The sequence below is a fragment of the Allomuricauda sp. XS_ASV26 genome (assembly GCF_041224615.1).
Classification (GTDB): Bacteria; Bacteroidota; Bacteroidia; order Flavobacteriales; family Flavobacteriaceae; genus Flagellimonas; species Flagellimonas alginolytica.
In genome coordinates, this window is record NZ_JBGFGK010000031.1 from 1 (window position 1) to 115,343 (window position 115,343).

Consider the following 115,343-nt stretch of genomic DNA (forward strand, 5'->3'; position numbering starts at 1 on the left):
GTATATGTCCCTGCACCTGCGGGGGCGGGGGACCATGTTCCCCCTGCATCTGGGGTTCCCCCCAGTGCTGCGAAGAGCTGTGCTGCGGTGACGGAGTCCCCTTCACAAATGGCGAGGTTGTCGTCGCTTCCTGCATTTGGAGAGGTATAAACATTGATAGTTTGTTGAACATCAGTAAAGTTTCCAGAAGTGTCGGTTACTCTATAGGTACGGGTAATGGTTTCAGGATTGCTTAATCCATCTGAGACATCGCTAATATGTGTTACAGAGTCCACTGCACAGTTATCATCTTCGTCATCAACAACTAATGGGTCTGGAGCGGGTGCTGTATCACATACTGTTAAGGAATCTGGATTGGAAGCTGTTGGATTTTCAATATCCCCAAAACCAACTGTAAATACATTTTGATGGACAAAATCTACTCCATCAAAATAAACATTGCCAAATGCATCTACACTAGTTGCTTGTATTAGCGTAATAGGACCTGTTGTAAAGTCGCCATCATTATCTGTATCTATCATGAGATGAAGTGCGCAATCGCCATTGTCTATAATGGTTGATCCTGACAAATTGATGCGGACACTAACACCATTTATTGGGGTAAGACCAGTTGAGTTGTTCATTTGAACTCTCCACTCTCTTTCTATTCTTGATGTGATTTGTGGTAATAAAGGTGGAAGCTCAACATTAACTTCGGCTATGGACTGTCTGTCACTTCCCCAAATTAAGTAGTTGTGATCTGTTGAAAAACTTCCTCCGGTGTTTATCGGGGTCCTTGTTTGGTCTAGATTATCTGTTATAAAATTTGGGCTTGTGGACATGGTCAGAATAGCTTCTGAATTTTCACTTTTAGAGATACGTTGGTGTAGGTTGTAACGTAGTTTTAAATCTCCGGTTGTTCCTGGAAGCCCTGCATCGAAATCTTCATATCTATCTTTTCCAATGCCGGCTATATCGAATCTATATGTTGGGTCTATTGCCCAGATGATTGTTCCATCAGCGGCTAAATAATGATAAGAGCTATTTCCTGATATACTACCAAGACTTGCTGAACCATTAAGAGTAATGCCGTATTTGATTGCCAAATAACTTTCCACTCTTTGTATTGAGTTTGCATCCAATAAACCATCTGCAACCAATATTTCCGAAATTCCCCCAGTTAAGTTTCTATTGGGGTCATTACTATTGAAATGTTTTCCTAACCTTATGAAAGGATAAGTATCAAATTGTGCCATGACATCGTTTCTTATGAAATCAATGTCAGGTATTCCATTGACTTTGGTCGTCAATCTTTCGGTTTGGGCTGCAAGTCCGTTGATTTGTCTTGTGAATACTCCTATGGCAGGTTGGCCCAACAAATCGATGTTTCCGCTTTCGAAGTCACTACCTAGGGTTCTTGTTCGTCCTATGGAAAAGCGATTTCCGTTGGATACTCCAAGGGATAAATTGGTTGTTGAACTGTGGTGGGTCTCAATATCTCCGCCATATAACAACCTCTGAGTTTCTGCCGTGGTTCCAGCTCCCGGTGCCCGGAACATAATGAATATGGTCATTTCTTCCCGGCATACAGAACGTGCATGTAAGGCCTGTCCACTTCCACTTCCATCAAATAGAATCTCTGGATTAAAATTAACACTGTTCATTTGGAGTGTTGGCAAATCTGGAATTGAGCCAGCAGGTGTTAGAAAAGACGGTGTTCCAAATCCTATGGAGAAACCATTTGGATACGGTTGATTGTAATTTAATGGGTTGGGATGTTGTATGGCAATTTGTGTCAAAGGGTTAAAATCAACAAAATCGTGCCATTCAAATACAGAAACACCATCTATAGTGGGTATGGGAGTAAAAAGTTCTAAACTTCCATTACTAGGCAGTGGTGCCTGATTTATAGCTCTATCGGCAGTGTACCAAGTATCTACATGTTGTGCTTTTACCCAGTTCCCGCCCAAAAGTGTAAATAGAATAACTAAGCGTAAAATCTTTTTTTTTGCCAATTTGCCCATGTGGGCAGATATGTCTTTTTTCAAGTGACTGGTTTTGTATACTGAAATGTGGAGTAAAAGTCTAGACATAAGGTTAAATTTTTTGATTGATTCCCATCTTTGAAATTGATAGGAAACAGATTTGGTAAGTATAAAATAAGCTAGTATTTAGATACATAGTACCCACCAATTAACCTATGCCCCTTTACAATTGATGAATGACCCAATTGGATCAACGAACAGAAAAACTTTGATTATCAGAAAGTTATATTTGTAGGTATTTACTTATAACTATTGTTTTGTATTGATATGGTTTTTGATATAATAAAAGAGCCGCCAAGCATGCCTTGGCGGCTGAACCATCTTAATGTGTTCAAGAACTAAAAGAGATACACTTAACCTAGTTCTAATTAGAACAATAATTTTAAGATGATTATTTGATTAGATTGATTTCAACTCTTCTATTTTGCTTTCTACCCAGTTTGGTTGCATTGGTGGTAATTGGTTTTTCTTCACCAAAGCCAACGGCACGCAATCTATCTGCCGAGATACCTTCATTGATCAAAAAGTCTAGGACCGAATTTGCTCTGGCCTCGGATAGTCTCTGGTTACTAGAGCTACTCCCAACACTATCTGTATGTCCTTCTACCGTGAATTTGGCATTTGGATATTCATTCAAGATTTGGATAATGTCTACCATTACGGCTACGGATTCCGATTTTATTGTTGCTTTTCCCGTATCGAAAAGAATGGTTTTTGCGTAATTGTTCAATTGCTTCTGAACTTCTTGTGTTACTTCTGGACATCCATTATTGTACACGGGACCAGCTAGCTCCGGACATTGGTCGTCGATATCGACCAAGGTGTCCCCATCTATGTCGGGGCATCCATTATGTTCTTTTTTTCCTGGATTTTGAGGGCAACGGTCTTCAATATCAATTATCCCATCACCATCGGAATCAGGACAGCCATCGTGTTCAAGGTTTCCAGCTGTTTTCGGGCATTTGTCATCTTTGTCCAAAACCCCGTCCCCGTCCGTGTCTGGCCATGGACAACCAGTGTTTTCGGTAGGCCCAGCTTCATTCGGGCAGTTATCGTCCTTATCCAGAAGTCCATCTTGGTCGGTGTCCGGCCATGGACATCCTTGATTTTCAATCGGACCGGGTGTTTCCGGGCAATTGTCAATACTGTTTTTAAGTCCATCCCCGTCCTTATCCCTAAGCTTGCTGTGATAGACCGGGACTTTGAGTCCGGCATAAATATCCAAGGATTTGCCCTGATCGAACAGTGATGTTAAAATTGAACCTGAACCTACGTAAAAAGGACCCGCTCTAAGTCCAGCTCCCCAACGAAAGCCTATATCTTGCATTAAGCTGATGGGGGAGTATATGCTTAACCAAGCTGTCTCCAATCGTGGGGATAGCGATACTTGATTTTGAATATGATGAGTGTTTAAACTGTTCTTTTTTCTTAATGAAAAATCTGAATTTAAGTTTAGATAGAACTTCGAATGAATATTCCAGTCTACGTTTCCATGAAATGCTGTGGGCAATCCGGTTTTGGATGATTCCTGGGGGCCATTAACAGTGCTAAAATTATTTTTAAGAGCATCTTCCAGATCATCGCCATCAAAATTGTCTATGCTTTGATTATTGTTAAGGTCGTAGGTCTGCTGTTCCCCACCTTTGTTGTTAATACTTCCGATGTCGGTTATGGACAGTCCAAATTTGAGTTTGTATTTGTTTATGCCCCTGTTCGAAACTTTTTTGCCATCGAGGTCGACCAGCTTTTGCTTTTCATGATTTGGTCTCCATTCATATACAAAACCTAGATCTGCTCCTAAGCCAGTGGATTGTCCAAAATTGCTAAATGTGTTTTCAAATCCTTCTTCTCCACCAACATCATAACCATAAGTCAATATCCCATTTGTTGCAACGGTTTGGTCGGTTGAATTATAATCAATAGTAATTTCTGAACCGTTAAGGTAAGTATGGTGTATACCAGAAAGGTACTTTAAGGTAACACCACCTTTTAGGAAATGTTCGTTATGGTCCATCAACACCCTTGCATACGAGGCCCCTATCTCTGTCCAAAGGTTAAGCTCGCCAGATAGGTCGCCTTCATCTATCGAGAAGTCTTCATTTTCGTTAAATCCCCCTTCTTTGTCAATGGTAGAACCATCAATATCATCAATATTTGTAAAAATACGACCGCGGGTATATAGCGATACAGAATGTTTTTCTGAGAGACTGATCATTACAGAAGGGCCTAGTATATCTAAATTTGCCGCTATAAAGTTTTCGCTTTTAGGGGTTGTTTCCGCTTCATCGAATGCTTTACCGGGATCTCTGAACATGTCTCCCAAACTGGTACTTAGGTAGTTGTTTCCAAGAAAACCACTTATTCCGATAAGGTTAATGTCCAGTTTTAATCTGGAATCGGCAATGTTCGCTGGATTGGAAATAACTCCGTGCACACCGTTGTAATTGTCTTCTAAGAATCCAAGATAGGATTGGGCACTTATTGCCTGGCCTGTTATTAGGAATAATAGGGAGGCGATTAGTTTTAATGAAATGATTTCTTTTGTCTTCATGATTTTCAAATTTGTATGGGTATAGTTTTTTCTTTGAAAAGCACAAATAGACTACAAATAATGAAGCGGGATATAGGCTAATAAACGAATGAGCCTTTTGAATTGACGAATGCTTTGATTGAGTTTATAGCATGTTTGTTTGTAAGGAATATTCTTACTTAGATCTATAATGGGAATACATAAAAAAACCATTACAACCAAGGAATCTTTCAATTCCTTGGCGTAACGGAAACCTCAACTAAACTAAACACTTTTATGACCAACAGTCGTCAAAAGTGAATTGCTATATGTGCATACGTTAAAAATTGATCTTGCTATTCAATTGTGATTAACGCTTTATTGCAGAACAAACATAAAGGCAAAAAATGGGATAAAAGGGGGCCGATTTATGAATGCCCTATTTGAACCAATGAATGCCCCTTTTGATTTGATATTAAAAATACCCACATAAAAAAAACAGCCCTAATTTGGACTGTTCTTCATATTGTAAAGCGGTATCGGGAGACTAAACTTCCTCTACAGATGCATCTGGGGCATTTTTTTTAACAGAGGCAATTCCGTTTTCCATGGCCGAGTCGCTGGAATACATTTCACTATTGCCAATAACCTGTCCGTTGGATGCTTTTAGGTTAAAAAATGGACTGCCATCCTTTGCTTTGTTTCTTTCAAAATATTTATCGTCCTGTGAATGTTTTTTTACAGACTCGATTCCATTTTCGCAAGCATCTTTGGATGAATACCCTTGACTGCTTAAAATTACTTGGCCGTTCCCAGCTTTTAAATTAAACCTGAATTTACCGGCTTTATCCGTTTTGATCTCAAATTTTCCCATACTTGATATGTTTTAAGTAATAAATCTAGATATTTTCTTAAAAAATGACCAATAAAAGAGGTGAAAATTGATAATAAAATAAGCCGTTGTTGCTTTTAGGGATATTTTGGGAATATATTTTAGTGGATTCCATAATAAAGGAGGCTAAAATAGCCTCCTTTATTAGTGTTCTCAATGTAAGTGTTACACCCTTATTTGTCCATCCCCAAATACATAGTATTTGTTGGTCACCAATTGTTTTAGGCCCAGAGGTCCACGATGGTGCAATTTATCGGTGCTGATCGCAAGTTCTGCACCAACACCCATTTGTCCGCCATCGGTAAATCGGGTAGAAGCATTTTGGTACACGGCGGCACAATCCACGTTCTCCATAAATATTTGTGCAGCGCTATTGTTCTCTGTCATGATGGAGGCTGAGTGCCCTCCCGAGTTTTTGTTTATCATGTGTATGGCATCATCAATGGTATCGACTGCGCCGATAATGCATTTCATGGCCAAGAATTCTTCTTGCCAAATCGATTCATCGGTAATAGTGTCGGCCTCTGTCAGTATTTGCTTTACCGTTTTGTCCACAATTATGGATACGTTGTTGGCCTCCAGAACTTTTCTCAACTCTTCAAGTTTTTCCTTGTACCCATCTATCCGGGTATCCACCAAAATTTTATCGAGAGCATTGCATGCCGATATTTTATGGGTCTTGGCGTTTAGAATTACCTTAAGGCTTTTGTCCCAATCGGCATCTTTGTGCACATAAAGGAAATTGTTCCCTCTACCACTTATCAGAACTGCGCATTTGGCGTGCTCTTTAACAAAGGCGATCAAACGTTCGCCGCCACGGGGAACAATTAGATCCAAGTCTTGGTCCGGATTTCGGAGAAACTCCTGTGTTTGTGACCTGTCCATTTCCAAAAATTGGATGTAATCCTCGGATAGTCCGTTCTGGGTCAGTGCCCGGTGCCAAAACTTTACTAAGGCCTTATTGCTATGGTAGGCTTCTTTTCCGCCTTTGAGCAATATTTTGTTGTTGGCCTTAAAAGCCAGTACGGCAGCTTCGATAGTAACATCGGGACGCGACTCATAAATGATCATGATAGTGCCAAAAGGAGCCGTTCTGTTAATTATTTTAAGTCCGTTGTCCAATGCTCTTGTAGAGATTTCTTGGTTGACCGGGTCCTCTTGCAAACGTACTTCCTTTACGGCTTGGATCATCTGGTCCACTTTCTTTTGGTCCACAACCAAACGATCGTACAAAGCTTGATCGTCGCGGTTGAACGCATCCAGATCTTTTTGATTTGCTTGGAGCAGTGCTTCCCGATTTTCATCAAGGATTCGCTCCATGTCTTTTAGTACTTTATTTTTTAGTGTTGTATCTAATAATTTCATTGTTGTTATTTTGAAACTTCTGTTCCTACGTTCTTTCCTTCTACAATATCCAAGATTACGTTTTCCCGTTTTCCGTTTACTATGTAGGATGGGATATTGTCTGCGGCAGCCTTTTGGGCATAATTTAATTTGGAACCCATTCCGCCGCGGCCTTCGCCCTCCTGCTTGTTTCCTTCTTCGATGTACTTGCCCAAGTCCTCTTTTGGCTCAACCTTATCTATTACTTTGGATTCCGCTTTTTCGGGGTGCCCATCGTAAAGGCCATCGATATCTGTCATCAAAATGAGCTTATCGGCCTTCATTAATTGTGCGAGTAGGGTTGCAAGCTCATCATTGTCCGAGAACATGGACATGGATACGGAGACGGCATCATCCTCGTTCGCGATCGGAATTACTCCTTCGGAAAGCAATCCTTCGAGACAGTTGATCATATTATCGCGGTGCACGCCTGGGTTAAAATCCCGTTTGGTCGGGAGTACCTGGGCACATTTCATTCCATAATCGCTGAATATGTTGTAATAATGTCTCATCATTCTGGGCTGTCCAATGGCAGAATATACTTGTCTGCGTTGGGTTTTGTCTTTTATCTTGGCTTTTCCCAAAACCTCTTTTCCGGCAATCACCGATCCAGAGGAGACCAAAATGGTCATGATGTCCCGTTCGTAAAGTTCAGCAATTTGTTGCACCAAACTATTGAGCACGGGCCTTACTATTCTATTGTCCTTGTTGGTCATCACATTTGTTCCTACTTTGATGACCACTAATTGTTTATACATGATTTAGTATTCTTCGCCTAGTTCCACAGCTCTTCCAAATGCTGCAAAGGCGGCTTCTTTGATTAATTCGTTTACATTGTTGTCTTCCATGGAATCAAGAGCGGCCCTGGTAGTTCCTCCTTTGGAGGCTACCATTTCCATCCAAGTGTTCGGGTTAAGGTTGTTTTGGTTGAACAACTCAACGGCACCGGTAAATGTTTGGCTTACCAGTACTTTGGATACATTTTCGGAGAATCCCATTTGGAGTGCGGCCTCCATCATGCTTTGCATAAAATAGAATACATAAGCAGGCCCACTTCCCGATATTCCGGTGGAGGCATCGATGAATTTTTCGTTTTTTACCCGAAGCGATTTTCCTGTGGTGTCCAGTAAACCTTCTACCATAAAAAGCTCTAATCGGGATACTTCTTCGGCGGATACGTAGCTGGTTAGACCTTTTCCTACCTGGGCAGGTAAGTTGGGCATGGCCCTTACTACTTTTTTTATGCCCAAGGATTCTTGGATGTAGTTAATGGTAACGCCCGCCATAATGGAAATGAACAATTGCTCGGGGTTGACCAATTTTTTCATACGGCCGAATAATTCTTCGGCATGATAGGGTTTTACGGCCAAAAAGATAACATCTGCCTGTGGTACGCAATCTTCTATCTTATCAATCGCGTCGAAGTAGCCGATTTTGTCCACTTCTTCCAATTTTTCTTTTGATTTGTCCAGTACCATAATGTTGCGTTTTTTCAACAGTTTGGATTTGGACATACCTGTAGCGTAGGTAAGTCCCATGTTACCTGCACCAATAACCAATACTTTCATTTTTTGTTTTAAAGGGTTATATAATAGATTGTAAAATTGTTATGCCAATACATTGCACTCTTTGCAGTCTTTAATTTTTCCGTCGTAAGTTTCGCGGTACTTGTGCAAAGTGCGCACAGGAAGCCCCATAATGTATTTTTTAATATAGGTTACCTGGGTGGTGAGTTCGCCCATTTTAACGCTATATCGTTTTTCATACTTGGTTTCCCTTTTGATTTTTGAAAGTTTCATCTTGTTGTTCTTGATACTATGATTTTATTGTTATTGGTCTTCCTGCTCGTTCAGGAATTGTTCCTTGTATTGCGCCTTTTTTAGGGTTTTGCGACGCTCTACTGATTTTTTAGTGTATTCTTGATGGCTTCGTATCTGGTCCAAACGCTTTGTGTTTCGATATTTTCTTTTGTAACGTTTTAGAGCCCTTTCGATACTTTCACCTGGCTTAACTTCAATTTTTAACATATATGGATTTATCTGTTCAATCTCATTTCTAAATGGGTTTCGCTGAACCCTTTTTCTTCAAAAAATTTTTTGTTTGGATATTGGTTGTCACTGGTTATATGTATGGCTACGTCTCCTTTACAATACTGTAGGGTGTAGTCCAATAGTCTTTGTTCAACTCCTATATTTCTGTGTTCCCTGTGCACTACAAAAAACACTAGAAAATTTTCGGGTATGTAATCGCCCATGCCTGTTTTGTTCACTACGGCCAAGGCCAGTATCCTATCTTTTTCTTCCATGGCAAATACATATCCTCCGAGTCCGGGAATATCCTTGGTAGAATATTGTATTGCTTTTCTTATGGCATTTTTTGACGCTTTTTTTCCTTCTTGATTATGGAAAAGAAAATTGGCAAACCTGTCGGCTTCCATGGTGGAAAGCCTGGTATATGCATCGTAGGTCTTGATTACCATGCTAGTATTTTGAACGATATCGGATTAAGTTTTTTATTGACAAAAAAGGGATTGATCGGAGCTGCTTGGCAGGGTGCCAAACTGTCCGTTTTTTGGAGGTGCAACTCCCAGAACCAGGGAGGGTAATTATAGGGTAGGGGGAATAAACTTATCTGGCTGGTTTCGGAATACCAGATAGTTAAAACTTAGAATCCTGCAGTTTTTTCTCTCGTGGAGCTTAACTTTCATCGGCACAAAGGTAAGCAAACAAGAGCTTAAATCCCAATAATACTGGGGTTTATGATTTTTATAACGTTTATAGGGAAGTGTTTGGGGGTAAGAAAACGTTGGAGTTGAAGATAGAAGAAGTGTTGCCTTAGTGAAGAAAGGTAAAGTATAAAAACAAAAAAAGCTCCGAGAAATCGGAGCTTTTTGCGGTCTGGACGGGACTCGAACCCGCGACCCCCTGCGTGACAGGCAGGTATTCTAACCAACTGAACTACCAGACCAATGATTTTATCTTTTCAAGACTCCGACAACAGTCGGATTCAAATCTTGTTCATTTGCTTTTTTAAAGCGAGTGCAAATATACATTCTCATTTCGGATATGACAAAACATTTTTTTAAAAAAATGATCAAGCAAATTTCTGCCGCTCTATCATAAAGGAATTCAGGACTTGGGAGAAGTCCGAGCGAACATCCACCCCCACATATTTGATTTGGTACTGTGCGCATTTCAGTTTCAGGTCCTTCTGGTATTGCAACACTTTTTCTGAATATGCCTTTTTAATGGAATCTGCATACAAATCTATCTGTTCGCCAGTTTCTACATCCACAAAACGTTTGGGTGCATTGTCAAAATCAAAATTGAGCTCATGCTCTTTATCCAACAGATGAAAAAGAACCACGGAATGTTTGTTGTATTTAAGATGACGCAGGGCTTCAAACAGTTTTTCCTCTTCGGTTTCCGTCTGGAACATATCGGTAAACAGAAAAATCAAGCTTCTCCGATGGATTTTTTCGGCAATTTGATGCAAAAACGTGTAGGTTTTGGTCTCCTTTGTATCATTTTTATGTGAAGCAACTTCGTTCAATTTGGAGTACAGCATCTGAAAATGACGTTCACTGTTCTTTTCCGAAGAATGGAAATCATAGGTATCAGAATAAATACTGAGTCCCACAGCATCCCGTTGTTTTTTCAAAACTTGCATCAAAGCGGCAATGGAAAGCACCCCAAAACCAATTTTGTTGAGGTTTCCCAAGGAATATTCCTTCACTTCGGGGTAATACATGGAGGCGGAATTGTCCAAGATCATATGGCAGCGCAGGTTGGTCTCGTCCTCAAATCGTTTGGTGTAGAGTCGGTCCGTGCGAGCGAAAAGTTTCCAATCAATATGTTTGGTGCTTTGCCCTGGGTTGTAAATTTTGTGTTCCGCGAACTCTGCAGAAAATCCATGGAACGGACTTTTATGAATGCCACTGATAAAACCCTCGACAATCTGGTTGGCCAAAAGTTCAAGGTTTTGGAAAAGTTTTGCTTTGCTAAGTTCCGATCGTAGGTCCATAACTGATTTCTGAAGACAAGATAAAATAAAAAAGGCTTGGCATTTGCCAAACCTTTTTTAAAATCCGTATTTCTACGTTTTTTTACAAAGCTGCATCAATTGCATCCGTGTATACTTTTTTAGGAGATACCCCTACTTGACGGTTGATAACCTCACCATCTTTAAATACCAAAACGGTAGGGATATTACGAACACCGTATTTGGCCGCAAATTGTTGGTTGGCATCAACATCAACCTTACCCACAACAGCTTTGCCATCGTATTCTTGTCCAACTTCTTCAATGATCGGACCTACCATTCTACAAGGCCCGCACCATGCTGCCCAAAAATCTACTAGGACAGGCTTGTCACTTTTCAAAACTACTTCGTCAAAAGTTGCATCTGTTATTTCTAGTGCCATCTTATTAATTTTAATATTATGCAAAGTTAGTCAAATAATGCCCACGTAACTTACATCTGGTACATTCGTTTTAATTATTGCACTATTGGCATTAATTATACCTAGTTCAATTTATAATGAATTTCGTTCGCCTCCAGTTCGGCAAGTAATTCGCTGTTGATCTTTACCTTTTGTTTTCGACTCGATAGTTTTAGTTTGATTTCTTCTTGCATCTCGTAAATCACAAAACTAATAGGATGGTCGCCTTTGTGCATGGTTAAAGTGTCCTTCAAGGTTTTTATGCGCTGTTCTTGCAGGCGGTCTATGTTGAGTTTGATGGTCAACTTTTTCGCAAAGGCATCCATTACATCCTGAAGCTGTTTAAAATCGTTGAACTGGAGCCTTGGCTCTCCTTTTTTGCCCGTATCGCGGTTCACCCATCCTTCGCGAACAAAGGCCCTAACATGTACAAATGAATTGATCATTAAAAAATGCCGGAACTTTAAGTATTCTTCTCCAAAAATCCGTAGTTCGTAGGATTCATTATAATCTTCCAATGTAAAAAGTCCCCAGCCTTTGCCATTTTTGGATACCCTATGCTGGACATCGGTAATTACTCCTGCGACGGTAAGTTCTCGATTTACATATTCGTCCAAACGGGAGAAATCGCTCACCGTGTTCTTGCAGAACGCTTTGATCTCTTTTTTAAAATCATCCAACGGGTGGCCGGAAATATAAATGCCGACCACTTCTTTCTCGCGTCGCAGTTTTTCCATGGTTCCCCATTCTTCGCAAGGAGGAACAATAGGCTCTGGAATCTGCACATCGCTTGCTTCGCCAAAAAGGCTTACCTGGGATGAATTCTGGTTTTCCTGAAACTTGGAACCGTACTTGACAGCTTTTTCCAAGAACGTGATGCCATCGCCCTCATCATGGAAATATTGGGCTCGGTGAGTGTTTCCGAAAGAGTCGAAGCCTCCTGCCAACGCCAAGTTTTCGAACGCTTTTTTGTTGGCAGCCCTTAGATCTACCCTTTTGGCCATATCAAAAATTGATCTGTACGCCCCTCCTTCTTTCCGGTTTTCCACTATGGTCTCTACGGCGGAGCGCCCTACTCCTTTTATGGCACCCATGCCAAAGCGGACGGCATTGTCCTTGTTGACCGCAAATTTATAGTAGGATTCGTTAACGTCAGGGCCCAATACTTCCAGTCCCATTCGTTTACACTCCTCCATAAAAAAGGTGACCTGCTTAATATCGTTCATGTTGTTGGACAGCACGGCCGCCATATATTCGGCAGGGTAGTGGGCTTTTAAATAGGCCGTTTGGTAGGCTATGTAGGCATAGCAAGTGGAGTGACTTTTGTTGAAGGCATAGGAGGCAAAGGCTTCCCAATCCTTCCAGATCTTTTCCAAAACGTCCCGTGGATGTCCATTTTTTTCGCCACCGTCCAAAAACTGGGGTTTTAGTTTTTCCAGCAGGGCAAAAATCTTTTTACCCATGGCCTTTCGGAGTACATCCGCATCACCTTTGGAGAAACCGGCCAGCTTTTGTGAGAGCAGCATTACCTGCTCTTGGTATACGGTAATTCCGTAGGTCTCCTTAAGGTATTCTTCCATGTCGGGAAGGTCATAGGTGATTTCCTCGTCTCCATGTTTACGGGCGATAAAGCTTGGGATGTATTCCATGGGTCCCGGTCGGTAGAGGGCGTTCATGGCAATCAAATCATCAAAAACCGTAGGTTTTAGGTTTTTCATGTGTTTTTGCATCCCAGGGGATTCGTATTGGAATATCCCTACCGTATCTCCTCGTTGGAAAAGCTCGTATGTTTTTTCATCATCCAATGGAAAATCATCGGGTACCAGATCTATCCCTGTTCTTGCTTTTACAATTTTGACGGTGTCCTTGATCAGGGTCAAGGTTTTTAGTCCCAAGAAATCCATTTTTAGCAGACCTGCACTTTCCACTACGGAGTTGTCGAACTGGGTTACGTAGAGATCGGAATCCTTGGCAACGGATACGGGAACAAAGTTGGTAATATCGTCCGGTGTAATGATCACCCCACAAGCATGAATGCCCGTATTTCGAAGAGAACCCTCTAACACTCGAGCCATTTTTACGGTCTGTCCCTCTAAATCGTCGGTTTCGGCAATATTGAGTAGTTCATGGACCTTTTCCAGCTCATCCGAACGGAATTTCTTTTTTAAGTCGGCTTCGTCCACTCCAAATATTTTGTTGAGTTTGGACATGTTGGGAATCAACTTGGCAATTCGGTCAGCTTCACTCAATGGGAGGTCCAATACCCTTGCAGTATCTCGAATGGATGATTTTGCAGCCATGGTTCCGTACGTGATGATCTGTGCAACCTGATTGGCTCCATACTTATTGATCACATAGTCCATTACCCGACCACGTCCTTCATCATCAAAATCAATATCGATATCGGGCATGGACACCCTGTCCGGATTTAGGAACCGCTCAAAAAGCAGGTCGTACTTCATGGGGTCTATGTTGGTAATGGTAAGGCAATAGGCCACCACCGAACCAGCGGCGGAACCACGACCTGGTCCTACGGAAACATCCATGTTCCTTGCTTCACGGATAAAGTCTTCCACTATCAAAAAGTATCCGGGGTACCCTGAGTTTTTAATAATTTCCAACTCAAAGTCTATCCGTTCCCTGATTTCTTCGGTAATTTCGCCATATCGCTTTTCGGCCCCTTTGTAGGTAATATGTCTTAAGTAGGCATTTTCTCCTCGATTACCGCCGTCAACCTCGTCTTCTGGGTCCTTAAAATCTTCTGGAATATCAAATTTTGGAAGCAGGATATCGCTGGCAAGATCGTAGGGCTCTATTTTGTCCACAATTTCCTTGATGTTCAAAATAGCTTCGGGCAAATCCTTAAAGAGTTCCTTCATTTCGTCCGAAGACTTAAAATAGTACTCTTGGTTGGGAAGTCCATATCGATAACCCCGACCCCTGCCAATAGGTGTGGATTGTTTTTCACCGTCCTTTACACAGAGTAAAATATCGTGTGCCTCGGCATCCTTTTTATCGCAATAGTAGGTATTGTTGGTGGCCACCAGTTTTACGTTGTGGTCTTTGGCCATACGCACCAAAACTTGATTGACACGGTCTTCGTCTTCCTGTCCGTGGCGCATGATTTCGATATAAAAATCATCTCCAAACAGGTCTTTCCACCATAACAGGGCTTCTTCGGCCTGTTTTTCGCCTACGTTCAATATTTTGTTGGGTACTTCCCCATATAGGTTACCGGTAAGGGCGATAATATCTTCCTTGTATTGCTCGATTATTTTTTTGTCGATTCTAGGTACATAATAAAAGCCGTCGGTATAGGCGATAGAAGACATTTTTGCCAGATTGTGGTAACCTTTTTTGTTTTTGGCCAGGAGTACTATCTGATGTCCGTAATCCTTCACATTTTTATTGGTATGATCGTCGCATACAAAAAATTCACAGCCTACTATTGGGGTAATCTCTTTTTCGGTGGGTTGTTCGCCCTTGGCGATGAGTTCTTCGTTTTTTGCCTTTGCCGCCTTATTATGTCCCATTATTTCTTTCACAAAGTGAAAGGCTCCCATCATGTTGGCATGGTCTGTCAAAGCAACGGCGGGCATACCGTTTTTTGCTGTGGCCTTGACCAAATCTTTGATGTTGATGGTGGATTGAAGCACTGAAAACTGGGAATGGTTGTGGAGATGTACAAAGGGTTCATCTTCCAAAGTCTCCACATTCTCTTGTATCTCCTCGTCCGAAACCCCGCTAGTGTCCTTTTCCCAGAGGGCATCCGCAATTTTTTTTGATTCGGCCTTGAGATTGAGGTGCTTTAACCCTATGAGCTCTATTTCCTGAGGATTGGACTGGGAAAATCGTTCAAAATAATCGGGCTGAACATCCAGTTCTTGATAGGAATATTGTTTTTTTCGGACCAATTCCAAGAAGCAACGTGTGGTGGCTTCCACATCCGCTGTTGCATTATGTGCTTCGGCAAAAGGTTCACCGAACAAAAATTCGTGCAGTTCGGTAAGCGTGGGCAATTTAAACTTTCCACCACGTCCTCCGGGAATTTTACAAAGTTCGGCAGTGTGTTCTGTACAAGTGTCCAGTACGGGCAGTTCGGTGAGAGGGCTTTCGACGCCCTCGCGATGGAATTCACATCCCATAATATTGACGTCGAACCCTACATTTTGACCTACCACAAATTTGGTTTGCTCCAATGCATTGTTGAAAGCTTCCAAAACCTCGCTAAGAGGAACTCCTTTTTCTTCTGCCAAGGCAGTGGAGATACCGTGAATCTGTTCCGATTCGTAAGGGATGTTGAATCCTTCCGGTTTTATCAAAAAGTCTTGATGTTCTATCAAATTACCTAGCTCGTCGTGCAATTGCCATGCAATCTGAACACACCTTGGCCAGTTGTCGGTATCGGTAATCGGGGCATCCCAGCGTTTGGGCAAACCAGTGGTTTCCGTATCAAAAATCAAATACATAGGCTATCTGTCTCGGTCAAAAAAGGATGGATAAAATTACGGAAGAAGATAGATTTGGTGAAAAAGAGTTGTGAGGAGTTATCAACTAAAAAAAGCCAGGAAAAAATCCCAGCTTTTTCTGCTTGTATCAAGTGACTTTTGGAATTATGATACTGTTGTTTCGAATAAGTTCGCTGTCTCCAAGGTTTCCCTTATGGCATTTCGGTGTTTCATTAATAGGCTTTCCGTGGAAGGTGGTAATACAAACTCTTTATCGTGCAGAATATCGTTGTACGTCTCGATTGCTTCTTTTTCGCCCCTGTGCACTTCTTCCAGCATTGCCTCTTCATTGTTCGAGGCAAAGAGTAATTTAAAATCGATCCAAGATCGGTGCAAGGTACCTTTGGTGCTTCCCCCTTTGTCGGGATTTTGTCCAAAGGCCTCGATTTCGGCCTTTAGCTCTTGGCCAAAATTATATCGCTGTTTGGCGCGATCCATAAAAAATTGTTTGATCGTCGTATGGTCTACTTTTTCAGCTGCTTTTTTGAATCCTTTTTCAGCATCATAGGTTCTTTCCAAAAGTTCGTTTAATTTGTTCGACATTTCTACGGTGTACTTCATAATCTTTTTTCATTTTGTCTGTTTATGGCCATCGATTTTCGATGACATCCACATTTAAGATAAGGTTTAAGTGCAGAATGGCAAATGTTTACAATGGTTTATAATATATTTAACGGGTTAGGGCCCAGTTGTTAAAAGGATTAACTTTTTTGTTTTAAACGCTGCGCTATAAACAAATAAGTGTATATTTGCACCCGCTTAACCGATAAGCGATTAAAAAGAATTAATAATCAGGGTCGGGCACCCTACAAATTAATGTGATATGCCAGTTAAAATTAGACTTCAGAGACACGGTAAAAAAGGTAAACCATTTTATTGGGTAGTCGCTGCCGATGTAAGAGCGAAGAGAGATGGTAAATTTTTGGAAAAATTGGGCACCTACAACCCAAATACCAATCCAGCCACCATTGATCTTGATATCGATGGTTCTGTAAAATGGTTGCAGAACGGTGCGCAGCCAACGGACACAGCTAGAGCTATTCTTTCTTATAAAGGTGTGATGATGAAGCACCACCTAGCAGTGGGTGTTCGTAAAGGAGCAATGACCGAAGAGCAAGCAGAGGAGAAATTCAAAGCTTGGTTGGAAGAGAAAGAACAAAAGATCCAGGCCAAGAAAGATGGTTTGAGCAAAGCCGAAGCAGAAGCTAGAGCAAAAGCATTGGAAGCCGAAAAAGAAGTGAACGAGAAGAGAGTTGCCGCTGCAATGCCAGAGGAAGAGGAAGTAGTGGAAGAGGCTGCGGAGGAAACCGCCGAAGCTGCAACAGAAGAAACTGTTGCTGAAGCTCCAGCTGAAGAAGCCACCTCGGAAGAAGCTGCCAAAGAAGAATAGAAACGTAAGACGATGCGCAAGGAAGATTGCTTCTATCTGGGCAAAGTCGTTTCAAAATATAGTTTTAAAGGTGAGGTGTTGGTCAAACTGGACACCGATGAGCCTGATATTTACGAAAACATGGAATCAGTACTTGTTTCATTGGGAAACAATCTGGTTCCATTTTTTATTGATAGATGCCGATTGCATAAATCCAATTTGCTCCGTATCGATTTTGAAGAGGTGAAGGATGAACCTACGGCAGATAAACTTATTGGGTCGGAACTATACTTGCCACTTACCATGTTGCCACCACTTACGGGCAATAAATTTTATTATCACGAGGTTATCGGGTTTACGGTTATGGACGAGTTGCACGGAGATATTGGTATTGTGGAATCCGTGAACGATAGCGCTTCCCAAGATTTGTTCGAAGTAAAAAAAGGGGACAAGGAATTATTGATTCCGGTAAGCGATGATATTATCACTAAAATAGACCGTGAAAACAAAACTATTCATGTAAAAACGCCCGAAGGTCTAGTGGGTTTGTATTTAGGATAGGTTGTCATAAAAAAAGGAGACCGAAACAGCCTCCTTCTTCGCAATAAAAAAACTAGACGAAATTTTATTTTTTCCACTTGCCACCACCTAGGTAGAAACCAAGGGATATGCCTAAGTATGAGTTTTTAATTTCCGCACCCTCACCTAAGTCAGTCTTGCCAATAAGATTATAAGTTGCAGCTAATCTAAATTTGCCAGCTTCAAAACCAGCTCTGATAAGACCACCAAATTTTCCGTCAACCTCAAGTTCTACAGAACCTTCAACTAGTTCTGTGTCGACACTTGAACTTATGTTGCCAAGAGTACTGTATCCAACACCACCACCTAGAAATGGAGCAAAAGAAGAGCTTCCAGAATTAAAATAGTAGTCAAATGTACCAGAATAGGTTCCACTTGCAGTTAAATCAGCTTCAGTTTCGCCTACATTTTTTGCCATGGCGGCAGATTCAAAGCGTATTCCAATATTCATGTTGTCGGCAATATTGTATTTTGGCTCCACTGCGATGAGAACGCCGCCCCCACCATCGGGTATGGTATAACCTAGGTCAAGCCCTACACGGAATTTGCCTTGTTCTTGTGCTTGGGCTACTTGCCCAACAGCTAATATAAGTAGCAAAGCATAAAAAATTTTCTTCATAATCAAAAGTTTAAATAATTTGGTAATGATTTTAACAATGGGGTCTTTCCCCAAAAAATTGGAGACGAAATAAGCATATCCTAGTGTTATGGAGCATCAACAATTTACGAATGCCCTTTATGAACTAATAAATGGTGCTTTTGAATTGACGGTTGTAAATAGGGTACAGTACTTTAACCTATATTTGGACCAATGAAGCCTTTCAAATTCAAAGAATTTACAATCCATCAAGATCAATCTGCTATGAAAGTGGGGACGGATGGAGTTTTACTAGGTGCTTGGGCAAGCCTTGATCATGAACCCAATGCTATTTTGGATATAGGTGCCGGGACTGGCCTAATAGCATTGCAATTGGCACAGCGATCCATGGCTGAAGTCATAGATGCCATTGAGTTGGATGATGCTGCCTATGAGGAATGTGTCGTTAATTTTGAAGCTTCACCTTGGGCGGACAGATTGTTTTGTTACCATGCCGGATTTGATGAATTTGTAGATGAGATGGACGACCAATATGATCTTATTGTCTCTAATCCCCCTTTTTATTCCGAGAAAATGGATAGTGGTAATGTCTCGCGTGACCAAGCGAGGCAAAATAGCTCATTGCCGTTTGATGAATTGGTTGCTGGAGCCTCAAAAATGCTATCCAACAAGGGGGTTTTTGCAGTAATAATTCCTTTTAAGGAAGAAGCCGCTTTTATGGAAATGGCCAAGAATGTTGGTTTGTACCCGAACCGAATCACAAGAGTTAAAGGAAATCCGAATGTTGATAATAAAAGAAGTTTGATGGAATTCTCACACAATAATAATGAACCAAAAATATATACTTTGGTCATAGAAAATGGAAGACATCAATACACAGAAGAATACATCGCATTGACCAAAGCATTTTATTTAAAAATGTAACAATAAGCGAATGAAATGTTATATTTACTTAAAATTTAATCCGAATGAAGCCTGATTTATTTGAAGCCCCAGATTACTACAATCTCGACGATTTACTTTCTGAAGAACATAAATTGGTTCGCGATGCCGCTCGCCAATGGGTAAAGCGAGACATATCGCCAATTATTGAAGAATATGCCCAAAAAGCGGAATTTCCAGAACAGATCATTGGTGGATTGGCCGAAATAGGAGCATTTGGGCCATATATCCCAGAAGAATATGGAGGAGCCGGATTAGATCAGATCAGCTACGGATTGATTATGCAGGAAATCGAACGTGGTGATAGTGGCGTTCGTTCCACAGCTTCCGTGCAATCCTCATTGGTTATGTTTCCCATATTCGCCTACGGTACTGAGGAACAACGAAAAAAATATTTGCCCAAATTGGCAACAGGCGAGTGGATGGGCTGTTTTGGTCTTACCGAACCCAACCATGGTTCCAATCCTGGGGGAATGGAAACCAAGTTTAAGGACGCTGGCGACCATTATGTACTGAACGGGGCAAAACTGTGGATTTCCAACTCACCATTCGCCGATGTGGCCGTAGTTTGGGCCAAAAATGAAGAAGGCAGGATTCACGGACTTATTGTGGAACGCGGAATGGAAGGGTTTTCCACTCCGGAAACACATAATAAATGGTCACTGAGGGCATCTGCCACCGGAGAGCTTATTTTTGATAATGTAAAAGTGCCCAAAGAAAATCTCTTATCGGGCAAAAATGGTTTGGGAGCACCCCTAGGTTGTTTGGACTCGGCCCGATATGGAATTGCATGGGGAGCCATCGGGGCAGCTATGGATTGTTACGATACGGCCTTGCGCTATGCCAAAGAGCGGTTGCAATTTGGAAAACCCATTGCCGCATTCCAGCTGCAACAAAAGAAATTGGCCGAAATGATTACAGAAATCACAAAGGCCCAGTTGTTGGCTTTTCGTTTGGGACAATTAAAGAATGAAGGCAAGGCGACCACCGCACAAATTTCGATGGCCAAGCGGAACAATGTGGAAATGGCCATTAAAATAGCCCGGGAAGCAAGACAAATGCTGGGCGGCATGGGTATAACCGGGGAATACAGTATTATGCGCCACATGATGAATTTGGAAAGTGTGATTACTTATGAAGGTACACATGACATTCATCTATTGATCACTGGTGCAGATATTACGGGAATCCAAGCGTTCAAATAGAGGAGTAAATCACAAAATTTTTTCTACCGTAACCCTTATCGATTTGCTGATGGGGGTCTGACTTTTGTCGGCAAAATGGTTGTGGGGCACCAACATATTGGTCTCAGGAAAATAGGCGGCCATGTTCCCTTTGGGAATGTTATAGGTCACTATCAAGAATTTCTCTGCGGTACGTTGGATACCATCATAATGGCTGTGCAGATTGACCACATCCAATTGTGTCAACCCCTTTTCGGTCATATCCTCTTCATTCATAAAAACCACTCGGCGTTCGTTGTGGATGCCACGGTATCGGTCGTTCAACCCATAAATCGTAGTGTTGAATTGGTCGTGTGAACGAATGGTCATCAATAATAATTCATTTGCTTGCAACTCGTGGTCTGGCAAGGGGGTAATCGATAATTGCGCCATGCCATTCGGGAGCATCCTAAAATCTCGGTTACGGACATTGTTGGGCAAGTAGTATCCAAACCCTTTAGATTGCTCACTGGTGTTCTGGAACCCTTTCACGGTTTTATCGATCAATTTTCGGATGAGATTGTAATCCTGACCTAATTCATACCAGTTCATGGAGTGATTGCCTCTAAAATAGGTGTGTGCCAAGAGCGCAATAATCTCTGGCTCACTTTTGATATGCTCAGAAGCAGGTTTCAGTAGCCCTTTGCTCTGCCTTACTTTGCCCGTGCTGCTTTCCATGGTCAAAAATTGGAGCTCACCGTTTTTCTCATCTTTTTCAGAACGACCAAATGTGGGCAATACCAATGCAGTTTTGCCGGTTATCAAATGGCTTCGGTTAAGTTTGGTGCTAATTTGTACGGTCAACTCACAATTTTGAATAGCCTCTGCGGTGTATTTGGTATCCGAAGCCGCCATCACAAAATTACCGCCCAAACAAATAAAGACCTTTGCCTTTTTTTCGTGCATTGCCTCGATGGCCTCCACGGTATCATACCCTTTTTCGGTGGGAGGATCAAAGTTGAGGTGTTCTTGAATTTTTTTGTTCAGCCTCTTGTTTACGTAGTGCATGATGCCTACGGAGCGGTCGCCTTGGACATTGCTGTGCCCTCGAACCGGACAAGTACCTGCAAAGGGTTTGCCCACGGCTCCTTTGAGCAGCAAAATATTCACGTATTCCTTGATGCAGTCCACTGCATTTTTATGCTGGGTGATTCCCATGGCCCAACAGATGACGATTTTGGAGTTTTCGGCCAACAGCTCCACCACCTTGTCAATTTTGTGCATATATACCCCGGTCCTTTGTTGAAGGCTCTCAACATCATAGCAATCCAAATCTTTTATCAGTTCATCATATCCATCCACGTATTCCACAATAAATTCATGGTCAAGTACATTGTGGTTTTTGGCGTCCAGCGCTACCAGTTTTTTTAGGATCAATTTGGCCAGGGCAACATCCTCATTAATTTTGACAGGTAAGTGAATGTCGGCAATGGGCTGTCCGTTGCCCAACATGTCGGAAACACTTTGGGGATTTTTAAAGTTGACCAATCCTGTTTCGGCCAAGGGGTTGATGCTGATGACCTTGCCACCATTCTTTTTGCATTTTTCCAAAGCGGATAGCATTCTCGGGTGATTGGTCCCGGGATTTTGCCCTACAACTAAAATCACCTCTGCACCATAAAGGTCATCCAGTTTTACCGAGCCTTTGCCAATGCCCAAGGTCTCAGAAAGTGCCACGCCCGATGATTCGTGGCACATATTGGAGCAATCGGGCATGTTGTTGGTGCCAAAAGCTCTGGCAAACATGCCATAGAGGTAGGCAGCTTCATTGCTAGATCTACCGGAGGTATAAAAAATCGCCTCGTTTGGATCCTTGAGTCGATGGAGTTGCTCCGAAATCAATTCAAAGGCATCTTGCCAAGAAATGGCCTCGTAATGGACACTATTTGGCCTTAAGACCATCGGTTCTACTATGCGTCCTAATTTGTTGAGTTCAAAATCACTGAGTCTGGAAAGTTCCTCTACGGAATGTTCCGCAAAAAAGTCGGCGCCGATATGTTCCCGGGTAGCTTCATCGGCCAAAGCTTTTGCCCCATTTTCACAGTATTCCGCAATTTTTGATGGATTTTCGGGAACGGGCCAGGCACAGCTAGGGCAGCGAAAACCGTCCTCTTGGTTCATTTCCAGCAAACTGCGCATGGAACGCACTATCCCCATTTCCTTAAAACCGTGCCGTAGGGCTTCTTTTACGCCCAGAAGTCCAGCTGAGGTCTCCATGGGTTCCTTAAGGCGAAGCCCAGTAAACTTAATGTCTCCGGTAAGGGAAATGTTCCGTTTTGTTTTGTTCTCCATAGTGATCAGTATTGCAATTTTGGATTGGGATAATTGTCCGACTGGTCTTCTGCCCGATTCTCAAGGCAAGTAAAGTCTTTTTCCAATAGCAGATGTAATTTTTTCCCGTTCGGAAGCTCCATTTCGTGTTCAAAACCTACGGTATGGTTGTGGAACCAATTTTTTCCATCAGTTTCTGGAATCATCAATAGCATAATATGATCGGTATAGGATGCCAGTAGTTCATTTGCTTCTGGCATCAGCTTGACCTGATACTGAAAAACATTGTCCACCAATTCGGTTGTTTCCACGATGGAACCTGTTTCGGAGAGTTGTTTTACCTCACTTTGGGTCAATCTAAATCGTATGGAATTCCCTTTGATCCTAATTTTCATGTGCACATTCAATTCGTCTTGGTAAGTTACGGCATTCCGTTCACTTCTTCGAATCAAATAATTTTTTGCTCATTCTCATATCGGCATATCTAGGGTCCTGTACGTAGTTTTCTTTTTTCATTTTGATGACCTCAATGCTCAGGAACCCGAATTCTTCCACGACTTTACCATAAAATCGGTAAATGCCCTTTCCCCTGAAATAATACTTGGCTGCCACGGGTGGGAAGAGCACCGTGTCGAACACTTCGCCGTGCTGGTCTACCAAAGTGGCAAAGTGCATGCGCTTGCCATGATGGGTGGAGGTGTTTTTTACCGTGACCAGATACCCATAAATATCGATGTACTTGTTGAGGTACCGTTCCAAGTCTTTTTGTCCGTTCGTGTTTTTGGGAGGCTCCTCCAACAATTCAAAAGGACTGCAAAGACAGAAGCCCAAGAGTTCCAATTGCTCAAAGGCGGTTTCCAAAGCCGTAGTGTTCAGTTGGGGCATTTGAAATTTTTGATGCCTTGGCGGAAAAAGCTTTGGGTGTTCCAATCGGTCGTTTTTGGAGAGCATCAAATGGGCTTTCCAGAGCAGTTCGTGCTTGTTGATTCCCGTAAAACGAAACGCATCAATACGGATCAAAATGGAAAGTTGCTCCATGCGGATAAATACTCGGTCCAAGAAATCTTCCAAAGAGGAAAAACTTCCGTGGAGCATCCGCTCTTTTAGGATGCGTTCCATGACCCTGCTCTCCAGGTCGCGGAGGTACATCATTCCCAAGTAAATGTGCTTGCCGTAAATGCGGTTGACGATCATACTTTTGTTCACGCAGGGCGGATGAATGGTCGCACCCATCATTCGGGCATCGTGCACGTAGAATTCCGAACGGTAGAACCCGCCTCCATTATTGAGCACGGCCACCATATATTCCAAAGGAAAATAGGCCCTCAAAAACAAACTTTGATAGCTCTCCACGGCATAGGAGGCAGAGTGCCCTTTGGCAAAAGCATAGCCTGCAAAACTGGCCACTTGGTTCCAGATTTCTGAGATGAGGGATTCCGCGTAGCCCTTTTTCCTGCAATTGGAAATAAACTTGTCCTGTACTTTTTGGAACTCTTCCCGCGAGCGGAACTTACCGCTCATACCCCTTCGGAGTACATCGGCTTCGCCAAGGTCCAGACCGGCAAAATGATGGGCCACTTTGATCACATCTTCTTGGTAGACCATTACCCCGTAGGTGTCCGGCATAATTTCCAACATCACGGGATGTGCCTTTTCCTCGGTTCGTCCTTTATTCCGATGGCGTAAAATATATTCCCGCATCATACCGCTTTTGGCCACACCGGGACGGATAATGGAACTGGCGGCGACCAATCCCAGATAATTATCGACCTGTAGTTTTTTCAACAACATCCGCATGGCGGGCGATTCCACATAAAAACAGCCCATGCATTGCGCGGTCTTGATCAAGTTGTTGATGACAGGGTCTTTTTTAAACCCTTTGATGTTGTGGATATCTATTCTGTCATATTTTTCAGGTTGGTTGTAGGCGACGATTTCCAGTGCCTCCTTGATTTTGCCCAGTCCCCGCTGACCAAGGATGTCAAATTTGTAGAGTCCCACATCCTCGGCAATGACCATATCGTATTGGGTAGTGGGAAATCCCTTTGGCGGTAAATGAGTAGCCGAAAACCAATGCAAAGGTTTGTCGCTGATCAAAATCCCCCCTGCGTGAATGCTCAAATAATTGGGTTTGCCCTTGAGCAAGCTGCCATATTTCAGTACGAGTTTTGATACATGGTCCAGTTGGTCGAAATCATATCTTCCCGCCAGTAAAAAATCAATTTCCTGTGGTGGAAGTCCGAACACTTTGCCTAATTCCCGAATTACGCCCCGCTCCTTAAAAGTGACATAAGTACCGAGCAGAGCCACGTGTTCAAAACGTTTGAAAATATATTCGGTCATGGCAGGGCGATCCTTCCACGAAAAATCAATGTCAAAATCGGGAGGATTGGCTCGATAGAGGTTAATGAAACGCTCAAAATAGAGGTCTAGCTCCATAGGGTCCACATCGGTGATGCGGAGCAGGTAGGCCACAATGCTGTTGGCGCCACTGCCTCGACCTACATAAAAGAATCCTTTTTGTCTTGCTTCGGAAACAATGTCCCAATTGATTAAAAAGTAGGAAACGAAACCCATTTTTTTGATGAGTTCCAATTCCTTGTTCAATCTGTTTTTGATGGAATCGTTCACTTCTTCATATCGATAGGGGAGTCCTTCGGCACAGAGTTGGTCCAAGAGCTGTTCGTCTTCTTCAACGCTTCCCAAATAGGTTTTCAGGTTTTGAGGTTTTCTGTCCTTGGAAAAGTCAAAATGGATGCTGCACTTGTTGAGCAGTTTTTCCGTGTTTTCCAAAATAAAAGGGAATTCTGAAAAAGCAGCGGCCAGATTTTGGACGGGATACATTTTTTCTTCTTCGCTGGCCTCTTCTTCCTTTGGAAGTTTGCTCAATAGTAGATTATTGTCGATGGCCCTTAGCAATCTGTGAGCGTTGAAATCCTGTTTGTTCCGAAAGGTAACGGGCTGCTGTACCACTAACTTGGTTGTGAGTGATGCCAACTTGGAAAAGGGAAGCCTACGTAGGTCTTTGATAGAGATTCCGATGAACTCATGATTTTTAAATTGTTCCAGTTCATTGAGCAGCACTTGTTCAAAAGGATATACTACGAATGCATTTTTGAAATCGGGGGCACGGTCTGGAATTTCTGAACCATCATGAAGGTGGTGAGACAAAAAATCATTTAATTCCAGATACCCTTCGTTGTTCTGGGCAATGCCGATAAAGCAGGGTTGGGTTCCATTCCTAAAATCAATGCCCAAAATCGGCTTGATGCCGAATTCCGGTGCTTTTCGAACAAAGTTCAATCCTGCTGAGGTATTATTGATATCCGTGAGCACCAATTGGGTTACGTGGTTCTGTTGCGCCAATTGCAATAGCTCCACCTCCGAAAAGGTCCCGAATCGTAAACTATAATATGTGTGGCAGTTTAAATACAATTGTCAGTCATCAATTATCAATGTCCAATTATCAGTTATCAATTGCTCATTGGAAATTGGTCACTGTTTTCGATGTGCCAAAACCACAGGCGGTTCCCCATTAAAGGGGTTGTGCATGCTCCCAATGGTCTTTGCGCCCATGGCAGAGGCGCGGAGCACACTTCGACTTCCAAACCGGTTACGGACACGGTCCATGGCTTGGTATAGGTTCAAGGCTTCTTCGGTATCTTCGAAAAGGTTGATCTGGTAGTTGCCCGATACCAAATGGCTGAACCGAATCCCGATGAGACGGACCAACATCCGTTTGTTGTACAGTGAGTCGAACAGTTCCAATATTTTTGGGATAAGGGTATGGTCGGCGCTCGTGTACGGAATACGAGATTGTTTGGAGTAGGTGTTGAAATCGGAATACCGGATTTTTACGGCAACGCAGGCCGTCAACTTATCGCCTCGACGTAGTTGATAGGCCAAGTTTTCGGTCATGGCAATCAAAATACCCCTGAGTTTGATGACATCGATGGTGTCTTTATCAAAAGTCCTTTCGTTGGAGATGGATTTTCTGTCGTGGAACGGAATTACGGGAGTGTTGTCTATCCCATTGGCCCTTTTCCAGATTGTCCTACCATTGGCACCCAACACCCGTTGCATTATGTCCATGGGCATATCTTGAACGGTTTTTACTTGCCGTATGCCCAAATTTCGAAGGGTTTGATAGGTTTTATCGCCTACCATCGGAATTTTTTTGATGGAAAGTGGAGCCAAAAAAGGTTTTTCAAGGCCAAAATCTATTTTGAGCTGATTGTTGGGTTTGGCTTCGTTGGTCGCCACTTTGGAAACGACTTTGTTCACTGATAGCCCGAACGAAATGGGCAGTCCTGTTTCCCGAATGATTTTCTGCCGCATTTCCGTGGCATATTTGTAGCAGCCAAAAAAACGGTCCATGCCCGATAGATCGGCGTAAAACTCATCAATGCTCGATTTTTCGAAAACAGGTACATGTTCTTTGATAATCTCCGTGACCACATCCGAATATTTGCTGTAGGTGCCCGCATTGCCACGGATGACCACGGCTTCGGGACAAAGTTCCTTGGCCATTTTCATGGGCATGCCCGAATGGACGCCAAATCCACGGGTCTCATAGCTACAGGCCGCCACTACACCACGGTCGCTGGTACCGCCCACCAATAAAGGCTTGTTTTTAAGCTCTGTATTGATGATGCGCTCCACGGACACATAAAAAGTATCCAAGTCTAGATGCAAAATCGTCTTTTCCATTGTTCAGTTGAAGGAAAGCTAAATTATGGAAATAATCCTATAAAATGGAAATAATCCAAAAAATAAATATCAACAATCCATGCTATTATTTTTTCCGAAAAATCATCATATCTTTGTCACGTTGTGTTGGATTCCAGTCGTGATGATTGGAATCAGGTTGAAGCATCAAAACCGATGCTCGCCAATGAAAGGCTTTCCTTTTGGAAGGCTTTTTTTGTTTGTGGTAATAAGAAAAGGATAAGTGCGGGTGCCACCTCGAGCGCAGTCGAGAGGCTCTGAATGCCAGTTTGGAGCTATATCAACTTCCAGAAATGCTATGTGCCACATGGTGCACTAGTGAAGCGGCCAGTTTAGCCGTTTGTCCATCAATATCGTATTTTGGATTCATCTCGGCAATATCCAAACTGATCAATTTGCCAGAACCGATAATGGTTTTTAAACACTCCAAAACTATGTATGGATTAAAGCCCATGGGCGAAGCTGCACTGACTCCGGGCGCGTAGGCCGAGGAAAAACCATCCAAGTCGATGGTCACATAAATGTGGTCCACATTTTTGGCAAAGGCATTGATCCAGGTTGTGATTTCCTCCAGTAAGGGAATTTGGAAGGTATCGTTCATCACATAAATGACATCAAGGTCCCTAGCCGTTTGAAAAAGACTTCGGTCGTTGGCATCCCTTCGAATACCCAAACACAGATAGTTGAAATCGATGCCTTCTTTCTCACAGTCCTTGGCTATTTGATAAAACGGAGTGCCGGAATTGCTCTGCTCCGTATTCTTTCGCAAATCAAAATGTGCATCAAAATTGATAATGCCGATGGTCTGTCCTTCTTTTTTTGCATCTAAATATTTTTTGATACCATTATAATGGCCATAGGCCATATCGTGTCCGCCACCCAAAACAATCGGAAACTGTTTTTTCTCCAAAAGCAGGCTAACCGCTTCGGTCAGCTTCATTTGGGCAGACTCCATATCCCCTTCATCACAGGTAATGGAACCCACATCGTGCAAAAGCACATGGCTACCCAAGTGATTGGGCATTTTTCCAAAACTACTTTTAATAGTGTCCGGACCATTCACTGCACCAATTCGCCCTTGGTTACGGCGAACCCCTTCATCGCAGGCGTAGCCCAAAAGCGCAATGGATTTTTTTTGGGCTTCGGGGACTTCTTCCAAAGGTGTGCAGTGTACCTTTTCGTGGAGGTACAGCCATTTATTGGAGATTCTACCTGTCCATAGGTCAGATTTGGGAGCTTCGTAATTTTTCATTGCTGTCAAAAAAGGTGGTCCAAAATATTAGGTTCTACCAGATGAGGCAAAGTTACTTTTAAATTTGGAGTGCGCTCCATTTCTCGTTCAATGGCAAATCGGGCTTCCTTATTTCTAGCCCAACTTCTTCGGGAAATCCCATTGTTCACATCAAAAAATAACATTTTCTTCAATCGGCTGGAAGCTTCTTCGGAACCGTCGAGCACCATGCCAAACCCACCATTGATCACTTCGCCCCAGCCAACGCCGCCACCGTTGTGGATGGATACCCAGGTAGCTCCCCTAAAACTGTCCCCGATCACATTTTGGATGGCCATATCGGCGGTAAATTTGCTGCCATCGTAAATATTGCTCGTCTCTCGAAAGGGGGAATCGGTTCCGCTAACATCGTGATGGTCGCGACCCAATACCACGGGAGCACTGATTTCACCCTTGGCAATGGCGGTGTTGAAAGCATCAGCGATTTTGCTTCGCCCTTCGGTATCGGCATAAAGGATTCGAGCTTGCGAACCTACCACCAATTTGTTTTGTTCCGCTTCCGAAATCCATTTGATGTTGTCCTGCATTTGCTGTTGGATTTCTTCTGGTGCTTCGGATTTTATCTTTTTCATCACCTCCAAGGCAATGGCATCCGTTTTTTGAAGATCTTTTGGGTCTCCCGACGTACAAACCCATCGGAAAGGGCCAAAACCATAATCAAAACACATGGGTCCCAAAATATCCTGCACATAAGATGGATACCTGAAATCGATATTGTTCTCGGCCATCACATCGCCGCCCGCACGGGAAACTTCCAATAAAAAGGCGTTTCCATAATCAAAAAAGTAGGTGCCTTTTGCAGTGTGCTTGTTGATGGCATTGATTTGTCTTCGCAAAGATTCTTGTACTTTTTCTTTAAAAGCCTCGGGATTGTCAACCATCAAAGCGTTGGATTCCTCAAAAGAAAGTCCAACGGGATAGTAGCCACCCGCCCAAGGATTGTGCAAAGAAGTTTGGTCCGATCCCAAATGAACAAAAATATTTTCCTCATCAAACCGTTCCCAAACATCGACCACATTGCCGATGTAGGCCAAGGAGATCACTTCCTTGTTTTTTACAGCATCTTTGGTGCGTACCACCAATAGGTCCAAATCCACCAACAATTCATCCACCCAACCTTGATCGTGTCGTTTTTTGGCAGCTTCGGGGTTGACCTCGGCACAAATGGTGATACCGCCAGCAATATTTCCTGCTTTGGGTTGAGCGCCACTCATGCCGCCCAATCCAGCAGTTAAGAAAATTTTGCCTTCGGGGGATTCATTTTTCTCCAATATTTTTCGGAAAGCATTCATTACTGTGATGGCCGTTCCGTGTACTATGCCTTGTGGACCAATGTACATATAGGAACCTGCAGTCATTTGTCCATACTGAGTCACACCTAATGCATTGAAACGTTCCCAATCGTCAGGTTTGGAGTAATTCGGAATCATCATGCCATTGGTGACGACCACCCTTGGCGCTTCTTTTGATGATGGAAAAAGTCCCATCGGATGCCCTGAATACATATGCAAGGTCTGCTCCTCGGTCATTTCAGCCAAATATTTCATGGTGAGTAGGTACTGTGCCCAGTTTTGAAACACTGCTCCATTTCCTCCGTAGGTGATTAATTCCTCGGGGTGTTGTGCCACAGCGGGGTCCAAATTATTTTGAATCATCAACATAATGGCTGCTGCCTGATGCGTTTTTGCAGGATATTCTGAAATAGGACGTGCATACATTTCATAATCGGGCTTGAACCGATGCATATAAATGCGACCATAGGTTTTTAACTCCTCCGCAAATTCGGATGCGAGTTCCTTGTGCCAAGCCTCGGGAAAATAGCGTAGCGCATTTTGCGCGGCCAGTTTTTTCTCTTCTTTGGAAAGAGTGTCTTTCCGTTTTGGGGCTGGATTTCCGTTTTTTGGATAAGCCTTTTTTGCAGGAAGCTGTGCGGGTATGCCTTGAAGTATCTGTTGCTGAAATTCAGTCATGATTTAAATTTTTAGTGGATGGGGGTTCCATTTTTCCATACCGAACTAGGTTTTAATTGCCCTTGGTGGTATGTGATTTCTTGGTAATTGTCGGTTGGGAAAACAACAAAGTCGGCTTGCGCTCCTGCTTCCAGTTTTCCACGGTCTTCCAATCGTAATGCTGCAGCTGCCCTAAAGGTGATTCCTGAAAGCACTTCGGTGTTCGACAGTTTTTCAAAGGTTCCCAAAATACTGGCTTGGGTCAACAAGTCGCCCATGGGGGCAGATCCTGGGTTGTGGTCGCTGGCAATGGACAAAGCGCCGCCTGCATCTAAAATTTTACGGGCAGGGGTGTAAGCACATCCCAATCCGAGGGATGCTCCCGGCAAAGCTGTGGCAATGGTGTTGCTCTTGGCCAACAATTGGATTTCTTTTTCGGTACTGGCTTCCAAATGGTCGGCGCTTAACGCATCAAAATCTACGGCTACTTGACTCCCTCCTGTGGTAAATTGGTCGGCGTGTACGGTGATATCGAATCCCATTGCTTTTGCTTTTTGAAAATAGGGTTTGATTTCTTCGGGGGAAAAAGCACTTTCCTCTACAAAGGCATCCACTCGATTAGCCAAATTTTCAGCTTTGATGATAGGAAACAATTCGTTCATGATCACATCTAGATATTCTCGGTCTTGATTCCAATCTTTGGGCTTCATGTGGGCTGCTAAACAGGTCGGAACCAAGGTCGCATTAGAAGTTTTATTGGCCTGTTTAATGGCACGTAGCATTTTCAGTTCTTCATCCACAGAAAGCCCGTAGCCACTTTTTACCTCGAGGGTTGTTATCCCATTTTTTAAATGTTTTTGACTTCTAGAAATGATACCTGAAACCAATTCATCCTGTGAAGCTTTTCGGGTTTGGGTCACCGTGTCCCAGATGCCACCACCTGCCTTGGCAATTTCCAAATAGGTTTTTCCTGCATTTCGGTAAGCGTAATCTCGAGCGCGGGTGCCCCCAAAACAAATATGGGTATGGGAATCCACAAACCCTGGTAGGCAAACATGTTTCCCATCGATATGGTGAATATCGACATCGGATGATTTCATTTCATCGAAAACTCCAACTTTGAGAATTTTTCCATCAGCGACCAGAATCCCTCCATTTTCAATAATGGGTAGTTGATCATCTTTGAGCGCTCCCTTTAAGGGGAGTCCCGTCATCGGCAGCAATTGGGTGAATGGTCCTATTAAGAGTGGTTTGTTCATATCAGTACGTTTCAAATTCATCAAGATGTGGTGCATCCCAAGTCAGTTCTTTTTCTTTCATTACCGATTCCACCAAATCAATGATTTCTCGATTTTGAATGATTTCAATTCCTTTTTCAATATCGTCTGCAAAGACACGGTCGTTTTCGGCGAAAGCAACCTTTGTTCTCAGGAAGGTATGGATTTCATCCAACAGAATCCCCGATTTCAATGGTTTTCTATATTCAAATGCCTGAGCTGCGGTCAATAACTCGATGGCAAGGATTTTCTCTACGTTGTTAATAATGTTGAGCGCTTTTCTACCGCTGATGGAACCCATGCTCACATGGTCTTCCTGTCCCAAAGAGGTTGGGATACTGTCCGCACTGGCAGGGAAACACAAACTTTTGTTCTCGCTGGCCAATGCAGCCGAGGTATACTGCAAAATCATATAGCCAGAATTGATGCCCGTATCCTTCATCAATAATTTGGGAACTCCTGGACTGTTGCCTTCCAGGGCCAGGTAAATGCGTCGGTCGGAGATATTTCCGATTTCCGAAGCGGCCAAAGCTGCGTAATCCAAAGCCATGGCCAAAGGTTGCCCGTGGAAATTTCCACCGCTTATGGTGAGTTCATCATTTACGATGACAGGGTTGTCGGTTACCGAGTTGAGCTCGATTTCCAATAATTCTTTGAGGTGCAACCAAGCATTTCGTGATGCGCCATGTACTTGCGGGATACAGCGAAGGGAGTAGGGGTCCTGTACACGTTCACAATCAATATGATCTTCCAAAATCTCGGAACCTTGGAGCAAGGTACGGATCCTGCCCGCAACGTGCTGATTGCCTTTGAAGGGCCGTAGTTTGTGCAATTCTTCAAAAAATGGCTTCATGGAACCTTGCAGGCCTTCGAGCATCATAGCACCGATAATATCGGCATGGCGCAAACAATGTTGTAGTTTGTGAACGACCATCACTCCATGTGCAGCGATAAATTGGGTGCCATTGATTAAGGCAAGCCCTTCTTTTGGACCCAAATTTAGCGGTTGTAACCCTTTTTGTTGAAATAGTACTTGTGTTGGAATGGTTTTACCTTGATATTCTACTTTGCCGAGACCAATCAACGGCAAAAACAGATGGGAAAGCGGTGCTAAATCGCCGGATGCGCCAACCGAACCTTGGGATGGAACCATGGGAATGGCATCGTTATCCAAATGCCACAACATGCGTTGCAAGGTGGTTTCTGCAATCCCCGAAAACCCTTTCGCCAAAGCATGGATTTTAAGAATCAGCATGATTTTAGCCAATTCATTGGAAATGGGTTGTCCCACTCCTACGCTATGACTTTGCAATATATTGGATTGAAGTATTTTGGTGTCCTCCTTGGAAATTTTGGTGTTACAAAGAGGACCAAAGCCCGTGTTGATGCCATACACTGTATCGCCTTTTTCCACAATGCACTGTACCCGTTGGTGACTTGCATTCACATTTTTAAGGCACTCTTCTGAGAAAATACCTTTTGTGGTTCCCTTGGCCAAACCCAAAGCTATGCTTGCGGTTAAATGATCCTCACCAAATTGAAATTTTCGGTCTTTTGCCATGTTCTTTCCTTTTCCATAAAATTATAGGTTATGATTAATAACCACCAATACTTATTTTTGTAATAATCAATAAGTATGAATTATCAATTAGAACTTCGTCATTTTATCTATTTTTTGGCTGTGGCCGAAGAACTTCATTATAGAAAGGCAGCTGAAAAGTTGTTTATTTCCCAGCCGGGTTTGAGTACGCAAATCAAACAAATGGAAGAGATACTTGGAACGCAACTTTTTGTGAGGGACAAAAAGAAAGTGAGTTTGACACCAGCGGGGGAGTTTTTAAAAAAGGAGGTAGAGTTTATTTTGAATCATCTCGACCAGACCAAAAAACAGGTGAAACTTATAGGCGATGGACAATTGGGAGAGGTTCGAATCGGGTTTTTAGGTTCGGCCATGCAAAATGTGGTGCCCAATTTATTATTAGGATTGAAGGAAAAGTATCCCGCCGTGCACACCACTTTGGAAGAGCTTTCCAACAGAGCACAGATCAATGCAATTTTGGCCGACCGATTGGATTTGGGTTTTGTGCGATTGTCACGAGTACCGAAAGGATTGGATGTGAAACCTGTTTTTGAAGATACCTTTTCTTTGGTACTGCCAGAGGACCATCCTTTGGATGAAGCTAATTTTAAGAATATCAATCAAGTGGCTGAAGAGGCTTTTATCCTATTTTCCCAAGATTATAGCCCTATGTACTACGATACGGTGCTCAGTATTTGCGTGGATAACGGATTTGTTCCGAATGTGTCACATAAATCCGTTCATGCGCAGACCATTTTTAAATTGGTAGAGAATAAGTTGGGTATTGCCATTGTTCCGACAACGCTTCAACATGGGTTTCAGATGAAAGTAAAGTTTATCGAAATGAAGAAAATAAAACAGCGTGCTGTTTTGAGTATGGTCTGGAAAACGGATAATCGAAATCCTGCGCTTCAAAAATGTATGGACTTGCTCATGAAATTATGATGGGAACAATTTGGAGCGTAACTTTGGAATTCAACTTAAAGAATAGTTATGATTTTTGATTTGATCGAAAAGAGAAGAAGTATTTTTCCTCCTCAATATATTGATAGGCCCATTGCCAAAGATGTCTTGGAAAAAATTCTGGAAGCCGCCAATTGGGCACCTACCCACAAAAAAACCGAGCCATGGCGTTTTAAAGTTTTGACTGGGGACAAGAAACAGGAGTTGGGTATTTTTCTTGCCAATAAGTATGAGGAAACGGATCCTAATCCGAAACAGATAAAAATTAAAAAATTACAGTTCAACCCATCCAATTCGGGAGCGGTAATTGCAATTTGCATGCAACGCGATCCAAAAGAAAGTTTGCCCGAGTGGGAAGAAATTGCCGCAGTTTCCATGGCGGTGCAAAACATGTGGCTATGTTGCACAGAATTGGGAATTGGAAGTTATTGGTCTTCGCCTGGACTCATCAAATACATGGATGAGTTTTTTGATTTGGCACCGGGTGAAAAATGTTTAGGCTTTTTCTATATGGGCTATTATGAAGGAGCTGTTGAACCATCGAGTAGAACCCCTATTTCGGAAAAGGTGGAGTGGATGGACTAAGCAAAAGTAAACAGGTCGCCCGCATATTTGATGGTGATGTACACGTAAAAAATGGCATAAGCCACTGTTAGGACGAACTTCATAAAAGTGCCCGTTAAAAAGCCTAAAAATGAACCGAAAGCCGCCTTCATGGCGGTTTTTTTATTGGCTTTGTTCAGCAGTTCACCAACTAATGCACCTACAAACGGCCAAATAATAATTCCGAAGGGACCAAAAACAGGAACAAAAATGGCGACGAGCAATCCAACAATGGTACCCCACATTCCGGCTTTACTACCTCCAAATTTTTTGGTGCCCATAGCTGGAATCACATAATCCAAAATTGTAATGGTAATGGCGAGGACAAATGTAATTCCGAGCACCCACCAATTATCCGGTATGGCTTTGGTCAAATAAAGTAGTAGCAGCCCCACCCAACTAATGGGAGGTCCTGGCAATACCGGCAAAAAGCTGCCCAATATGCCAATAAGCATTAAAAGAAACCCTAAAATGAGCAATGCAATGTCCATGGTCGTGTTTTACTGTTAGACAAATGTAGCCGACAATTGTTACAAACAAAATCAAAATAAAACCCTACTCTTAATTTTTTCGTAGGTAAATTTGAAACCGATTATCAAGCGTTCGTGAAACTGCATAGCGTACATACAAAACCAAGGTTCATCCGAATAGGGTGCGCAGGTATGTGTGTATTTTATTTGATCGGACTTTTTAACAGTCTGGTATTGGAGACCTTGCATGAGGCTGCTCACATTTGGGCCCCTGAAACACATTATCATGGTTTTGCGTCCGATCACGAAACTATCGATTATTCTTCATTGGATGCCATGGCCGGTCACTCGCATGAGGCATTGGAAGCCTTAAAGGAGTTGTTGGTGGCCAACCAACCCGATAAGCAAGAATCTAAAGGTGATTTTAGCCTTAAATTGGACAAACATTTTTTTGAGGACGCTCAAAGAACGTTGAAATTGCATTCTTGGACCGTAAACAGGGGGCATTGGGCATACATAGACTTAACTTCTCTTTGGAGTCAGGGCATAACCACGCCCCCTCCCCAGTATGGCTAAAAATAGTAGACCAATTTTTGAAAATAGGTTCCAATCTTCTTTGGAACTGGTCTAGTATTTCTATAGTTCAGACTTATTTACACAAATCAAATTAAAAGATAACGACATGAAATATTTTATGGCGGCATTGTCCATGCTTTTTATGGGCACTATTGCTGCACAAAACGTAAAGGGAAAACTGGTGGATGAGGCAGGTTCCCCGATAGAGGATGCTGGTATTTTTAACAAGACCAGTGGTCAACATAGCCATACCGATGGAACGGGACATTTTGTTCTGGACAGGACCTCGGTAAGCGATACCATTTACTTTTCCAGATTGGGATATGCCACCAAAACTTTGGTGGTGAAACAATCTGATCTTGGCACTTCCTTGACCATTGTGTTGGACGAAAGTTCAATTTCCTTGGATCAAGTAGTCTTGGTATCGGAAGTTGATGCACTTAGCAGATTGGTAGATGTGGATGTTCAGGCGGATCCTGTAAAATCTTCACAAGAAATATTGAGAAAAGTCCCTGGACTCATTATAGGGCAACATGCCGGAGGAGGAAAGGCGGAGCAAATATTTTTGAGAGGTTTTGATGTGGACCACGGAACCGATGTGGCCATCAACGTGGACGGAATGCCGGTGAACATGGTGTCTCATGCCCATGGACAGGGATATGCGGACCTTCATTTTGTGATTCCGGAAACCATAGAGAACATCAATTTTGGAAAAGGGCCCTATTATGCGGACCAAGGCAACTTTAATACAGCAGGTTATGTTGACCTAAGATTGAGAAAAAGTTTGGAAAAAAATGTGCTCTCCACCGAAATAGGCCAATTTGGTGCCCGTAGGTTTATGGGAATGTTCAATGTAATGGATAATCAGAACAGCAATGCCTATTTGGCATCCGAACTGTACTTAACCGATGGGCCTTTTGAATCACCTCAGAATTTTAACCGAATAAATATTTTAGGTAGATACCGCTATGCATTGCCCGGTGATCAAGAACTGTTATTGACAGCTTCTCACTTTTCCAGCAAATGGGATGCATCGGGTCAAATACCCCAACGAGCCGTGGACCAAGGCTTGATTGGTCGTTTTGGGGCTATTGATGATACCGAAGGCGGAAAAACCAGCAGGACAAACTTTGTGCTCAATCACAATAAAAACTTGGGGATCGGTAAATCCATAAACACCATGGCCTATGTTTCGCATTATGATTTTGAACTGTATTCCAACTTTACCTTTTTCTTGGAAGACCCTGTAAACGGAGATCAAATCAAACAGTTTGAGGACCGAATGATGGCAGGAGCGAAGACAGTTTTCCAGAACAATTCGGCCAATTTGGGAGGGCTGGGATTTAAGTACAATGCAGGAATCGGTTTTAGGTACGATAATGTTGACGATAATCAATTGTCCCGTACCCTGAACCGCCAGGAACTGTTGGAGCGTTTGGCCTATGGCGATGTGGATGAGGTGAATGGTTACGCCTTTGCCGGTGCCGAGTTTAAATCGGGTAAATTTACGTTTGAACCAGCGCTGCGATTGGATTACTTCCGGTTCGATTACATCAACAAAATGAGCGAGCTGTACGATAGCCGTAGTGAAGAAAAGGTGGCATTCAGTCCTAAGTTCAATACCATTTACAGTCCAACAGCAAACACCCAGTTTTTCTTGAAAACAGGTATTGGTTTCCACTCCAACGATACCAGAGTTGTGGTAGCCAACGGTGGTGAAGAGATTCTGCCGGCGGCCTATGGGGTGGATTTAGGAACCATAATCAGACCAGTGGATAAGTTAGTCTTAAACGCTACACTTTGGACCTTGTTCCTAGATCAAGAGTTTGTGTACGTTGGGGATGCGGCCATTGTAGAACCCAGTGGAAAGACCAGAAGAATGGGACTAGAGGTAGGAGCAAGATACCAACCATTGGATTGGCTGTACCTTTATACAGATGCCAACTATACCCATGCCAGGAGTACCGAGGAGGCCGATGGGGAAGATTACATACCCTTGGCACCCGATTTTACCATGGTAGGTGGTCTTACTTTGGGAGGCGATCAGGGCTTTTCTGGGGGATTGAACTATAGGTATATTGATGACAGACCAGCCAATGAGGACAATTCCATCGTGGCTGAAGGCTATTTTGTTACCGATGCCACACTCAATTATAGTGTCAACAATTGGACATTTGGACTCATTTTGGAAAACCTGTTCGACACCGAATGGAACGAAACACAGTTTGCCACGGAAAGCCGTTTGTTCAACGAACCGAACTCTTTTGAAGAGATTCATTTTACTCCGGGCACACCTTTCTACTTGCGTGGAAAAGTTACTGTAACATTTTAAATAGTTATCCGCCAGTACACTACACTGGCGGATTTTTTCTTCATTTTTAAACTAAAAAATTAGTTTAAACTAAATATTTAGTTATATTTGTTTCGTGTTGAACTAAAAAGTTAGTTGATAATGAAACAACTTACCAAGGCAGAAGAAGAGGTTATGCAGCTTCTTTGGAAAATTGAAAAGGGGAATGTAGCCGCAATTTTGGAAGAATTGCCGGAACCCAAACCAGCCTATAATACTGTATCCACCATTGTTAGGATTTTAGAGGACAAAGGCTTTGTGTCGCACGAAAAAGTGGGCAAGGGTCACGTGTACTTCCCTTTGATGAAAAAGGAAGAGTACAGCAACCAAAGGTTGAACACCTTGATGGATGGATATTTCCAAGGATCATTTACGAGTATGGTATCCTTTTTTATGAAGAAGAATGATATCAGCCTGAAGGAACTCGAAGAGATTATGAAGAACATTAAAGACAAAGAGCAATGATTACTTATATATTGGAATCTTTAGCGTTTCAACTGGTCTTTTTGTTGACCTATGATCTTTTTTTGAAGAAAGAAACCTTTTTTCAATGGAATAGGGCTTACCTATTGGCAACCTTTGTACTTTCCATTCTGTTGCCTTGGATAAAAATAGAGGCTTTAAAGACAACCATGCCTCAAGAATTGGAGACCACAACTGTATTTTTGACTCAATTGGATGGAGTGGTTTTAGAACCAGATAGTCACGAGGTCAACTTTCTTGCAAGTGTACCTTGGCCGTATTTGGTGATGGCAATTGGCGCCATTTTGGCTGCACTTTGGTTTGTGTTCAAGCTTTTACAATTGGGTAGGCTTAAGAGTAAAAGTAAGGTGGTACATTATCCGGACTACACCAAGGTGATTATGCCACAAAGCACTTCAGCGTTTTCATTTTTTCGAAGCATTTTTATGGGAGCCCAAATTAAAAAGGACAAAGAGGCCAACATTTTAGCTCACGAAATGGTGCACGTAAAACAAAAGCACACCTTGGACCTGCTCTTTTTTGAATTGGCCCGAATTGTCTTCTGGTTCAATCCATTGGTGTACATATACCAGTATAGGGTAGCCGAGCTTCATGAATTTATTGCCGACGAAAAAGCGGTAAAGCAAGATAAGCAGGCACATTTTGAGATGCTGCTGTCCGAAGCTTTCCATACACAGAACATCAGTTTTGTCAATCAATTTTTCACAAAATCATTAATCAAAAAACGAATAGTCATGTTACAAAAAAAGAAATCCGAGGCCGTATGGCAATTAAAGTATGTGTTGTTGATGCCTTTGGTGTTGGGAATGTTGATATACACTTCTTGTGAAACCAAATCAAGTATAGCAGAAGAACTTTCGTTAGAGGAGCGATTAGCTCAATTGAATGTTGAAATTGAGGCAAAAGATTCCCTAACTTTAAACGAGATGAGCCAATTAAAAAAAATGGCCCGGAACATGTTGCCGGAAAAGAGCACGGGCAAGAAAGCTATCAGCCTCACACCCAATTCAAGTAATCCCTGGAAAGTTTCTTTTGGAAGAAAAGTATCGTTCAGTGAGATTGATGAGGTACCGGTTTTCCCCGGTTGTGAAGATGCCGATGATAAGCGCGCCTGTTTTCAGGAAAAAATACAAGAGCATATCCGTAAAAATTTCAATTACCCCGAAGAAGCCCAAGAGCAAGGTATTCAAGGTAGGGTAGATGCTAGTTTTTCTATTGATGAGCAAGGGAATGTTTCACATATTCAACTTTTGAGCCCATACCGGCTCTTAAAAAATGAAAGTAGAAGGATTTTAGATAGATTGCCTAAGATGCAACCAGGAAAACACGAAGGAAAAATTGTTCAACTAGACTATTCCATACCGATAACATTTGTCCTCGAAGGTGGAGCTAATGAAAAAAAGTTTCAACCGCTTAAAAGTGGTAATTATCCAAATATGGCCTTTGGTTCAATTGATGAGGTTCCTATTTTTCCAGGTTGTGAAGGAGCTCCGAGCAAGAGGGCTTGTTTTGAGAGTGCGATAATGACACATATTCGTAAAAACTTTAATTATCCGGAAGCAGCTCGTGAACAAGGTATAGAAGGTAAAGTGAATACCGTTGTTAGTATTGGTGTGGAAGGAGATGTAGTGGACATCCAATTTATGGGGGAAGCCCACGAACTATTAAAAAATGAAGTTGAAAGAATTTTGACCAGATTGCCCAAAATGCAAGCTGGAAAGTATGATGGAAAACCAGCCATTATTTCTTATTCCATTCCAATAGTTTTTAAGTTGGATGCCGTAAAACAAGAAAGCTATGACCAAGAAACTAAAATTTCTGTCCCTTTTGCCACGATAGATGAGGTTCCGGTCTTTCCTGGTTGTGAGGACGCAGTAGATAAAAGGAAGTGTTTTAATGAAAAGATTGTAGAACACATTAAAAAGCATTTTAATTATCCCGAAGAAGCTAAGGAAAAAGGTGTTCAAGGTAGAGTGTCCGTAGTGTTTACCATAGATGCCAATGGAGAAATTTCAACCATAAAAAAACGAGGACCAGATGTAATCTTGGAGAATGAAGCGGAAAGAATCATTAAACGTTTGCCCAAAATGCAACCGGGAAAACATAAGGGCGAAACCGTAAAAGTACCATTTGCCATTCCTATTACTTTTAGATTGCCAACCCAATCAGGGAACAGTTCGGCCAATAACACCAAAGACTATATGTTGGTAAATGCCAGTAAAATAAATAGGCGAGGAAAAGTGTTTTATGAAGGAACAGTAACAGATAAGGAATCTCTAGGATTGTCAGGGGTCACTATTTCAATAGATAGGAAAGAATCTGGTGTTCTATCAAATTTTAATGGTGTATTTTCAATAGAAGTTGAAGATGGTGATGTGTTGAAGTTTCAATATATCGGTCTTCCCAACAAATTGATTAGAATCCCCATGAATTGATTTCATAGGAACTAAAATTATTGCCATTGACAGTTCACGTAAAGGATTTTTACATTCCATTTTTGATTTTGTTCTTGTTCAAAGCCGGTGCACAAACATCGGCTTTGGCCGTTGCCGATAGTTTGTATGTCTTGGGCAACTACACAGCAGCCATTAACCAATATGCAAAGGTGGATTCTCCAAATTCGAATCTTCAGATTGCACGGGCATACAATGCCATAGGAAATTATGAAAAGGCCATTGTCCAGTACACCGCAACCTTGGACAAAAAACCTGATTTTGCGATTGCCCGTTTTGAACTGGGAAAACTTCTGTTGAAAACCAAAAAGTTTGGACCTGCCTTGGAAACCTTCCATACCCTGTTATCGTCCAAAAATCAGAACCCAGAGTATTTCTATTATTTGGGCAGGACCTACGAATCGGTAAATAAAACTGACAAGGCGAACAAAGCTTTTAAAACGTCAGTAGAAATGGACAGCACCCATCTGCGGAGTTTGTACGCCTTGGGAAAATATTATGTGGGTCAGGAAATCAAGGATTCCGCCTTGGTATTTATTGATAAAGGACTTAGGTTTTACGAAAATGATGTTGCTATGATCAATTTAAAGGCCTTGGCTTTTTATAACAACGGTCAGTTTCAGTTGGCCATTCCCCACTTTGAAAAATTATTGGAATTGGGCGAGGAAAAACCTTTTGTATTCGAAAAACTTGCATTTTGCTATTTTAGGAACTGGCAGCCCCAAAAAGCATTGGAAACGTATCACAGATTGAGCCATTTTCCGGATAAAATAGCTGCAGCATATTCAGGCCTGGGCGATGTGTATTTTGAGGAAGAGCAATTGGACAGTGCGCAGTTTTATATCCAAAAATCAATCGAAGCGCGAATGGCCCTATTCCCGCAAGAATATGCCAGCCTTGGCCGTATCGCCAGACTAAAGGGAAATACCAAAAAAGCCATGGATTACTATGTAAAAGCATGGGAAGAAAACAAGGACAACTATTTGAACTATTATCAGGTATGCACCTTGGCCGATGAATATTACAAAGATCCAAAAACACGTTTATCCTATTACGAAAACTTGCTCGATATGTACCCCGATTTGGTTCCGTACATTAAGGAAAGGGTAAAAAAACGTGTCAGCGAATTAAAGGAGGAAATCCATTTTGCGGGGAACTGATTTCTTCAAAATGTCGTAATTTCAGCCAAATTTAGGGGCTGTCATGCAGAAGTTTGTTTTGTTAATCATTTTAATGGGTCTGTTCGTATCCTGTGAGTTGTTCGAATCCAAAGAGGACAAGACCCAAAAACTGGTCAATGAAGAACTTTTGTCCATAGATTGGAACGATGTGGATCAATATCCACATTTTGAGGATTGTGATGAAACCGCTTCCAAAGAAGCCCAGCAAGAGTGTTTTCAAAACCTGATTACCGAGTATTTTTCCGAAGCCTTGGCAGGACTACAATTTCAGGTTTGGAACGATATGAACGATACGGTATATGTTGATTTTTTGATAGATGAACATGGTTTTATCTCGGTATTGAATGTAGAGGAAAAGACCTCTGTACTGAATGAAATATCGGACTTTAACAACAAAGTTTCCGAACGCTTGAACGATTTGACCACCGTTGCACCCGCTTTAAAAAGAGGAAATCCGGTAAGCCTGCGATTTAGGCTGCCGTTGGTACTTAACACCGACTAATTTGGCATCAGAAAAGATAATATTGGGAATAGACCCTGGTACCACGATCATGGGTTTTGGAATCATTAAGGTGATCAACAAGCAAATGCACTTTGTGCAAATGAACGAGTTGATGCTCAAAAAATATGATGACCCCTACACTAAGCTCAAGCTAATTTTTGAGCGTACCTTGGAGCTTATCGATACCTATCATCCGGACGAGATTGCCATCGAAGCCCCTTTTTATGGAAAAAATGTACAGTCCATGCTCAAATTGGGCCGTGCGCAGGGCGTTGCCATGGCAGCGGGTCTTTCGAGACAGGTGCCGATTACCGAATACATGCCCAAGAAGATTAAAATGGCCATAACCGGAAACGGTAACGCCAGTAAGGAACAAGTGGCACGAATGCTTCAAAGTGTCCTAAAGTTAAAGTCACTCCCAAAAAATTTGGATAGTACAGATGGTCTGGCGGCGGCAGTTTGCCATTTCTACAACGAGGGCAGGGTAGAAGTTGGAAAAAGTTACACGGGATGGGAGGCTTTTATCAAACAAAATCCAAACAAAGTCAAAAAACAATGAACAATTAGCAATTTACATTAAACAATAAACAATTGATGATTAACTAGATTTTCCCCATCCCAAACTTATCTACCTATGCAAAAAGAGAACCCTTTATTGATGAAATCTTATGATTTCGCTTTGGCAACCGTTAGATTGTATAAGACCATTGTGGCTTCAAAACGAGAATATGTGCTGTCCAAACAAATGCTTCGGTCAGGGAGATCAATTGGTGCAAATATTAGTGAAGCAAACGGAGCTATCTCAACAGCTGATTTTTCATCCAAAATTTCAATAGCTTACAAGGAGAGTTTGGAAGTAAAATACTAGTTGGCACTTCTCAAAGATTCGGAATATGTAACCAAAGACAACGCCAATAAATTGATTGCGCAGGCTGATGAACTTTCGAAAATCATGTTTTCCATCCTAAAAACTACTAAAAGGACTAAATGATCATTGTATATTGTTTACTGTTAATTGACAATTGATGTCCGGTATTTATATCCACATTCCATTTTGCAAGCAAGCTTGCCATTACTGTGATTTCCATTTTTCCACACAATTGGGAAAAAGGGAGGCCATGGTAAAAGCTATTGCCCAAGAATTACAATTGCGAAGACCCGAGATGCGGGGAGGCATCGAGACCATCTATTTTGGAGGAGGAACCCCATCGGTGCTTTCCAATGACGAAATTGAGTTCCTGATTAAAACCGTTTACGACAATTACAAAGTAATTGATCGGCCCGAAATTACATTGGAAGCCAACCCAGATGATTTATCCAATAATCGAATCATCGAATTATCCAAAAGTCCCGTAAACCGCCTTAGCATCGGTATCCAATCTTTTTTTGATGGAGATTTAAAGCTGATGAACCGTGCCCACAATGCTTCTGAAGCAGAAAAATGCATTAAAGAGGCCACCCAGTATTTCGATAACATCACTATCGACCTTATTTACGGCATTCCTGGTATGACCAATGAACGATGGAAAACCAATATCCAAAAGGCCTTGGATTTTGGATTGCCCCATATTTCCAGTTATGCACTAACGGTAGAGCCTAGAACGGCGCTCCAAAAATTTATTGAAAAAGGCGTGGTTCCCAATGTGGACGACGAGCAGGCACAAGAACAATTTTATATTTTGGTGGATACCTTGGAAGCCCATGGGTTTGTGAACTACGAAATTTCCAATTTTGGGAAACCTGATTATTTCTCCAAGAACAACACGGCATACTGGTTGGGCAAATCGTATTTGGGTGTAGGGCCATCGGCACATTCTTTTAATGGCAAACATCGAAGTTGGAATATCCGCAACAACCCCATCTACCTTAAAAAAATAGCAGAGGGTGTCCTGCCATTGGAAATTGAGACCCTATCCACTCCCGATAGGTACAACGAATTTGTAATGACCGGCCTGCGCACCATTTGGGGTGTAGATTTGGAGCAGGTAGCCACAGATTTTGGAGAGCGCTATGTGCAATACCTTGATCAACAAGCTGCAAGATTTCTTGATCAGGGATTGTTGATTCTGGAGGGGCAAAAACTGCTTACGACCAAAAAAGGCAAGTTTTTGGCAGATGGGATTGCAAGCGATTTGTTTTTCTTACGATAATCTCAAATACTCCAGTTCAAGTGATTTTTCTTTACAAAATCCCTTTAAAACCTTATTAGAACCCGAGTTGGCAACTGTTATCAAATATTCTGGATCTTTTGGTAGATTTCTTTTTTGGAGTTCTCGAATATTTCTCCACCAAACTCTTCATTGTCCAAAGAAATTATGGAAATGTCCTTTATTCCCATAATCCCGAAAACAAATTTCAAGTAGGTTGTTTGGAAATTCATATGCTCGTTTTTCTCGTTCTCTCCATAGCCCGTATCCCCTCGACTTGATAGGATGAACATTTTTTTGTTCTCTAGCAACCCAACATAATCCCCGTCTGGCTTGCCCGAACGGAATTTCCAGGTCTCGTTAATTCTCATGATTTGGTCAATGTAGGATTTTAGTCCGCTCGGAATGGACCAATTGTACATGGGTGTTCCCAAAACATATACATTATGTTCCTTAAATTCTTTGATCAATGCATTACTGAGTTCAACCCCCGTCTGATTTTCGTTTGTCCTTTCCTTGGGGCTTATAAATGCACTGGCGATCCATTTTTCATTTATGGGCGGAATTTCCTCTAAGCCCACTTCCCGATAAGTAAATTGGTCGTTGGGATTTTTCTTTTTCCAGTTATCCTTAAAAAGCTCTGTTAGTTTTCGGCTGTGCGACCTTTCCTTTCTTACACTTGCGTTGATGATCAATACCTTGTTCATAATTCAAAATTTTTGTTTGTGGGACAAAATTCCGAATCTGGACAATGAAAAAAATTGACCTAGTTCAAGATGCTTCGATTTTTTTGCGAATTCGGCTTAAAAACTCGGCGGAAATCCCCAAATACGATGCTATGAGGTAGTTGGGGACTTTGTCGGAAATTTTAGGGTAATTTTTCAAAAAATCCAGATAGCGTTGTTCTGCATCAAAAATCTTATTTAAGATAATTCTCCTTTGTAAACTCCCAAGGTAATTTTCCAGGATGATTCTAAAAAAACGTTCAAGCTTTGGAATCTGCTTTAACATTTCTTGAAAAGAACTATGGTGAATCTGTAACAATATGGTTTTTTCAATGGCTTGAATGTTGTAGATGGAAGGTTGTTGTTTTTGAAAGCTATCGATATCCGTTGCCCACCAATTTTCAATAGCAAAATATAGAATTTCTTCCTTTCCTGTTTCTGGATCTATATAAAAGGCCTTTAGCACCCCGTCAACAACAAAATTGTCGGTGCGGCATGTTTGCCCGTTTTGCAAGAGATAATCGCCTTTTTCAAGGGTTTTCTCACTCCAAAACCCCTTAATTAAGTTCTCTTCTTCGGAACTAAGTTCAATATGCCTGGAAATGGTTGCGATTAGTTGCGCTTTCATTAAAAATTGTAGCCGATTTTATCCGTCGATACCCAAACGTGTTCAGCATAGGTATGTGAAGTTAGTCGTTTTTTAAGTAAAAAACTAGATTCATTCTACATAGGGATATCCCATATTCATTTAAATTCCTGAAACAACCCAAAGCAACACATATAAAAATTGCATTTATCAAATGAATTGACTTAATTACTCCAAACAAGTTACGCATAGATGATAGCCTCGATAAAACACAACTCAAGAAACTATAAAATAGACCTTGCCCAGCCTCTCGATATTTCCATACCCCTTAAAGGCGGGGACAAAAATGTAAATGCGTGGTACCTAGGGCCGCCAAAAATAGAGCCGCACGAACAAGATGGTTTTGTGGGCAAGGTATCCGAAGGAGCGCCGGTAAATTTTAACGATGTCTGGTTCAATCCGCACTCGCACGTTACACATACCGAGTGTTTGGGCCATATTTCCGAAGAATTCAATTCCGTGAACAAAAAACTTAAAAAGTTTTTCTTTTTTGCCGAGGTGATCACGGTGGCCCCGGAACAACAGGCCAACGATTTTGTGATTTCCGAAAAACAGATTAAATATGCCTTGGGCAATAAAAAGAGACAGGCCATTGTGATCAGGACCCTGCCAAATTTGGGAGATAAGAAGTCCAGGCACTATTCGGATACCAATCCACCTTATTTAACCGAAGCCGCGGCCAAATATCTGGTAAAAAAAGGTGTGGAACATTTGTTGATCGACCTGCCATCGGTGGATAAGGAAAGAGATGGGGGAGAGCTTTTAGCACATAAGGCCTTTTGGAACAAGAGCGGAAAGCCAAGGCAAAAAGCCACTATTACCGAATTTATTTATGTGCCCAACAAAGTGGAGGATGGAACTTACTTTTTAAATCTACAAGTGGCCCCTTTCGAAAACGATGCCAGTCCCAGTAGGCCCGTACTTTACAAAATTGAAACAAAATAGATGAAAACAGTACTTAAATTGGAAGAAGCCATGATGTTACTATTTGGTTTCTTTATTTTTATGCAACTTGATTTGCAATGGTGGTGGTTTTTAATATTGATTCTTGTTCCTGATATAGGAATGGTAGGGTACCTGTTCGGTAATAAATTGGGAGCGACAATCTATAACATATTTCATCATAAAGGGATTGGGATTTTTCTTTATTTAATCGGCGCAAGTTTTTTAGATATGCCCATTTTAAAGTTATGTGGAATAATAATATTTTCACATTCAGCTTTGGATAGAATGTTGGGATATGGCTTAAAATATGAAAAAGGATTCAAGTTTACCCATTTGGGTGAAATAGGAAAAAATTAATGGGAGACGTCGTCGACATAATTTTAGGATTGATTTTGGGAGCCATACTTATGTATTGGGTCTTTTCCCTGTTCCGTAAGAAGAGGAACAAAGAGATTACCGAGGAACAATCCACCGTTATCTTGAACAAGATCCGGAGCGTCTGTAAACTGGTTTCCGTAGAAGGGGATTTTGCCGAAATCTACCATTACGAAAACACAAAGGACAGTTTTATGAGCCTGTTCCGCAGCAAAAAAAAGGCATTAATTGTTATCAAGGCCAAGGCACATATCGGTTACGACCTCAATAAATTGAGCCTAAAAGCCATAAATGATAAAAAAACAATAGTATTGAGCCATTTTCCGGAGCCAGAAGTACTGTCCATTGAGCCCGACCTACAATTTTATGATATAAAAAACGGAATCTTCAATAGTTTTTCCCCCACGGATTTAACCAATCTAAATCAAGAGGCCAAGGAACATATCAAACAGAGAATCCCAGAAAGTGGTTTAATGCAGACAGCAAAGAACGAAGCTTTGCAGGCTGTATTGGTAGTGGAAAAAATTGTGGAGACCATTGGCTGGAAACTCGATTACTCCGCATTGGAAATATCCGAACAGGAAAAACATAAAATAGAAAGTTAAGATGAAAACTAAATGTATAGCTCTCCTTTTGATGGGGACAATTTCTGCAATGAGCTTTGCCCAGAACAAGACCCAGACTACATTCGACCCTACTTTTACACATGTCGTTTATTTTTGGTTCAAAAACCCCGACAGTAAGGCGGATAGAGCTACTTTTGAAGCTTCACTGACCAAATTTCTGAACAATTCCCAATACGCCAAAACAAAGTTCATTGGCAAGCCCCCTAAAGCCGTTCGGGATGTGGTGGATGATTCGTTCACTTATTCGTTGATATTGACCTTTGCGTCCGCCGAAGATCAAGCCGCTTACCAGGCTGAACCGCCACACCTTGTTTTTATTGAAGAGTGTGAAGACCTTTGGGAAAAGGTGATTGTTTACGATTCCAAAGGTATTTAAAATGAATATTGAGGAGTTTAGGGAAGTTTGTTTATCCAAGAAGGGCGTAACAGAAGAATTCCCGTTTGATGAAAGTACATTGGTATTTAAGGTTATGGGGAAAATGTTCGCTTTGGCACCTTTGGAACGTATCCCGACCCAATGCAATTTAAAATGTGATCCCGAAAAATCCGAAATTCTTAGAGAAGAATACGATGGGGCAATTATTCCCGGCTATCACATGAGCAAGAAACATTGGAACACTATTTTTTTGGAACAATTACCGCCTAAATTGATCAAGGATTTAGTAGATCATTCCTATGATTTGGTCGTATCCGGTTTAACCAAAAAACTTCAGCAGGAACTTAGAGATTTAGATTGATTTTTTAATGACGGACCTACACGAATTTTATACGGCTCAAAGAAATGTGTTCGAAGCTGAACGTAAACAAAAAAAGAGAACGCTCTCTCTTTTGGCAACACTTCGTCTTTCCGTTTTCGTAGCTTTTTGGTTGGCCATTTATGTATTGTGGGGTTCATCGGCCCTAGTATTTTTACTTCCAATATTAGTGGTGTTGTTCCTTTTTTTGGTAACACGGTTCAGCAATGTGAAACGTTACAAAAAGTATCTGGACAGGTTGGTGCTCATCAATACCAACGAACTGGAAATTTTACAGCGTCGATTCCATCATTTACCGGATGGTAAGGAGTTTATGCGACCGGACCATCCTTACGCCCAAGATCTTGATCTTTTTGGAAGGGGGTCTTTTTATCAATATGCAAACCGAACAACCTTGCGACAAGGGCGTCAATTTTTTTCCGATCTTTTGTTGGATGGATATCCTAAGGATATCATCAAAAAACAAGAAGCAATAAAGGAATTGGCCCAACTCCCCGAATGGCGACAGCACTTTTCGGCTTTGGCAGGGGAGACCCGACCTAAAACATCTCCGGACATTGTTTCCGATTGGATGAGGAACCACAAAGCAATTACCCCAAAATGGGTGAGGTTCGGTGCGCCTTTATTTGTATTGGCTTCCCTATTTTTTATCAGTGCCGCCATAATGGGTTGGGTCCCCGAAAGTTTGGTGCTTTTCTGGTATTTTTTGGGAATGGCCATTGTGGGCAGGTATGCCAAGGGCATTTTGGAATTTTCTGTCAACGTTTCCCAAGCACAGGATACTATTCAGCAGCATCAACGATTGATCGCGGAAATAGAAGGACAAAGTTTTAAATCGGGACTTTTGCAAGAACTGCAGGCAACATTAACGGTAGAAGGAGAGCGAACCTCCAGTGTTTTGAAACGTTTTTCGCGGAGCATGACCATGTTGGAACATCAGTACAACCTAATTGTTTCCATTTTTGGACAGGGCTTGGGGCTGTACAGTCTGTATTATGCCAATCAAGTGGAGCGCTGGATGGATAAGTATGGGACAGAGGTGGCCGATTGGTTTTCTGCAATAGCCCAGTTCGATGCTTATATTAGCTTGGGAACCTATGCATTTAACCATCCCGACCATACCTATCCTATTTTGGTCGATGGCCCCACCGTGCTCAGTGCGAAAGCGGTAGGTCATCCGTTGGTTGACCCAGGGAAGAACGTTCTAAACGATATTGAAATTGGAAAAGGACGTTTTTGCATAGTTACAGGTGCAAATATGGCCGGTAAAAGCACATTTTTAAGAGCTGTTGGATTACAAATCGTTATGACAAATATGGGATTGCCGGTCAAGGGCAAAGATGTTAAATATGCCCCGGTACGTTTGTTAACGAGTATGCGTTCCTCCGATTCTTTGGCAGATGAGACTTCCTATTTTTATGCTGAGCTCAAACGCTTAAAATATATTGTGGAAGAATTGGACACAGGGGACTGCTTTGTGATCTTGGATGAGATTTTAAAAGGTACCAACAGTGTGGACAAGGCGGAGGGCTCCAAAAAGTTTGTGGAGCGATTGGTGAAAAATGGTTCTACGGGAATGGTGGCCACTCACGACTTGAGCCTTTGTACACTTGCCGACGAGCTTTCCGAAGTGGAAAATCGTTATTTTGATGCCCAGATCATCAACGGAGAGTTATTTTTTGATTACAAGTTCAAAGAAGGCGTTTGCCAAAACATGAACGCCTCTTTTCTGCTAAAAAATATGGGGATTGTGGATTAAAGCCCTTTTATGGGTGCTTTTGTGAGCAGAATTGAGTTAAGAGGTATCGCAACCATTCACAGGCTTTTGTTATTGCGAAATCAGAATTGTCTGTGATGAGAACAAGGTTTTGAAGTTGGCCTTAAAGAATTATTTATTTAGCTCCGTCCTTTAATACAACTAGTCTTCTATCTTCATTTAAGATAATCAGTTCGGCAATTAAAAGGTTAACCAACCAACCAGCCCATGCCACTATCTTATAAATATCCATGGGAGGTAGAGCAACGGTGGTTGCAATAACCCACTTAAATAGTCTTAAACTTAAAGCTGATAATGTAAGAGCATAGCTTCTATAGATAAATTTTGAATGTAATCTCCATTCTTTCTTTCTAGCGTAACGATAAGCTTGTACTGTAAAATATACCCATAATAGGGATAGCAAGCAAAATGAAGCCTGAGAATAGATTCCTCCATTAGCATGTATTCCCATTACAAATCCTGAAGGACCTGAAAGTAGAATGATTAAACCTATATATAATTTTCCAAAAGCTTGGTGAGATTTCGGGTATTTTTTGCGAAGCCTTTTTGAAAATTGAAAAAAGCCCAATAGCAAGACGAAAATAGCTGTGTAAACATGAGTAAAAAAAGATATTTGGTAGTAAGGTTTTGATATTACATCTTGTTTTATAGCTAAAAAAGCAACATCGAATCTTATAGGAATATATTGTATCGTAATCAAAACCATTAAATAGCTTAGATAACCTAGGCCACAATAACTAATGGTTTTTATAATATTGATCACATTTATTTTAGAAATAGTCAAAACTTAATCTTTGTTTAAGAATTATCCTCTTCCAAAATAATCGTAATATTCCTTAGCATTTTTTTCGTATTTTAATAGAAGTTGAATGTTTTTCTTTTCTATTTCGGTAAATTCTTGCTTAATGTCGGCATGAACAGGTATGTACCAATCTTGTTCATCAAAAAATACACGCAAAGGTCTGTTTTTAAATGAATAACCATGTCTAGCGTAAATTGTATTTCTTATTACCACCAAATCACTATTAGTAAGATTTTCAATGACTTCCTTGGTAAGTAAGGTGTTTGAGGCGTTTATTTCATATATTTTTTCCGTAGATGAAGCATACTCCCTTTTTATCCATTCATAAATTTCTTCATCAGGAGTTCCTTTGTCAAATACTTCATATTGAGCCCCATGATCAATGAATTTATTCCAGTCCCCATAGCGGCCTCTTCTACTTAAATTTATATTTGGGTCATATTTAAAAGTTTTTTTGCTAAGACCATATTCACGCTTTGGAATATCAATTTTCTTATAAGCCTCCCATACGCCAATAAGCTTATTGTTTGTTATTTTAAAAGTAAATTGACCATCGTATTGGTCATCCCCTGGCTCCTTTACTATATATTCTTTTACATTATCCTTTATAAAAGATCTACCATAAAAAGGTCTATGATTTCCTGCAACCACACTATGCCCAATCAAAGAATCACCGATAATCTTGTCAATTGAGATACTTATTTTATTACTTCTGCCCCAATAAAGTCCGTCATCAGCACTAATGGTTTTGTCTTGCAAGTTAATTTCACTGTGGGGATTAAAAAAACCTACCCAATATTCGTTATTTGAGTTTTCGAAAGACTCATTAGCGGTAGTAGTATTTAAATTTTGATTGTTTGTTTGACTATCTTCAGAAATAACTGTCTTAGCACCTTCCTCAATAACAACTTTTGCTTTTTCATTTTTTATTGCTGAATTACATCCAACTAGAAAAATAAGTATTAAGATTCCTGTATATTTCATGTTTTTTCAAATTGATTCCAAAATATAGCCAAACATCATTTTAATAATTTTTAGAAAACTATACTTAAATGTTATTGGCAGACAGAAATGAAGTTCAGGAAATTACTCCAATTAATCAATGGACAATTGACGGATATAGGTTTTGGATTGACGAATGAAAGGATTTTAAGCTATATAGGCTCAAGATTATAAACCTTTCACCTGCACATTGTGAAAGGAGTCCGCTTGTAAACGCAACAACTCTTCTGCCTTTTCTTTTTTGTAGCGATAGAGTTCCTCCTCGTTTTTAATGTCGGCATAGATCTGCTGGTTGATTTCCCCATCTGTGGCCAACAATAATTTGCGCTGTTCCACTTTTTGGGTCACCCAAGTGGCTACCACACTTTCCTGTTCTTCAAATTTGTAATCGTACTCCCCTTTGGGCGCCAATAATTTGGCAATGATCGGTGCCGTTTCAATCGCCAAGAACAATAAGAAGATAAAAAAGGATGGGAACCAGGGCAATTTGCCCAAAGCGTTAATACGTGCCATGAGTCCATCAAAACCATCAATAATGGGTTGTGAATTGGTAACCGCTGTATTGTAATCGGTTTCCAATGCCGCTATTTGGGCCTCGATATTTTCAATTTTTGAAGCGTTTGTTTTTTTCAAACTGTTCAATTCCGCTAAAGTGGCATCATGCTTCTCACGTTTCTCTTCATAAACGGGGCCTTTGCCCAACAAACCAGTTCCAGCAGTACCTTCTGCTTCGGAAATGTAAGTATCGTAAAGCGCATTGGTCTCCGTTTCCTTGGTGGCAACCTCTCCTTTTAGGCGGGCAATGTCTTGGTTCAGGCTTTCAATTTTTGGAGTGAATTGCAAGGCCAATTGTTCCTTGTTGTTCAAGGTAAGGGCATTTTTCTCTTCCAATAACACTTGGTTGATTTCCTTTTCAAAAATCTTCATTTCCAAAGGCTTGGAAATCACTACGGCAATGATCAAAGCGAGTACAATCCGTGGAGCCGCTTGGAGCAACTCCCCTTTAAAATTATCTCGCTTTTTAATTGTGGAAACAATATATCGGTCCAAATTGAAAATGAGCAAACCCCAAATCAACCCAAAGAAAATGGAGGTGTAAATATTGTCGAATACGGTGAAAAGTGCATAGCCCGAAGCTATAAAAGCCATTACGGCCGTAAAGAATACGGTGGCACCAATGCCAGCATATTTGTTGCGCTCGCCATTGGAGCAGGTTTCAAGAATGTTGGTGTCGGCCCCCGAGCAGAAAATAAAAAAACGTTGAAGCATTATAGTGTTCTGATTTGATTGATAGAGTATTAGAACGCAATTTTGTATGATTTGTTACATAAAAAGCCCCATTTATGGGGCTTTTAACATTATTTGAAATTTGGAATGTTAGTTATCTATCACAATGGGATCGGTTGATAGTTTTACCACAGGACGGGCACCATGGGCTTCGCGGGCATCGATATTGATGTGTTGGTTCTTTTGAACCACCTCAACGGCCTCTTTTGCTGTTATGGCTTTGCCATTGTAGGTGAAAGATGCTCCTTTTTCCGCCATTTCTTTCACGTGTTCAATAGGTTTTGGTGGTGCTGGGGGCGTTGGTGGTACTGGAAGATTTTTAGGGTTCGCCTCATTCACCGGTTTAGTTGCTTTTGGCGCCTTGGGAGATTTAGGAGCTGGTGGCGGAGCGGGAAAATCCGGAAAGGGCTCCGCATCATCACGTTGTTTCTGGGACATTTTTTCATAGATTTCTTTTAGGCGCATCACATCTTTCTTTTTGATGGTCATATTATTGCGGTCCATAGCGTTGTATTTCTTGGCCAAGGTATTGTACTCCTTCATTTCTTCCCTGGAGGCACTTTGTTGATTCGCTTGTTTTGGGCCTAAAACGTTAATTGTCGCAGTGCCGTATTCCGTTAATATTTTATCAACTTTGCTGATGACTTTTTTGGAGGTTTTGGCCTCTACTTGAACAATCGAACGAATGACTTTTTTACGTTGTTCAAAAGAAAGATGGTTATTGATTTTTGAGAGCTCATCCTCCAAATCTTCCAATAGAATTGATTTGTTTTGAAACAATAGATTGCTCTTATTGTTGATGTGGATCTCTATTGGGTTAACGGTTTTTTGACCAATATTTTTGGGTAGACATTCGGGGAACGGCTGGGCCTTGCTTTTTTCTGCCTCGTCCATTTTTTTATAGATGTTTTCCAATAGCTTAAGATCCTTTAGTGGGATAATTCGTTCTTCAACAGGGACTGCATTATATTTTTTGGCCAATTGGTTATAAATGGCCATATCCGATCGGGCAGCAGTGTTTTCTACAATCGTCATTCGGTCGGCCTTTAATATGGTGGTAGAGGGTGTAAGCGGAATATGATCGGAATATTGTCCTTCTTCCATAATCACTTCGGCGGCCATTATTTTAATAAGGTCGATCCCCGTTGTTCTTATCTCTGCGGCAATATTGTTTAGAAAGTTTAAATGAACGGGATGTTCCACGTTGATCTCTACCTTGGTTTCCTCCGCATTAATGGTACGAAGGTAATCTTGCTTCAAAGTCTGGGCAATTTCCTCATACTGAACCATTTTATTTTCTATTCGGACGCTGCCGTCAGCATTAAGATCCATCTGGATAATTTGATCAATGGTTACATCTTTTTCTATCTGCCGTGTTTCGGAAAACCCAAAAAGAAGCAATGCGGTCAGTGGCAAGAGCAAAAAGCTCTTGAGTACAAATGATTTTTTTGTTGTTTTTGTTTTCATGACTGTAAAACGTTTTTTGATTGATGAATAAGTTATGGCATTTGCAATGCCGGTCGACTGATGTGTGATATGTCCATCGTGCGATAAGTACGATAGGATCGTATTTTGATAATGTGAATGGTCGTTGTTCTTTTGGATCACTGCACTATCTGCCAAAAACTCGTGGTTCAGCTTAATGGAAGATTTAAAAAGATAGATCAACGGGTTAAACCATAACACCACTTGAAGCAGCTCAATAAACAAGATGTCCAGACTATGTTTTTGTTTGGCATGGGTCTCTTCGTGTAAAAGTACTTCTTGCGGTATGCTTTTATTCTCGAATTGTTTTTGGTTCAAAAAGATAAACCGGAAAAATGTATGGGGCGGCATGGGTTGCTTAAGCAGTACCCGGGTAATAAAATTATCCTTGTGCTTTGGGTTTTTACGGATACGGGACCAAATCTGTGCAAGATGGCCTATAAAGCGAAACCCGAAGCCTAAGACCCCCAGGCCATAAATGCTCCATAGTACAGGCCCCCAACTAAAATTTTCCTCTTGTACGGCATTTTGGGGCGCTTGTGTAGTGGGTAAATCGGTTAAAATTGGAATATTCTCCATCTCCGTGGATGGTAGGGCCTCGATATATTCTGTAAAAACCATATTTGGAATCAAAAAAGAGGCAATTATAGCGGCCACAAGATAGAATCGCTTAAAATGGTGGATGCTTTCCCTTTCCAGTACCAGTTTGTAAAAGGCTAGAAAAGCGGTCAGGCAAGCTGTGGATTTTAATAAAAGGACCAGCATAGTTATTTCTTTTTGATTTCGTTGTCGATCAATTTTTTCAGCTCTTCGAGCTCGGTTTTGGTCAAATCCGTTTCTTGGGCAAAAAAGGAGGCGAACTGGCTTGCACTATCGTTAAAAAAGTTTTTAATGAGCCCGTTGACATGCTTGGAAAAGTAATCCTTCTTTTTTACCAGTGGATAGTATTCCCTACTTCTTCCAATTTGATTGTAGGCGACAAAACCTTTGTCTGTCATTCGCTTTAAAAGAGTCGCAACCGTGGTTGTGGCCGGCTTTGGCTCCGGGTAGGCATCCAAAAGGTCCTTCATTACGGCTTTTTTTAATTTCCAGACAATGTTCATTAACTCTTCCTCGGATTTCGACAATTGCATTTTCGATTGTTTTAAAAAAATTGCTCTACAAACATAGAATAAAAATTTTAATTCTACAAATGTAGAATTGTTTTATGGTGTTAAAAGGTTTTATCATCTTCTAAAAATGTTAAGTTTGCCCATAAATAATTCATTATGGGGTTAATCGACGAATTACGTGAACGAAGTGGAGGAGTTTGCGAATTGAGCGGTGTAGCGGAAGATTTAATCATTTATGAGGTTCCACCAGTTTCCACGGGAGGCTTGGATGGCAGTATTTTAATAAGTCGAATTTGTAAAGATCAAATAGAGAACCCGGAGACAACAGACCCGAATCATTGGAGGTGTTTAAACGATAGTATGTGGAGCGAACACGATGCGGTAAAAGTTGTTGCTTGGCGAATGCTCAGCCGTTTAAAATCCGAAGGCTGGCCGCAAGATCTTTTGGATATGATGTACATGGACGATGAAACTTTGGCGTGGGCGAAGGCAACTGGCGAAGGTATGTCGGACAGTGAAAAAATTATCCACAGGGACGTGAATGGCAATATTTTGGAAAATGGAGATAGTGTGGTGTTGGTGAAGGACCTGAAAGTAAAAGGGTCGAGCATGGTCGCAAAACAGGGAACCGCCGTTAGACGGATTTCCCTGGATCACGAAAATGCTGAATATATTGAAGGTAAGGTAGATGGTCAGAATATTGTGATTGTGACCAAGTACGTAAAAAAACTCTAGCCCTTCATTTCGGTATAATATTTATAAAAGTAAGGGATGGTCTCTATGCCCTTTAGAAAGTTCCATACGCCAAAATGTTCGTTGGGCGAGTGTATGGCATCGCTGTCCAGACCAAAGCCCAAAAGGATTGTTTTACTGTCAAAAACATTTTCGAACAAGGCAACGATTGGAATGCTTCCTCCCGTCCGTTGCGGTACTGGGGTTTTTCCAAAAGTGGTTTCCATGGCCTTGGATGCCGCTTGGTATCCGATACTATCGATCGGGGTAACATAGGCTTGTCCACCGTGGTGTGGTTTTACCTTTACTTTTACACTTTTTGGCGCCAGCGATTCAAAATGTTTTTGGAACAGTTCTGTAATCTCGTGCCAATCTTGATCGGGAACCAATCGCATGGATATCTTGGCATAAGCCTTGCTCGCGATTACTGTTTTTGCACCTTCGCCTGTGTAACCGCCCCAAATTCCATTGACATCCAAGGTAGGTCGGATACCGAACCTTTCCGGTGTTGAATACCCTTTTTCTCCATGTACATCGCCAATATCCAAGGATTTTTTATAGGCTTCCAGGTCAAAAGGGGCTTTGGCCATTTTGGCACGTTCTTCGTCCGAAATAACTTCGACTTTATCATAAAACCCTGGAATGGTAATATGGTTGTTCTCATCGTGGAGTTGCGCAATCATTTTGGCCAGCACATTGATAGGGTTGGGTGCAGCGCCTCCGTAGATCCCGGAATGCAGGTCCCGGTTGGCACCGGTAACTTCTACCTCGACATAACTTAGTCCTCGCAGTCCCGTGGTTATGGACGGGGTATCGTTGGCAATCATCCCAGTGTCCGAAATCAGGATAATATCGTTTTTAAGTTTTTCACTGTTTTCCTTAAGAAAATCCTCTAAACTATCGCTTCCTACTTCTTCTTCACCTTCGATCATAAACTTTACGTTACAGGGCAAAGCGTTGTTGTTGATCATATATTCAACGGCTTTCACGTGCATAAAGAACTGTCCTTTGTCGTCGCAGGCCCCACGGGCAAAAATGGCACCGTTGGGGTGTAGATCGGTGTTCTTGATCACGGGCTCGAAAGGAGGGGAATCCCAAAGATCGATTGGGTCCGGCGGTTGAACATCGTAGTGCCCATACACCAAAACAGTGGGTAAATCGGGGTCAATAATCTTGTCGCCATACACCACTGGATAACCTTTGGTCTCGCAAATTTCGGTGTTTTCGCAACCAGCGTCCTCCAATGATTTTTTTACCGCTTCCGCAGTTGCCAGAACATCTTTGGAATAAGCCGGATCCGCACTAATGGAGGGGATTTTTAGTAGGTCGATCAATTCGTTGATAAATCTGTCTTTGTTCGTGTTGATGTAATTATTTATGTCTTTCATATATGAATTAAAAAGGACCCTAAAAGTACAAAAAACAAGTTTTTAAGGGGAGTGCATTTGCAAATCGGAAAATTGATTTATATTTGCACTCCAATTCGCGGGTGTGGTGGAATTGGTAGACACGCTAGACTTAGGATCTAGTGCCGCAAGGCGTGGGGGTTCGACTCCCTTCACCCGCACTGAATAAAAGACCTATTCAATTGAAAATTAATTGTTTAGGTCTTTTTTGTTGTCAAACATTCCGAATATTTTCCGAACGAATTTTGATTCCCCAACTAATATTCTTACCAACTTTACAAATACCATTCTATTTTTAAAGCTTGAATTTATAGTACCTAGTTTAATTTTTACGTCTATCCCAGCACCTTTAAAATATCAGAGTCCTGAAATCGAATAAGAAAAATCTAAGGAGATAGTAAACCGTAAAAGTACTTGAAGGGAAAGATTTAATTAAAATTAAGTAAAAACCCCAGAATTTTTAAGGTTTTTGTGTAACCAATTGTCTTCATGAATCTTTAAATTTAACAATCAGATATTGCTTCTGTATTTCTTACCCCATTTTTCATTGGCATGAACTTAATTGATCAATCGGATAAATTGATTAATTAAGATTTATTTCTGAATAACCAACCATTATATCTATATGAAAGCCATAATCCCAGGCATTATACTAATCGTGATTTGTTTTTATTCTGGAAGGTTGAATGCCCAGTCGGGTGAAATGCCCAAGGGATTTAATTCAGCCTCGTATGAGGAAATTCTAGAAAATGGAAGCACTCTGACCGAAACTGAAAGGAAGGCTCTATTCAATAAGGAATTTACCATGGCCTTATCTGATGTGCCGACAAATTATATAGGGAATTATGCAAGTATCAATATAGGGGAAACCAAGGCATCATTCGCAGCATCCTTCGTTGGGGATGGAAGTGTTTTCGGTTTAAACCTGAGTGGTGGGACATCAGATGGAACATTAAAGTTCATAAACAATAATGAACTCAATTATAATCTTAATCTCGGAGTACAATATCATTTTATCGATGCCTCAAAAAAAATACATTTTACCCTTGACCAAGAAGATTGGGATTCCAAGCGAATGCAAAAGAGAAAATTACTTACTGACGCATCATTGAAGGAAGAGTCAATTCGTAAAGGTGAAAATTTGAAAAGCTTCCTTACCAAAAAAAACACATTGAATAGCCAGATTTCGGAAATAGATAAAAATTTAAAGTATATAAAGGTTACAAGCCTTCAGCTTGGAGATGGTAAACCAAAATCCTTAGAAGCGGAAGCAATGGTCGAGGAACTGCAATTAATTAAGCAGCAGCTTATGGATTTGGAACAATATCAAAAATTCATCAAAAAGGAAGACTCTACCTATTATTTTCGAAGGCTGAAAGCAATCCAGCAACTTGAGGACTGCTTTTCTAAAGAATGCATCAAGAAAAGATTGGCATTGCAAAATGATAAGGAAATTAAAGCGACATATCTAAGTAAAAAGAATCTTGAAGACAAACTTTCGGAATTAGAAGACAAGCTTGAAAAATTCAAAATTGAGGAACAAGAAAAGAAACTTTATGCCAAAAAGAAAGAGCTAAGTGATGAATTGAAAGAGGTTGAGGGTGAAATTACTTATTTAAAGGAAAATAAAGAATTATTAATCAGTCTGGAAGGTACAAAATTACAAAAGGCATTGGTGAAACATGATAGGGAAGCCGTTCAAACTTATGGTTCCAAATTTAATTGGTTTTCAGTAGGGACAAAGATTGGATTGAAAAGTTTTGTGCTCTATGAAGGGGAAACATCACAAGAACAAGTTAATGTCAAGGAATCTGCTAATTTAGAACTAAATCTGCAATATTCATGGCATAGCCAGAATCAATTGAAGCAGTGGAAGTCCTACCTGATCAATACAGGGATGACTATTAATTATGGGGATAATTTTAGTGCCCTAAAATCCATGACCTTGGAGGATTTATCTATCGTGTCCACCACAGGTCAGACAACAAGAACAACCTCTAATGAAACCCTTGTGTACACTGGGGATTATAGGGATGATATCGCTGGCGTTACCCTATACACGGATATGTATTATTTTTTATTCAGTGGTAACTATGCTGCATTGCATATTTATCCAACTGCTAATTTCAGCCAATTTCAAAAGCCTTTGTTCAATGCCGAGTTTGGATTATTATTGGCTTATAAAAGCCAAGAAAAGAAAGGGTCAGTGGTAAATGTGGAGCTTTTTTACTCTTTACGTGATTTGGGAAATAGAGGGAATTCAGATTTAGGTCTATTTGCAAGAAATACCATAGGGTTGAGACTTACAGTGCCAATAAAATTCAAGTATGAACCACAAAATTAAAATCAATGAACGTAGCTGAAAAAATTAACTTACTTGAGGAAAAACCATATAAGCTGACTTGTATGGAAAGTGATTATAGCGCTTCATTTAAAGAAAAGGAGGAGGCCTATGCAGCAAAGAACAGACATCAGGCAAAATATCCTTCTCATGAAGTGGTAATAACCAAAACAGTGATTGTTTAATGGAACCCAAGTAGATCTACCGATATTGTATTTAGAGTTTTGTATAATTCATGAATCTACACGACTATGGGCAATAAAACAATGGACTTCGATTATCCATTAATCATTTACAATGAAATGGTTACTACGGCAAAAAACAAATCCACAGTTGATTATGAGCATTTGATTTTGCTTACACGCAATGTTTTTACACGTGAAGAAATTGATGGAATATTGTTGGGTCATTGTATATCCGATTTGGAGATTGGTAAGCCTGAATTGTGGGTTTTGGTAAGAGAAAATGGTAGTGAGTTGCCAAGCAATGATTATTTTGAATTTTTGCTTTCTCAGCAACTAATGCTACCCGCAGAGAATAGAGAAGAGGTTTACAAGAGACAGCTCAATAAGGCATATGAATATTGGCCGAAAAGGAAAAGAACAGGAAAAAAGAAAAGGAATTTATGATGAACTCATTCATTTGCGATAGGCCCAAAGTCAATAAAGAGTAGAGATGACATTGGGAAGAAGTGAAACGATACATGACAACTGTAGAGATGTCTCTGAATTAGAATATATTTTGGAATTAAAGGGCAAGGATATCTTAAAAATGTCCCCCGAAATGCAGGAGATGATAAAAGAGGATGCATTTACCTATTGGATGGAGCATGGTTTCCCTTATCCAGAGCGTAAAGATGGTATGTTCAAAAAAGAATACGAAAGATTAGCCAAACTCAGTCCAAGAGATGTTATAAAAAATAATAACATAGTCAAACTTAATCCTACAGGATTACAGCTTGCAAATTACTTTCATCCACAGATTTGGGAAATACGAGTCAAGGATGCCTATTCTCCAATGGACCGATTTGAAGATGCCCGAATCCTTAAAAAAATAATAGATAAGTCAATATCCATTTGGCCCGAACGAAGGGTATATAACAATACCTATTTAAGAAATGCCATTCGTGTCTATAGTAAAACAAGGTCAGTAACCAATTTTAGGCCCGCTGTGGCAAAGGCAATCATTGAGACCTATTCTGGAGACCATGACCCAGTCTTGGATTTTTGTGCCGGATTTGGAGGAAGACTATTGGGATGTGCCAGTTTAAAACGTCATTATTATGGTGTCGACCCAGCTTTAGAACAATACCTGGGGAATAGGGAACTACTCAAATATTGCCGCGATAGAATGCAACTCGAGTGTACCGCGACTCTTAAGAAAGATATGGCTGAAACCCATTTGGAACAACTGGAAAGCGGTTCATTTTCTTTGGCCTTCAGTAGTCCACCCTATTTTGATTACGAACAATATGGATCTGAAGTTACGCAGAGTCATATCAGATTCCCCAATTATGAGGATTGGAAAAATGGATTTTTGAAAAAAATTGTTAATGAATCACATCGAATCATACATTCCAAAGGCTATTTGGTGCTCCATATCAAAAATGTCAGGAACTATCCGTTGGAGGAGGATTTCATGGCAATAGCAAAAAGGAAATTTCAACTTAAAAAAATTCTACAACTTCAAACCGTTTCCAGACCCTATAGGACAAATGAATCGAAAAAATTTGAACCAATTCTAATATTTAAAAAAACTTAGCGTATTGCTGTTTGCAAAGTTTTATTTGTCTTTCTATTGAGCTTTTAGGAACATTTACGTTGCCTTTTTCCTGTACTTCAAGTGCTTGATTGAAATGATTGATAGCCTCTTCCCATCTTTCAGTCATCCTATTGACTTTTCCTAATTCATAATACGCAAAGTCATAATCGGGCCTAACTTCTAAAACTTTCTCAAAATCGATAATGGTTTCCTTTAGTGTCGTCCCCCATAATTCATCTTTTTCATAGTAATATTCAAGCGCGGTTTTTCTTAGGTTCAAAGAACCTTTGTTGGAAAGGATGGCCCAATGACCGGAATTTATTTTATCTGCCTTTTCGAAATATTCACGGGCTTTTTTGAGCTCTTTCAAATAATTCTCAGGAATACTTTTGTTTTTTTCAAGTTTGTCTTGGTAACGAACGGTATCTGAAACGTACATAAAGGCCAGTCCCATCGCATTGTAGGTAATCCATCTAATCTCCTTTTGGTGGGTAATCGTGTCCTGTTTTCTACCCTTCAATGAAAACCAATTTAGAGCAGTGAGTTTTTTGAGTATTTCCTTTCCTTCTTTAATAATATCTTTTTTGTCCTTTATTGCTTTTTTGGCTTTAGATTTCTCCCTATAGGAAAGCATCATATGAACAGCCATGGATTGTATTTTTCCTGCTCTAGCAAGTAGGTTGACATAAGGATTTCTACTTTTGACAGATTCAAAAATTTCAATTGATTCCTCAATTTTCGCAGGATTGTAATAATGGTAAAGAGCGATTGCTAAAGAATAAAAAACTAAGTCCTTAAAATCCGAAGGAGCAGTATCTTTTAAGGACTCCAAAACTTCAGAAGCCTCTTCATAATCTCCCATTAAATCTTTTACTACCGCTTGGTAATATCGAGGCAAGAAAAATTTAGGGTCCAAATCAACGCTTTGATCAAATTTGGTCAATGCATCCCTTAATAATTCCTGTTTTTTGTTACCTAAATATATTCTGAAGGTATCCAATCCCAAAGAATACAATTCAAAAGCCTGGAAGTTTTCAGTGTTGACATTCATAATCGTACCTTTTTCAAGAATTTATATTGGTATGTATACGATATACCAAATCGTAAATCAATTCGTCCTCATTTCTATACCACCACATTACATGTGTGGTTTTGTTATAAGGGAAGAGCAGCTGCGATTTTTTTACAAAGATAGCACGGAAAGACATATGTTTGTTTTTCTCGTCCTTCTCTATGGAATAAGTTAGAGTATAATCTGGTTTTGACAGTCGTTTATAGAACAAAATAGCCCATTGGAGATATTTTAATTCCGATACAGCCGATTCCAATTCAACCAAATCATGTTCTTCCCAAATGTCCAAACGAATAGAACGACTTTTATCGGGAACATTGACAAAAAGGGATTTTTGACTATCCTCATATTTGGTGTTCATTGTATGAAATAGGAGCTCGAATCTTCCCTTGTATCCCGGATAACTCTTGCTTTCTTCTACTATTAGTATCTTTTTTGACCTTGAACGTTTTTTGAATAACCATCTTAAGCATATGTAAAAAAATACAAGAATCAGTAAAAAAATTGAAGTCTTATTTTTACTCAACCATTGTCCGATTTGACCAATAATTGTCAAACTGGATAATTCAGCCTCTTTGGTCTTTATTGCAGCAATTTTTTTATTCGATTTTTCTTTTATCTGGTTATAATTTTCGATTCCCTCATTATAGCGAAAGGCATCGATATGTCTTCCCGCTTGATCAAACGTTATCGAATCGAAAAATAGGTTATCCTTATTTTGCTGATTCTCTATTGCAGCCAACAGTTCAAGGCAAGCCATCTTTGTACTCAGTAATGGTTTATCCTCGAGCAACTTCAAAGACCTGCTTTTAGCAGCTTCAAAATGCTTGAAATGAATATAGATTTGAATCAACTCTAATTCAATGGAGTCCTTGCTTTTTTGTTTTATACCTTTAATGGCATTCAACTTTTCTTCGCTCAGCCAATTTTCCGGGCAATTATCAAGCTTGGTTTGTTTAATCCTTTCTAGTGCCTCCTCAAATTTCTCGAAAGCGAGTAATTCCTTTACTTCTATCAGCGTTTTTGTTTCGCATTTTTGAGGTTTTTTTTGTCCCTGAACTGTTAAAATACAAAGCAGTCCAATAAGTGTCATTAGTGCTTTCATTATTCGACAGTATTTGACGTTTTGATGACTACCCGGCCCATTGTTTCTTTAATTAATGGAAGAAGATCCCGATTAATTTCATACCCTATCCATTTTCTCCTTAAAGATTCTGCCTGCGCTATAATTGTACCTGATCCCACAAAGGGGTTTACTACTAGATCGCCAGGTTTTGAATATCTTGAAATTAAAAGCTCTGCAACCTTTGGATTCAAGGCCCCCGTGAACTTAAGGCCAAGGCTATCTTTCCTGATTTGGGAATCCGGAATATGCCATATTTTTTCCAGAAAGGTCCGACTCAATTCCTTAGAAGGACTTGGGGTAATGGTTTTGCCTTTTTTGAAAATCATGATATGTGAAAAAGGAACCCGAAAAAGAGAAACTTTAGTGCGGCTCCAGATGATGTGATCAATAAGGGTGAATCCCAATTCTTGAGCCAGAAAGGCAATATCATTTGATTTTTGCCATAAGGAACCGTTGACACGTTCATCTGTGGAAATGTTTATAAATACTCCTGAATCGCTCAATATTTGATGACCATTAAATATTACACCTTTCATGAGGTTTAAGAAACAGCCTTTTGAATTTTTTGAGGTTTGGTTCATGTTGCCGCTATATGGTGGAGACCCGATGACGACCTGAGCGCTTTTGGATTCAATGTCTCGCATGAGATCATTTGATTTCATTATAAGTTTACCATACTTAAAATCCATAACTAATTGGGAGAATTTGAATTCACCTTTCCTCTATGCTGGCATACTGTAATATACATGTTTAATCTGAAAAAAATATCAATGTTTTTTAATTCTATTTTAATCCAGGTTTAATTTTTGCCAAACCACTTCACATTCCTGTATAAATGATTCCTCGCATGGAACACAAAGGGGATTATTAATTGTCGTTTTGATTTCTGTGGCACATTTATGGCAGTGTTTTTCTTCGAAGTTAGGGTTCTTATATTGATTCCATTTTTTGAAACATGTTGGGCATAGTGGTCTTAAAGGGGAAAAGCTTTTCATGGTATTTCCACATCGAATGCAATATCCAAACCTCACATTACACCTATTTAGGATTTCGTTAAATGCCTTTTCTGAAATTTTTTTTCCATTAATAGATACATCGGTGTTTCTGATTTTCAGGACAAAAGATTGTTTAGGAATAATATTTTCCAATCTTTCTTCATCCATATTGCTATCCCCACCCAATAAAATGTCATGAATAATATAATTGAGCGTGTCCTCAAACATTAGATAGTCTTCTGCGTTTTCAATGTCGGTGCCAATTTCATAGTTGTGATTGGATGATTTAGTAAGATTCATGGTTGAGATAACAGTGTAATCTTCATTCATAAAGATTTTAGCATGGAGCTTATTTACCGCCACCAACTCTAAATTTGGTATGGTATTTAAAAATGTTCTTGTATCGTCGTTGATTCCTGATTCTGATGTTGAAGCGTCCTTAGTTCTATAAATAATGCATTTTTTCACTTCTCCGGGGATTTTTTTAAAGGCCTTAATCATATCATCATCTAAAGAAATATATGGTGATACAATAAACAAGAAATTTTCAGCATCAGTAATTGTTCGCTCTATACTATGTCTTAAATCTCGTCCTGTAACTATTTCTGGCATTATTTATTGAGTTTTTATATTTCATTGTTCCATTCTGGTAATTTCCCATGAATGTTTAAATAATTTGAAAGCAATCCATTTTCTATAGGTCTAGGAAAATCTTGGTTATACCTACCAAAGGTTACATACCATTTAATAATAATTAATTCAATATCGCTCTCTATCATCTTTTTGGGCCAAGAACGTCTTCTAGGCTCACCAAATTGTTTTCCACTTACTAGTCTGCCCTTAATGCCATCTTTTCGATGAATAATCTCTCCATTTGTGCCTTCTCTCCCAGAAATACCTATATAAACCAAGTTACTCTCGCTTACTTTCTCCTTGTAAATTAAATAAACACCACTGCTATGTTTTGGTGCGTTACACTGATTATTTAAATTATCACTTACATTGAATGTAAATTCACCTCGCTCGATATAAATATTCAGTGAGTTGTACATGGAAAACTTAACTGATCTTACCCCATTTATTTAAAAACATACCAGCTCTATTTACTGGAGCCATAGTTACAATTCCTCTAGTGTTATACTGTTTGTGGAATTTCCGGATTTCATCTGGGAACAAAATATAATAATCAGGTTGTTCTTCTAGATTCAGATTGACTAATATGTATATAACATTTTTCTTTATTTGATTTTCCATGAGAGGCCATCCAACAGATTTTTTACTTCGTATTGTTTTCACTTGTATTTGAAATGCCTTACCATTTTTCTCAGCAAGAATATCAATAGCTTTTGCATTTCCGATTGTAAGACCTACGCTAAAGCCTCTTCGATATAGTTCTGCGGCAACGAAATACTCGCCAGATAATCCACTGCTATTTCGTGGAAGATTTTCATTGTCAGCCATATTTTCTAATTAAAAACCTCCCTCAAACAACTTTGCAAGAGTTGCTCTATTTGGGTTTGGCTGTTTTCTATGTTTTCTTCTAAACTATCGCATAAGGCCATTAAACTATTGACCTGTTTTACAATGGCTTTTTGTTCTTCGAGAGGAGCTAATGGGAAGGGAATTAATTTTAACTTACCAGCCTTGATTCCTGTAGCGGTCATTCCAGTTGCTTTGTCTAAAATCAGCTCTTGGACTAAACGACTCATTAGACAATACATTAAATATTTCTTGTCTAATTCTGAAGTATAAGGCTGTAATGTTATTATTCTTTGCGCTAAACCTACTCTCTCGTCAAGCTCAAGTTGACATACATTACCTAAAGGTGCTTCAGTGGTGAAAAGTAAATCACCTTTTTCAGGAAATCCTCTAGTCATCCAGTTATTATACTCATCTTCACTCATAAATTCCTCTGGTTCAATTTTTAAAAAACCTGGCCTTACATTTTTGGCAGTTAACAATCTAATACCAGAAGATATTTTTTTAGGTGTCTTTCCTCGATAATCAATAAATTTAAGTCCATAATTTAACCTACACCAAACCCACCCTTCAGGTAGGTTATAAGGTTTTTCGTGGGCTTCTATGGGTGGTAAGGGTTTTTCTTTTTTGATTTTCTTTTGGGCAATGAGCTCTTGTTTTTCAGTTTGGATGCGTTTTAAGAGTTCTGATGCTGGTTCATTATTCGGGTTTTGTGAACGCCATTTGGTAGTTAGTTTTCCTTGAACGGCTAATTGCAATATGGTTTCTCGTAGTTGTTTTATGGTCTCTTTTTCGGTAAAGAACTCGGTAAAATGGGTTTGTAAAAATTGCCACTCTTGGTTAAGGTTGACTGTTTGAGACAAACGTTGTAATGCCGAGGTTACAAAATCTTCTTTGAGTTGTATGCTGGTTTTGGTTTGTTCTACCAATTGCTCAACTTCTTTGAACAATTCATTGACAATGGCTACAATGGCTTTTTGTTCTTCGAGTGGTGGAAGAGCATAAATTGCGTTTATTGCCTTGTCAGTTCCCATTCTCGGTAAATTCATACCATGAGTAGAATCATTTGCATAGGAAATGAAATTTGGATTCTTTAGATACCATCTTAAATATTCAGGCGAACAATCTGCGTGTGAATTAATGGGAATCATTTCTGTGGTGCATACACCGTCCTCATCAGCAACAATCACCTTATCTAAATATGGTCGTAATTTTCCATAAATAACATCTCCTTTTTGAAATATCGATTTAGTGCTCTTAAATTGTCGTTCATTAAATCTTACTTTTTTCAAAAGCTTTGAAGTAGATTTTTCGACGTCTTCAAGCTCTAAAACCCATGTGTCATTTTCAACTTTGGTTTTTTCCGCCTTAAATTTTGTACCATATGTAACTGCTTTACCTAACCTACACCAAACCCAACCATCTGGTAATTCATAGGGTTTTTCTTGATCTTCTATTGGTGGTAAAGGCTTTTCCTTTTTAATTTTCTTTTCAGCAATAAGACCTCTCTTTTCTTCCTTAATTTTTTCTAACAATTTTGAAGCCGATTCTACATTAGGATTTACTTGTCGCCAGTTTTCGGTCAGCTTTCCTTGTATGGCCAATTGCAGTATTAAGCCTTTTAGTTCTTCGGCATTTCGTGGATGCTTGGTTAGAGTTTTAAAATGTTGTAAGAGGTGTTTCATATAGCTCATTCTTTGAGACCTCTCGACTGCGCTCGAGGTGACAAAGGGTAGTTTTTAGTTTAAGGCTTCGTTTAAAACATCCATTATTTTTTGTTGGATGCTGTTTATGCTTTTTTCGGTTTGGTTATATTGTTTCAAAATAACTTCTGGTGAAGCTAAATCATCAACTTCCTGATGTGGGTTTTTAATATCCAGATTATAGTTTCGGGCAATAATGTCTTCCACAGATACCTTCCAAGCGTATTTGTTTTCTTCGCGATTGTTCCACCATTGCTTTTCTAAATCGAACTCCTGAATGTGAATCGGCTTGGTTTTGTTATAGCTTTTGACACCTTCGGGATACGGATGTTCAAAATACCAGACCTCTTTGGTGGGTGTGCCTTTTTCAAAAAACAATAGATTGGTTTTAATGCCCGTGTATGGGTTAAATACCCCATTTGGTAAACGTACTATGGTATGCAGGTTGCAACGCTCCAGCAATTCCTGTTTGAGTCTAGTTTTTACACCCTCACCAAACAAGGTGCCATCTGGTAAGACCACAGCAGCACGACCATTAGCTTTTAAGAGTTTTATAATCAATGCCAAGAATAAGTCCGCCGTTTCCTTGGTCCTGAACTTGCTTGGGAAATTGGTTTCGGTACCGTCTTCCTCAACACCACCAAAGGGTGGATTGGTCAAAATCACATCTACCTTGTCCTTGCTGCCCCAATCGGCATAGGGTTTGTTTAAATAGTTACCACGGTTTACGGCTGGTAAATCAAAACCATGCAACATGAGGTTAGTGGTACACAACAAATGCGGTAAGGGTTTTTTCTCAATACCTCTAATGGCATTTTGTAAGACCTCACGGTCTTTTGGGTTTTTTACCTGATTTCGCATAAAATCAATGGTGCAGGTTAAAAAACCACCAGTACCACAGGCTGGGTCTAATACGGTTTCACCCAATTGGGGATTGATAATATCTACCATAAACTGGGTTACGGCTCGTGGTGTGTAGTACTCACCAGAACTACCCGCAGATTGTAGTTCTTTTAATATAGTTTCGTAGATGTCATTGAACAAATGTCGGTCTTCAGAACTGTTAAAATCTATATTATCAATCTCATTAATCACCTGACGGAACAGCGTTCCGTTTTTCATATAGTTATACGTATCCTCAAATACCGAACGGATGATTTTAGCTTGTGGACTTATGGTAATGTCCAAGTCTTTCAAGGTGGGGAACAATTCGTTATTGATAAAGTCCATTAGGGCATCCCCTGTTAAGCCTTCGTCATCTTCTGCCCAGTTGCTCCATTTAAGGTTTTCGGGAATAGGGCTTTCGTAATCATCAATTGTGATTTCCCATTCCTCTTCCTTATCGGCAAATATTTTCATAAACAGCATCCAGACCATTTGCGAGATACGTTGTGCATCACCGTCAACTCCTGTGTCTTTTCGCATGATATCGCGAATGCCTTTTATGTTGGTTGTTATGTTACTCATAGATTGTTTATTCCTTCCTTTAGTTTTAATAACTCTGCTTTATGTTTTAAAAGCTGTTCTTCCACTTTAAAGACCACAGGCTTAATATCCTCAATAAATTTGTCTAGTTTACGTTCTTGCGCTTCATCCTCTTCAAGAATGAATGTTTCCAAATTCCAATTTAATGTTTTACTAAAATGACATTTCCACTTGGCTCCTAAATTTTCCTTGGCACCCTCCAACTCACCTATTATCTCAACTAAGCGTTTATCGTAATCAAAATAATCTTTAGGAGCTGAGACAATCGACCGAAACGAAAGTCTCGTTTTATTGTTAAAGTCAAACTCAAATAAGAAAGCCTCCTTGTTTGGCCAACCATTAGCTCTATTGTATTTAAGAATTAAAGGCTCTAAATTTGGTGGTACAAACCGAACATACCCCTTGTTCTTGGAACCTAGCACCCACCCTTGTTCAATTACTTTTTTATTGAGAATTGTGGCAAAATCATCCCAAATATCTGGTTTGTTCTCGAACACAAAATCAAAAAAGTTTTTATGGTTCTTGTATAGTTGTCTTGCCCAATTATTGGAATCGTCATTGTTCATTACATTCTGTCTTAAAATGGTCAAATAATCTTGAATATATTGTAAGGCTGTAGCCTTAATATGTTCCGATCTGTTATCAATAATACTCTCCAATATTTCTGAGATTCTCTTATAGGAATAGGAGATATAAGTATTGCTGTCTGAAGCGTCGAATCCTGATGGACTAAGAAACACAAAACATTTCTTTTTATTTGGAAAATTATGGTTTACAATCTTGCTATACTTTGATAGCTGACCTTCACTTTCACCTGACCACATTTTATTTTCAATGCAGACTACAAAATTGTCAGTAATAATAAGAATATCTATGTTCTTCCATTCTCGTCTGACTTCTACCTTTGAAATATTAAGATTGCTCAGTTCTATTATTGAAATACCAACAGCACGTTCATCTATTAGAATATCTTGTAATACCCTTTGTAGAAACAAATCGTTTAAACCATGTGATTCGTTAGGGTCTAACAACCATCCTAAAAAGTTGGAGTGTCTAATTTCATAATCACTAACCCCAAGAATTTTAAAGATATTTGGTTCCTTAGTTCTAAGTAGTAGCCTATCATAAAGATTATCTGAAAGAAGTTCTTTGTATTGTTTTTCCCTGTCTAAAATATCCATTTAAGCTCCTTCTTTATAAATCTCATCCTCTAAATCCTTAATCGCCTGTTCAAAATCTTTGTTTTTACCAAAAGCCCTTACCAATTCAACTGGTGACCCCATTTGATTTAAAGGTTGTACATGCAAAACAGAACCTTTTTCTATTGATAAAATCCCCTCTTCCTCGTATTTATCTAAAAGTGAAAGTAAAATACGTTGCGCAGTATCACCGTATTTGGTAAAGTAATCACGTTTACGAACGTTGTTAGCACGTTCTTTTCTAGTTAAAGGTGGTTTATCGTATGCAACGTGGCAAATTAGGTCGAAAGGGTCCATGTTACTGCCAATTTCTTCTTTTAGAGCTTCTATTAGTACGCCATTTTCAGCCAATTCTGCCATCAATTCTTCTTTACTCTCTGTAGTTTTCCATTTTCTTGTAAAATCATTTATGGATTTATACTCAGTAGTAATATTCGATTTAGTGTAGTCCTTTAAGGTCTCAGTAATCAGTTTACCATCTTTTCCATAATATTGAACACGCTCATTTGCAACTGAAACTTTTATATTATTGACATAATATTTTTTGACCACTTCCTCTTCTTCATCATTAAAGGTTATGTCCGGTGTGATTGGCTGAACAAAATCACCTAAAATGTCATCTTTAGGAAAATTGTCATCGGTTTCTTCTACATCTGGAGGTACAACTGTTTCACTTTCATCAGGTTCATATATTTGGACTGGGTCACCATCAAAATCTGGATCAGCAAATAAATTGGTTGCCTTCCTAAAATCCATAATGGTAAAATAAACCTTCCCATCTGCTTCTCTAATTCTGGTACCTCTTCCAACTATCTGTTTAAATTCAGTCATAGAGCCAATATTAGCTTCCAGAACAATGAATTTCACCATTTTGGTATCAATACCTGTTGTAAGCATTTTTGAGGTAGTAGCAATCACCGGAAAGCGTTCCTCTACGTCTGTGAAATTATCAAGCTCCTGTTTGCCGATATCATCATCTCCTGTAATCTTAACACAGTAATTCCAATGCTTGGCTACTAAATCGGCATTTTCATTAATCAAGGCCTGTCGCATTCTGTTTGCATGATCAATATCTGTGCAGAAAACAATGGTTTTAGCAAATCGATCCGTAGCCTTAAGGTATTCTGTGATTTTTTTTGCAACCTCGATTGTCCTTTCATCAATGACCAAGTGTTTATCATAGTCTTTGAGGTTGTAAATACGATCCTCAACCTCATGGCCATACTTGTCAATTAAACCCGAGGTTGGTCGCCAACCTTCATCAACATTCATACTTATACGAACCACCTTATAGGGGGCTAAAAACCCGTCATCAATACCTTGCTTCAATGAGTATGTATAAACTGGTTCACCAAAGTATTCCATATTGGAAACATCCTTGGTTTCTTTGGGAGTAGCTGTTAATCCTATTTGGGTTGCACCATTAAAATAATCCAATATCTCTCGCCATGCGGAGGCTTCTGAAGCTGACCCTCGATGACACTCATCAATTACGACCAAATCGAAAAAGTCTCGACTAAACTCTTTGTAAGCATTTTTGGATTCTTCATTTCCAGTTAAACCTTGATATAAGGCAAAGTAGACTTGATAAGATTTATCAATCTTTCGGTTTTTGATGATATGCATTATATCATTACCGAACGGCGAAAAGTCTCCATTTTTGGTTTGCGTCAACAACGCATTACGATCTGCTAAAAATAGTATTCGCTTTTTGATGCCATTTTTCCAAAGTCGCCAAATAATATTAAAGGCAGTGTAGGTTTTACCAGTACCCGTGGCCATAACCAACAAAATTCGGTTTTGGCCTTTAGCTATGGCTTCGACCGTTCTATTGGTTGCATTTTGCTGATAGTAACGAGGAGACATGCCACTGTCATCAAGGTAGTAGTCTTGTGTTATGACTTGTTGAATCTCGGGTTTGTCAAGGCCTTCTTTTTGACTATATAAGCTCCATAGATGTTCAGGTGATGGAAAATCCTCTAGACTTATTTCTTGTTCAACCGGACCAGATGTTTTTGTTTTATCATGAAACACGAAGGAATCTCCATTCGAAGTAAAAACAAAAGGTATTTGCAAAATCTCAGAATACTCTATTGCTTGTTGCATACCATCACCAACTTTGTGCTTATTATCTTTCGCTTCAATAATAGCAATTGGAATATTTGGTTTGTAGAAGAGAATATAATCTGCTCGTTTCCTTTTACCTCGCGTATATAGTTTTCCTTGAACTATAATTCGACCATCCGTAAATGAGACTTCTTCTCTAACTTGCGAACGCATATTCCATCCAGCTTTCTGTATTGCAGGATTGATATACTTACTGCATATATCTCTTTCAGATAGGCCTTTTTTGTTCATGGTTAGGTTTGATGAATTCTATCCTAATGGATTAAATATTCCTTAAAAATACCATGTTTTTTGAAAGAAAGGTCTTTAAATAGGTCTATTTCAACCTTGCTTTTTTTTGTTACCTACTGAGAACATATCTTTAATTGTGATTATAGGACTCTCTTCAATCACGATACCTTTCTTACTTTGATAGATTGCTCCATATATTAAAACGTCATTTATTTCATCAGAATATTGTACGTCCCATACGCCTGGATATTCTAGTCTTTGAACTCTCTTTTGCTCTATCAAACCAAGAGCTATAAGCTTCTTTTTAAAGTGCTTGCCGCTGTTTTTATTACAGGCACTGATCAATTCAGTATCTTTGAGAATCCTGTGAAAGGACAGATTGGAGATTGTGCAAGTTGAACGGTAATTGTTTAGTAATTCCCGTAAGGTGGTACCTTTACGATTTAAACTTTTCCATAACCTATAATCGCTTTTTGATAAAGACCTATTTTGGGAACATGTTCTCAGTACCTCTATCCGTCTTGCTTTTTTTCCAATCTGCCTCTCTTGTGTTCTTATTCTGGAATTTACCCTGACATAAGCAGAGTATGTTTTCGTATCGACAAATTTGTTATAAACCATGATGGGAATCAGTTTCAACCTTTCCAATTTAGGTAGATTGTTGCTGCTCCATTTTCTACTTCTAACCGCAATGTTTCCGTTTTGGTGAATATTAACCAATCCAATATCAATCAGTTTGGGGAGATGCTTCTTAATTATGGTGCGAGAAAGACCTGTGGTTTTATTAATTGTTCCGATAGTACCATTTTTGCCAATCTTTTTAATTGTTTCATTGGACTTATAGGCCCTTAATGTTGCTAAAAAAGCAATTAGGCTATCTCCTCCCTCATTGAAAAGATAATCGTACTCTATATTGGTTAGATGCACACGTACCATCTAGACTTCTATAAGGGCGGATTCGATTTCACTTCGCTTATAATATACTTTACCAGAAAGGCCATAACTTTTCAGTTTGCCTTTTTTTGTCCAATGATAAAGTGTGCTGAGGTTGATTTTAAGCAGCTCTGCTGTTTCTGACCTAGTTAAGAGCTCTTCGGGTGTTTTAGGCTGAAAACTCTCTTTAAGTTCGTCTAATTGCTTTTTAACATCTTGGTTGATGTCGTTTCTTAACTCTTGTGGTGTTAAACCGATAAACTGTATTTGATTCATGACCTTTATTTTTAGTTGGTCAAAAATCAATTATTAAGAAGCTAGGGGAGTGCCCTAAAAATACCCCTAGTGTATTTAATTTAATTCTTTAAGGTAGTTTTTGACAGATTCTGTATGAGTGTGTGAAGTGAATTTTCCTCTGTCTTGAGATTCGCTGTTTAGAACCGCAAAGTTTCCACTTATGGTTCTAGGGTGGGTGTCAAGTAAGTCTGCAGTTACTCGGTACATGAGAGTTTTGGTTTGTTGATTGAATAGATTTTTATATCCAAGCTCAAAAAGTAGGGCAATCAAGTATGGTCGTGAAACTTTTTTTCCTGAATTCATGCGAGTAACAATCATTGTGACAATTTTATCCTTGTTGTTGGGGCTAAGTTCCTTTATCGTTGGTAATTCGTAAAAACCAATGTTTTTAAGTAATTCTACTTTTTCAGAATTTATGACTTTTACTTTTGGTTTAGAATTTGCTTTAAGTTGATGAATTTCTCCAAGGTAAATTTTAAGCTCCTCAATGAAATCATAGAGTTTGTTGTTAACTTCTATGCTACGACTTAAATAAGATATGCACCCCTCAACAATACCTATTTTCAGTTCAAGGTTGTTTCTGTGTTTTTTTATGTTCCGCCAGAATAGAGAACGGTATTTCATTTCCCATTCGTCAAAATCTTTACGGAATAGTGAAAGTCCGTTCTCTCGGTCTCGGTAGGCTGCATTAAATTTTGGAGAGGGTCGAATTACCTCACTTGCAATAACTTCTTTAACGAAGGGTACAATATCTATTTCTATAAGCTTCTTTTTTTCGAATATATGTTCGTGATTTTTTTTATCAGATACTTCAAGCTCTTTTGTTGGTATAGAGTCTGATAAGATAAATCTATTGATTCCGTTTCGTTTTATAGGGACTTGATATAAGTCGAGGTGCAGAGCCAAATGAAAGAATAACGGGTGAGTGTAACAGGAGTTAATACTTGAGTGATTATTGTTTTTTACAAACTCTGATAATTTTTCTAATTCGATAAGGATAAACTCTTTATTAGTTCCTAATAAGTGGCGATTGATTTTTGACATCTTATAAGCCTTGTTGCTATAGTGAATTTGATTGTATCTTATTTTTTTCTCGCGCGCGCGACGCGTAGTTGTCAGGAAATTGTAAAATGAATTGTTTTTGTTGCTATTTAATTGCTTCTCGTACTACGATTAAATTTGATTCTTTTGAAGCCTTTTGCTTTTGCACTTCAATATATTTTATCCACTCATCCTTGTAGTCAGTCCCTTTTTTGCCAATGTATTTTAAAAAGCTTTTTTCCGTGGAATGTCCAGTTACTTGCATTATGATTGGGGTTGGTATTTTTCCATACAAATTAGAGCAATATGATCTTCGGCAAACATGACTGGCCAATAATTTCCATTTAGGATGTGTCCCTAATTTCTTTCTGTTGGTTTTGGGGTCATTCAAAATACCTTTGGTAGGCTCGTCAATACCTGCTTTTTCTGAAATGGTTTTAATGTGCTCATTAAATTTTGCCAGAGATATTTTTCTTGGCCATCCCAATTCTAGAATTTCCTCTGCTTCTGGTAGAATTGGTATTGTAACGGTTTTGGCGGTTTTCTGCTGTTTAATTTCAAAGTATTTAAAGCCATCAACTTCTTTGAGGTTACTATTTGTGAGACTTAAAAGGTCATTACCTCTCTGTCCAATCCAGCACCCTAATAAAAGCCATTTTCGAGCATTTATTTGTCCCTCATGAATAAGATGTGCAGTCTTTATCTTTTCAAGTTCCAGAGGTGTCAAGTAAATAATGTAATCATTCTTTATCTGCTTTAAATTAATTTGTTTTAACTGAGGTGAGGTCTTTATGCCATTTAGTCCTGCATCATAGCACACTGTTTTTAGGTTTCCCATCATCCGTTGTGCATAACCGATACTATAATTTTTCTTTTTAAGCATAAATGATAGAAAAGCTTTTCCCATGGCGATATCCACTTCACTGACTTTCACCTGGATTTTGCCTTCAAACTCTTCCCAAATACGTTTTAAAGCTCTGTAATCGTTTTTTCTGCTATTGCTAAGGCCAAAACCGCCTTTCTGATTTTCTCGCACCTCAGCATTGTCAATTAAGCTTTGAATTGCCTTAATAACCATTGGGCTTTTGCCAATCTGTGTTATGCGATCAAAAAAGATATCTATCTGCTTTTGTAGCCACTCGCTGCTTATAGGTTGATTTTTACTTAAACTCTCATTATAGGCGTCCAAAACATGACTCTTTAATTTGAGTAATTCGGAAGCTATTTTCTTGTTCTCAGCTAAGGTCTGTTTTGGTAGTGCTTTGTCCTTGCTCCATTGCTTTTGTTGGATTACAAGGCCTGTTTTTCTCTCATACTTATTTCTACGGTCAATACTGAATGCAAGAGATATGGATTTAACATCCTTTGAGCCCCTTAAGAAGTACTTAATAGTTGCCATATTACTTTCTTTTGAACTTCGGTGATTTAGACTTTCAAAGACAATTTTCCGAACATTTTCCGAACCAAAGTAATATTTTATCCAATTCTAATCAATCATAATCAAGAATAATATTGTCTTAATCATGTTCAAAGTCATTGTAAATGATGAGTTTATCTTTGAAATAGTAGAGGTTTTAAGGGAGTTGTAGATTGTGGGGTTTATGCTCCCTTCACCCGCACTGAAAGCTCTTCGATTTTCGAGGAGCTTTTTTTTGTTCGGACTTGTTTTAGTGTTTGTCCTTGCATTCTACCAACCATTCATCTTCTAATCCATTACGTAAAATAATGGACATTCTTGATCCTTTTAGTTTTGGATTGTTATGTATTATGGCCATCAATTCTTCCTTTGGTTAATCAGAAGAAAAACACATTATATTGAAAGAAAAAACTAATAGCTAAGTTAAATAAGCCAATAATTATGAATCTTTTAATTATCAGGTTCAAAATCAGTTATGGTTGTCGGGAAATATTTTAATTATTGAATTTTTGTTAAAATAAAAGAATAATCATAAATTTATCTTAAACGACCTTTTGTTTAAAGATCCCCAACTGAAAACTGACAAATTATACGAAAAAGCAGTGGAGGTGGTGTTTTTGATTGAATTTTTGCAATAAAATAATACCATAACAGTTTTAATTACTGTAAATTATTGATATTTGTCAATTTTTATATCGAAACCTTAACTAGATTAATTGACCAATTGCGCTATGTACAAAGAAATTTATTTAGTCGACGATGAAGATCTCGTAAATACGGTGAATGCGATTCACTTTAGAAGAATGGGTATGGAGGATAAGGTGAAAAGCTTTACCAACCCGGAATTGGCACTGGATGACCTTAGATTCAGAGATGATCAAAATACAAGGACCCTAATCTTGTTGGATATCAATATGCCCGAAATGAGCGGGTTTGAGTTTTTGGAGTTTATGATGTTGGAAGATTTTCCAGAATCCAATGAGGTACTTTTAGTAACATCTTCTGAGTCCGATTCTGATAAGGACGAAGCCAAAAAATATGAAAAATACGTAAAGGAGTTTATAACCAAGCCACTAAAAATTGAGCATTTGGAGGAATATCTCCAAAGCGCGAACAAATAATATCGTTCTCAATAATATCTTTTTATTGCTCAACCTATTTTTGTCCCTTACCTTTAATTTGAATAAACTTTAGCCTGTGAAACAGAAAAATGCCTTTATTCAGAATAAAGTTGAAATCGTTGAAGATAGAAATGACATTGTTTGGGCAATGGACGAGAATTATAAGCTCACCGATTTCAACACCTCCTTTAGTGCACTTTTAAAGCGCAACGGTTCCATTACTGTTGAGCGAGGTATAGATTTAAGAAAGGTATTCAAGACAAGCAGTTTTTTTGACCCTTGCGAACAAGGTTGCGAAAGAGCTTTAAACAGGTACGCCACAACTTCCAAACATACTTTCGAGGAAAATGGTGAAATCGTTGTCCACGAATTTTCCTTTCAGCCATTTATGAACAGTTCCGGAGATATTGTGGGATGTTGTGTCTGGCAAAAGAACATTACCCAAGAGGTAAACAATAACCATCGTTTGCTGGATAGCGAAAGAAAGTACCGGGAAGCTCAGCAAGTTGCCGATGTAGGTCATTGGAATTGGGATATGATCAAGAACGAAATTACTTGGTCCGATCAACTATACCGAATTTTTGGGCAAGAACCGGATACTTTTAAAGCAGATTATGAATCTGTAAAGGCTATTATTCACCCAGAAGATAGGCAGGTTTTTGACGAGGATGTAAATCGAAGTATCAAGGAGAACGTTCCTCACGATATTATTCACCGCATAGTGGTGTTGGACGGAGAGGTTAGGTATGTGCATCAAAAAGGAAAGGCTTACTATAACGAAGAGGGTAAACCCTATAGAATGAGCGGTACGGCTCAAGACGTAACTAAGGAAGTCCTGTCCAATCATCAAATATTGGAACAAAATCACGAGCTACAGAATTTTGTTCGGATAATTTCCCATAACCTAAGAGGCCCGATATCAAATCTGTTGATGTTGTCCAAAATATATGAATGGGGAAAGGATGAGATGAACGACGATATTGTTCGAAAAATAGAGCACACCACCGAAGCTCTGGACCAGACTATCAAGGACCTTCATCTTTCACTGTCCTTAAAATCGGCCGATAAGGAAAAGTTTAGAGAGGTCTCTTTACGTGCCGTGATGAAAGATGTTGATGGATTGTTGTCCGAAGAGATAATTAAGAGCAAAGCCACGGTAAAAACCGATTTTTCGGGAGGTGAGACCGTTTTTGGTGCTAAAAGTTATGTGGTAAATATCTTTTACAATCTTATCCTTAATGCAATTAATTATGCAAAGGATGAAGTGCCCGCAAATATTAAGATTGTTTCTGAAGAAACGGAAAATAATGTGGTGCTTAAGTTTGTGGACAACGGTATTGGTATGGAGCTTACCCCGGAAAAGGAGCGAAAAATATTTGATATGTACGGCAGGTTGAGCGGTGCAACCATAGGTAAAGGTTTTGGGCTTTATTTGGTGAAAACACAAGTTGAGGCCATGGATGGTAAAATAGAAGTTGAGAGTACCAAAGGCGAAGGCTCTACATTTATTGTTACCCTGCTAAAGAGCCTTTAGGCGGGTCTAAAGGGCAATTTGCTCAAATCCACGTTTCCACCAGAGATTATTATACCAACTTTTTTATGGGTCAGTAGTTCTTTTTTCTTGAAACAGGCCGCTAGTGCAACTGCACTGGATGGTTCACATACAATTTTGAGCCGTTCCCAGATCAACCGCATGGCGTGGACTATCTCTTGCTCTTTTACCCGAACAATTTCTTCAACATATTTCTGAATTATAGGGAAGTTTCTATCGCCTAATTGGGTCTTTAGGCCATCTGCAATGGTATTTGTGGCAGTGTTTATTTCTATTTTTCCGCTCTTTAGGGATCGGAAGGCATCATCCACCTCAAAAGGTTCACCGCCGATCGTTTTGCAATTTTTGCCAAAATAATGTACTGCTAAGGCAGTGCCCGCTAGTAAGCCACCACCTCCTACAGGGGTAAAAACATAATCCAAGTCGGGGTATAACTTCAATAATTCCATACAAGCGGTGCCTTGTCCCAGAATCACTTGCTCATTATTGGAGGGATGGATAAAAGTTGCGCCTTGTTTATTGATAATTTCTTGGGTCGCTTGTTCTCGGGCAGTCAAAGTAGGTTCGCATTCGGAAAGAATACCACTGTAGCCCCTTACGGCCTCTTTTTTTACCTCTGGAGCGGAACTGGGCATAACAATATAAGCTTTTACTCCCAGGCTTTGGGCGGCTAAGGATAAAGCCTGTGCAAAATTTCCAGAAGAATGTGTTACAACACCATTTTTTTTCTGATCGGGGGTAAGCTGAAGAATGGCATTGGCAGCCCCACGCATTTTAAATGCGCCCATACGCTGAAAGTTTTCGCATTTAAAATAAAAATTGGTATTGCCCATTTTATCGATCTGCCGAGAGGTAAGAACGGGCGTATCGTGAATAAAAGGCTTTATTCTTTGGTGGCAATCTCTAAGTTGTTGTTTGTCCATAAATCCCTATACCTAATTCGTGAACTAAAATTAAGTATAAAGATAATACAGGGTTTAATTATGGGATTCCACTTCTTGTTTTTCTTCCACGGAACCTTTGGAGGTTCCCTCCATTCCCAATTCGGGGATTACCAACAATGGAATTTGGGTATGGAATGCGGTCCTTTTAATAATGGGCTCGCGGGTCATTTTTTCCATATAACTATGCTGGTAATTCAACATTGCCAAAAGATGTATGCCCAATTCCTTGGAGAATGTCTCTAAGGTATGCGAAACCGAATTCAGTTCGGAAACCGTGTGCACAAAATGTTCGGCATTGCCAAGATAGCGGCGCAGCATGTTCAGGTTAAATTGCTGAAGCTCTGTAAGGGCTTTTATACCGTATTGTACATGGACAATCCGAATAGTGGCATTGAACATTTTGGCCATTTCCAAAAGTGGGGATAGCTCGGAAGAGGTATAGAACCTATTAAAATCGGTGGCAAATGCAATTTCGGATGGTGTAACGTACTCAAAGTGATAGGGAATGGCCAAAACAGGGCACTTTTTGACGGCCTTTATAATACGTACCGAGTTGCTTCCCATAAAAACCTCTTCAGCGCCAGATGCACCTTTGGTTCCCGTTATCACCAAATGGATCCCAAAAGTATCAACAATGTCCTTGACCTCTTCTACCAATAAATTAAAAGAGGATATGGTCTCAAAACTATGGTTTGGATTACCGTATTTGCTTTGTATCCGTTTAACAGTTTTGTTCAGGCTCTGTTCGGAGTTCTCACGCACTGCATCAACAATGCGAACACCATCGATCATTTTGGCCATAAACCTGCTGCTTGGTATCACAGGGGTGTAGGTGTTGAGCAAATAAAATGTACAACGCCTGTTGCGGAACAATTGCATGGCGTAATCTATGGCGTTCCATGCATTTTCCGAAAAATCCGTAGGTATTAAAATCTTCTGCATCTGTCAATGGATTATGATGCATAAAATTAAACGTATGGTGCAGGGGATTCTATGACAATTGTCAGCTTTTAAAAAAAGACCTAAAAGCCTTCAACCATTTCCATTAGCTTGCGTTCGTCCTTAATGCCGATTTTTTTTCCGGAGGCATGGATAAGGCCTTTCTTTTTAAATTCTGAGATAATTCTAATGGCCGATTCGGTAGCGGTGCCCACTACATTGGAAATGTCCTCTCGGGAGAGTGTAAGTGCCAAATATCCATCTTCATCTTCACCAAAATTATTTTTTAGATAAAGAAAAGCTTCGGCCATGCGCTGTTTTACGGTTTTTTGCGAAATGTTTACGATAACATCGTCCGCTTCCTTAAGGTCGTGTGCCATATGGCGAAGTACTTCCAAAGTGAAATTTGGATTTTTTTGGAGCGTATTGTTTATGCTTTCCTTTGGGATAAAACAAACCTCCATATCGTCGACAGCTATAGCGGAAAGATTGGTGCTTTCTTGCGATATTACCGAGCGCTGCCCCAAAACTTCGCCCTTTGTGGCCAATTTTACGATTTGGTCCTTTCCGTTGGCGCTAAGTTTGGAAAGCTTCGAAACGCCATTGCGTACACAGTAGACCCCGTTCAGTTTTTCACCTTCTTCAAAAAGTGCATCTCCCTTTTTAATGGTCTTTGTGGTTTTGGAGTCCGATACTTTTTTCAGCTCCTCCTTGCTCATGGCGCGTAAAGAATTGAACTGCCTAATGATACAATTTTCACACCTGCTTTCCATAATGATTAGTTTACCTGATTCGACAAAAATAGTTGATAAACAATCACAAAATACTGATAAATATCATATTTTTAAGAAGAATAGTAGTACAAATTTGCAATAGGTAAAGCAAATGTGAAATGACAGACCCGACCTGTTATCATTGTGGAGATGATTGCGGTAAAAACCGTGTACAATTTGATGATAAGGATTTTTGTTGCAATGGTTGCAAGACCGTTTACGAAATCTTTACCTCCAATGGTCTGTCCACTTTTTACGAAATAGAAGGTAAAGCAGGTACCACTCCAAACGAAATCCGTCAGAAATACGATTTTTTGGACAACCAGGAAATTGTGAAACAACTTGTGGAGTTCGACGAAGATGGTGTACAAGTGATAAGTTTGAGTATTCCCAATATTCATTGTAGTTCCTGCATATGGGTGTTGGAAAATTTGAACAAGTTGCATTCGGCCATTTCGGTTTCCCAAGTAGATTTTCCTAAGAAAACCATTAGGGTTACCTTCAAAACAGAAGATTTTTCGTTGAAAGCCTTGGTGCTGCTGTTGGGGAGTATTGGTTACGAACCATATATTTCGTTGGAGGAGTACAATAAAAAGGGGAAAAAGGTGGATCGTTCCCTAATTTATAAACTCGGAGTGGCCGGATTTGCGTTCGGTAATGTAATGCTGTTCTCCTTCCCGGAGTATTTCGAGGTCGAAGAGTTTTGGTTGGATCAATATAAGAGCGTTTTCCGTTGGCTGATGTTCGCCTTTTCGCTGCCCGTGGTATTTTATGCTTCCCAAGATTACTTTGTTTCGGCTTATAAGGGCATCCGCTCCAAATTGTTGAACATTGATGTGCCGATAGCCCTTGGGATACTGACCCTTTTTCTAAGAAGCACCGCGGATATTATTTTTGACCTGGGTTCCGGTTTCTTTGATAGTCTCACCGGTCTGGTCTTCTTTTTGTTGTTGGGCAAGTTTTTTCAACAAAAAACCTATGCTTATCTGTCGTTCGAGCGCGACTACAAATCCTATTTTCCGATTGCGGTGACCCGATTGGGTAAAAATGGCGAAGAGGAGAACATACAAGTTTATAATATCGAGGTAGGGGATAGGATCCTGATCCGGAGCCACGAGATCATTCCAGTGGATTCAATTCTGATAAAAGGGACCGCCGAGATCGACTATAGTTTTGTTACCGGGGAATCCGAACCTGTGTTTAAGGAATCGGGAGAGAAGCTGTTCGCCGGTGGCAAGCAACTTTCAGGTGTCTTGGAAGTAGAGGTCTTAAAATCTGTTTCGCAAAGCTATCTTACCCAACTTTGGGGCAATTCCGTATTTTCCAAGGACAAATCCAGTCAATTCCAGACCCTTACCGATAGCATAGGAAAACGATTTACCATTGCTGTGTTGAGTATAGCCACATTGGCCACTTTGTTTTGGTTGGTGTTCGATCCTAGCCTTGCCCTAAATGTGTTCACTTCGGTATTGATCATTGCCTGCCCCTGCGCCATTGCCTTGGCCGCACCGTTCACATTGGGGAATATGCTTCGCATTTTTGGAAAACATAAATTCTATTTAAAAAATGCTAGCGTAATCGAGAGGCTATCCATAATCGATACAGCTATTTTTGACAAAACCGGTACGCTGACCACCAATGTAAAGGATACCATCCATTATGAAGGAATGGAGCTTACCGAGGAAGAGACGGCACTGTTAAAAACAACCCTGAGAGCATCCAATCACCCCTTGAGCCGATCGTTGTACAATATTTTAAAATCCAACGCCATAATGACCCTTGAGGAATTCCAAGAGCATACCGGCAAAGGAATAGAAGGCAAGTACAATCAACATACCATAAAAGTAGGCTCAGCGGCCTATGTGGGCGAAAACCACTCCAACTCCATAACCAATACTACAGTTTATGTAAGTGCGGATGAAGATGTGAAAGGTAGGTTCGTGTTCAAAAACACATACCGGGACGGCATGAGCCAAATATTTGATGAATTGTCCAATGATCTTAACCTAGGTATTCTTTCGGGCGATAATGATGGTGAAAAAAAGAAGCTGGAGGGCTTGCTCCCGGCAAAGACCAAAATGATGTTCGATCAAAAACCGGAAGATAAACTGGAATATATCAAAAAGTTACAGCAGAAACATAAGGTCTTAATGGTGGGCGACGGCCTGAACGATGCTGGAGCCTTGGCACAGAGCAACGTAGGGTTGGCCGTTTCGGAAAACATAAACGTGTTCTCCCCTGCCTGCGACGGAATTTTAGATGCTGCCCAACTGCGAACGCTGCCAGAATTTATTAAATTATCCAAGCAATCCGTTCGGATAATCAAAATGAGTTTTTTGCTTTCATTGTGTTATAATGTCGTGGGATTGTATTTTGCCGTTACAGGGCAGTTACAACCAGTAATAGCCGCTATTTTAATGCCATTGAGTTCAATTAGTATCGTGGTGTTTACCACCTTGGCCACCAATTTTGTGGCTAGAGAGTTAAAAAATAAAGAAAGCTGATATATGTCATTTTTTGAAGCATACCATCACAGTAGTTTTACCCCTAAATTAAGGCAGGTATGAGTGTTATTTATGTGTTGTTGGCCATTAGTGTAACGGTGGCCGTGGTCTTTTTTATAGCCTTTGTTTTTTCGGTAAAGAGCGGACAATACGACGACACCTATACTCCGTCGGTAAGAATGTTGTTCGAGGATGAGGTGGTAAAGAGCCAGGATAAATCAAACCTATATAGTAAAAAGGAAATCAAACAAACTAAAAGTACAAACCAATAAATATGGAAATACAACAGTTCCGCTACGATAACAAAATCGTGCAAAAGTTCTTATACGCTACCATTTTATGGGGTGTGGTAGGTATGGCAGTAGGTCTTTTGTTGGCCTTTATGTTTTTGTTCCCCAATGTTACCGAAGGTATTTCATGGTTGAGTTTTGGACGTTTGCGTCCATTGCATACCAACGCCGTGATTTTCGCATTTGTGGGTAACGCAATTTTTGCAGGGGTGTATTACTCATTGCAGCGATTGCTCAAAGCTAGAATGTTCAGCGATGTTCTGAGCAACATCAATTTCTGGGGGTGGCAGTTGATCATTGTGGCAGCGGCCATTACCTTGCCTTTGGGTTACACAACCTCAAAAGAGTACGCAGAATTGGAGTGGCCCATAGATTTGGCCATTGCTGTAGTTTGGGTGGTCTTTGGATGGAACATGATAGGCACTATCTTAAAAAGAAGACAACGGCACCTGTATGTGGCCATTTGGTTCTACCTTGCCACATTTGTTACGGTAGCAGTGTTGCATATCTTTAATAGTTTGGAACTACCTGTTACGGCGTTAAAAAGTTACTCAGTGTATGCTGGTGTACAGGATGCATTGGTGCAATGGTGGTACGGTCACAATGCCGTGGCATTCTTCTTGACCACTCCTTTCTTGGGGTTGATGTACTACTTTGTTCCTAAAGCAGCGAACAGGCCAATTTATTCCTATAGATTGTCCATCGTCCACTTTTGGTCGTTGATATTCATTTATATCTGGGCTGGCCCTCACCACTTGTTATATTCTGCTTTGCCCGATTGGGCACAGAACCTTGGTGTAGTATTCTCCATAATGTTGATCGCACCATCTTGGGGTGGTATGATAAACGGATTGTTGACACTGCGTGGGGTTTGGGACAAGGTGCGTACCGATGCCACACTGAAATTTATGGTAGTGGCCATTACAGGTTATGGTATGGCAACGTTTGAAGGCCCGATGCTATCTTTGAAAAACGTAAACGCCATTGCCCACTTTAGTGACTGGATCATTGCCCACGTGCACGTTGGAGCCTTGGCCTGGAACGGGTTCTTGACCTTTGGTATGATCTATTGGTTGGTGCCCCGTATGTTCAAAACCGAACTGCATTCCAAAGGATTGGCCAATTTCCACTTCTGGATCGGAACCTTGGGTATTGTACTTTATGCCTTGCCGATGTACGTTGCAGGATTTACCCAAGCATTAATGTGGAAAGAATTTAACCCAGATGGTACCTTGGTTTACGGTAACTTCTTGGAAACCGTTACCCAGATTATCCCTATGTACTGGATGAGGGCCATTGGAGGTTCGCTTTACATCTTAGGTATGTTCGTACTGCTGTACAATGTAGTGATGACCATAAAATCCGGTAGCAAGGTTGAAGATGAAGCGGCAGAAGCTCCAGCATTGGAACGTGTTGCCAAAAGAAGAGTGGCCGGCGAAACTTTCCACAACTGGTTGGAAAGAAAACCGGTACAATTGACCATCTTGGCAACCATAGCAATTCTTATTGGAGGTGTTGTTCAAATTGTACCTACAATCTTGGTGAAATCCAACATTCCTACCATAACAAGTGTTAAACCTTATACTCCTTTGGAATTGGAAGGTCGTGACCTTTACATTAGGGAAGGTTGCGTAGGTTGTCACTCGCAAATGATTCGTCCCTTCCGAAGCGAGGTGGAACGTTACGGAGAGTATGCCAAGGCAGGGGAATTTGTGTACGACCACCCATTCCTTTGGGGGAGTAAGCGTACGGGTCCCGATTTGTTAAGGGTCGGAGGTAAATACTCGGACAATTGGCACTTGAACCACATGTACGATCCACAAAGTACTTCTGCAGGTTCCATAATGCCATCTTATGAATGGTTGGTTACCGATGAGCATGATCGCAGCGATATACAGGCAAAAATGGAAACCATGGTAAAATTGGGGGTTCCCTATACCGAAGAAGATATTGCCAATGCTCCGCAATCCATGGCAGAGCAAGCACAGCAAATCGAAAAGAACCTATACACAGACCCCGAGTTTGCAAAAACCTATGAAGCGGATAAAAAGTACGCCGAAGAAAATGGGCTCGAATTCGTTGAAATGAGAGATCGGGAAATCGTGGCCTTGATTGCCTACCTACAAAGATTGGGTACCGATATAAAGATTGAAGGAACTGAAGAAACAATATCTCAAAACAAATAACCATGTTGAAATTTGTAAAAGAACATATGGAAACCATCGACGGGATAGCCAACTATCCCATGGTTTCCCTACTTATCTTCTTTGTGTTTTTTGTGTTGTTGTTTTGGTGGGTTTTCACCGCTACCAAGGAACACATAAGGGAGATGTCCGAACTGCCTTTGGATAACGATGATCAACAAAACAAACTATAATATTATGAGCACAAAAACACCTTGGTGGATAAGAGTCCCGGTTTTATTCTTCCTGATCTTTGGATTAATGGAATACTTTATCGACTCGGGAGACAAACTGGCAATAATAGAATACCCTATCACACAGTTTTTTTTGCTGTTGGTATTAATGATCCTTATTGCCATAGAGCTAATATTGGCCTCCATAGAAAATATTATGTTCCAGACACTGACCGAAGAAGGAAAGGAACGTTACCTAGAAGCCAAAAGCAAGAAATTTGAATGGACCTGGGCCAAAAATTTAATGGCAAAACTGACCAAGAGCCGTTCAATCGAAAGAGAAGGTGAGATTGTATTGGACCACAATTACGATGGAATCCGAGAATTGGACAACGTGCTGCCACCATGGTGGGTATACCTTTTCTATGCGACGATTGTTTTTGCCGTGGTCTACCTGGTTAGATTCCATATTATCGGCGAATACGACCAAAAACTCGAATACGAACAAGAAGTGGCAGCAGCCCAATTGGCCATTGAAGAATACAAAAGAACGGCCAAAGATCTGGTGGATGCCAGTACCGTGGAGTTTTTGTCGGATGATTCTGATTTGGCTGCAGGAGAGAAAATATTCCAAGCCAATTGTGTGGCCTGTCACATGGCCGATGGTGGAGGTGGAATTGGACCAAACCTGACCGATAAATATTGGATATTGGGCGGAGGCATCAAAAATATTTTCACAACTATATCGGAAGGTGGTCGAGACGGTAAGGGAATGATTGCATGGAAACAAACCTTAAAGCCTGTCGAAATGGCCCAAGTAGCCAGTTATGTGATGACCATGGGCGGAACCACGCCCGCCAATCCAAAGGAAGCTGAAGGAGAAATCTGGGTAGACCCAAATGCTCCCGAAGAAACCAATGGTGCCGAATCTGAAACGGAAGAAACCGCTCCCGAGGAAATGGAGCAGGCCGTCGATTCAACAAACGTTGCCATGAACTAGTCCTTGGGGCATTCGGCAACAAATATTTATCCATAAACCACAAATGCGATGGAAGAAAACTTTAGGGATTCCATAGGCACAATCACAGAAGAAGGTAAAAGGAATTGGATTTTTCCAAAAAAACCTAGTGGACGGTACTACGATTACCGAAAGTACGTAAGTTACTTTCTACTCGTTTTTTTGATAGCGGCCCCTTTCGTTAAGATTGATGGGCACCAATTTCTATTGTTCAACGTGTTGGACAGGAGGTTCAATATATTTGGGCTTCCATTTTGGCCTCAGGATTTTCATCTGGTAGTAGTGTCCATGATCATCGGAGTTATTTTTATTGCACTGTTTACGGTGGCATACGGCCGTATCTTTTGTGGATGGATGTGTCCGCAGACCATATTTTTGGAAATGGTGTTCCGTCGTATCGAATACTGGATAGACGGAGATAGAGGAGCTCAAATACGACTGGACAAGGCTCCGTGGACAGGGAAAAAAATAAGGAAAAGACTTCTAAAGTGGAGTATTTTCTTTCTTATTTCCTTCTTTATCGCCAACGTGTTCTTGGCCTATTTGATCGGTAGCGATCAATTGATCGCTTATATTACAGATGGTCCTATGGCGCATTTGAGCACAATGGTCCCACTGTTGATTTTTACAGCGGTCTTTTATTTCATTTTCGCATGGTTCAGGGAACAGGTATGTATTATCGCTTGCCCTTACGGTAGATTGCAAGGGGTGCTGCTGGACAATAAATCCATTGTAGTGGCCTATGACCATAAACGGGGCGAGGGCGAAAACGGGCGTAAAAAGTTCAGAAAGAACGAAGATAGGGAAGCTCTGGGGCACGGCGACTGTATAGATTGTTTTCAATGTGTAAATGTGTGTCCTACAGGGATAGATATTCGCAACGGGACTCAGTTGGAATGTGTAAACTGTACCGCTTGTATAGATGAATGTGATCACATAATGGATAGTATCAATAAGCCCAAAGGCTTGATCAGATATGCCAGTGAAGATGAGATCACCCAAGACAAAAAATTCAAATTTACGGCACGTATGAAAGGTTACACAGCAGTGTTAGTCGTGCTTATTGGGATGCTTGTGGGAATGTTGTTTATGCGTAACGAGGTCGAGGCAAACGTACTTCGTTTACCTGGGCAGTTGTACGAGCGCAAGGATAACAACATTATAAGCAATGTGTACACCTATAAACTGGTGAACAAGACCACTAAAGATATTGATAATGTTTCATTCGAATTGATGTCGCACAAAGGAACCATCAAAATGGTCTCCCAGGAAACTTTCACGGTTCCCGCGGAAGAGATGGCCGAAGGAACACTTTTCATCGAAATAAATGCCTCGGCACTCAATGGAGATAAGGATAAACTAAAGATAGGGGTGTATAGTGGCGATAAACTCATAGAAACCACGGTGACCCAGTTTTTGGCACCTAGAAGTTATAACTAAACAAACGAGAGATGAAAATTAATTGGGGAACGGGAATCGTGCTGGCATTTATTGGCTTCATCGCCTTTATCCTATACTTTGTGGTTAGGATGAGCACCGACGATAGTGCCAACCACGATTTGGTTACGGAGGAATATTACAAAAAGGAATTATCCTATCAGCAGGATATAGATGCATCAAACACCGCATCGGAAATGAATGCCAACCTGAAGGTTGAAAAAACCAACGAAGGTTTGATGATATATTTTCCAGAGCGTTTCGACCCAAAAAAGATAAGTGGAACAGTGTCCCTATACAGACCGTCTAACAAGCACTTGGATACCAACTTTCCTATAAGTTTGTCCAAAACACATTTGCTCATACCTGACAATCGCTTGGTAGACGGTCGCTGGGACATTTCCGTAAACTGGGAATACGAAGGTAACTCCTTTTTGCATAAACAAAAATTGGTGTACTAGTAATGTTGACCTCTGCATTGGTATTGGGATTATTGGGAAGCCTGCACTGCTTGGGCATGTGTGGGCCAATCGCCTTTATGCTCCCCTTGGACCAAACCAACCAGGTTAAAAAGACCGCGCAATTATCCATATATCATTTTGGCCGACTATTGGCCTATGGCGTAATTGGTGTGCTTTTTGGACTTTTGGGCAAGGGACTGTCCTTGTTCGGTATTCAGCAAAAGCTTTCGATAGGCATCGGTGCGCTCATGATTGTCCTGGTATTGGTTCCTGCAAAATATCTGAACGGGCATAAGTTTTTAACACCCATTTATTCGATAATTGGTAAGGTGAAATCCAAACTTGGGGCAGAGCTCAAAAAAAAGAGCCCGGATACTTTTTTGACCATAGGCTTTTTAAACGGCTTTTTGCCCTGTGGCCTGGTGTATATGGCCCTTTTGGGTGCCATTGCCATGGGCAGTCCCGTGGAGGGCGGACTTTATATGATGATTTTTGGTTTAGGAACGGTGCCGTTAATGTCCTTGGTGGTGTACTCCCGTGGTATGTTCAATACCTCCATTAAATCCAAAATTCAAAAATTGATACCTGTATTCGTGGTCATTATAGGAGTCCTTTTTATAGTTCGTGGACTTGGTCTGGGAATACCGTATGTTTCACCCAAGCAGGCTCCGGCAGATGCTGTGTCATCGACCATAGAATGCCATCAACCCTAAAAATCTAATCAAAAATGAAAATAACAACAGCAAGTGAAGCGGTAGGAATTGTTAAATCTGGCGACCGTGTCTTCCTTCAAGGTGCGGCCATGACACCGAACGAATTGATAGATGCCCTTTGCGATCGGCACCAGGAAATTAATAATGTCGAGATCATTTCCATACATACCGAAGGCGACGCAAAATACACTAGGGAACCATATTGTAATGCTTTTACCCTAAATGCATGTTTTGTTGGTGGAAATGTGAGGAGTTACGTAAATACCAGATTGGGTGATTATATCCCGGTTTTTTTAAGTGAAATACCATGGTTGTTTGCCGATGAATATCTTCCATTGGATGTGGCCTTCGTGCAAGTGTCACCACCGGACAAACATGGTTATTGCTCTTTGGGGGTGTCGGTTGATGTGGCATTGCCAGCTGTTAGAACGGCAAAAAAAATAGTCGCACAAATCAACCCACAAGTGCCTAGGACCCATGGAACCGGAATTGTGCATGTAGACGATATTACCTATGCCATTGAAGTGGATAGGCCAATCCATGAACATAATCCTACCGAAATATCTGAAATAGAAGGCCTGATTGGAAAACATGTGGCATCGTTGATAGATGATGGAGCTACCCTGCAAATGGGTATCGGCAACATACCCAATGCAGTACTTTCCAACCTTGGTAATCATAAAAATTTAGGTATCCATACCGAAATGTTCTCTGACGGGGTCTTGCCGTTGTTGGAAAGCGGAGTGATCAATGGATTGGAAAAGGCGGTAAAACGAGGTAAAATTGTGAGTTGTTTCGCTGTTGGGTCAAGAAAGCTATATGACTTTATCGATGATAACCCTATTTGTGATTTTAGGGATTCGGGATATACCAATGATACAGCCAGGATTCGAAGAAATCCGAAAGCAACAGCGATCAATAGTGCCATAGAGATCGACCTTACGGGACAGGTATGTGCGGATACAATTGGAGGATATCAGTTTTCCGGGGTAGGCGGGCAGATGGACTTTATGAGAGGAGCTTCGTTGTCCAAAGGAGGAAAACCAATAATAGCCATGTCCTCTACCACTAAAAAAGGAGTATCCAAAATAACACCGTTCCTAAAGCAAGGGGCAGGTGTGACCACTACCCGTGCGCACATGCATTATGTGGCCACGGAGTACGGGGTGGTGAATCTATTTGGCAAGAACTTGCACCAACGTGCCGAAGCGTTGATTTCCATTGCCCATCCCGATCACAGGGAAACGTTGGAGAAAGCGGCCTTTGAGCGGTTTAAAGGTTAGTCGTTTTTAAAGAAAAACAATAAAAAAGGGGGCAATTTTAAAATTGCCCCCCTTTTTTTGAACTGCATGAAACCAATCAAAAATGCAATCCATCAAATTTTAAAGGTGATTACAGGTGCGTTGGAATGGTTGGCGATATCTTCACCAATGCTTCCCATAAAAAAGTGGGCAAGACCTCTTCTGCCGTGTGTTGGGATTCCAATTAGATCGGCGGATACGCCATCACTATAGTTTAGAACGCCTTTCTCAACGGTGTAATCGTTGTAAATTTCTACTTCTAGGCCGAGGCTGGCGGCGTGTAAAAATTTAGAAATCTTTTCATAAGCGTCTTTATGGCTCAAAAACTCGTCACCAGGTGTGTTTATATACACGGGTTGAAGTTTTGCACCGAACAAATCGGCCATATCTTTTGCTTTTTTAAGGGCATCGACACTTTCTTCCTCAAAATCGGAAGCAAACACAAAACTCTTTGGTTTAAACTCCGACATATCACCTTTGATCACCAACACGGGTACGTCGGCTGTTCTGACCACTCGCTCCGTATTGGAGCCTATAAAGATTTCTTGAAGGCCATCTGCACCATGGGACCCCATTACAATAAGGTCGGCCTTGTGCTTTTCGGCCACTTCGTTTACTTCGCTGAAAACTTTGTAGTGTTTTATGATCGGAACTACTTTAATACCCTTTAAAAAAGGTTGTTCCAAAAAGTCTGCAAAGCGTTTTTCACCTAGCTTTATCAAATGCACCACTTGTTCTTGGGAAATGTATCCTGATTCGCCCATAATGGCAGGTGAAAGTTCCAACATGTGGAGCACTAAGAGTTCTGCTTCATGTTGTTTCGCCAACGAAGCGGCAACTTTTAGCGCGTTTTCGGATTGTTTCGAAAAATCAACTGGTACGATTATACTTTTCATTTTTATTGGATTTTTAGGTTAAACGGTCATGGAAAATATTCGGGTATCTGGTTTGTTTCGTTGCATTTGAAGATCAAACGCCATACTTATATTTCTTACAAAAGGTCTTCCTTTGGCGGTTACTTTTATTTTTTTGTCACTTGTTTCCACCAATCCGTCATTTTTTAATTCGGACAGGTTGGCCACTATCTCTTCAAAATCCACTATTTGTTCTTCAAGTGGTTCCCACGTGGTTTCAAATTGACACATGATATTGAGAATATGTCTTCTCAAAATTTCATCTTCTGTGTTAAGAATATGCCCTCTAAAAATAGGGATTACCCCATGCGAAACCAAATTTTCATACTCCTCTACATTTTTAACGTTTTGTGCAAAGCCATACCAGCTATCGCTGATGCTGGATACGCCCAAACCGATCATTAATTTGGTTTTTGATGGTGTATAGCCCATAAAATTTCTATGCAATGTGCCATTCTCCAACGCCTTGTACAAACTATCGGTCGGCAAGGCAAAATGATCCATGCCAACATCTTTGTACCCAAAGTCGGCAAGCATTCTCTTGCCAAGTTCGTATTGAGCCTTTTTTTCTATGGACGTGGGCAAATCTGATTCTTTGTACCCTCTTTGTCCGTTCCCTTTGAGCCATGGAACGTGGGCATAGCTGTAAAACGCGATCCTATCCGGTTTTAGTGCATTGGTCCTGGCTATGGTGTTTTCCACATCGGAACAATATTGGAAAGGTAGTCCGTAAATAATATCGTGACCAACGGATGTGTATCCAATTTCCCTGGCCCATTCGGTTACATTTTTTACATTTTCGAACGGTTGTATTCTGTTTATTGCACGTTGTACGGTTAAGTTATAATCCTGGACCCCAAAGCAGACCCGTCTAAAACCAACATCGTAAAGTGCCTGTAAATGTTCTTTTGTGGTATTGTTGGGATGACCCTCGAAACTAAAATCGATATCTTCGGTTTTTTTGCTCAATCGGGCAATTCCGGTCATCAACATTTTTAAATTATCGGGCGAAAAGAAAGTTGGCGTGCCACCCCCAAGATGGAGTTCCTTGATCTTGGGTCTGGTTCCCAACAGATCTACATATAATTCCCATTCTTTTAGCACGGATCCAATATAGGGAGTCTCCACCTCGTGGCGTTTGGTTATACGCTTGTGGCATCCGCAAAAGGTGCACATGCTTTCACAAAAGGGCAAATGTATGTAAACACTGATGCCTTCCTCGGAACTTTCGCCAAAAGCTTTTAGTACACTGGAGTTCCACTTTTTTCCGGAAAAACTGTCCGTGTTCCAATAAGGTACCGTGGGGTAGCTCGTATATCGAGGACCCGGAACGTTGTATTTTTGAACCAATTCGCACATAAGTTGCATACCATTATGTTATAGTTCAAAAGTACTTTTGATCCATTTTAAAAAACATGATAATTGTCAGGATTGCGCCCCAAATGATGCCAAGTACAATTTTTTAGGCTGATGTGTATCATGTTTTTGCCCCTCCAAACATTGTACCTTTAAATGATTTAGACATGCTCTTAAATATTTTACTATGGGAGAACATATCAGAAAAAGTTCTTTTAGCGAGGACGAACGTAAGGTATTTGTTCAACATCTGATCAATGATATCCAGGCCCTTGAGAATATGATTGCCGATGGTTTGATCGAAGATGATATTGTTCGCATCGGTGCAGAACAGGAAATGTGTATTATTAAGGACGATTATAGGCCATCACCAAATTCACTGGAAATACTAAAGGAAGTAGATGATCCCCACTTTACCACCGAATTTGCAACATATAATATTGAAGCCAATCTTGACCCCTACAAACTAGAGAAAGATTGTTTTTCCAAAATGGAGCATCAGCTCAGGACGTTGTTGCATAAGGTAAAAGAATCGGCGGCCAAACACAATACCAAAGTTATCCTTACCGGGATTCTGCCAACAATCAGTAAGGATGAGCTGGGGATGGACTTTATGACGCCCATTCCAAGGTATTACCGTATAAACGAAGTGCTTACGGCTTGGCGGGGCGACGATTTTACGGTTAGGATACATGGAGCCGATGAACTATCACTGCATCACGACTCAGTTTTGTTCGAAGCGTGCAATACCAGTTTCCAGCTCCACCTACAAATACCCCCACAGGATTTTGTTAAAAGCTACAACTGGGCCCAAGCTATTTCGGGGCCTGTTTTAGGGGTATGCTGCAATTCCCCGCTTTTATTGGGAAAGGAACTTTGGCGGGAGACTAGGATAGCCTTGTTTCAGCAAAGTCTGGATACGCGGGTATGGACCAAGGCATTGCGCGAAGAAGTCGCCAGGGTCGGTTTTGGGGAACGATGGCAAAAAAAATCCGTAGCGGAAACATTTAAACAAGATATTTCCACCCATCGGATATTGCTTACCAAACCTATTGAGGAAAATTCCCTGCAATTATTAAAAGAGGGCAAAATTCCTAAACTCGAGGCTTTGAGCTTGTTCAATAGTACCGTTTATAGATGGAACCGTCCTTGTTACGGTGTCGGGAATGGAAAACCACACCTAAGAATTGAGAACAGGTACATTCCCGCTGGTCCTACGGTGATAGATGAAATGGCAAATTTTGCATTTTGGGTCGGGCTAATGGCCGGAAGACCTCATAAGTATGACGACATGCCCGACCTAATGGATTTTAGAACGGTCAAACTCAATTTTCTTAGGGCGGCATCAAGTGGCAGGCATGCCATGTTTTCGTGGATGGGCAAAGCCATGACCATGAAGAAAATAGTTCGGGAGGAATTATTGCCCATAGCTTACAACGGGCTAAGAAAGTTTAATGTTGATGAAAAGGATATTGAAAAACTTTTGGGCATTATCGAAAAGCGCGCAAGTGGTAGAACAGGTGCAGATTGGCAGATCAAAAATTTTAGGGAGCTCAGAAAACAAATAAAACTGGACAGTGCCATAGTGCAACTGACCAAGGCGATTTATCGGAATCAACAAGATGATGAACCGGTACATCTTTGGAAACCTATCGAGGGCATGGTGGAGACCAAGGAGGCTTTCCGTTGGGTAAGCCAAATAATGTCCACAAAACTAATGAAGTTGTACGAGGACGATTACGCAAATTTGGCCATAGCGATCATGCAGTGGAACAATATTCATCATCTTCCCGTGGAAAATGGCAAGGGAGAGTTTGTGGGGCTTCTCACATGGAGCCATATAGAAAAATTTAAAAAGATCGATAAAAAAGAAGCTAGGGTCTCGGATGTAATGGTCAAAAATGTGATCACGGTAAGCCCAAAAACTGAAATATCCGAAGCAAAGAAAATAATGGAAAAGCACAATATTGGTTGCTTGCCTGTATGTGTGGATGCCCATATCGTGGGAATCATCAGCAAAGTTGATATGTAATAAATATGACAATAGTTCACAGTATAGCATTGGACGAAACTGTAAAGGTGGACCGTGTAATAGATCATATCCGCGGTAAAAAAGGCGGTCCTACAGTGGTATTTTTTGGAGGTGTGCATGGAAACGAGACGGCGGGCGTATTCGCCTTAAAGGAGGTATTTAGGGAGTTGCATTCCAAAAAAACAGCTGTTCATGGAGAATTGTACGCCATTTCGGGCAATTTGGGTGCACTGGAAAGCAAACAGCGTTACCAAACCGAAGACCTTAACCGGATATGGTTTCAAGATAGGATCGAACGTATTATAGACCACCAAGAAATAAGGCACAACGAAGAGAACGAGTTGGGGCAGTTGTACCGTTTGATACATAGTATTTTGGACTCCGGCACCCCGCCCTTTTATTTTATGGACCTTCATACCACATCGAGCAATACCAGTCCATTTATGGTTCTGAACGATAGCCTGTTGAACCGCAAGTATGCCTCCAATTATCCTTTGCCGATTATATTGGGGATAGAGGAGTATTTAAAAGGGGCTTTGTTGAGCTATATTAATGAGCTGGGCTACGTATCCTTAGGTTTTGAGAGCGGGCAGCACGATGACGATATGGCCGTAAAGAATTGTATGGAATTTATCCGTTATAGTTTGGCTGTAACACAATCCGTTCATGTTTCGGAAGAGCGGAAAGAACAACTATACCGGAATATTTCAAACTCCAGCGATGCACCCCATAGATTTTACGAAATATATCATCAGTACGATATCGCGCCCAATAGCAACTTTGTAATGGCTTCTGGTTACATTAATTTTCAAACGATCCCTAAAGGTGCAGATCTTGCCCTTGTGGATGGTATAGAACTTAAAACAACAAAAAAGCGACAGATTTTTATGCCGTTGTATCAAAAACAAGGTAACGAAGGTTTTTATTTTATAAGACCGATACCGGTTTTCTTGTTATGGCTGTCCAAGAAATTGAGAAGGTTTAAAGTGGACCATATTTTGGTCAAGCTTCCGGGGGTGGAGTGGAAAGGTGTTAGTAAGGATACCTTGGTGGTCGACCAAAGGGTAGCCCGGTTTTTTGCCAAATCGTTTCTCCATTTACTGGGATATAGGGCCAGAAAGTTCGATGAATCCCGATTGATGGCAAAGAATAGGGAGAGTGCTTCAAAATTTAAAGCATATAAAGGAACGGCATGGTACAAAAAATAAAAGGCCCAAGAATTGACTTGGACCTTTTTGGAGAAATTGGATAATGTTCATTAATCGTTCTGCATTATAAAGTTTATGGGAATACTGTATTTAACACTTACGGTTTTTCCTCTTTGTTCCCCTGGTTTAACCCGTGGCAAGGAAGCTATGATCCGGGTAGCCTCTTTTTCCAATAATTTGTCCGGTCCCCTTTGTTGGATTTGACTGACCTTTCCTTTATTGTCTATTACAAACTGTACATAAACTCTACCGGTAATACCCATTTCCAAAGCAGAAGGCGGATAGGTAAAATTCTCCTTTATGTGCTCCTGTACCTTTTGGTTAAAGCATTCTTTGCGTTCCTCTTGGGTTTCGTAAATTTCACAACCCGGAAAAACTGGAACATATTCAATTACGGCAAAGGGAACTACGATTTCTTCCTCTACCTCTTCAACATCAACATCTTCTATCCTAACAACAGCGTCTTCAATAAAGGTTTCTTGGCTGCTCTCGGTACTGGTTATTACAGTTTCCTCTACCTCTTCCACATCCTCAACGATCTCGATAACATCGGGAGCAGATGGCGGTGGTGGTGGTGGGGCAGTTCTTAGTATTTCCGTGACGGGTACATCTTCCTTAAGTTCGTCTGTAACTTGTACAACTTCTGAAACTTTGGATTCCTCTTCATAGAACTTTACTTCGAAGGATTGCCATGTTAAAAACAAGACCGAAGTAAGTCCTATCATGAAATAAAGACTGCTATTGCGTCCTATTTCGGCGTTTGGGTTCTTTTTTGGTTTCATGACTTCTACTATTTAACTAGGTTAAAGGTAGACTTCTTCAAAATCAGAAAATATGATAAAAGTCAGGTTTGCGAATCGCTTGTAATCATTTGAACAGGAACGGGTTGTGTTCTTAGTTGGTCTTAAGCGCGAGATCGTTTTTGGTAAGGTCAATATTGAATGAAAGACTTAGCCGGATTATGTCTTCGTTACTTTTTTTAAATTTTCTATTAAAGTAGCCGATGTCCACTTTTATCTTAGGGGTCAATTGTTGCCCAAATCCTATAAATACCCTATTCTGATTAAAAGTTTCGCCCTTTATGTTTAAGAAAAGCTCGTTAAAGGCCTTAAAATAGATATCTTTATATATGGGCTTTACATATTGAAGGCGATATCGCACTCGATTGTTCACTTTTGGATCATCCACATTGATCAATCGTCTATTCTCCAGCCTGAACCTATGGGATATTTTTTGTGTATGGTATAAAGTATTCAGATTGTATTCCGCATATAACCATAGTTGATTGGTATTTTTTACATCGTCCGGTCCAAGGTAAGAGTTGGAATTGAGTAGGGCAAAACCACCGGTAATCGTGGAAGCTTTGCTCAATTTATAGGTAGCCCCGGTCCGGAAAAAGAAGAATCCATATTTATCCAACATATGGTGGTGCCGAACAATTCCCACTACCGGTACGCTCCATTCTTCATGAATTTTGGTATTGCCATAAAGCAATATCCAAGATCCGTAATCGTTTTCGCTGGAATTTTGGGCCTGAAGATCTTGGGTTAGTGAAACTGTGAATACTATGGAACAAAGCAATCTTAAACAATACCTTACGTATTCCATAATCAAGGTGTTTTGATTGTTGGAACACAAAGTTTTCCATTAAAATAAATGGAAAAGTATGACACTTGTCATAGATGGTGCTTTACCTTTAAGAAATGTATAGGATTTGGTGTTCTAATTGTTTTTTTCCCAGATCAGGGCCGCTGCACCACAAATGGCGGCGGTTTTTCCTTGCATACCGGAGTGCATAAGCTTTACTTTTCCTTTGTAAACATCTAAAAGAAAACCGTTGAAATATTTTTCCAAAGGCGTCATGATCCATTTGCCGCTATTGGTCAACCCTCCCATAAGGATAAAAGCTTCAGGTTGGGTAAAGGCAGTAAAATTGGCTAAGGCCTGTGCCATTATTCTAGCTGTATAATCAAAAGCCTTTAATGCAATTTCGTCACCTTCCTCGGCAGCCTTGGTAATATCCTCCCCATGCAGGTCGTTATAGGCAATGTTCCTAAACCTGCTCTCTACCATATATTTACTTTGCATGTACATAACGGTACGCTTTAGCCCAGTAGCGGATACATAGGCTTCGAGACCACCTTTTACCCCAAGTCCGGTTAACCTGCCATCGCCAATGGTCATATCTACATGGCCCAGCTCACCGGCAAAACCATCAAAACCATCTATAAGTTGACCATTGGCAACAATGCCGGCACCAAAACCGGTGCCAAGGGTTATCACAATAAAATCGGTCATATCTTTTGCGCCACCGAACAACATCTCTCCCAATGCGGCCGCACTGGCATCGTTCATAATACGTATGGGCATATCCATTCTTTGCTTTAACAGTTTTACAATGGGCACACTGCCTTTCCAAGCCAAGTTGCTTGCACTTTCTATGGTCCCGTTTTTACTGGAAGCGTTGGGCGCCCCGATTCCACAACCGATGATATTGGCATCTTCCCCGAATTGTTCCACAAGTTGATCACAAGTGGATTTTATCTTATCCAAATAAGAATCCAAATTTGGATATTCCTTGGTTCTGAAAAAGGTTTTTTCGTAGCATTCACCATATTTATCGACCAAGCCGATTTTGGTTTTGGTGCCTCCTATATCAATTCCTATCACTAAATCCATCGTGTAAATCCAATTAGTTTGTTTGGTTTTAAAGATAAATATAATGGTGTCAATATAATAACATACTATGTTTAACTCTATGTGTATTTTTTGCTAATATCAAGGAAAAAATAGAAATCCTGACTTCTGTCATGTTTTACTTCAGTGGTCGATTCTACTTTTGAACAGAGAATTAAAACCAATAAAAATACAGAGGTATGAGCAGTTTAAATAAAATATTGATCCCTTTTGATTTTTCCGAGGCATCCGTAAATGCTTTGGAATACGTGGTCAACTTTGTAGGACTTGATCGTTCCATTGGGATCATGGGACTTTATGTGGGTGCTATGCCCATTACAGAGGCCGATAGCGACAAGTTGGGGAGCGATTTTGTAAAACTATTGGATTCGTTCAATGTGAGGCTTAAAGTGGCCCCGGAATTTATTACAAAAACCGGAAGTGTAGTAAAAACCATTTTGGCCACGCAAGAAGAAAGCGGCGCAGATTTGATCATGATGGGCACAATGGGCGATAAAATTACGGATGAAGCCATAACCAATACATCCAAGCTTGTTTTGGATGCGAACTGCCCCGTAATATCCGTGCCCTACGGAACCAGTATCAAAGAGCCAAAATCAATCGCCTTGGTTTTGGGAGGAGAAAAAATTGATGACAAGTCGGTTTTGGAGACCCTACTCGAGATTGCAAGATTTTTTAATGCCAAGGTACATGTATTGACAATTTACAAGGATTCCGTGTATGACGAGGAGGCGGTCAAAGAATCTAACGAAAACCTGTTGGAATATTACTTGGAACATTTTTATGAAGAGCATTCATTTAGTAAAAATCAAGACGTGGAACAAGGAATCTTGGATTACATCAACGAGAAAAATATTGACCTATTGACCATATTGCCACGAAATCACACCGAAAAAAGTACCCCTTCCGAAGGTAGGTTAACAAAACTGTTGACCCTTCATTCGGAGATACCGGTACTGACTTTGGATTAACCCTACACCTTTGAGCATGCTGCCACTGCTATTAATTTTAGGAATTACCATTTTACTGTTTATATGGGGGAAATTTCCTCCCGATGTTGTTGCACTAATGGCCATGTTGGCACTTTATCTCACAGGAATTTTGGACCTGGGTGAGACATTGACCGGATTTAGCAACCCGACCGTAATTATGATTGCGGCCCTTTTTATAATTGGTGAAGGGCTGTCCAGAACCGGTTGGACCGCCATGGCCGGACAGTTTTTTGTGAAGTGGGCAAGGCGGAACATCTCCCGCTTACTGGTAATAGTAACTCTAGGCTCCAGTTTGTTGTCCGGTTTTGTAAGTAATACAGGAACGGTTGCCGCATTGCTCCCGGTAAGTGTAACTGCAGCTTGGAATGCCGGGACCTTACCCTCTAAACTATTGATCCCTGTCGCATTCGGCTCCAATACGGGCGGATTACTGACGTTAACGGGTACGCCTCCCAACATTATAGTGAGCAATGCCTTGGTGGAAAATGGATTTACCGGATTTTCGTTCTTTGAATTTGGTTTGATAGGAGTGCCCTTACTTATTATTTCGGTGCTATATTTTAGGTACATCGGGTACAGGTTGCTTCCGTCCCATAGAACCAAAAATAAGCCCATGGCCATTGATCAAGAGATGCATAAATGGATCGAAAATTATAGCATTGGGGATAACTTGTATCGACTTAGGATCCGATCAATGTCGCAATTGATCAACACAAAAATAGGGGATTGGAACTTTGAAGAGGAGCACAAGGTTTCCGTAATGCGTTTAAAACGAAGACATCCCAATAAATTGCAGAGAATACCGCAATTTGTGGAGATGCCCGGACTGGACACGGAAATGCGGTATCACGATATAATCACCGTAAAAGGAGAGCCAGAGGATGTGGACAAACTCGTCCTAAAGTTTCACTTGGGCGTAATACCTACCAAGCCCGAAACCGATATGCTCAAAAAGGAACTGATCAACCAAGAAGTGGGTATGGCGGAAATGATCATTACACCTAAATCGGTATTTGTAGGGAAGACCATTAATCTGGGGCATTATTTGCGCCAGGCAGGAGTACAACTACTGGCGGTTTCTAGGGATAATGCCCCATTGACCGGCAAAATTAAAATTAAAGCGGGGGATGCGTTCGTTATTCGTGGACAGTGGGAAAACATAATATCCCTAAAATCCATGTACGAGAACCTGGTAATATCCGGAAGCCCCGAAGCACTGGCCAAAAATGTGGACCAGCTCACTACAAGGAGCTATATTGCTATGGGGACCTTGGTCCTGATGATTCTCCTTTTGGTGTTTAAAATATTGCCAGGAGCCATAGCAGCACTGATTTGTGCCGGAATTATGATGCTGACCGGATGTGTGCCCATTTCCAAAGCGTACAAAGGGATCAGCTGGACCAGCGTAGTGATGATAGCAGCAATGATTCCCATGGGATTGGCACTGCAAAAAACTGGGGTTGCGCAATTGGCCGCCAATAGTTTGGTGAACACATTGGGGAGCATACACCCAGTGGCCTTATTGGCAGGTATTTTTCTATTGACTGCGGCTTTTAGCCAAACCATAAACAACTCAGCGACCGCAGTTTTAATGGCTCCGATAGCCATAATGGCGTCGATGACATTAGGGGTTTCCCCAAAACCATTTATGATCGCAGTGGCCGTGAGCGCATCTACCGCATTTTTGACGCCCGTGGGTACCACTACGAATGCAATGGTAATGGCGGCAGGCGGATATAAATTTATGGATTACGTAAAAGTAGGAGGCCCTTTGCTACTATTTTTCTTTATCGCAACACTAATATTGGTTCCATGGATATGGAACTTCTAACAATTAAATACAGCAGATATGAGCACAACAAAAGACCTAAGTAAGTATGGATTAAAAAACGTCCGGGCACAATGGAACCTCGACGCCGAAACTTTACAGAAGATCACAGTAGAAAAAAACATGGGAGTAGAGACCGATAATGGAACTCTCTGTGTAAATACTGGCAAGTTTACCGGTCGTTCGCCCAAAGATCGTTTTTTGGTTAAGGACGATTATACCAAGGACAAAATTTGGTGGGGACGGATCAACAAGCCTATTTCTCCGGAAAATTTCGACAAGTTATACGATGAGGTGACCAATTATCTCGAAGGAAAAGAAGTTTATGTGCGGGATGCAGCCGTTTGTGCCGATCCAAAATATAAAATGAATGTAAGAACGGTAACGGAATATCCGTGGTCCAACTACTTCATCAAAAATATGTTCTTAAGGCTGGACGAAAGTGAATTGGATAATTTTGAGGAAGAATGGTTGGTACTTTGCGCCCCAGGTTATGAAGCTTCAAACCCTAAAGACTTTGGGATCATCAGTGGAAACTTCTCCATTTTGAACTTTACCAGAAAAATTGCCTTGGTGGCCGGTTCCGCGTATACGGGCGAAATGAAAAAAGGGATATTCTCTGCACTGAACCTTATTCTTCCGACCGAAAAAGAGGTGCTCCCTATGCACTGTTCCGCTAATGTGGGAGAAGGTGGGGATACCGCGATTTTCTTTGGACTGTCCGGAACGGGAAAAACCACCTTGTCCGCTGATCCAGACCGGAAATTGATCGGTGACGATGAGCATGGTTGGACAAAGGAAAATACAATCTTCAATTTTGAAGGAGGGTGCTATGCCAAAGTAATCGACCTTACCGAAGAAAAAGAGCCGGATATTTACAGGGCCATCCGCCCAGGGGCGCTTTTGGAAAATGTGGTCTTTAAAGAGGGTACCAAAGAAGTTGACTTTTTTGATAGCAGCATCACGCAGAACACTAGGGTAAGCTATCCTATTGATCATATAGACAATATCCAAACACCATCATACGCGTCCAACCCTACAAATATCTTTTTCTTAACTTGTGATGCGTTCGGGGTATTGCCTCCGGTATCCAAACTGACCCCAGGTCAGGCTGCATACCACTTTATTTCTGGATATACCGCTAAAGTAGCCGGGACCGAAGCAGGTATTACAGAGCCGGTACCATCGTTCTCCGCATGTTTTGGAGAGCCGTTTATGCCACTTCACCCTGCCGTTTATGCAGAAATGCTGAGCAATAAAATGAAGGAAGCCGGTGTAAATGTTTGGTTGATAAACACAGGATGGAGCGGTGGACCTTACGGGGTAGGGTCTAGGATAAAATTAAAGTACACAAGAGCCATGATCTCTGCCATACTTGAAGGTAAATTGGATGATGTGGAGTTTGATACCCATCCAATTTTTGGATTGAACATGCCCAAGTATTGTCCAGGGGTTCCGACCGAGATTTTGGATCCAATGAACACTTGGTTGCAAAAAGGAGCATATGTGAGCAAGGCGATACAATTGGCACATTCGTTCCATATCAATTTCGATAAATTTGCCAGTGAGGCATCCGAAGAAATTTTAAATGGAGGGCCACTGATCGACTCTCACCACAGTTTGGGAGAGCATTTATAGGACCATGAAATTTTAACTAGTGGACAATACTGATAGATTTAACATAGAAAATTTAGGGGCGCCCCAATATAGGTCGCCCCTAAAACTTAGTACCGTAGAAGGAGACCAAATATTCAATTTTGTAAGCGAATCGAATAGGTTGGTCTTTGACCTGTCCATGGAACATTACAACCAATGTTTGACCGATGGCGTGCAGCCGGTTTGTTTGGAAAAGGCCGGACCCAGACAAGACATTTTTTTCGATGCCGAAAACGCCACAGCAGCCATTGTAACCTGTGGTGGGTTGTGCCCGGGGATAAACAACGTGATCCGGGGATTGGTTATGGCCCTACATTATTTTTATGGGGTGAAAAAAATTCTGGGCGTGCCGTATGGGTACGAAGGCCTAAATCCCGAAAAAGGACATAAGCTCACGGAATTGACCCCGGATAAGGTTAAGGACATCCATCAATTTGGGGGTACATTTTTAGGTTCATCTAGGGGTGGGCAAGACGTTTCCGTTATGGTGGACACCTTGGAGGCCAACCAAATAGATATGCTCTTTGCCATTGGGGGAGACGGTACCCTGAAAGGTGTAAACGCGCTGGGCGAGGAAATCTCCAAAAGAAACGCTAAAATAAGCGTGGTCGGGATTCCCAAGACCATAGACAATGATATAGACCTTATCGACGAATCTTTTGGTTTTGAAACCGCTTTTGATGTGGCCAGTCCCATTTTACGAGATGCCCACAACGAAGCAACCGGGGCCTATAACGGAATATCCATTATTAAATTAATGGGAAGGGATAGTGGTTTTATTGCTGCTTCGGCAGCCTTGGCCATGCCCGTGGTAAACTTTGTACTGGTGCCAGAAATGGATTTTAAACTCGATGGTGAGGGAGGTTTCCTCAAAGTTTTGGAAAAACGCTTGCAGAAAAAAAAGCACGCTGTAATTGTTGTCGCCGAAGGAGCCGGGCAACAGCTCTTTAAGGAGAGGACCATTGTAAAGGATGCCTCTGGAAACATACAGCATGAGGATATCGGTGTTTTCCTAAAAGAAAAAATTACAGAGTATTTTAAAGATAAAATCCCGGTTACCATAAAATACATAGACCCAAGTTATATTGTTCGGTGTGCACCGGCCAACTCCAGCGATAGCGTTTTTTGCAGTCGATTGGCCTACCATGCAGTACATGGCGCAATGGCCGGTAAAACCAAGTTTGTTGCCAGTAGGGTAAATAACAATTATGTTTACGTGCCCATATCCGAAGTAACCAAGAAAAGAAAAAAGATAGACTTGGAAGGTGAGTTCTGGTTTTCCGTACTACAAAGTACCGGACAACCTTTTTCTATGTGATAAATTGATGGTTCTTAAACTGACAATTGTCATTAAATTTTATGCATAGTAATACTAGATTTGAATATAATCAAAACAATAATCATGGAAGTACATGTTCAATATCAAAAAATGATGACTAGTGAATCATTGACCGAATTGTTAATGAAAAAACTAGAGAGTTTGGAAAATAAATATAACTGGTTGATCAAGGCCAACGTACTTTTTAAAACAGAGAACGATAAATCCGGAGAGGGTAAAATTTGTGAAATTGAACTGAGTGCCCCAGGCCCTAGAATTTTTGCCAAATCGGATACCGATGATTTTGAAAAGTCCATGTCCAAGACAATCGAGGATTTAAGAAGGCAACTTGAGAAAAGACAAGCTACGTTTTCTACCCATTAATTTAACAGAGAGATCAATACTGTGCGTTAATCCATAAATCCAATATGATGAAATTAAAAATCGTAGTCATAAGCATGTTGCTCCTTTTGGGATGCTCCTCTACCAGGTTGGTCTCGACCTGGAAAAATCCCGATATAGTATTATTTGATGCGTACCAGGTGCTCGTTGTGGGGATGATACAGGACGACAGTGCCCGAATGGAGTACGAAACCAAGTTTGTGGAGGTGCTCAAAGAAAAAGGAGTGGACGCCGTGCGCAGTATTGATCTTTTTGATGTAGAGTTTACATCTGTCAAAAGAACCGAAAAGGAATTGGAAGAGGTGGAACAACAATTGTTGGACAAAGGATTCGATGCCATTTTGGTGAGCAAAGTGGTGGGTACCGAAAATAGAAGAACATTTAAAGAGCATATTAACGATGTGGACAAAATGTTCATGAGGTTTACCAATGATTATCTGGAACACCAAGAAATATATTATGATCCCGAATATTACGAGACATTCAACATTTATCATTCGGAGACATCGCTCTACTGTATCTGTGTAGGAAAGGAAATAGAGTTGATTTGGAGGGGAGAAGTGGATGTAACCGAGCCTGCCAACGTCAACAAAGCCATAGATACCTACATAAAAGTGGTTACAAAATCAATGGGAGAACACGATGTAATTTTTTAGGAAGATAGACCGATTGCTTCCAGTACGCCCAGCATATCCAAAAGAATCAAAACGGGAATGGATATTAATATCACGATCAAAACAAAAACCATGATTCGCAAAAAGCCCACCATGAGTTTGTTCCCTATGCTAATTTCATTTGCCATAATAGTGTAATTTCCTTCAATTTACGGAAATATTTGCGCATTTACTATAGATGTTGGTGCACTATTCGACTAACGGACAGCTTTTTAGTATATACTGTTAACCGATCAATCCGTCTCTTTTTGTTTTTTACTGAGCAGTTTGGCCAAATCCTCCAGCGTTATCCCTTTGGTTTCCGGCATCATAAAAATTACCCATAATAATTGCAGGACCATCATAAAGGCGAAGAAGATAAAGATCGGCCACGGGTTTTCTTTAAAAATACCTATTTCTGCATCCAAAAAAGTAGGGGTGAGCAAAGTGATCAATGCCGCAAAAACCCAATGGGTACTCGTACCCCAGGACTGTCCGTAGGAACGGACCTTATTGGGAAAAATCTCCGAGATAAATACCCATACCACCGCACCCTGACCAACAGCATGAGAAGCAATAAACACCAAGATAAAAGTAAGCAGCAATACCGAACTTGCTCCGGAATAAAAACACCAGCCAACCATGGCCAAACTTATAATATAGCCAATGGAACCTATATACATGAGTTGCTTTCTGCCGAGTTTATCGATCAAAGAAATACCCACAAAAGTGAAAATCAAATTGATCACCCCAATGGAAATGGAACTAAAGAGTGACTCGCCGGAAGCCAATCCGGCACGCTCCAATATTTCGGGGGCGTAATACAAAACAAAATTGATGCCCGAGAGTTGATTAAAAAATGCAATCAAAAAAGCCAATACCAGGGGACGGTTGTATTTTCCCGAGAATAAACTGTCGCTCTTTTTTTCCTTGGCCTCGTATATGGCGATTTTTATCTCTTCCAAATATACGGTTGCCTTTTCCTGGGCTGTTCCCAAAAGAACAATGGACTCTTTAACAATGGCATCACTACGGTTTTTAAGCAACAGCCATCGTGGACTATTGGGTATGTTGAACACCATAAGGGTATAGATAAGGGCAGGAAGTCCTTCTATGCCTAACATCCAGCGCCAGGCAATATTCTCGTCAAAGAATATTCCGATCAGATAGTTGGAGATAAAAGCGACCAAAATGCCAAAAACAATATTAAATTGGTACATGGCCGTTAATCTGCCCCTGGTCTGGGGAGTAGAAATTTCCGAAATATAAACTGGAGCGGCCACGGAAGAGGCGCCAACCCCAATGCCACCAATAAACCTAAAAACCGAAAAAGTGTAAGCTTCTGGAGCAAATGCAGAGCCAATAGCCGAAACAAAGTAGAGAACGCCGATCCAGAACAAGGTTTTCTTGCGACCCAAAAGATCCGTGGGCAACCCTCCAAAAAGTGCACCCAATACCGTTCCCCAAAGCGCCATGGACATGATAAATATACCGTGGAAGGTAAAAATGGAATCTCCCAAGAACCAATTGGTGTCCCAAATTTCTTTAATGGGTTGGTTGGCACCGGAAATAACAACAGTATCAAAACCAAACAAAAATCCAGCGAGGGCCGCGGTCAATGAAATTCTAAAAATACGCTTGTCCATGGAGAATGACTTTCGCTAAAGCTAACCAAAATTTAAATATTCTAAAGTTGCTCCATAATCAAATCGGTGGCGCCCTTGTTGGATTTTATGTAATCGGAGTTGATGGCACCTATGCTTTTTATGGTATTTGGGTCGTTGATCAGATCATCCATCAAACTAAAAAAACTGTTTTTGTCGGCAATCGGAACAATGCCTCCTGCAAAAACAAGATCTTCTGCTTCTTTGAACCCCTTATATCGTGGTCCGATTATTATGGGCACGCCAAAAACAGCAGGCTCCATGGTGTTGTGCAATCCTGTGGCAAAGCCACCCCCTACATAGGCAATATTGGCGTAGCTGTAAATTTTGGTCAATAAGCCGATTGTGTCCACGATAAGCACATCGAACTCCGTTAGATCTGTATTCCCCAATTCCGAGTAAAGCACAGTTTTTTTGGTAAGGGCGGAGATGATTTTGTCCACATGTGGTTTTTTTATTTCGTGTGGTGCAACCACAAATTTTACTTGCCCCTGTGTCTCGTTAATGTATTCGATCAGGATTTCCTCATCTTCGGGCCATGTGCTACCGGCCACTACGCATAATTCGTTCGCCTTAAAGCGATCCATAAAACCCAGCCGATTGTCCCGCTTCAAAATTTCCGAAACCCGATCCAATCGCGTGTCACCACTAATGGTTGAATTTGGAAAGCCAATGGCGGTCAATAGTTTTTTTGAATTCTCATCCTGCACAAAAAAGTGTTCGAACTTGCCCAAACTTTTCCGCATAAACCCACCGTAGGGTTTAAAATAGATCTGTCGTTTGGAAAAGATCGCCGAAATCAAATGAACAGGAATGTTTTTGTTGTGTAAATGGAACAGGTAATTGGGCCATACTTCATACTTTACAAAAATGGCAAATTCTGGATGAATTAGGTTCAGGAATCGTTTTGCATTGGCATTGGTGTCCATTGGTAAATAAACAACCACATCGGCAACTGTTGTATTTTTCTTTATTTCATATCCGGAAGGGGAAAAAAAAGTGAGGACAATTTGGTGCTCGGGATATTTTGTTCTCAATTTTTCCAAAATCGGCAACCCTTGTTCAAATTCGCCAAGGGAGGCAACGTGCATCCAGATAGATTTTTTTTTAAAGTCAAGACACTTCTCCATAATGGAAAAGGTCTTTTTTCTGCCCTGTACAAATAATTTGATCTTTTTATTAAAAAGGGCGATCGGTTGAAGAACAAGCCAAGTTGTATACACCAGAATGTTGTAAAAGAAACGCAAAGGCACCATTTTTTGCTAAAATACATTCTTTCGCTTAGGTAGCATTATGGCATCTTAATTTCTTAATTTTGACATATCAATTTACGTAGGATGAAAAAAATTCAAATGGTTGACCTAAAAGGTCAATATGAAGGTATAAAGACCGAGGTCAACGAAGCCATAGCAGAAATCTTGGAATCCTCTGCATTTATAAACGGACCCCATGTGCAGGCTTTCCAGAGCGAGTTGGAAGAGTATTTGGGGGTTAGGCACGTAATCCCATGTGCCAACGGAACAGATGCGCTTCAAATATGTATGATGGGTCTTGGGTTAGAGCCAGGCGATGAGGTGATTACCGCGGATTTTACTTTTGCGGCCACAGTGGAGGTAATCGGGTTGTTGCAATTGACTCCTGTTTTGGTAGATGTTGATTTGGATACCTTCAACATAAATATTGGGGCCATTGAAAAAGCCATAACTCCAAAAACCAAAGCCATAGTGCCTGTGCATTTGTTCGGTCAATGTGCCAATATGGACGAAATTATGGAGTTGGCCCAAAAACATAATTTGTATGTAATAGAAGATAATGCGCAAGCAATCGGAGGTTCATATTATTCTAAGGATGGCTCCAAACAAAAAGCAGGGACCATTGGGCATGTTGGGGCAACTTCTTTCTTCCCTTCAAAAAACTTGGGCTGTTATGGCGACGGTGGGGCTATTTTTACCAACAACGATGAACTGGCACATATCATTCGAGGTATTGTGAACCATGGAATGTACAAACGGTATTACCACGATGTGGTCGGGGTAAATTCAAGACTGGATTCCATACAGGCGGCAGTTTTAAGGGCCAAACTGCCTAAATTGGATCATTACAACCAAAAGCGCTGGGAGGCAGCAGCAAAATACTCCAAGGCATTCGCAGGACAGGAACACATAGTGGTTCCAAAAATTTCGTGCGGCTGTGAAATCCAAAAAAGTGTATGCGATTGCCATGTGTTCCATCAGTACACGTTGCGGATAACCAATGGCAAACGAGATGGTCTGGTACAACATTTAAACGATAACAGCGTTCCATGTGGTGTATATTACCCAGTTCCACTACATAGGCAAAAAGCCTATCTGGATGAGCGATATAAGGAAAACGATTTCCCTGTAACCAATCAATTGGTGAACGAGGTGATTTCCCTTCCTATGCATACCGAACTGGATGATGAGCAAATTGATTTTATTGCCAAATTGGTCATTGACTTCGTAAATACATAAAATGAAAATACTTGTGACCGGTGGTTTGGGATTTATTGGTTCCCACACCGTAGTGGAATTACAAAATGAAGGGTTTGAAGTGGTTGTTGTGGACAATCTTTCCAATTCATCGTTGGATGTTTTGGACGGTATTGAGGCCATCACCGACAAACGTCCCATTTTTGAAGAATTCGATCTTCGCGAAAAACCAAAAGTGGAATCCTTCTTTCAAAAATATCAGGATGTTGCAGGTGTAATACATTTTGCAGCATCCAAAGCAGTAGGAGAGAGCGTGGAAAAACCCTTGTTGTATTACGAGAACAATCTTGGGGTCTTGGTCTACATACTTCAAGAATTAAAGAAAAAGCAGCGTGCCAATTTTATATTTAGCAGCTCGTGCACCGTTTACGGTCAGGCAGACCAAATGCCAATAACCGAAGCGGCCCCGGTAAAACCAGCCGAATCACCATACGGCAATACAAAACAGGTAGGGGAGGAAATCATTAAAGATAGTTGTAAGGTCAATCCGCAGTTAAAAGCTATTGCATTGCGGTACTTTAACCCGATCGGAGCCCATCCGTCCGGTAAAATAGGGGAGCTGCCCATAGGAGTACCTCAAAATTTAGTGCCTTTTATTACACAGACCGGTATGGGGCTGCGAGAACAACTTTCTGTATTTGGAGACGACTATCCTACGGAAGACGGAACCTGTATAAGGGATTATATCCATGTAGTGGACTTGGCAAAGGCCCACGTAGCTGCATTGCAACGTTTGTTAAAGGATAAAAACGAAGCTAACTATGAAGTTTTTAATTTAGGTACTGGCAAAGGAAGTTCGGTTTTGGAAGTTATCCGGAGCTTTGAACGAGTTTCCGGACAAAAATTAAATTATAAGATAGTGGATAGACGTCCTGGCGATGTTGTCCAAGCATATGCGGATACTACAAAAGCAAATAAAGTTTTGGGTTGGAAAGCCATATCCACTCTGGATGAAGCTATGGAATCTGCATGGAAATGGGAAAAAAACGTTAGAAGTAGGTAAACGGAAATCCCAAAGCATAATTTTTCACGTACATCATGTATGTTCCCTAAATACAATAACAGTTTAGAGTTGCTGGAAGGTGTTCGTAAAGAAGACCTGTACCCGAAATTGTTGCAACAGCTAAAAAAGGATTTTGATTTGGCCAATGTACCAATCAATATTCCCGTGGATATAACCCCAAAAGAGCTCAAGAGTACCATACATGAAAAGGTGTATTACCTGATCGTCGAAAAATTTCCCGACTATCTCAATTTGTTGTATGTAGTGGATATACCAGAAAACCAAGTCAAGAATATAGATGCAACCGATGCGGTCGATATCTCTGCTGAGGTATCTTTTTTATTGTTGAAGAGGGAGTGGCAAAAGGTTTGGTACAAGACCAAGTACAGTAGTTGATCTTCAAAAATCGTAAATCCCATCGAAACAAGAGTGCAATTTTAAGTTGACGCAATTTTTTCCGACCTAACCAATGGTTCAGTATATATTATTTTCAGTTTCGGTACGTAAATCTTTCTAAAAATTTCATTTTTATCGCTATCATGACCAATCTGTAATATAGTTGTAAATTTGAATAAGAAATTAAATGGATTGCAAGCATATAAATGCTAAAACCCGTATTTTTGACTAAAATTTTCCATAAATATTTGGAGAAACATAAGGAATGGACAAATATTCTTTTTTAAACGCTGCGCATACTTCATTTTTTGCGGAGCAATACGATAGATATCTAACGAATCCCGATAGTGTAGAGCCCAGTTGGAGGGCTTTTTTTCAAGGATTTGATTTTGGTTTGGAAAACGCCGCCGAAGATTTGGGGGTGGAATCCGAAAAAGGTGGAATGGTCGTGCTTGCCAATGGAAGGAAAGTCGAGATGCCCGAAACCTTGCAAAAGGAGTTCCAGGTTATTCGCTTGATCGATGGTTATCGCTCTCGCGGACATCTTTTTACCAAAACAAACCCGGTAAGGGAAAGAAGAAAATATGAGCCAACTTTGGAATTGTCCAATTTTGGACTTTCACAGGAAGACTTGGGTACCGTTTTCGATGCCGGAAAAATTTTGGGCATAGGGCCATCGTCTCTAAAGAACATAATTGCCCATTTGGAGAGCATTTATTGCGATGCGATCGGTGTGGAGTATATGTACATCCGAACCCCGGAACGTATTCAATGGATTCAGGATTGGTTGAACAAGAACGACAATCACCCCAATTTTACACCAGAAGAAAAGAAAAACATACTTAGAAAACTCAACGAGGCAGTTTCTTTCGAAAGCTTTTTGCACACCAAGTATGTTGGGCAGAAACGGTTTTCGCTGGAAGGTGGAGAATCTTTGATCCCCGCTTTGGACGTAATCGTGGAAAAAGCTGCAGACCAGGGCGTAAAACAGTTTGTCGTAGGCATGGCCCATAGAGGGCGCTTGAACGTATTGACCAACATTTTCGGAAAATCACCCAAAGATATCTTCAGCGAATTCGACGGTAAGGACTACGAAGAAACCATATTCGATGGCGACGTAAAGTATCACTTG

The 115,343-nt window shown here is 40.7% G+C and carries 104 protein-coding genes, 2 tRNA genes and 1 pseudogene (1 of these 107 running past the window's edge); 50 read left to right on the forward strand and 57 right to left on the reverse strand.

Annotation, left to right across the window (positions count from 1 at the left end):
- The 14 genes and pseudogenes from AB9K32_RS07485 to AB9K32_RS07550 form a co-directional block, all read right to left on the reverse strand.
- A pseudogene (locus AB9K32_RS07485) lies at positions 1–2,027 on the reverse strand (hypothetical protein); the annotation flags it as partial.
- A gap of 388 nt (positions 2,028–2,415) precedes the next feature.
- The gene (locus tag AB9K32_RS07490; protein ID WP_369884818.1) at positions 2,416–4,575 is read right to left on the reverse strand and encodes a DUF5723 family protein; all 2,160 of its coding nucleotides are present in this window, start codon (positions 4,573–4,575) and stop codon (positions 2,416–2,418) included.
- 505 nt (positions 4,576–5,080) lie between these two features.
- Positions 5,081–5,407 carry a YegP family protein gene (locus AB9K32_RS07495; protein WP_224835639.1) on the reverse strand — a complete coding sequence of 109 codons (327 nt, stop codon included), beginning with the start codon at positions 5,405–5,407 and terminating at the stop codon, positions 5,081–5,083.
- Positions 5,408–5,590: 183 nt separating this feature from the next.
- The gene (locus AB9K32_RS07500; protein ID WP_369884819.1) at positions 5,591–6,790 is read right to left on the reverse strand and encodes a glutamate-5-semialdehyde dehydrogenase; all 1,200 of its coding nucleotides are present in this window, start codon (positions 6,788–6,790) and stop codon (positions 5,591–5,593) included.
- 5 nt (positions 6,791–6,795) lie between these two features.
- Positions 6,796–7,566 (reverse strand): glutamate 5-kinase, encoded by a 771-nt coding sequence (proB, locus tag AB9K32_RS07505; protein ID WP_224835637.1) that lies wholly within the window; start codon positions 7,564–7,566, stop codon positions 6,796–6,798.
- A gap of 3 nt (positions 7,567–7,569) precedes the next feature.
- Entirely contained in the window at positions 7,570–8,376 is an 807-nt protein-coding gene (gene proC, locus AB9K32_RS07510) for a pyrroline-5-carboxylate reductase (RefSeq protein WP_224835636.1), read from the reverse strand.
- Positions 8,377–8,415: 39 nt separating this feature from the next.
- Entirely contained in the window at positions 8,416–8,607 is a 192-nt protein-coding gene (locus AB9K32_RS07515) for a hypothetical protein (RefSeq protein ID WP_224835635.1), read from the reverse strand.
- A gap of 30 nt (positions 8,608–8,637) precedes the next feature.
- Positions 8,638–8,835, reverse strand: coding sequence for a 30S ribosomal protein S21 (rpsU, locus tag AB9K32_RS07520; RefSeq protein WP_224835634.1), 198 nt, complete (start codon positions 8,833–8,835; stop codon positions 8,638–8,640).
- Between the two features lie 8 nt (positions 8,836–8,843).
- Positions 8,844–9,287, reverse strand: a complete 444-nt coding sequence (locus AB9K32_RS07525; protein ID WP_252078827.1) for a GNAT family N-acetyltransferase — start codon at positions 9,285–9,287, stop codon at positions 8,844–8,846.
- Between the two features lie 414 nt (positions 9,288–9,701).
- Positions 9,702–9,775, reverse strand: a tRNA-Asp gene (locus tag AB9K32_RS07530).
- 126 nt (positions 9,776–9,901) lie between these two features.
- On the reverse strand, positions 9,902–10,831 hold the full coding sequence (locus AB9K32_RS07535; protein WP_338198041.1) for a DUF58 domain-containing protein: 930 nt from the start codon (positions 10,829–10,831) through the stop codon (positions 9,902–9,904).
- Between the two features lie 82 nt (positions 10,832–10,913).
- Complete coding sequence (gene trxA, locus AB9K32_RS07540) at positions 10,914–11,231, reverse strand: thioredoxin (protein ID WP_100817082.1); 318 nt, start codon at positions 11,229–11,231, stop codon at positions 10,914–10,916.
- 101 nt (positions 11,232–11,332) lie between these two features.
- Complete coding sequence (gene dnaE / locus AB9K32_RS07545; RefSeq protein WP_369884820.1) at positions 11,333–15,718, reverse strand: DNA polymerase III subunit alpha; 4,386 nt, start codon at positions 15,716–15,718, stop codon at positions 11,333–11,335.
- 144 nt (positions 15,719–15,862) lie between these two features.
- Positions 15,863–16,318, reverse strand: a complete 456-nt coding sequence (locus AB9K32_RS07550) for a PA2169 family four-helix-bundle protein (protein WP_369884821.1) — start codon at positions 16,316–16,318, stop codon at positions 15,863–15,865.
- Positions 16,319–16,580: 262 nt separating this feature from the next.
- Between AB9K32_RS07550 and AB9K32_RS07555 the strand changes: the two genes are divergently transcribed.
- Positions 16,581–17,147: a 30S ribosomal protein S16 gene (locus tag AB9K32_RS07555; protein ID WP_369884822.1), complete on the forward strand. Its 567-nt coding sequence runs from the start codon at positions 16,581–16,583 to the stop codon at positions 17,145–17,147.
- 12 nt (positions 17,148–17,159) lie between these two features.
- Positions 17,160–17,687, forward strand: coding sequence for a ribosome maturation factor RimM (rimM, locus tag AB9K32_RS07560; RefSeq protein WP_369884823.1), 528 nt, complete (start codon positions 17,160–17,162; stop codon positions 17,685–17,687).
- Between the two features lie 64 nt (positions 17,688–17,751).
- Here rimM and AB9K32_RS07565 read toward each other — a convergent pair whose 3' ends face one another.
- Positions 17,752–18,324, reverse strand: a complete 573-nt coding sequence (locus tag AB9K32_RS07565) for an outer membrane beta-barrel protein (protein WP_338198046.1) — start codon at positions 18,322–18,324, stop codon at positions 17,752–17,754.
- Between the two features lie 243 nt (positions 18,325–18,567).
- On the opposite strand from AB9K32_RS07565, the gene AB9K32_RS07570 reads away from it, so the two are divergent.
- Positions 18,568–19,227 carry a tRNA1(Val) (adenine(37)-N6)-methyltransferase gene (locus tag AB9K32_RS07570; RefSeq protein WP_369884824.1) on the forward strand — a complete coding sequence of 220 codons (660 nt, stop codon included), beginning with the start codon at positions 18,568–18,570 and terminating at the stop codon, positions 19,225–19,227.
- A gap of 44 nt (positions 19,228–19,271) precedes the next feature.
- Positions 19,272–20,450: an acyl-CoA dehydrogenase family protein gene (locus AB9K32_RS07575; RefSeq protein ID WP_369884825.1), complete on the forward strand. Its 1,179-nt coding sequence runs from the start codon at positions 19,272–19,274 to the stop codon at positions 20,448–20,450.
- Between the two features lie 9 nt (positions 20,451–20,459).
- Here the strand turns inward: AB9K32_RS07575 and AB9K32_RS07580 are convergent, their stop codons facing one another.
- From AB9K32_RS07580 to hutH, 8 genes are all read right to left on the reverse strand, one after another.
- Positions 20,460–22,760 (reverse strand): FdhF/YdeP family oxidoreductase, encoded by a 2,301-nt coding sequence (locus AB9K32_RS07580; RefSeq protein WP_369884826.1) that lies wholly within the window; start codon positions 22,758–22,760, stop codon positions 20,460–20,462.
- A 5-nt stretch (positions 22,761–22,765) separates the two neighbouring features.
- A complete protein-coding gene (locus AB9K32_RS07585) occupies positions 22,766–23,191 on the reverse strand; it encodes a hypothetical protein (protein WP_224835595.1) in 426 nt (141 codons plus the stop codon).
- Positions 23,175–26,174 carry a DNA polymerase III subunit alpha gene (locus AB9K32_RS07590; RefSeq protein WP_369884827.1) on the reverse strand — a complete coding sequence of 1,000 codons (3,000 nt, stop codon included), beginning with the start codon at positions 26,172–26,174 and terminating at the stop codon, positions 23,175–23,177. Before AB9K32_RS07590 ends, AB9K32_RS07585 begins: the two co-directional genes overlap by 17 nt.
- A gap of 60 nt (positions 26,175–26,234) precedes the next feature.
- Positions 26,235–27,449, reverse strand: coding sequence for a DNA polymerase IV (dinB, locus tag AB9K32_RS07595; RefSeq protein ID WP_369884828.1), 1,215 nt, complete (start codon positions 27,447–27,449; stop codon positions 26,235–26,237).
- Positions 27,450–27,747: 298 nt separating this feature from the next.
- Positions 27,748–28,719, reverse strand: coding sequence for a formimidoylglutamase (hutG, locus tag AB9K32_RS07600; protein ID WP_369884829.1), 972 nt, complete (start codon positions 28,717–28,719; stop codon positions 27,748–27,750).
- Positions 28,720–28,724: 5 nt separating this feature from the next.
- Entirely contained in the window at positions 28,725–30,728 is a 2,004-nt protein-coding gene (locus AB9K32_RS07605; protein WP_369884830.1) for a urocanate hydratase, read from the reverse strand.
- 11 nt (positions 30,729–30,739) lie between these two features.
- Entirely contained in the window at positions 30,740–31,966 is a 1,227-nt protein-coding gene (gene hutI, locus AB9K32_RS07610) for an imidazolonepropionase (RefSeq protein ID WP_369884831.1), read from the reverse strand.
- Position 31,967: 1 nt separating this feature from the next.
- Complete coding sequence (gene hutH / locus AB9K32_RS07615; RefSeq protein ID WP_369884832.1) at positions 31,968–33,545, reverse strand: histidine ammonia-lyase; 1,578 nt, start codon at positions 33,543–33,545, stop codon at positions 31,968–31,970.
- Between the two features lie 75 nt (positions 33,546–33,620).
- Between hutH and AB9K32_RS07620 the strand changes: the two genes are divergently transcribed.
- Both AB9K32_RS07620 and AB9K32_RS07625 read left to right on the forward strand, forming a co-directional pair.
- Positions 33,621–34,508, forward strand: a complete 888-nt coding sequence (locus AB9K32_RS07620; protein ID WP_369884833.1) for a LysR family transcriptional regulator — start codon at positions 33,621–33,623, stop codon at positions 34,506–34,508.
- Positions 34,509–34,556: 48 nt separating this feature from the next.
- Positions 34,557–35,111 (forward strand): nitroreductase, encoded by a 555-nt coding sequence (locus AB9K32_RS07625; protein ID WP_369884834.1) that lies wholly within the window; start codon positions 34,557–34,559, stop codon positions 35,109–35,111.
- Here AB9K32_RS07625 and AB9K32_RS07630 read toward each other — a convergent pair.
- The gene (locus AB9K32_RS07630) at positions 35,108–35,620 is read right to left on the reverse strand and encodes a DUF456 domain-containing protein (protein ID WP_369884835.1); all 513 of its coding nucleotides are present in this window, start codon (positions 35,618–35,620) and stop codon (positions 35,108–35,110) included. The two genes, AB9K32_RS07625 and AB9K32_RS07630, sit on opposite strands and share 4 nt — an antisense overlap.
- Positions 35,621–35,734: 114 nt before the next feature.
- On the opposite strand from AB9K32_RS07630, the gene AB9K32_RS07635 reads away from it, so the two are divergent.
- The 9 genes from AB9K32_RS07635 (at position 35,735) to hemW (ending at position 45,294) form a co-directional block, all read left to right on the forward strand.
- Complete coding sequence (locus AB9K32_RS07635) at positions 35,735–36,175, forward strand: hypothetical protein (protein WP_369884836.1); 441 nt, start codon at positions 35,735–35,737, stop codon at positions 36,173–36,175.
- 106 nt (positions 36,176–36,281) lie between these two features.
- A complete protein-coding gene (locus tag AB9K32_RS07640) occupies positions 36,282–38,507 on the forward strand; it encodes a TonB-dependent receptor (protein WP_369884837.1) in 2,226 nt (741 codons plus the stop codon).
- 120 nt (positions 38,508–38,627) lie between these two features.
- Positions 38,628–38,990 carry a BlaI/MecI/CopY family transcriptional regulator gene (locus AB9K32_RS07645; protein WP_369884838.1) on the forward strand — a complete coding sequence of 121 codons (363 nt, stop codon included), beginning with the start codon at positions 38,628–38,630 and terminating at the stop codon, positions 38,988–38,990.
- Complete coding sequence (locus AB9K32_RS07650; RefSeq protein ID WP_369884839.1) at positions 38,987–41,443, forward strand: TonB family protein; 2,457 nt, start codon at positions 38,987–38,989, stop codon at positions 41,441–41,443. The genes AB9K32_RS07645 and AB9K32_RS07650 overlap by 4 nt, the downstream gene beginning before the upstream one ends.
- 26 nt (positions 41,444–41,469) lie before the next feature.
- Positions 41,470–42,621 carry a tetratricopeptide repeat protein gene (locus AB9K32_RS07655; protein ID WP_338193140.1) on the forward strand — a complete coding sequence of 384 codons (1,152 nt, stop codon included), beginning with the start codon at positions 41,470–41,472 and terminating at the stop codon, positions 42,619–42,621.
- A gap of 43 nt (positions 42,622–42,664) precedes the next feature.
- Complete coding sequence (locus AB9K32_RS07660; RefSeq protein ID WP_252078869.1) at positions 42,665–43,144, forward strand: hypothetical protein; 480 nt, start codon at positions 42,665–42,667, stop codon at positions 43,142–43,144.
- A gap of 1 nt (position 43,145) precedes the next feature.
- Positions 43,146–43,703 (forward strand): crossover junction endodeoxyribonuclease RuvC, encoded by a 558-nt coding sequence (gene ruvC / locus AB9K32_RS07665; RefSeq protein WP_224835579.1) that lies wholly within the window; start codon positions 43,146–43,148, stop codon positions 43,701–43,703.
- 75 nt (positions 43,704–43,778) lie between these two features.
- Complete coding sequence (locus AB9K32_RS07670; protein WP_252078870.1) at positions 43,779–44,012, forward strand: four helix bundle protein; 234 nt, start codon at positions 43,779–43,781, stop codon at positions 44,010–44,012.
- 157 nt (positions 44,013–44,169) lie between these two features.
- Positions 44,170–45,294 carry a radical SAM family heme chaperone HemW gene (gene hemW, locus AB9K32_RS07675; RefSeq protein WP_369884840.1) on the forward strand — a complete coding sequence of 375 codons (1,125 nt, stop codon included), beginning with the start codon at positions 44,170–44,172 and terminating at the stop codon, positions 45,292–45,294.
- An 80-nt stretch (positions 45,295–45,374) separates the two neighbouring features.
- Here the strand turns inward: hemW and AB9K32_RS07680 are convergent, their stop codons facing one another.
- Both AB9K32_RS07680 and AB9K32_RS07685 read right to left on the reverse strand, forming a co-directional pair.
- Positions 45,375–45,998 carry an FMN-dependent NADH-azoreductase gene (locus tag AB9K32_RS07680; protein WP_224835576.1) on the reverse strand — a complete coding sequence of 208 codons (624 nt, stop codon included), beginning with the start codon at positions 45,996–45,998 and terminating at the stop codon, positions 45,375–45,377.
- A gap of 64 nt (positions 45,999–46,062) precedes the next feature.
- A complete protein-coding gene (locus tag AB9K32_RS07685; protein WP_369884841.1) occupies positions 46,063–46,644 on the reverse strand; it encodes a Crp/Fnr family transcriptional regulator in 582 nt (193 codons plus the stop codon).
- A gap of 210 nt (positions 46,645–46,854) precedes the next feature.
- Here AB9K32_RS07685 and AB9K32_RS07690 point away from each other — a divergent pair, with 210 nt between their 5' ends.
- From AB9K32_RS07690 to AB9K32_RS07715, 6 genes are read left to right on the forward strand one after another with little or no spacing between them, the layout of a single operon-like run.
- Positions 46,855–47,607, forward strand: coding sequence for a cyclase family protein (locus AB9K32_RS07690; RefSeq protein WP_293296973.1), 753 nt, complete (start codon positions 46,855–46,857; stop codon positions 47,605–47,607).
- Positions 47,608–47,964 (forward strand): DUF4260 domain-containing protein, encoded by a 357-nt coding sequence (locus tag AB9K32_RS07695; protein ID WP_369884842.1) that lies wholly within the window; start codon positions 47,608–47,610, stop codon positions 47,962–47,964. It abuts the gene before it with no gap.
- A complete protein-coding gene (locus AB9K32_RS07700; RefSeq protein WP_252078883.1) occupies positions 47,964–48,587 on the forward strand; it encodes a DUF4230 domain-containing protein in 624 nt (207 codons plus the stop codon). The genes AB9K32_RS07695 and AB9K32_RS07700 overlap by 1 nt, the downstream gene beginning before the upstream one ends.
- Before the next feature lies 1 nt (position 48,588).
- Entirely contained in the window at positions 48,589–48,984 is a 396-nt protein-coding gene (locus tag AB9K32_RS07705) for a Dabb family protein (RefSeq protein ID WP_224835570.1), read from the forward strand.
- 1 nt (position 48,985) lies between these two features.
- A complete protein-coding gene (locus AB9K32_RS07710; protein WP_224835569.1) occupies positions 48,986–49,345 on the forward strand; it encodes an MmcQ/YjbR family DNA-binding protein in 360 nt (119 codons plus the stop codon).
- A gap of 7 nt (positions 49,346–49,352) precedes the next feature.
- On the forward strand, positions 49,353–51,122 hold the full coding sequence (locus tag AB9K32_RS07715; protein WP_369884843.1) for a DNA mismatch repair protein MutS: 1,770 nt from the start codon (positions 49,353–49,355) through the stop codon (positions 51,120–51,122).
- Between the two features lie 133 nt (positions 51,123–51,255).
- On the opposite strand, the gene AB9K32_RS07720 is transcribed toward AB9K32_RS07715, so the two are convergent.
- From AB9K32_RS07720 to AB9K32_RS07740, 5 genes are all read right to left on the reverse strand, one after another.
- Complete coding sequence (locus tag AB9K32_RS07720; RefSeq protein WP_369884844.1) at positions 51,256–51,924, reverse strand: DUF2306 domain-containing protein; 669 nt, start codon at positions 51,922–51,924, stop codon at positions 51,256–51,258.
- Positions 51,925–51,945: 21 nt separating this feature from the next.
- Positions 51,946–52,926, reverse strand: coding sequence for a YARHG domain-containing protein (locus AB9K32_RS07725; RefSeq protein ID WP_369884845.1), 981 nt, complete (start codon positions 52,924–52,926; stop codon positions 51,946–51,948).
- A 186-nt stretch (positions 52,927–53,112) separates the two neighbouring features.
- Positions 53,113–54,213 (reverse strand): DUF4407 domain-containing protein, encoded by a 1,101-nt coding sequence (locus AB9K32_RS07730; RefSeq protein WP_369884846.1) that lies wholly within the window; start codon positions 54,211–54,213, stop codon positions 53,113–53,115.
- Between the two features lie 108 nt (positions 54,214–54,321).
- On the reverse strand, positions 54,322–56,481 hold the full coding sequence (locus AB9K32_RS07735) for a M56 family metallopeptidase (protein ID WP_369884847.1): 2,160 nt from the start codon (positions 56,479–56,481) through the stop codon (positions 54,322–54,324).
- A 2-nt stretch (positions 56,482–56,483) separates the two neighbouring features.
- A complete protein-coding gene (locus AB9K32_RS07740) occupies positions 56,484–56,849 on the reverse strand; it encodes a BlaI/MecI/CopY family transcriptional regulator (protein WP_224835565.1) in 366 nt (121 codons plus the stop codon).
- Between the two features lie 135 nt (positions 56,850–56,984).
- Here AB9K32_RS07740 and AB9K32_RS07745 point away from each other — a divergent pair, with 135 nt between their 5' ends.
- A complete protein-coding gene (locus AB9K32_RS07745; protein ID WP_369884848.1) occupies positions 56,985–57,563 on the forward strand; it encodes a PhnA domain-containing protein in 579 nt (192 codons plus the stop codon).
- Here AB9K32_RS07745 and AB9K32_RS07750 read toward each other — a convergent pair.
- Positions 57,560–58,948, reverse strand: a complete 1,389-nt coding sequence (locus tag AB9K32_RS07750) for a dipeptidase (RefSeq protein ID WP_369884849.1) — start codon at positions 58,946–58,948, stop codon at positions 57,560–57,562. The genes AB9K32_RS07745 and AB9K32_RS07750 overlap by 4 nt on opposite strands.
- A 97-nt stretch (positions 58,949–59,045) precedes the next feature.
- Here AB9K32_RS07750 and AB9K32_RS07755 point away from each other — a divergent pair.
- The 5 genes from AB9K32_RS07755 to AB9K32_RS07775 all read left to right on the forward strand — a co-directional run bounded on the left by AB9K32_RS07755 (position 59,046) and on the right by AB9K32_RS07775 (position 63,068).
- A tRNA-Leu gene (locus AB9K32_RS07755) sits at positions 59,046–59,127 on the forward strand.
- A gap of 464 nt (positions 59,128–59,591) precedes the next feature.
- Complete coding sequence (locus AB9K32_RS07760; RefSeq protein ID WP_369884850.1) at positions 59,592–61,310, forward strand: hypothetical protein; 1,719 nt, start codon at positions 59,592–59,594, stop codon at positions 61,308–61,310.
- A gap of 5 nt (positions 61,311–61,315) precedes the next feature.
- On the forward strand, positions 61,316–61,492 hold the full coding sequence (locus AB9K32_RS07765; RefSeq protein ID WP_369884851.1) for a hypothetical protein: 177 nt from the start codon (positions 61,316–61,318) through the stop codon (positions 61,490–61,492).
- Positions 61,493–61,558: 66 nt separating this feature from the next.
- The gene (locus tag AB9K32_RS07770) at positions 61,559–61,936 is read left to right on the forward strand and encodes a hypothetical protein (protein ID WP_369884852.1); all 378 of its coding nucleotides are present in this window, start codon (positions 61,559–61,561) and stop codon (positions 61,934–61,936) included.
- Between the two features lie 46 nt (positions 61,937–61,982).
- The gene (locus tag AB9K32_RS07775; RefSeq protein WP_369884853.1) at positions 61,983–63,068 is read left to right on the forward strand and encodes a hypothetical protein; all 1,086 of its coding nucleotides are present in this window, start codon (positions 61,983–61,985) and stop codon (positions 63,066–63,068) included.
- Here AB9K32_RS07775 and AB9K32_RS07780 read toward each other — a convergent pair.
- The 14 genes from AB9K32_RS07780 to AB9K32_RS07845 form a co-directional block, all read right to left on the reverse strand.
- Positions 63,055–64,119, reverse strand: a complete 1,065-nt coding sequence (locus tag AB9K32_RS07780) for a hypothetical protein (RefSeq protein ID WP_369884854.1) — start codon at positions 64,117–64,119, stop codon at positions 63,055–63,057. The two genes, AB9K32_RS07775 and AB9K32_RS07780, sit on opposite strands and share 14 nt — an antisense overlap.
- A 13-nt stretch (positions 64,120–64,132) precedes the next feature.
- The gene (locus AB9K32_RS07785) at positions 64,133–65,245 is read right to left on the reverse strand and encodes a hypothetical protein (RefSeq protein WP_369884855.1); all 1,113 of its coding nucleotides are present in this window, start codon (positions 65,243–65,245) and stop codon (positions 64,133–64,135) included.
- Entirely contained in the window at positions 65,245–65,955 is a 711-nt protein-coding gene (locus AB9K32_RS07790; RefSeq protein ID WP_369884856.1) for a DNA methyltransferase, read from the reverse strand. Before AB9K32_RS07790 ends, AB9K32_RS07785 begins: the two co-directional genes overlap by 1 nt.
- 99 nt (positions 65,956–66,054) lie before the next feature.
- Entirely contained in the window at positions 66,055–66,873 is an 819-nt protein-coding gene (locus AB9K32_RS07795; protein WP_369884857.1) for a hypothetical protein, read from the reverse strand.
- Between the two features lie 14 nt (positions 66,874–66,887).
- Positions 66,888–67,313, reverse strand: a complete 426-nt coding sequence (locus AB9K32_RS07800) for a hypothetical protein (protein ID WP_369884858.1) — start codon at positions 67,311–67,313, stop codon at positions 66,888–66,890.
- Positions 67,314–67,320: 7 nt separating this feature from the next.
- Positions 67,321–67,722: a hypothetical protein gene (locus tag AB9K32_RS07805; RefSeq protein ID WP_369884859.1), complete on the reverse strand. Its 402-nt coding sequence runs from the start codon at positions 67,720–67,722 to the stop codon at positions 67,321–67,323.
- A gap of 5 nt (positions 67,723–67,727) precedes the next feature.
- Positions 67,728–69,425 carry a restriction endonuclease subunit S gene (locus AB9K32_RS07810; protein ID WP_369884860.1) on the reverse strand — a complete coding sequence of 566 codons (1,698 nt, stop codon included), beginning with the start codon at positions 69,423–69,425 and terminating at the stop codon, positions 67,728–67,730.
- Between the two features lie 54 nt (positions 69,426–69,479).
- Entirely contained in the window at positions 69,480–70,910 is a 1,431-nt protein-coding gene (locus AB9K32_RS07815; RefSeq protein ID WP_369884861.1) for an N-6 DNA methylase, read from the reverse strand.
- Complete coding sequence (locus AB9K32_RS07820; RefSeq protein ID WP_369884862.1) at positions 70,907–72,109, reverse strand: PD-(D/E)XK nuclease family protein; 1,203 nt, start codon at positions 72,107–72,109, stop codon at positions 70,907–70,909. Before AB9K32_RS07820 ends, AB9K32_RS07815 begins: the two co-directional genes overlap by 4 nt.
- Entirely contained in the window at positions 72,110–74,485 is a 2,376-nt protein-coding gene (gene hsdR / locus AB9K32_RS07825; RefSeq protein WP_369884863.1) for an EcoAI/FtnUII family type I restriction enzme subunit R, read from the reverse strand.
- 90 nt (positions 74,486–74,575) lie between these two features.
- The gene (locus AB9K32_RS07830; RefSeq protein WP_369884864.1) at positions 74,576–75,421 is read right to left on the reverse strand and encodes a hypothetical protein; all 846 of its coding nucleotides are present in this window, start codon (positions 75,419–75,421) and stop codon (positions 74,576–74,578) included.
- The gene (locus AB9K32_RS07835; protein WP_369884865.1) at positions 75,422–75,694 is read right to left on the reverse strand and encodes a helix-turn-helix domain-containing protein; all 273 of its coding nucleotides are present in this window, start codon (positions 75,692–75,694) and stop codon (positions 75,422–75,424) included.
- Between the two features lie 75 nt (positions 75,695–75,769).
- Positions 75,770–76,759, reverse strand: coding sequence for a hypothetical protein (locus tag AB9K32_RS07840; protein WP_369884866.1), 990 nt, complete (start codon positions 76,757–76,759; stop codon positions 75,770–75,772).
- Between the two features lie 103 nt (positions 76,760–76,862).
- The gene (locus tag AB9K32_RS07845; protein ID WP_369884867.1) at positions 76,863–78,155 is read right to left on the reverse strand and encodes a phage integrase SAM-like domain-containing protein; all 1,293 of its coding nucleotides are present in this window, start codon (positions 78,153–78,155) and stop codon (positions 76,863–76,865) included.
- Between the two features lie 749 nt (positions 78,156–78,904).
- Between AB9K32_RS07845 and AB9K32_RS07850 the strand changes: the two genes are divergently transcribed.
- On the forward strand, positions 78,905–79,294 hold the full coding sequence (locus AB9K32_RS07850) for a response regulator (protein WP_224835562.1): 390 nt from the start codon (positions 78,905–78,907) through the stop codon (positions 79,292–79,294).
- Between the two features lie 76 nt (positions 79,295–79,370).
- Positions 79,371–80,828 carry a PAS domain-containing protein gene (locus tag AB9K32_RS07855; RefSeq protein WP_369884868.1) on the forward strand — a complete coding sequence of 486 codons (1,458 nt, stop codon included), beginning with the start codon at positions 79,371–79,373 and terminating at the stop codon, positions 80,826–80,828.
- Here AB9K32_RS07855 and AB9K32_RS07860 read toward each other — a convergent pair.
- From AB9K32_RS07860 to AB9K32_RS07870, 3 genes are all read right to left on the reverse strand, one after another.
- A complete protein-coding gene (locus AB9K32_RS07860; RefSeq protein WP_369884869.1) occupies positions 80,825–81,769 on the reverse strand; it encodes a pyridoxal-phosphate dependent enzyme in 945 nt (314 codons plus the stop codon). The two genes, AB9K32_RS07855 and AB9K32_RS07860, sit on opposite strands and share 4 nt — an antisense overlap.
- 54 nt (positions 81,770–81,823) lie before the next feature.
- On the reverse strand, positions 81,824–82,732 hold the full coding sequence (locus AB9K32_RS07865) for a universal stress protein (protein WP_369884870.1): 909 nt from the start codon (positions 82,730–82,732) through the stop codon (positions 81,824–81,826).
- 80 nt (positions 82,733–82,812) lie between these two features.
- Entirely contained in the window at positions 82,813–83,502 is a 690-nt protein-coding gene (locus AB9K32_RS07870; protein WP_224835558.1) for a Crp/Fnr family transcriptional regulator, read from the reverse strand.
- 119 nt (positions 83,503–83,621) lie between these two features.
- Here AB9K32_RS07870 and AB9K32_RS07875 point away from each other — a divergent pair, with 119 nt between their 5' ends.
- From AB9K32_RS07875 to AB9K32_RS07915, 9 genes are read left to right on the forward strand one after another with little or no spacing between them, the layout of a single operon-like run.
- The gene (locus tag AB9K32_RS07875; RefSeq protein ID WP_369884871.1) at positions 83,622–86,006 is read left to right on the forward strand and encodes a heavy metal translocating P-type ATPase; all 2,385 of its coding nucleotides are present in this window, start codon (positions 83,622–83,624) and stop codon (positions 86,004–86,006) included.
- Positions 86,007–86,065: 59 nt separating this feature from the next.
- Positions 86,066–86,278 (forward strand): cbb3-type cytochrome oxidase assembly protein CcoS, encoded by a 213-nt coding sequence (ccoS, locus tag AB9K32_RS07880; RefSeq protein ID WP_224835556.1) that lies wholly within the window; start codon positions 86,066–86,068, stop codon positions 86,276–86,278.
- Positions 86,279–86,280: 2 nt separating this feature from the next.
- Positions 86,281–88,482 carry a cytochrome-c oxidase, cbb3-type subunit I gene (gene ccoN, locus AB9K32_RS07885; RefSeq protein WP_224835555.1) on the forward strand — a complete coding sequence of 734 codons (2,202 nt, stop codon included), beginning with the start codon at positions 86,281–86,283 and terminating at the stop codon, positions 88,480–88,482.
- Positions 88,483–88,484: 2 nt separating this feature from the next.
- Positions 88,485–88,673, forward strand: coding sequence for a cytochrome C oxidase subunit IV (locus AB9K32_RS07890; RefSeq protein WP_067037876.1), 189 nt, complete (start codon positions 88,485–88,487; stop codon positions 88,671–88,673).
- A 4-nt stretch (positions 88,674–88,677) separates the two neighbouring features.
- The gene (locus AB9K32_RS07895) at positions 88,678–89,652 is read left to right on the forward strand and encodes a cbb3-type cytochrome c oxidase N-terminal domain-containing protein (RefSeq protein WP_369884872.1); all 975 of its coding nucleotides are present in this window, start codon (positions 88,678–88,680) and stop codon (positions 89,650–89,652) included.
- A gap of 48 nt (positions 89,653–89,700) precedes the next feature.
- Positions 89,701–91,110, forward strand: coding sequence for a cytochrome c oxidase accessory protein CcoG (ccoG, locus tag AB9K32_RS07900; protein ID WP_369884873.1), 1,410 nt, complete (start codon positions 89,701–89,703; stop codon positions 91,108–91,110).
- An 11-nt stretch (positions 91,111–91,121) separates the two neighbouring features.
- Positions 91,122–91,568, forward strand: coding sequence for a FixH family protein (locus tag AB9K32_RS07905; protein ID WP_252078894.1), 447 nt, complete (start codon positions 91,122–91,124; stop codon positions 91,566–91,568).
- Positions 91,569–91,570: 2 nt separating this feature from the next.
- Entirely contained in the window at positions 91,571–92,281 is a 711-nt protein-coding gene (locus AB9K32_RS07910; RefSeq protein WP_252078895.1) for a sulfite exporter TauE/SafE family protein, read from the forward strand.
- A gap of 14 nt (positions 92,282–92,295) precedes the next feature.
- Positions 92,296–93,564: an acetyl-CoA hydrolase/transferase family protein gene (locus AB9K32_RS07915; protein ID WP_369884874.1), complete on the forward strand. Its 1,269-nt coding sequence runs from the start codon at positions 92,296–92,298 to the stop codon at positions 93,562–93,564.
- Positions 93,565–93,656: 92 nt separating this feature from the next.
- Here the strand turns inward: AB9K32_RS07915 and AB9K32_RS07920 are convergent, their stop codons facing one another.
- Entirely contained in the window at positions 93,657–94,478 is an 822-nt protein-coding gene (locus tag AB9K32_RS07920) for a universal stress protein (protein ID WP_224835549.1), read from the reverse strand.
- An 18-nt stretch (positions 94,479–94,496) separates the two neighbouring features.
- Positions 94,497–95,855, reverse strand: coding sequence for an oxygen-independent coproporphyrinogen III oxidase (hemN, locus tag AB9K32_RS07925; protein WP_252081237.1), 1,359 nt, complete (start codon positions 95,853–95,855; stop codon positions 94,497–94,499).
- Positions 95,856–96,039: 184 nt separating this feature from the next.
- On the opposite strand from hemN, the gene AB9K32_RS07930 reads away from it, so the two are divergent.
- Both AB9K32_RS07930 and AB9K32_RS07935 read left to right on the forward strand, forming a co-directional pair.
- A complete protein-coding gene (locus AB9K32_RS07930) occupies positions 96,040–97,884 on the forward strand; it encodes a CBS domain-containing protein (protein ID WP_369884875.1) in 1,845 nt (614 codons plus the stop codon).
- A 5-nt stretch (positions 97,885–97,889) separates the two neighbouring features.
- On the forward strand, positions 97,890–99,092 hold the full coding sequence (locus AB9K32_RS07935) for a succinylglutamate desuccinylase/aspartoacylase family protein (RefSeq protein WP_369884876.1): 1,203 nt from the start codon (positions 97,890–97,892) through the stop codon (positions 99,090–99,092).
- A gap of 50 nt (positions 99,093–99,142) precedes the next feature.
- On the opposite strand, the gene AB9K32_RS07940 is transcribed toward AB9K32_RS07935, so the two are convergent.
- The 3 genes from AB9K32_RS07940 to AB9K32_RS07950 all read right to left on the reverse strand — a co-directional run bounded on the left by AB9K32_RS07940 (position 99,143) and on the right by AB9K32_RS07950 (position 101,771).
- Positions 99,143–99,874, reverse strand: a complete 732-nt coding sequence (locus AB9K32_RS07940) for an energy transducer TonB (protein ID WP_252078899.1) — start codon at positions 99,872–99,874, stop codon at positions 99,143–99,145.
- A 112-nt stretch (positions 99,875–99,986) separates the two neighbouring features.
- Entirely contained in the window at positions 99,987–100,700 is a 714-nt protein-coding gene (locus tag AB9K32_RS07945) for a DUF2490 domain-containing protein (protein WP_369884877.1), read from the reverse strand.
- 114 nt (positions 100,701–100,814) lie between these two features.
- Positions 100,815–101,771, reverse strand: a complete 957-nt coding sequence (locus tag AB9K32_RS07950) for an ROK family protein (RefSeq protein WP_369884878.1) — start codon at positions 101,769–101,771, stop codon at positions 100,815–100,817.
- A 197-nt stretch (positions 101,772–101,968) separates the two neighbouring features.
- Here AB9K32_RS07950 and AB9K32_RS07955 point away from each other — a divergent pair, with 197 nt between their 5' ends.
- From AB9K32_RS07955 to AB9K32_RS07980, 6 genes are all read left to right on the forward strand, one after another.
- Positions 101,969–102,760 carry a universal stress protein gene (locus AB9K32_RS07955; RefSeq protein ID WP_369884879.1) on the forward strand — a complete coding sequence of 264 codons (792 nt, stop codon included), beginning with the start codon at positions 101,969–101,971 and terminating at the stop codon, positions 102,758–102,760.
- Positions 102,761–102,776: 16 nt separating this feature from the next.
- Positions 102,777–104,612, forward strand: a complete 1,836-nt coding sequence (locus AB9K32_RS07960; RefSeq protein WP_369884880.1) for an SLC13 family permease — start codon at positions 102,777–102,779, stop codon at positions 104,610–104,612.
- A gap of 18 nt (positions 104,613–104,630) precedes the next feature.
- Positions 104,631–106,247, forward strand: coding sequence for a phosphoenolpyruvate carboxykinase (ATP) (gene pckA / locus AB9K32_RS07965; protein ID WP_224835541.1), 1,617 nt, complete (start codon positions 104,631–104,633; stop codon positions 106,245–106,247).
- A gap of 19 nt (positions 106,248–106,266) precedes the next feature.
- A complete protein-coding gene (locus tag AB9K32_RS07970) occupies positions 106,267–107,583 on the forward strand; it encodes an ATP-dependent 6-phosphofructokinase (RefSeq protein WP_369884881.1) in 1,317 nt (438 codons plus the stop codon).
- 84 nt (positions 107,584–107,667) lie between these two features.
- Positions 107,668–107,967: an HPF/RaiA family ribosome-associated protein gene (locus tag AB9K32_RS07975; RefSeq protein ID WP_224835539.1), complete on the forward strand. Its 300-nt coding sequence runs from the start codon at positions 107,668–107,670 to the stop codon at positions 107,965–107,967.
- Positions 107,968–108,014: 47 nt separating this feature from the next.
- Positions 108,015–108,641, forward strand: coding sequence for a hypothetical protein (locus AB9K32_RS07980; RefSeq protein ID WP_224835538.1), 627 nt, complete (start codon positions 108,015–108,017; stop codon positions 108,639–108,641).
- On the opposite strand, the gene AB9K32_RS07985 is transcribed toward AB9K32_RS07980, so the two are convergent.
- From AB9K32_RS07985 to AB9K32_RS07995, 3 genes are all read right to left on the reverse strand, one after another.
- A complete protein-coding gene (locus AB9K32_RS07985) occupies positions 108,638–108,787 on the reverse strand; it encodes a hypothetical protein (RefSeq protein ID WP_224835537.1) in 150 nt (49 codons plus the stop codon). The genes AB9K32_RS07980 and AB9K32_RS07985 overlap by 4 nt on opposite strands.
- A 105-nt stretch (positions 108,788–108,892) precedes the next feature.
- Positions 108,893–110,284: a sugar porter family MFS transporter gene (locus AB9K32_RS07990; RefSeq protein ID WP_369884882.1), complete on the reverse strand. Its 1,392-nt coding sequence runs from the start codon at positions 110,282–110,284 to the stop codon at positions 108,893–108,895.
- 41 nt (positions 110,285–110,325) lie between these two features.
- Positions 110,326–111,549 (reverse strand): 3-deoxy-D-manno-octulosonic acid transferase, encoded by a 1,224-nt coding sequence (locus AB9K32_RS07995; RefSeq protein ID WP_369884883.1) that lies wholly within the window; start codon positions 111,547–111,549, stop codon positions 110,326–110,328.
- A gap of 90 nt (positions 111,550–111,639) precedes the next feature.
- Between AB9K32_RS07995 and AB9K32_RS08000 the strand changes: the two genes are divergently transcribed.
- From AB9K32_RS08000 to AB9K32_RS08015, 4 genes are all read left to right on the forward strand, one after another.
- The gene (locus tag AB9K32_RS08000) at positions 111,640–112,794 is read left to right on the forward strand and encodes a DegT/DnrJ/EryC1/StrS family aminotransferase (protein WP_369884884.1); all 1,155 of its coding nucleotides are present in this window, start codon (positions 111,640–111,642) and stop codon (positions 112,792–112,794) included.
- A gap of 1 nt (position 112,795) precedes the next feature.
- The gene (galE, locus tag AB9K32_RS08005) at positions 112,796–113,815 is read left to right on the forward strand and encodes a UDP-glucose 4-epimerase GalE (RefSeq protein ID WP_369884885.1); all 1,020 of its coding nucleotides are present in this window, start codon (positions 112,796–112,798) and stop codon (positions 113,813–113,815) included.
- A 39-nt stretch (positions 113,816–113,854) separates the two neighbouring features.
- The gene (locus AB9K32_RS08010) at positions 113,855–114,211 is read left to right on the forward strand and encodes a hypothetical protein (RefSeq protein ID WP_293296769.1); all 357 of its coding nucleotides are present in this window, start codon (positions 113,855–113,857) and stop codon (positions 114,209–114,211) included.
- A 265-nt stretch (positions 114,212–114,476) separates the two neighbouring features.
- Positions 114,477–115,343 carry the 5' end (the start) of a 2-oxoglutarate dehydrogenase E1 component gene (locus AB9K32_RS08015; protein WP_252078911.1) on the forward strand. 1,932 nt of this gene lie beyond the right edge of the window, so the window shows 867 of its 2,799 coding nt (coding positions 1–867); its start codon is at positions 114,477–114,479; the stop codon falls past the right edge of the window.

What these genes read in the sequence shown, in the direction of transcription:
- AB9K32_RS07490 (WP_369884818.1), bottom strand. Translation starts at nt 4,575, where the DNA reads ATGAAGACAAAAGAAATCATTTCATTAAAACTAATCGCCTCCCTATTA.
- AB9K32_RS07495 (WP_224835639.1), bottom strand. Translation starts at nt 5,407, where the DNA reads ATGGGAAAATTTGAGATCAAAACGGATAAAGCCGGTAAATTCAGGTTT.
- AB9K32_RS07500 (WP_369884819.1), bottom strand. Translation starts at nt 6,790, where the DNA reads ATGAAATTATTAGATACAACACTAAAAAATAAAGTACTAAAAGACATG.
- proB (WP_224835637.1), bottom strand. Translation starts at nt 7,566, where the DNA reads ATGTATAAACAATTAGTGGTCATCAAAGTAGGAACAAATGTGATGACC.
- proC (WP_224835636.1), bottom strand. Translation starts at nt 8,376, where the DNA reads ATGAAAGTATTGGTTATTGGTGCAGGTAACATGGGACTTACCTACGCT.
- AB9K32_RS07515 (WP_224835635.1), bottom strand. Translation starts at nt 8,607, where the DNA reads ATGAAACTTTCAAAAATCAAAAGGGAAACCAAGTATGAAAAACGATAT.
- rpsU (WP_224835634.1), bottom strand. Translation starts at nt 8,835, where the DNA reads ATGTTAAAAATTGAAGTTAAGCCAGGTGAAAGTATCGAAAGGGCTCTA.
- AB9K32_RS07525 (WP_252078827.1), bottom strand. Translation starts at nt 9,287, where the DNA reads ATGGTAATCAAGACCTACGATGCATATACCAGGCTTTCCACCATGGAA.
- AB9K32_RS07535 (WP_338198041.1), bottom strand. Translation starts at nt 10,831, where the DNA reads ATGGACCTACGATCGGAACTTAGCAAAGCAAAACTTTTCCAAAACCTT.
- trxA (WP_100817082.1), bottom strand. Translation starts at nt 11,231, where the DNA reads ATGGCACTAGAAATAACAGATGCAACTTTTGACGAAGTAGTTTTGAAA.
- dnaE (WP_369884820.1), bottom strand. Translation starts at nt 15,718, where the DNA reads ATGTATTTGATTTTTGATACGGAAACCACTGGTTTGCCCAAACGCTGG.
- AB9K32_RS07550 (WP_369884821.1), bottom strand. Translation starts at nt 16,318, where the DNA reads ATGAAGTACACCGTAGAAATGTCGAACAAATTAAACGAACTTTTGGAA.
- AB9K32_RS07555 (WP_369884822.1), top strand. Translation starts at nt 16,581, where the DNA reads ATGCCAGTTAAAATTAGACTTCAGAGACACGGTAAAAAAGGTAAACCA.
- rimM (WP_369884823.1), top strand. Translation starts at nt 17,160, where the DNA reads ATGCGCAAGGAAGATTGCTTCTATCTGGGCAAAGTCGTTTCAAAATAT.
- AB9K32_RS07565 (WP_338198046.1), bottom strand. Translation starts at nt 18,324, where the DNA reads ATGAAGAAAATTTTTTATGCTTTGCTACTTATATTAGCTGTTGGGCAA.
- AB9K32_RS07570 (WP_369884824.1), top strand. Translation starts at nt 18,568, where the DNA reads ATGAAAGTGGGGACGGATGGAGTTTTACTAGGTGCTTGGGCAAGCCTT.
- AB9K32_RS07575 (WP_369884825.1), top strand. Translation starts at nt 19,272, where the DNA reads ATGAAGCCTGATTTATTTGAAGCCCCAGATTACTACAATCTCGACGAT.
- AB9K32_RS07580 (WP_369884826.1), bottom strand. Translation starts at nt 22,760, where the DNA reads ATGGAGAACAAAACAAAACGGAACATTTCCCTTACCGGAGACATTAAG.
- dinB (WP_369884828.1), bottom strand. Translation starts at nt 27,449, where the DNA reads ATGGAAAAGACGATTTTGCATCTAGACTTGGATACTTTTTATGTGTCC.
- hutG (WP_369884829.1), bottom strand. Translation starts at nt 28,719, where the DNA reads ATGAAAAATTACGAAGCTCCCAAATCTGACCTATGGACAGGTAGAATC.
- AB9K32_RS07605 (WP_369884830.1), bottom strand. Translation starts at nt 30,728, where the DNA reads ATGACTGAATTTCAGCAACAGATACTTCAAGGCATACCCGCACAGCTT.
- hutI (WP_369884831.1), bottom strand. Translation starts at nt 31,966, where the DNA reads ATGAACAAACCACTCTTAATAGGACCATTCACCCAATTGCTGCCGATG.
- hutH (WP_369884832.1), bottom strand. Translation starts at nt 33,545, where the DNA reads ATGGCAAAAGACCGAAAATTTCAATTTGGTGAGGATCATTTAACCGCA.
- AB9K32_RS07620 (WP_369884833.1), top strand. Translation starts at nt 33,621, where the DNA reads ATGAATTATCAATTAGAACTTCGTCATTTTATCTATTTTTTGGCTGTG.
- AB9K32_RS07625 (WP_369884834.1), top strand. Translation starts at nt 34,557, where the DNA reads ATGATTTTTGATTTGATCGAAAAGAGAAGAAGTATTTTTCCTCCTCAA.
- AB9K32_RS07630 (WP_369884835.1), bottom strand. Translation starts at nt 35,620, where the DNA reads ATGGACATTGCATTGCTCATTTTAGGGTTTCTTTTAATGCTTATTGGC.
- AB9K32_RS07640 (WP_369884837.1), top strand. Translation starts at nt 36,282, where the DNA reads ATGAAATATTTTATGGCGGCATTGTCCATGCTTTTTATGGGCACTATT.
- AB9K32_RS07645 (WP_369884838.1), top strand. Translation starts at nt 38,628, where the DNA reads ATGAAACAACTTACCAAGGCAGAAGAAGAGGTTATGCAGCTTCTTTGG.
- AB9K32_RS07650 (WP_369884839.1), top strand. Translation starts at nt 38,987, where the DNA reads ATGATTACTTATATATTGGAATCTTTAGCGTTTCAACTGGTCTTTTTG.
- AB9K32_RS07660 (WP_252078869.1), top strand. Translation starts at nt 42,665, where the DNA reads ATGCAGAAGTTTGTTTTGTTAATCATTTTAATGGGTCTGTTCGTATCC.
- AB9K32_RS07670 (WP_252078870.1), top strand. Translation starts at nt 43,779, where the DNA reads ATGCAAAAAGAGAACCCTTTATTGATGAAATCTTATGATTTCGCTTTG.
- hemW (WP_369884840.1), top strand. Translation starts at nt 44,170, where the DNA reads ATGTCCGGTATTTATATCCACATTCCATTTTGCAAGCAAGCTTGCCAT.
- AB9K32_RS07680 (WP_224835576.1), bottom strand. Translation starts at nt 45,998, where the DNA reads ATGAACAAGGTATTGATCATCAACGCAAGTGTAAGAAAGGAAAGGTCG.
- AB9K32_RS07685 (WP_369884841.1), bottom strand. Translation starts at nt 46,644, where the DNA reads ATGAAAGCGCAACTAATCGCAACCATTTCCAGGCATATTGAACTTAGT.
- AB9K32_RS07690 (WP_293296973.1), top strand. Translation starts at nt 46,855, where the DNA reads ATGATAGCCTCGATAAAACACAACTCAAGAAACTATAAAATAGACCTT.
- AB9K32_RS07695 (WP_369884842.1), top strand. Translation starts at nt 47,608, where the DNA reads ATGAAAACAGTACTTAAATTGGAAGAAGCCATGATGTTACTATTTGGT.
- AB9K32_RS07700 (WP_252078883.1), top strand. Translation starts at nt 47,964, where the DNA reads ATGGGAGACGTCGTCGACATAATTTTAGGATTGATTTTGGGAGCCATA.
- AB9K32_RS07705 (WP_224835570.1), top strand. Translation starts at nt 48,589, where the DNA reads ATGAAAACTAAATGTATAGCTCTCCTTTTGATGGGGACAATTTCTGCA.
- AB9K32_RS07710 (WP_224835569.1), top strand. Translation starts at nt 48,986, where the DNA reads ATGAATATTGAGGAGTTTAGGGAAGTTTGTTTATCCAAGAAGGGCGTA.
- AB9K32_RS07715 (WP_369884843.1), top strand. Translation starts at nt 49,353, where the DNA reads ATGACGGACCTACACGAATTTTATACGGCTCAAAGAAATGTGTTCGAA.
- AB9K32_RS07725 (WP_369884845.1), bottom strand. Translation starts at nt 52,926, where the DNA reads ATGAAATATACAGGAATCTTAATACTTATTTTTCTAGTTGGATGTAAT.
- AB9K32_RS07730 (WP_369884846.1), bottom strand. Translation starts at nt 54,213, where the DNA reads ATGCTTCAACGTTTTTTTATTTTCTGCTCGGGGGCCGACACCAACATT.
- AB9K32_RS07735 (WP_369884847.1), bottom strand. Translation starts at nt 56,481, where the DNA reads ATGCTGGTCCTTTTATTAAAATCCACAGCTTGCCTGACCGCTTTTCTA.
- AB9K32_RS07740 (WP_224835565.1), bottom strand. Translation starts at nt 56,849, where the DNA reads ATGCAATTGTCGAAATCCGAGGAAGAGTTAATGAACATTGTCTGGAAA.
- AB9K32_RS07745 (WP_369884848.1), top strand. Translation starts at nt 56,985, where the DNA reads ATGGGGTTAATCGACGAATTACGTGAACGAAGTGGAGGAGTTTGCGAA.
- AB9K32_RS07750 (WP_369884849.1), bottom strand. Translation starts at nt 58,948, where the DNA reads ATGAAAGACATAAATAATTACATCAACACGAACAAAGACAGATTTATC.
- AB9K32_RS07760 (WP_369884850.1), top strand. Translation starts at nt 59,592, where the DNA reads ATGAAAGCCATAATCCCAGGCATTATACTAATCGTGATTTGTTTTTAT.
- AB9K32_RS07765 (WP_369884851.1), top strand. Translation starts at nt 61,316, where the DNA reads ATGAACGTAGCTGAAAAAATTAACTTACTTGAGGAAAAACCATATAAG.
- AB9K32_RS07770 (WP_369884852.1), top strand. Translation starts at nt 61,559, where the DNA reads ATGGGCAATAAAACAATGGACTTCGATTATCCATTAATCATTTACAAT.
- AB9K32_RS07775 (WP_369884853.1), top strand. Translation starts at nt 61,983, where the DNA reads ATGACATTGGGAAGAAGTGAAACGATACATGACAACTGTAGAGATGTC.
- AB9K32_RS07780 (WP_369884854.1), bottom strand. Translation starts at nt 64,119, where the DNA reads ATGAATGTCAACACTGAAAACTTCCAGGCTTTTGAATTGTATTCTTTG.
- AB9K32_RS07785 (WP_369884855.1), bottom strand. Translation starts at nt 65,245, where the DNA reads ATGAAAGCACTAATGACACTTATTGGACTGCTTTGTATTTTAACAGTT.
- AB9K32_RS07790 (WP_369884856.1), bottom strand. Translation starts at nt 65,955, where the DNA reads ATGGATTTTAAGTATGGTAAACTTATAATGAAATCAAATGATCTCATG.
- AB9K32_RS07795 (WP_369884857.1), bottom strand. Translation starts at nt 66,873, where the DNA reads ATGCCAGAAATAGTTACAGGACGAGATTTAAGACATAGTATAGAGCGA.
- AB9K32_RS07800 (WP_369884858.1), bottom strand. Translation starts at nt 67,313, where the DNA reads ATGTACAACTCACTGAATATTTATATCGAGCGAGGTGAATTTACATTC.
- AB9K32_RS07805 (WP_369884859.1), bottom strand. Translation starts at nt 67,722, where the DNA reads ATGGCTGACAATGAAAATCTTCCACGAAATAGCAGTGGATTATCTGGC.
- AB9K32_RS07810 (WP_369884860.1), bottom strand. Translation starts at nt 69,425, where the DNA reads ATGAAACACCTCTTACAACATTTTAAAACTCTAACCAAGCATCCACGA.
- AB9K32_RS07815 (WP_369884861.1), bottom strand. Translation starts at nt 70,910, where the DNA reads ATGAGTAACATAACAACCAACATAAAAGGCATTCGCGATATCATGCGA.
- AB9K32_RS07820 (WP_369884862.1), bottom strand. Translation starts at nt 72,109, where the DNA reads ATGGATATTTTAGACAGGGAAAAACAATACAAAGAACTTCTTTCAGAT.
- hsdR (WP_369884863.1), bottom strand. Translation starts at nt 74,485, where the DNA reads ATGAACAAAAAAGGCCTATCTGAAAGAGATATATGCAGTAAGTATATC.
- AB9K32_RS07830 (WP_369884864.1), bottom strand. Translation starts at nt 75,421, where the DNA reads ATGGTACGTGTGCATCTAACCAATATAGAGTACGATTATCTTTTCAAT.
- AB9K32_RS07835 (WP_369884865.1), bottom strand. Translation starts at nt 75,694, where the DNA reads ATGAATCAAATACAGTTTATCGGTTTAACACCACAAGAGTTAAGAAAC.
- AB9K32_RS07840 (WP_369884866.1), bottom strand. Translation starts at nt 76,759, where the DNA reads ATGTCAAAAATCAATCGCCACTTATTAGGAACTAATAAAGAGTTTATC.
- AB9K32_RS07845 (WP_369884867.1), bottom strand. Translation starts at nt 78,155, where the DNA reads ATGGCAACTATTAAGTACTTCTTAAGGGGCTCAAAGGATGTTAAATCC.
- AB9K32_RS07850 (WP_224835562.1), top strand. Translation starts at nt 78,905, where the DNA reads ATGTACAAAGAAATTTATTTAGTCGACGATGAAGATCTCGTAAATACG.
- AB9K32_RS07860 (WP_369884869.1), bottom strand. Translation starts at nt 81,769, where the DNA reads ATGGACAAACAACAACTTAGAGATTGCCACCAAAGAATAAAGCCTTTT.
- AB9K32_RS07865 (WP_369884870.1), bottom strand. Translation starts at nt 82,732, where the DNA reads ATGCAGAAGATTTTAATACCTACGGATTTTTCGGAAAATGCATGGAAC.
- AB9K32_RS07870 (WP_224835558.1), bottom strand. Translation starts at nt 83,502, where the DNA reads ATGGAAAGCAGGTGTGAAAATTGTATCATTAGGCAGTTCAATTCTTTA.
- AB9K32_RS07875 (WP_369884871.1), top strand. Translation starts at nt 83,622, where the DNA reads ATGACAGACCCGACCTGTTATCATTGTGGAGATGATTGCGGTAAAAAC.
- ccoS (WP_224835556.1), top strand. Translation starts at nt 86,066, where the DNA reads ATGAGTGTTATTTATGTGTTGTTGGCCATTAGTGTAACGGTGGCCGTG.
- ccoN (WP_224835555.1), top strand. Translation starts at nt 86,281, where the DNA reads ATGGAAATACAACAGTTCCGCTACGATAACAAAATCGTGCAAAAGTTC.
- AB9K32_RS07890 (WP_067037876.1), top strand. Translation starts at nt 88,485, where the DNA reads ATGTTGAAATTTGTAAAAGAACATATGGAAACCATCGACGGGATAGCC.
- AB9K32_RS07895 (WP_369884872.1), top strand. Translation starts at nt 88,678, where the DNA reads ATGAGCACAAAAACACCTTGGTGGATAAGAGTCCCGGTTTTATTCTTC.
- ccoG (WP_369884873.1), top strand. Translation starts at nt 89,701, where the DNA reads ATGGAAGAAAACTTTAGGGATTCCATAGGCACAATCACAGAAGAAGGT.
- AB9K32_RS07905 (WP_252078894.1), top strand. Translation starts at nt 91,122, where the DNA reads ATGAAAATTAATTGGGGAACGGGAATCGTGCTGGCATTTATTGGCTTC.
- AB9K32_RS07910 (WP_252078895.1), top strand. Translation starts at nt 91,571, where the DNA reads ATGTTGACCTCTGCATTGGTATTGGGATTATTGGGAAGCCTGCACTGC.
- AB9K32_RS07915 (WP_369884874.1), top strand. Translation starts at nt 92,296, where the DNA reads ATGAAAATAACAACAGCAAGTGAAGCGGTAGGAATTGTTAAATCTGGC.
- AB9K32_RS07920 (WP_224835549.1), bottom strand. Translation starts at nt 94,478, where the DNA reads ATGAAAAGTATAATCGTACCAGTTGATTTTTCGAAACAATCCGAAAAC.
- hemN (WP_252081237.1), bottom strand. Translation starts at nt 95,855, where the DNA reads ATGTGCGAATTGGTTCAAAAATACAACGTTCCGGGTCCTCGATATACG.
- AB9K32_RS07930 (WP_369884875.1), top strand. Translation starts at nt 96,040, where the DNA reads ATGGGAGAACATATCAGAAAAAGTTCTTTTAGCGAGGACGAACGTAAG.
- AB9K32_RS07935 (WP_369884876.1), top strand. Translation starts at nt 97,890, where the DNA reads ATGACAATAGTTCACAGTATAGCATTGGACGAAACTGTAAAGGTGGAC.
- AB9K32_RS07940 (WP_252078899.1), bottom strand. Translation starts at nt 99,874, where the DNA reads ATGAAACCAAAAAAGAACCCAAACGCCGAAATAGGACGCAATAGCAGT.
- AB9K32_RS07945 (WP_369884877.1), bottom strand. Translation starts at nt 100,700, where the DNA reads ATGGAATACGTAAGGTATTGTTTAAGATTGCTTTGTTCCATAGTATTC.
- AB9K32_RS07950 (WP_369884878.1), bottom strand. Translation starts at nt 101,771, where the DNA reads ATGGATTTAGTGATAGGAATTGATATAGGAGGCACCAAAACCAAAATC.
- AB9K32_RS07955 (WP_369884879.1), top strand. Translation starts at nt 101,969, where the DNA reads ATGAGCAGTTTAAATAAAATATTGATCCCTTTTGATTTTTCCGAGGCA.
- AB9K32_RS07960 (WP_369884880.1), top strand. Translation starts at nt 102,777, where the DNA reads ATGCTGCCACTGCTATTAATTTTAGGAATTACCATTTTACTGTTTATA.
- pckA (WP_224835541.1), top strand. Translation starts at nt 104,631, where the DNA reads ATGAGCACAACAAAAGACCTAAGTAAGTATGGATTAAAAAACGTCCGG.
- AB9K32_RS07975 (WP_224835539.1), top strand. Translation starts at nt 107,668, where the DNA reads ATGGAAGTACATGTTCAATATCAAAAAATGATGACTAGTGAATCATTG.
- AB9K32_RS07980 (WP_224835538.1), top strand. Translation starts at nt 108,015, where the DNA reads ATGAAATTAAAAATCGTAGTCATAAGCATGTTGCTCCTTTTGGGATGC.
- AB9K32_RS07985 (WP_224835537.1), bottom strand. Translation starts at nt 108,787, where the DNA reads ATGGCAAATGAAATTAGCATAGGGAACAAACTCATGGTGGGCTTTTTG.
- AB9K32_RS07990 (WP_369884882.1), bottom strand. Translation starts at nt 110,284, where the DNA reads ATGGACAAGCGTATTTTTAGAATTTCATTGACCGCGGCCCTCGCTGGA.
- AB9K32_RS08000 (WP_369884884.1), top strand. Translation starts at nt 111,640, where the DNA reads ATGAAAAAAATTCAAATGGTTGACCTAAAAGGTCAATATGAAGGTATA.
- galE (WP_369884885.1), top strand. Translation starts at nt 112,796, where the DNA reads ATGAAAATACTTGTGACCGGTGGTTTGGGATTTATTGGTTCCCACACC.
- AB9K32_RS08010 (WP_293296769.1), top strand. Translation starts at nt 113,855, where the DNA reads ATGTTCCCTAAATACAATAACAGTTTAGAGTTGCTGGAAGGTGTTCGT.